The organism is Herbaspirillum huttiense (assembly GCF_047300815.1).
Taxonomy (GTDB): domain Bacteria; phylum Pseudomonadota; class Gammaproteobacteria; order Burkholderiales; family Burkholderiaceae_D; genus Herbaspirillum; species Herbaspirillum huttiense_A.
Genome location: NZ_CP178608.1, coordinates 5,283,858 through 5,399,200, shown reverse-complemented (window position 1 = coordinate 5,399,200; position 115,343 = coordinate 5,283,858). Strand labels below are relative to the sequence as shown.

Here is a 115,343-nt window from a genome sequence, read left to right as displayed (position 1 = left end):
CTTTATCCACAGGGCGCCGACCTGGCCAAGGTCGAGTACTGGGCCGGACTGCGCCCCATGACACCGGATGGCGCACCGCTCATCGGTGCCACCCGCTATGGCAACCTGTGGCTCAACGCCGGCCATGGCTCCAATGGCTGGACCACGGCCTGCGGCTCCTCGGCCATCATCGCCGACAAGATCTCGGGCGTGGTCAGCGCCATCGAGAGTGCCGACCTGGAACCGCAGCGGTCGTTCTGAGCGGCGCGTTCCTGATCAGCGCTCAAACAGCGCATCCACGTTGGCGCCGTTGCTGAAGCTGCTCACGGCCCAGCCGGTGGGGGCCTTGTAGAAGATGAACATCCAGGGGATGGCTTGGCGTTCGGTCTTTTCGATATAGGTCAGCTTGAGCAGCGATTCGCCCACTTTTTCGGAGCGGATGAATTCATAGCCCACCGAATTGCCGACCAGCGCCTCGATGGCCGTGCGCGCGCTGCGTGCATTGGTGCGGGCACTCTCGAAGGCGCGGATGTCCACCAGCGCATAGGGCGAGAGCAGGCCGTAGGCATCATCGGTGCGGCCGGCACCGGCCTGGGCCATGACCTTGTCAGCCAGGGCGCGCACTTCTGTTTCGGATTTGAGGGTGTCGGCCTGGGCGGCTTGCAGCAGGCCGGTGAAGGCGAGGGAGGCCAGCAGGGAACGAATGATGAGTGAGGGCATGGAAGTCTCCTTGTAAGGCCGCACATGAAACGGCACAGGGAGCTATTGTGCCAGCACTGTGCCGGTCGCCGCCGAGCCCGGTATTTGCGCTACGTACGTGGCTGTTAAGCTTGTACGGGGTCAGCGTAAATCAAGGTAAAACGGTTCTGAAGCTGCAATATGCGCCGCTATGATGGGCAGCCTGCAATCCCGGCCACCTGCGCCATGCAGGGATCATGAAAGCCAAGGGATTGCGCTCGGGGAGAGCATCATGCGCACCATCATCATCGCCACCTTGCTGGCTTCATCGCTGTCGGGCTGCATCGTCACCTCCGGCAATGCCTTGGTCGACGCCGTGGGCCTGGTCGGTTCCACCGCCTCCAGCGTGCGCGCGATGACGCCCAATTCGGTCCAGAATCCCATCGTCTACAGCAAGGATCCGATCCACGAAGTCTGCATCGAGTGGAATGGCTCGGTGGCGCTGAGCGATTTCGTGCCCGGCCTGCAGGGCGAGCTGCAGAAACACGGGGTGCAAAGCCGCGTCTACGATGCCGGTACCCAGTCGCTGGCCTGCCCGGTGACGCTGAGCTATGTGGGCTACGTCAAATGGGATACCAAAGTCTTTACCGACGCCTATACCCCCTATCTCACCTATGCCGCATTGACCCTGCGCCGCGAAGGCCGCGTGCTGGGCACGGCGCAGTACCGGCTCGGTTCCTTCGGCCAGGACAAGTGGGCCAGCGCAGGCGACAAGCTGGCGCCCTTGGTCGATGCGCTCTTCCCCGGCAACCCGCAGGTGGCGGACAACTCCCCGGACAACATGCGCAGTGCGGTCAACGGATTCTGAAGATGGCAGGCAGCGCTGCAGTCCGGCGCTGTTGATGACGCAATGAAAAACGGCAAGCTGCGCGCTTGCCGTTGTCGTTTCCAGGCGGCCAGTGATGGCACCCGCAGCGCGAGCGCCATCACCCGATCACCCGATCACAAGATCACCAGATGGTCAGCAGGCGCCGGAAGAAATTGCCATCGCTGCTGGCATCGGCAATGGAGCCGCCACCGACCTGTTCGAGCCGCGCATCGGCCACGTTGGAGGAGGCCACGATGCCGCCGCGGATATCGCGTGTGCGCACCACGCCCGAGAAGCGCAGCGTGTTGGTGTTGCCGTTGACGCCGATGCGCTTTTCGCCGGCCACCACCAGGTTGCGGTTGGGCAGCACTTCGACGATGGAGACCATCAGCGTGCCGCTCATGGTGTTGGTATTGCTGCTGTCGCCGGAGCCCTTGAAGGTATTGCTGCCGCTGGCCGAATAATTGGCGTCATACAGTTGCGTGAACAGTCCGCCCAGCGGCGCGCCCGAGCCCGGTCCCTTTTGCGAGAGCGTGGTGTCGCGGCTGTTGTTGGTGGCGGCCTTGTTGCTGCTGCTGATGGATTCGGAGATGTCGATCTTGATGATGTCACCCACGTTGTAGGTGGTCGGTTCCTCAAACAGCTGGGCGCTGGAGACGCGGAAGATGGCACCATTGTTTTCCACGTTGGCCACCTGGTAGGCCGGCCGCACGCTGGTGGGTCCGGTGACCATCGGCGCCGGACTGCTGCAGGCCGAAAGCGATGCGGCCAGTGCGCAGGCACCGGCAAGGCGATACTGGAATCTCATGCTGCTCCCCCGATGGCGGCCAGGCTGGATGCCGGGCGGCGCGTGCAGGGATGATGGCGGCGGCCGGCGTAAGCCGCGGTTAGGCCCATGTAAAGAGCGGCAAACTATCATCAATGACCGTTAAGTCTTGCCCCTGGCAGCATTAAGCGCAGATGAATGCTCCATCGAACCAGCATTAAATACGGATGAATCCGCATGCGCGCGCTTGCCTGGTCGCCGCCGCCGTGGATGGCACGCCACAGCCGCGTTGTTGTGATCGCTTTGACTCGGGCTTGACGCTGGTTTGCCGTCAATGCGTCAGCGTTTTTCCGTGCATAATGGCGCCACCCCCAACTCAGCGGTCCCGCACGGCGTGACCGCCCTCCATCATGGCAACAGACAAGAACCCGGTCGAGACCAGCACCGAGACTGCCGCCCCCAGCGTGCATGAGCAGCTGGTATCGGCCCGCATCCGCCAGCGCATCAAGGCGGCCGGCGTGCGTTTCCACGCCAACGACAATATCGCCGCCTTCATCAAGGAAGGCGAACTGGCGCAATTGCAGGCCGAAGTGCAGTCCAAGCTGGCGGCGGTGCTGGAGAGCCTGGTGATCGATGTCGAGAGCGACCACAACACCCAGGACACCGCCAAGCGCGTGGCCAAGATGTACCTGAACGAAGTCTTCAAGGGCCGCTACCAGGCTGCCCCTCCGGTGACCGAATTCCCCAACATCGAGCGCCTGAATGAGCTCATGATCGTGGGCCCGATCACGGTGCGCAGCGCCTGCTCGCACCACCTGTGCCCGATCATGGGCAAGGTCTGGGTGGGCGTGATGCCCAATGAACATTCCAACCTGATCGGGCTGTCCAAGTACGCGCGCCTGCTGGAGTGGATCATGAGCCGCCCGCAGATCCAGGAAGAAGCCGTCTCCCAGGCCGCCGACCTGCTGATGCAGAAGCTGCAGCCCGATGGCCTGGCCATCGTCATGGAGGCCGATCACTTCTGCATGCACTGGCGCGGCGTCAAGGATGTGGAGTCGAAGATGATCAACAGCGTCATGCGCGGCTCCTTCCTGCGTGACGCCAACCTGCGCCGTGAATTCCTGGCGCTGATTTCCCAACGTCAACGAGGTTAATCATGCTGGTTCGTCTGATCTATGCAAGCCGCTCGCGCGAGACCATTACCCACGACATCATCGAAGGCATCCTCGCGGCATCGCGCCAGCGCAATCCGCAGCAGGGCATCACGGGCGTACTGTGCTACAGCGACACGACCTTCGTGCAGGTGCTCGAGGGCGGGCGCGATCAGGTCAACCGCCTGTATGGCCGATTGCTGCGTGATGATCGCCACCATGACGTGATCCTGTTGGCGTATGAGTCGATCGACGAGCGCCAGTATTCCTCCTGGACCATGGGCAAGATCCGCCTGGACAAGATCAACCGCTCGCTGTTGCTGAAGTATTCGGTCACGGGTGAACTCAATCCCTATGAGGTCTCCTGCTGTTCCACCGTGGCGCTGTTGAATGAGCTGGCCTCGACGGCGGCCTTCGCGCAGCGTGACTGATCCTGCAGGATCGGATCAGCAAGAGGTAAAAACGGCGCCCCGGGGCGCCGTTTTTGTTTGTCCTGCGGCAGGCTGTGCTTACTGCAGATCGATGCCGGGCACGTTGCGAATGCCCCATTTGGCCGGATCGGCATAGGCCACGATCTTGTCGCTGCCACGGGCCAGGTCGATGATCTCCGGCTTGAGCGGCATGCGGCTGGTGGTCGAGTAGAACAGTTTGATGCGCGGGGTGAGCAGGTGCTCGGGGCGCTGGTCTACCACGATGCCCAGGCGGCCTGATTGCAGGATCACGCAGGAGCCGGTCGGATAGATGCCGATGGCCTTGACGAAGGCCTCCATCGTGATCGGGTCGAAGTGCCCGGCGCTGGCGGCCATGTGACGGATCGAGCGGGCCGGATCCCAGCCGGCCTTGTAGGGACGGTTGGAGGTGATGGCGTCGTAGACGTCGCACACCGCACCCATCTTGGCCATGATGGAAATGCTGTCGGCCTTCAGGTTGAAGGGATAGCCGCTGCCGTCGATCTTTTCGTGATGGTGCAGCGAGACATCCAGCGCCGCTTCACCGATGCCCTCGATCTGCTGGAGGATGCCGTGGCCCTGCACGGTGTGCGAGCGCACCGAGGCAAATTCCTCTTCGGTCAGCTTGGCGGGTTTGTTGAGGATGTCCAGCGGCACGGCCATCTTGCCCACATCGTGCAGCAGCCCGGCCATGCCGGCCTGCTTGATCTGTTCCTGCGTCATGCCCAGCTGGTTGGCCAGCGAGATCATCATGGCGCACACCGCCACCGAATGCATGTAGGTGTAGTCATCGGTGGTCTTCAGGCGCGCCAGGCTGATCAAGGCATCGGCATTGCGCGAGACCGAGGAGGTGATCTCGGTCACCAGCTCGGCCGCATCCTTGACGTCGACCGTCTTGCCCATGCGCGCTTCGGCGAACATGTGGAGCACGGTGGACTTGGAAGAGGAAATGATGCGCGCGGCGCGTTCGCGTTCTACCGCACTCTCGGTGCGGGTGGCCGGCTTGCGCACGGCCACCGTGGCGCTGGCGCCTTGGTGGGCGATGGCGATCTCGGCGGGCGGGGCGGCTTCATCCTCCCCGGCCTCGTCGGTCTCATCGGCCTCATCTTCGATCTCGTGTTCGGGAGCGATGTCACGGCCCTTGGCGGTGTCGATGGTGACTTCCTCGACCGGACACTCGCGCAGGGTCTGCAGGTCTTCCAGCGTCTCAATCTTGAAGGATTTGCGCCAGAAAGGATGTTTGATCCATCCGCCGGGGATGGAGTGCACGTACATGCCCAAACGTAATTGGGTCAAGGCGATGGATTTCAACATATCGAATTCAGGTCTGTGCCTGTCGCTGGTTCCTGTACTGAAAGCGGTTCGATTTCCCTGATGAAATGGACGCCTGTTTTCTGGAGGGAGGATGCCCGGTGATGGTCTGTGAACATCCTCTGACTGCCGAGCTATCGTAACAGAATGGCATCAAATTTACTCGGCTTGTCGTCATCTTGCCGTGGAATTTTACCTGCGTCCGCGCGGAAGTTTATGTGCGGAAAATGTTTGATCTGAAGACTGTTGGAAAACTGATGTAATACCGAGACAGGCAGCCACCGCCTGAGAATGCGGGCGACGGTGGCTGTGAGGAATGGTGAGAAAAACTTATTTTTTCAGCGGCGGGGCATAAGGGTTGCTGGTGAGCAAACGCAGGAAGCTGGCGATGCAGGCCACGCCGGCAAATGCCGCACCGAAACCCAGCGCATAGCGCGAGCCCTGGGTCTCCGAGAGGTTGAAGCACAGCGCCACCAGGGATGCCCCCACGCTCTGGCCCAGCAGGCGCGCGGTGGCCACGATGCCCGAAGCGCCGCCGCTGCGATGCGGCGGCGCGCTGGTCAGGAGCGCCTTCAGGTTGGGGGACTGGAAGAAACCGAACCCCATGCCGCAGAGCAGCATGCGCCAGCTGATCTCCCAGACGGTAGGTGCCGCCGGCATGAAGGTCATCGACAAGAGGCCCGCACACAGGAGCGCCAGGCCGACGCCGCCCAGGATGCCGACCGGATAGCGGTCCGACAGCCGCCCGGCGATCGGCGCCATGATGGCTACGGCCACCGGCCAGGGCGTCATGAGCAGGCCGATCTCGACCTGGCTGCGGCCCAGGTCATGGTGGAAGAAGAAGGGCAGCGAGACGAAGGCCAGGCCCTGCGCCGCGAAGGAACACACCGCCGTGATGGTCGAGAGCGTGAACATGGGATGGCGGAACAAGTCCACCGGCAGCATCGGTGCCGGGTGTGACAGTTCGCGCTTGAGCAGGAACAGTCCACAGAGCAGGGCTGCGGCCAGTTCCAGCCCGACCACCTTGGCTTGGGCCTGGTGCGCGCCTTCGCCGATGGCCAGGATCAGCAGGCCGAAGGCGGCGGCGTTGAGCACGGCACTGCGCAGGTCGAAGGCGTGTGAGGACAGCGCGGTGTGCGGCAGCGAGGGCAACGCCAGGATCACGGCGGCCACGCCCAGCGGCACGTTGACCGCGAACAGCCATGGCCAGGGCGCGATGGCGAGGATGCCGGAGGCCACCGACGGCCCGACCGTGAAGGCGATGGCCACGATGAGCGTATTCAAGCCTACGCCACGCCCCAGCGAGCGGGTGGGATAGATGAAACGGATCAGCGCGGTGTTCACGCTCATGATGCCGGCCCCGCCCAGTCCCTGCAGGAAGCGCGCCACCACCAGCGTGGGCAGCGACCAGGCCACTGCGCACAGCAGCGAGGCCGCAGTAAAGAGCACCAATCCCCAGATATAGATGCGGCGGTAGCCGATGATTTCACCGAGCGCGGCCAGCGGCAGCAGCGCCACCATCATCGCCAGCTGATAGGCGGTGACGATCCATACCGACGCGGCCGGGGTGGTGTTGAGGTCCAATGCCATGGCAGGCAGGGCGGTGTTGGCGATGGCAGTGTCGAGGGTGGCCAGGCCTACTGCGATGCCCAGCGCCATGATGGCGCGCCCGCGCTGCTCGGGCGGCAGGCCCTCCCCGGCGATGACGATGTGGTGGGCGGGATCGGAAGTGCCGGGGGCGGAAGGCTGCGATGACATGGGGTCGTAGTGTTCTGGCGTGGCAAGCGTGCTGGCGCGAGGCAGGCAAGGCCGCCGGTGGCGCCGCCGCCGCTGGTTGTCGTGGTTGTCTGGGAGGTCCTGGACTACGCGCGGCCCCTCGGGGCAGCGCCGGTCAATGATAGCGGGGAACGTGCGACTGCGCAGGAGGCGGCCATGTAAAGGGCGGCTGCGCTATGATGGCGGTTTGCGCCAGCGCGGCTGGCACCTTTGATCACGGAGTGGCAAGCATGTCCAAACAGCAGTTCGCGCAGCGCCTGTGCGCATGGATCGATCAGCATTTCGAGGAAGAGGTCGGGGTCCTGCAGCAGTTGATCCGCATCCCCACCGATACCCCGCCCGGCAACAACGCCCCGCACGCCGATGCAGTGGCCGAGCTGGTGCAGTCCTGGGGCTGGCAGGCCGAGAAGCACGCCGTGCCCGCCGATCAGGTGCGCGACTACGGCATGCAGAGCATCACCAACCTGATCGTGCGCCGTCCCTATGGCGACGGCGGGCCGACCCTGGCGCTCAACGCCCATGGCGACGTGGTGCCCCCGGGCGAAGGCTGGACCCATGATCCGTATGGCGGCGAAGTGGCCGATGGCCGCATCTATGGCCGTGCTGCTGCGGTCTCCAAGAGTGACTTTGCCAGCTACATCTTCGCCACCCGCGCGCTGGAGTCCCTGGGCGCCGCACTGCGTGGCGCCGTCGAGCTGCACTTTACCTATGACGAGGAATTCGGCGGCGTGCTCGGCCCGGGCTGGCTGCTGGAACAGAAGCTGACCCGTCCGGATTACGTGCTGGCCGCCGGCTTCAGCTACAACGTGGTCACGGCCCACAATGCCTGCCTGCAGTTCGAGGTGACCGTGCATGGCCGCGCTACCCACGGCTCCATGCCCGAGACCGGCCATGATGCCTTGCAGGCGGCCACTGCCATTCTCAATGCGATCTATGGCGCGCTGCCGGGATTGAAGGACATCCGCTCCTCCATCCCGGGCATCAGCCATCCGACCATGATCGTCGGCCGCATCGACGGCGGCACCAATACCAACGTGGTGCCGGGCAAGGTGGTGCTGAAGATGGACCGCCGCATGATTCCCGAGGAAGATCCGGCGCAGGTCGAAGCCGGCGTGCGCAAGCTGATCGAAGACGCCGTGGCTGGCCTGCCGGGCATCCGCGTGGAGATCCGCCGCCTGCTGCTGGCGCGCGCGCTGCGCCCGCTGCCGGGGCACGAAAAGCTGGTGGACAGCCTGCTGCGCAACGCCGAAGAGGTCATGGGCGAGACCCTGACCACCAATGGATCGGCGCTCTATACCGATGCCCGCCTGTATGGCGAGGCCGGCATTCCCGTGGTGTTGTTCGGGGCCGGTCCGCGCACGCTCATGGAATCCAATGCCAAGCAGGCCGATGAGAACCTGGCGCTGGATGACCTCAAGAAGGCCACCAAGGTCGTCGCGCTGATGCTGCTGGATTTCCTCGGTCCGCAAAACTGAGGTCGCCGCGAAACGGGCGCAGCGGCGAAAGTCTTCGCCGGCTGCGCCTGCAGGATTGCCATGCGGAAATGCGGCTGCATCGCAGGCCGCGCCACAAATGATTACAATGTGTGCCCGCGACAGCGTGGCCGACGTTTCCTGTCGGCATGTTCCGGGCCGGAGGGCTGTGCTGCCCTCCTGATAACCAAGCAAGCCTTGTGGGACCGAGATCAATCGCATGTTCAACGCCATCGAGCACACTCATCCGCCCCAGTCGCCGGCCGGCCACAAGCCCGGCTATCTTGGCCTGTCGTTCCGGCAACTGCTGCTGGCCGCCTTCCTGCTCATCGCCGCCCTCCTGAGCGGCACCTCCATTCACGCCCTGTTCACGCTGGACCGCATGTCGGCCAACAGCCGCGAGACTGCGCGCCAGGCCGTGCAGCTGACCGAATCTGCACAGCGCCTGGCCGAGCGCACCGTGGCCATGGAGCGCAGTGCGCGCCAGTACCTGGTGCTGGATGACCGCGCCTTCCATGACCGCTTCACGGAGGCGCGCGAGCAGGCGCGCCAGGCCCTGGGCGAATTGTCGGATTCGCTGCCCATGGCACCGCGCGAGCTCTTCAGCCAGTGGGGAGTGTATGTGGATGAAGCCGCCGGGGTGCTGGAGGGCGAGGCGCGCAAGGACAAGGGCGAGCAGGCCCGGCTGTTCCAGGACTTCGCGCGCCTGCCTGCGCTCAATGAACGCATTGCGCTGGAGAGCCGGCGCGAGGTGGATCGCCGCAACAATGCGTTGTCGGCGGCACTGGAGCAGCAACGCCAGCTGCTCACCGCCCAGGTGGTGGGCGCCATCGTGCTGGCGGTCTTGCTGGCCTTCTGCTTCGGACTCTGGCTGTCGCGTCCGATGGCACGGCTGGAGCAGGCCATCGGCCGTCTGGGTGACAATCGCTTCGACCAGCCCATCGACGTGCGCGGCCCGGCCGACATCCGCCGCCTGGGCCAGCAGCTGGACTGGCTGCGCCAGCGCCTGGCCGACCTGGAGGCGGAGAAGTCGCGCTTCCTGCGCCACGTGTCGCATGAATTGAAGACGCCGCTGGCGGCGCTGTGCGAGGGCGCGGCCTTGCTCGATGACGGCGTGGCCGGGCAACTGACCGAGAACCAGCGCGAGATTGCCCGCATCCTGCGGCAAAATACCCAGTCGCTGCAGACCCAGATCGAGGATCTGTTGCGCTATAACGAAGTGTCCTTCGATGCCCAGCGCATCCATCCGGTACCGGTGGATCTGCGCGCGCTGCTGCACAAGGTGGTCGACGACCAGCGCCTGCAATGGCTGGCGCGCGAGCTGAAGGTGGAGATCGAAGGCGTGGCCCGCACCGTGGTGGTCGATCCCGAGAAGATGGCCATCGTGCTGGCCAACCTGTTGTCCAATGCCGTGCGCTTCAGCCCCCAAGGCGGTTTCATCCGTTTCCTGCTGACCGAGGCGCCGGGCATGGTGCGCGTGGAATGCCTGGACCAGGGACCGGGTGTGGCGCCGACCGATGCCGCCCGTATCTTTGAACCCTTCTACCAGGGCTTGCACCAGCCCTCCGGTGCCCGCCGTGGCAATGGTATCGGCCTGTCCGTGGTGCGCGAGTACGTGCAGGCGCACAGCGGCAAGGTCTATCTGGTCCCGCGTGAGGGCGGGGCGCATTTCCGAATCGAGTTGCCTGATGAAAAATAAGATCCTGATCCTGGTTGGCTCCCTCGTGCTGGCCGCGTGCGTGGGCCCGCAGCCGTCCGCACCGACCTCCACCATCCAGATGATCCAGTCCACCAGCAATATCGATGAGCTGCTGGCCTATAACATCCAGTTGCGCAAGATGACGGCCGCCGAACTGGGCCGCGAACTGCAGCGGATCAATACCTATCCGGCCGGTCCGGCCACCAGCGTGCGCCGTGCCATGGCGCTGTCCTTGACGCGCGACGCCATCGATCTGGCCAAGGCCGAAGCCCAGCTATGGAACGTCATGGCCGATCGCAGCGTCGAAGCGGAGAAGCTCAAGCCTCTGGCGCAGTTGCTGGTTGGACATTATTCCGACCTGCGCCGCGTGGCCGACGGTGCCGAGAAGTCTTCGGTGCAACTGAAGGAAGCGCAGCGCAAGGTCGATCAGCTCAACGACAAGCTGGAAGCGCTCAAGAACATCGAACGGACCCTGCCGGCTGGCGGCAAGTAATCTGACTCCCCGAAGACCCGGGGATGCCGCCATCCCGTCGGGGCCGTTCCCTTTACTGGAACTGGAGTCCCGATGGGAAAGACTGCCCCCCTGATGCTGGTCGACGATGATCCCGACCTGCTGCGTTTGCTCACGCTGCGTCTCAATGCCAGCGGCTACCGCATCCAGGCCGTTGAAAGCGCCGAGGCCGCCCTGGCCCAGCTGGCCATTGCGCTGCCGGCGCTGGTGATCACCGACGTGCGCCTGCCCGGCATGGATGGGCTGGCGCTGTTTGCCGAGATCCGCAGCCGCTATCCGGCCTTGCCGGTGATCCTGCTTACCGCCCATGGCACCATTCCTGATGCGGTCGAGGCCACCACCCAGGGTGCCTTCGCCTATCTGACCAAGCCGTTTGACGGGCATGTGCTGCTCGACAAGGTGGCCCAGGCGCTGAGCCTGTCCGCTCCCGCCCAGGAGGCCCCGGACGAAGCCTGGCGCGCCGACATCATCAGCCGCAGCCAGCGCGTCGATGAATTGCTGGCCGAGGCGCGGCTGGTGGCGGCCTCCGACGCCAGCATCCTTATCCGGGGCGACAGCGGCACCGGCAAGGAATTGCTGGCCCGCGCCATCCATCGCGCCAGTCCCCGAGCCGACAAGCCCTTCATTGCCGTCAATTGCGGTGCCATCCCGGAGCAGTTGCTGGAGTCGGAACTGTTCGGCCACGTGAAAGGCGCATTTACCGGCGCTGTAGAGCATCGTGAAGGTTTGTTCCAGGCGGCCGAAGGCGGCACCCTGTTTCTCGATGAGATCGGCGATATGCCGCTGGCCTTGCAGGTCAAGCTGTTGCGGGTACTGCAGGAAAAGAGCGTGCGCCAGGTCGGCGCCAACCAGGCTGCCGAAGTGGACGTGCGGGTGATCTCGGCCACGCACCGCGACCTGGAGGCCGCCATGAACGAAGGCCATTTCCGGGCCGACCTGTATTACCGCCTCAATGTGGTCACCCTCAGCCTGCCGCCGCTGGAAGAGCGGCGCGAGGATATTGCCTTGCTGGCCAATCATTTCCTGAAGTCCATCGCCGCCAAGTATCCCAAACGGCTGACCGGGTTTGCGCCCGATGCGCTGGAAGTGTTGAGCCTGGCCCATTGGCCGGGCAATGTGCGCCAGCTCTATAACGTGGTGGAGCAGGTGTGCGCGTTGTCGACCGCGCCGCTGATCCCGGCTTCGCTGGTCCAGCGCGCCCTGCGCGTGCCGACGCTGGATCTGCTGCGCTATGCCGAGGCCAAGCAGAAGTTCGAGCGGGATTACCTGGTGCGCCTGCTGAAGTTGACCGATGGCAACGTGTCGGACGCCGCGCGGCTGGCCGACCGCAACCGCACCGAGTTCTACCGGCTGCTGCAGAAGAATGGCCTGGACCCGCGCCGATTCAGGGGAGGGGAAGAGCCTGTCGTCCTGGAACGACAGGACGGAGTCGTTTGAAATCAAGGACTTGCGTGCAGGTTCTTGGCCCGATGTCGGGCAAGGCCGACGGAAATGGCGGGTTTGTTTGCTCATCCATGGCATGCCAGCTTCGTCTGCACACAGTAAGTCATTGATTTCATTGAGAATAGGCAGAGGTGGCACATCCTTTGCGATAGGGGATGTCAGCGTTGCCTATATAGATGAAGCTTTGGGCAGCATTACGATCACCTCATTGAACAAGGAGAACGTCATGAACACTTCTTCCCTCGCTGCACGATTGCTGGCCGCCGCCATTGCGATGGGCGCCGCCGCCCCGGCCGTTCACGCCGCTGATTCCGGCAGTACCAGTGCGCCATCTGCCCAGAAGGCCGGCGCCTATATAGATGACTCGGTCATTACCGCCAAGGTGAAGGCTGCGCTGGTGGAGGACAAGCAAATCTCTTCCATGAAGATCAAGGTCAGTACCAAGGATGGCGTGGTGACACTGAAGGGTTCTGTTCCCAGTGCCGAGCTGGGCCAGCATGCCTTGCAGCTGGTGGCTGGCATCGAGGGGGTGCGGGACGTGAAGAGCGACCTGACAGTCAAGGCAGGTTGAGCAGCACCGTTGGATTGAAAGAATATTCGCTAATTATTTGAATCATTTGGCGCAGTAAAAGAGAAACCGGGCCGTCCCGCCAGGGATGGCCCGGTTTCTTTTTGTTGTTGGCGACGCCTGCCAATGCCGCTGTACGTCAAGCTGCACAAGGGTTTGCGGCGAATAGCCGGAAGCTCGAAAGATATCCTTCTAAATTATTTTCGATTATTTTTCAAAAAGTACTTGCGCGGTGGGTAGGGCGTTGCTATAGTTCGCCCCCTGCTGACGCGACACACGAAGCGAAGTTGAAAAACAGAGCGACGAAGGTCGGCGAAGCAAAGAGGTGTGAAGCAGGTTGTAAGGCGTTTTAAATGGAAGTAGTCAAAGCGGAAGTTAAGCGAGACGAAAAAATTTAAAACGAATCGCAAAAAAGTAGTTGACGCGATAAACAAACTGCTACATAATCTCGTTTCTCTGCTGCTGACGAACAAAACGATTCGCAGCGATGCAAACAGCGCCAAGCGCGTTTGCGGCAGACAAGATCTTTAAAAATTAACAGCCGATAAGCGTGGGCGTTTAATGAAGTGCGACAGAACTTCGGTTCTGGAAACTTTAAATATTAAATGCTCACAAGAAATATAGGTAAGTTCGCAAGAAATTACCTGTCAGTATTTTGAGAGAGCGATGCCCTTCGGGGTAGTCAGAAATGACACAAAACAGAGATTAAACTAAAGAGTTTGATCCTGGCTCAGATTGAACGCTGGCGGCATGCCTTACACATGCAAGTCGAACGGCAGCATAGGAGCTTGCTCCTGATGGCGAGTGGCGAACGGGTGAGTAATATATCGGAACGTGCCCTAGAGTGGGGGATAACTAGTCGAAAGACTAGCTAATACCGCATACGATCTACGGATGAAAGTGGGGGATCGCAAGACCTCATGCTCCTGGAGCGGCCGATATCTGATTAGCTAGTTGGTGGGGTAAAAGCCTACCAAGGCGACGATCAGTAGCTGGTCTGAGAGGACGACCAGCCACACTGGGACTGAGACACGGCCCAGACTCCTACGGGAGGCAGCAGTGGGGAATTTTGGACAATGGGGGCAACCCTGATCCAGCAATGCCGCGTGAGTGAAGAAGGCCTTCGGGTTGTAAAGCTCTTTTGTCAGGGAAGAAACGGTAGTAGCTAATATCTATTACTAATGACGGTACCTGAAGAATAAGCACCGGCTAACTACGTGCCAGCAGCCGCGGTAATACGTAGGGTGCAAGCGTTAATCGGAATTACTGGGCGTAAAGCGTGCGCAGGCGGTTGTGTAAGTCAGATGTGAAATCCCCGGGCTCAACCTGGGAATTGCATTTGAGACTGCACGGCTAGAGTGTGTCAGAGGGGGGTAGAATTCCACGTGTAGCAGTGAAATGCGTAGATATGTGGAGGAATACCGATGGCGAAGGCAGCCCCCTGGGATAACACTGACGCTCATGCACGAAAGCGTGGGGAGCAAACAGGATTAGATACCCTGGTAGTCCACGCCCTAAACGATGTCTACTAGTTGTCGGGTCTTAATTGACTTGGTAACGCAGCTAACGCGTGAAGTAGACCGCCTGGGGAGTACGGTCGCAAGATTAAAACTCAAAGGAATTGACGGGGACCCGCACAAGCGGTGGATGATGTGGATTAATTCGATGCAACGCGAAAAACCTTACCTACCCTTGACATGGATGGAATCCCGAAGAGATTTGGGAGTGCTCGAAAGAGAACCATCACACAGGTGCTGCATGGCTGTCGTCAGCTCGTGTCGTGAGATGTTGGGTTAAGTCCCGCAACGAGCGCAACCCTTGTCATTAGTTGCTACGAAAGGGCACTCTAATGAGACTGCCGGTGACAAACCGGAGGAAGGTGGGGATGACGTCAAGTCCTCATGGCCCTTATGGGTAGGGCTTCACACGTCATACAATGGTACATACAGAGGGCCGCCAACCCGCGAGGGGGAGCTAATCCCAGAAAGTGTATCGTAGTCCGGATTGGAGTCTGCAACTCGACTCCATGAAGTTGGAATCGCTAGTAATCGCGGATCAGCATGTCGCGGTGAATACGTTCCCGGGTCTTGTACACACCGCCCGTCACACCATGGGAGCGGGTTTTACCAGAAGTGGGTAGCCTAACCGCAAGGAGGGCGCTCACCACGGTAGGATTCGTGACTGGGGTGAAGTCGTAACAAGGTAGCCGTATCGGAAGGTGCGGCTGGATCACCTCCTTTCTAGAGTGCGCACGAAGTTAAGCGTCCACACTTATCGGCTGTAAATCAAGAACAGTTATTTGGTGAAGCACGGTCTGCAGCACAACGCTGTGATGACTTGCTACTGATACTGATCCAAGCGGGTCTGTAGCTCAGCTGGTTAGAGCACCGTGTTGATAACGCGGGGGTCGTTGGTTCGAGCCCAACCAGACCCACCAAAGTTTCGGGGGTTTAGCTCAGCTGGGAGAGCACCTGCTTTGCAAGCAGGGGGTCGTCGGTTCGATCCCGTCAACCTCCACCAAGAAATGTCAAACCTAAGTCAGCGTTATGCGTATGACGTAGTGATTTAGGTTTGATCTTTTACGATCAATGGCTGTTTTTGTTCTTTAACAATCTGGAAGAAGTAAAGATTCATTTAAACGATCGCCAGGACTTCGGTTCTTGCGAAAGTAAAAATGGGTGTGATTGTATCAATCAAAGTATTACGAAGTGATCTTAGCAATTAGAAGACTTACTTTGGAATACGGCAAACGCTAAAACTCAACGCTTCATATAACGCTCTTGCAAAAGAGGCTAACGTTATAGGAACAAGCGAATAAGTGCACATGGTGGATGCCTTGGCGATTACAGGCGATGAAGGACGTAGTAGCTTGCGATAAGCTGCGGGGAGCTGGCAAACAAGCTTTGATCCGCAGATTTCCGAATGGGGAAACCCGGCCGTAAGGTCATCGTTATCTGAATACATAGGGTAACGAAGCGAACGTGGCGAACTGAAACATCTAAGTAGCTACAGGAAAAGAAATCAACCGAGATTCCCAAAGTAGTGGCGAGCGAAATGGGATCAGCCTGCAAGATTTAGCATCAACGATAGCAAAACGGAATGGAAAGTCCGGCCATAGTGGGTGATAGCCCCGTATGCGAAATCGATGGTGTGGAACTAGGCTTGCGACAAGTAGGGCGGGACACGTGAAATCCTGTCTGAACATGGGGGGACCATCCTCCAAGGCTAAATACTCGTAATCGACCGATAGTGAACCAGTACCGTGAGGGAAAGGCGAAAAGAACCCCGGAAGGGGAGTGAAATAGATCCTGAAACCGTGTGCATACAAACAGTAGGAGCCTCGTAAGGGGTGACTGCGTACCTTTTGTATAATGGGTCAGCGACTTACATTCAGTGGCAAGCTTAACCGAATAGGGAAGGCGCAGAGAAATCGAGTCCGAATAGGGCGTTCAGTCGCTGGGTGTAGACCCGAAACCAAGTGATCTATCCATGGCCAGGTTGAAGGTGCGGTAACACGCACTGGAGGACCGAACCCACTAATGTTGAAAAATTAGGGGATGAGCTGTGGATAGGGGTGAAAGGCTAAACAAACTTGGAAATAGCTGGTTCTCTCCGAAAACTATTTAGGTAGTGCCTCAAGTATCACCATCGGGGGTAGAGCACTGTTATGGCTAGGGGGTCATCGCGACTTACCAAACCATTGCAAACTCCGAATACCGATGAGTGCGAGCTTGGGAGACAGACGCCGGGTGCTAACGTCCGACGTCAAGAGGGAAACAACCCAGACCGCCAGCTAAGGTCCCAAAGATTGGCTAAGTGGAAAACGAAGTGGGAAGGCTAAAACAGTCAGGAGGTTGGCTTAGAAGCAGCCATCCTTTAAAGAAAGCGTAATAGCTCACTGATCGAGTCGTCCTGCGCGGAAGATGTAACGGGGCTAAGCCAGTCACCGAAGCTGCGGATATCCGTAAGGATATGGTAGGAGAGCGTTCTGTAAGCCTGTGAAGGTGTCTTGTAAAGGATGCTGGAGGTATCAGAAGTGCGAATGCTGACATGAGTAGCGATAATGCGGGTGAAAAGCCCGCACGCCGTAAGCCCAAGGTTTCCTGTTCAACGTTCATCGGAGCAGGGTGAGTCGGCCCCTAAGGCGAGGCAGAGATGCGTAGCTGATGGGAAGCAGGTTAATATTCCTGCACCGTCGTTAGATGCGATGGGGGGACGGATCGCGGAAGGTTGTCCGACTGTTGGAATAGTCGGTTTTTGCATCGAAGAAGGCTGTTAGGCAAATCCGGCAGCGTAATTCAAGGGTGTGAGACGAGCGAACTTGTTCGCGAAGCAATCGGAAGTGGTTCCAAGAAAAGCCTCTAAGCTTCAGTCTAACGAGACCGTACCGCAAACCGACACAGGTGGGCGAGATGAGTATTCTAAGGCGCTTGAGAGAACTCGGGAGAAGGAACTCGGCAAATTGGTACCGTAACTTCGGGATAAGGTACGCCCAAGTAGTTTGACTGGCCTGCGCCAGAAGGACAAAAGGGTTGCAATAAAATGGTGGCTGCGACTGTTTAATAAAAACACAGCACTCTGCAAACACGAAAGTGGACGTATAGGGTGTGACGCCTGCCCGGTGCTGGAAGATTAAATGATGGGGTGCAAGCTCTTGATTGAAGTCCCAGTAAACGGCGGCCGTAACTATAACGGTCCTAAGGTAGCGAAATTCCTTGTCGGGTAAGTTCCGACCTGCACGAATGGCGTAACGATGGCCACACTGTCTCCTCCCGAGACTCAGCGAAGTTGAAATGTTTGTGATGATGCAATCTACCCGCGGCTAGACGGAAAGACCCCATGAACCTTTACTGTAGCTTTGCATTGGACTTTGAACCAATCTGTGTAGGATAGGTGGGAGGCTTTGAAGTAGGGACGCTAGTTCCTATGGAGCCAACCTTGAAATACCACCCTGGTTTGTTTGAGGTTCTAACCTTGATCCGTTATCCGGATCGGGGACAGTGCATGGTAGGCAGTTTGACTGGGGCGGTCTCCTCCCAAAGTGTAACGGAGGAGTTCGAAGGTACGCTAGGTACGGTCGGACATCGTGCTAATAGTGCAATGGCATAAGCGTGCTTAACTGCGAGACTGACAAGTCGAGCAGGTACGAAAGTAGGACATAGTGATCCGGTGGTTCTGTATGGAAGGGCCATCGCTCAACGGATAAAAGGTACTCTGGGGATAACAGGCTGATTCCTCCCAAGAGTTCATATCGACGGGGGAGTTTGGCACCTCGATGTCGGCTCATCACATCCTGGGGCTGTAGCCGGTCCCAAGGGTATGGCTGTTCGCCATTTAAAGTGGTACGTGAGCTGGGTTTAAAACGTCGTGAGACAGTTTGGTCCCTATCTGCCGTGGGCGTTGGAAGTTTGAAGGGGGCTGCTCCTAGTACGAGAGGACCGGAGTGGACGAACCTCTGGTGTATCGGTTGTCACGCCAGTGGCATTGCCGAGTAGCTAAGTTCGGAAGAGATAACCGCTGAAAGCATCTAAGCGGGAAACTCGCCTTGAGATGAGACTTCCCGGGAACTAGATTCCCCTAAAGGGTCGTTCGAGACCAGGACGTTGATAGGTCAGGTGTGGAAGCGCAGTAATGCGTTAAGCTAACTGATACTAATTGCCCGTGCGGCTTGTTCCTATAACATTAGCTCTGTTATAGACAAGTTGAGCATATATTGTGTTTGCCCTAGTGCATCACACCCCAAGAATCTATTAAATACTTCTTCCAGTTTGGGTTAGTTGCTGCTCCATCGAGAGCAACTGGCTTTACAAGTTATGCCTGATGACTATAGCAAGTTGGTACCACCCCTTCCCATCCCGAACAGGACCGTGAAACGACTTCGCGCCGATGATAGTGCTGCAACCAGTGTGAAAGTAGGTCATCGTCAGGCTTGTTATCCTCAAGAACCCTCGTTACGAAAGTAGCGAGGGTTTTTGTTTTGTGCGTTCGGTTTTTATTGGGCAGGCAGGCGGAATACATTCCGTTGTGACTAGCGATTTGCGTGCTGTCATCTCGCAGCCTGGAAGCGGTGAAACGCTTCAGCCGCTCGTCAAGATGGCTTGGTGTGACCTGGCCGCTGTACACCGCATCCGCCGAACGACGCATTGCTTCATCTTTTCCACAGGCGCTCTCAGCGCATCGTCCGGATATCGGGCGGTCCAACCCCCTTCTTCATATCGCCATCGAACCGCTGACCTGAGACGAATTTTGTAGCCACCGGATAAGTGAGTTCTTTATGCTAACGCCAAGGAGAACTCAATGAAGAAGCGATTTACGGACGAACAGATCATCAGCATCTTGCGAGAAGCAGAGAGCAAGGAGATTGCGACGGTAGATCTGTGCAAGCGCCACAACATTACTGAGCAGACCTTTTACCGCTGGAGAAACAAGTTTGGCGGTATGGATGTCTCGGATGCCCGGCGGCTCAGAGAGCTTGAGTCCGAGAACGACAAGCTCAAACGCATGGTGGCGGAACAGTTGCTGGTGATTGATGGCTTGAAGGAGTTAAGCCGAAAAAAATGATGACCTCCGCGGGCCGGCGCGAAGCGCTGGAAGTCCTTACTCGTCGGGGGCTGTCGCAACGCAAGGCATGTCGCTATCTGGATCTGAGCCGGCGGATAGCGGGTTATCAGTTGCTACAACCAGAAAAGGATCGGAGCCTGACGCAGCAGCTCATCGCGGCGTCGCAAGAGGTCCCTCGATTCGGCTATCGGCGTATGTCTGCCTGGCTGGCCTTGGGCGAGTCCCGAGTGCGGCGACTCTGGAGCGCGCTCAAACTAGGCATCCCCCGAAAGCGGCCTCGCAGGCGTCGATGCGGCAACGACATTCGGCTACCTGGAGCAACCAAGCCCAATTCGGTCTGGAGCTACGACTTTGTTCATGACCAGATGGTGGATGGACGCTCATTGAAGATGCTGTGCGTGATCGATGAATACACCAGGGAATGCCTGGCCATCGAAGTTGCTGCCAATTTGCGTTCTCAGGACGTCATCCTGACGCTCTCGCGCTTGATGCGGTTACATGGAAAGCCGGCCTACGTTCGGTCGGACAATGGAGCCGAGTTCACAGCGGCCAAGGTCATGCGCTGGCTGCGGGATGCCTCCGTTGGTCCCGCCTTCATTGCGCCAGGCAGTCCATGGCAGAACGGATTCGTCGAAAGCTTCAATGGCAAACTGCGTGACGAACTGCTTAACCGGGAGTGGTTCCGCAGCCGGGCAGAGGCGAAAGTGCTGATTGAAAGATGGCGTCAGTTCTACAACGAGCGCAGGCCGCATAGCGCACATAACTACCAACCTCCAGCTACGGTCCGTCGAACTTGGCTGGAATCGAATATGATCGACAACCGACTCACTGCCTGACTGGCTACAAATTACCGACGCAGGTCACCGCCCTTTACCAGGCGCGCTTTGTCTTTTCCACAGGCCATCTAAAGGTAAAGCCGGTTTATGTTTTCCACAGGTCCAACTCCTGCTGACTGGCCATGGATAATTTGTCCACAGAGAACCTGCGCAGTGAAGCCCTGCGCTTCTCAGGTCAACCTCATACCTCGTAGAACAAAGTGCGGGATCATTTACTAAGTTCCTCGAAACACCCACTACAAAAACCAACACCAAAAGAAAAGCCGGCAAAGCCGGCTTTTCTAATAAACAAACGATGAACTCATCACCGCGGAAAACGACGCAACTTATCCCCAATCCCCGCCGGGGATGCGGTTCAAGCCACTTTGTCCACAGCCGGAACTAACTGAAAACAGGATACAAAAACTTATACACAGGCGTTCGACGACCCTACCCTCTTCTGCGCTGAATGACGAACGAGCCAGACCAAAAACTAAGTTTTCCACACCCTCCACATTCCTGCGACTCAACGCTCACCCCGCAACAGATCTGAAATGCACCAGCGCATTCAAGCCTTCAACCGCCCCCTCCTTGCTGATCCGATTGCGCAAGCTGATGGTCGCCTGCATCGAATCGACAATCTCTCCGCAGATGGTCAGCCCCAACCCGCCGGCTGATGAGACATTGGAAGAAAACGCCTTGAACACATTCTCCATCGCCTGGTCATCGATCCCCTCTCCGCTATCCCATATCAGCAGCTCCGCGACATCTTCCCGTGCACTGATGCGAATGCCCAGCTTCCCATGCACAGGCGTATGCCGGATCGCGTTATGCAGCAGATTGGAAATCAGCTCCCCGATCATCCACGGATGACCCATCACGAGAATCTTCTCCCCTTCCAGCTCGAAGTCCAGATCCTTCTCCGCAATCAGCGGCGACAGATCCACGGCCGTCTCGCGCGCCAGCATGCCCAGGTCACACACCTCCTGCGCACCCCGACCGCGTATCTGCTCGACCTTGGCCAGGGACAACAATTGATTGGCCAGCGTCGTGGCCCGCTCGACGGTACCCGACATCTCCTGCCAGATCACCGGTGCCGGCGCATCGCCCCGCAAGCCCGACTGCAACTGGGTTTTCAGCACCGCCAATGGCGTACGCAACTGATGCGAGGCATTGGCCACGAAACGTTGCTGGTGATCCAATAGCCGTCGCAAGCGCGCCATCAACTGATTCAAGGCATCGATGAACGGCTGCAATTCACGCGGCGCCATCGGTGGTGCCACGGGCGAGAGATCATCGGCCGGTCGCTCATCAAGCTGCCGCCGCAAGGCATCCACCGGTTGAAGCGCACGCCGCACCACATACAAGGTCACCGACACGATCACCACCAGCAAGGCCGCCTGACGGATCAGCGTCTCCCAGAAAATCTTGCGTGCCAGCGCACTGCGGTTCTCCATCGTCTCGGCCACCTGCACCAGTGCCGCGCCGCGCGGATCATTGGTCACCACCGGCTGGAACAGCGCTGCCACCCTGACCGGCACGCCGTTATAGGAATCTTCGTAGATATGCGCCAGGGCCGGATAGATGGCCTCCTTGTCCGCCTTCCCCTTGTAGGAAGGCAGATCCTGATCGCCCTCGAAGAACTTGCCGTCCAAGCCATTGATGCGATAAATCATGCGACTCGAATAATCGGCCTCGTAGATTTCCAGCGCGGCATACGGCAGCGAAGCCTTGAGCTCACCATTCTCGATGCGCAGCAGGTCGCCAATCGAATGCACCGATGCAATCAGCATCCGGTCATAAGCGGTATTGACCGACTCCAGCGTATTGCGATAAAGCGAAAAGGAGTCGATGACGATGAACAGGGCAATCGGCGAAATGATCCACGCCAACAGATAGGCGCGCACCGACCGACGTCGCGAAAACAGATGTGCCACGTCCTCAGCCCTCGCCGCCCTGCTGCTGCCGATCCCGCAGCAGATAACCCAGCCCGCGCAGGGTCATGATTTCGGCACCGGTCTCCATGAGTTTCTTGCGCACCCGGTGCACCACGACTTCGATGGCTTCGAGCTGCGTGTTCTCCTCCATCGGGAAAACCAGCCTGAACAATTTCTCCTTGGTCACCGCATGTCCCGGCTTGGCGATCAATGCCTTCAACAGCGTATGCTCGCGCGGCGTCAACTCCAGCGGCTCATCGTCACAATAGAACGCCCCCGATGCCCGGTCAAAGCGCAAGCGCCCGCAGCGCTGCCCACCGTCATCGGCATTGGTACGCCGCCGCAGCAGCGCGCGAATACGCGCATCGAGCTCATCCAGATCAAAAGGCTTGGCCAGGTAATCATCGGCACCGGCATTGAGCCCCACCACGCGATCCCCCACCGCGCCGCGCGCGGTCAGCACGATCACCGGGGTACCGATGTCCTGCGAGCGGATGCGCTGCAGCAGGTGCAGCCCGTCCAGTCCGGGAATATTGAGATCGAGCACCACCAGGTCGCCAATCCCGTCCTTGATGTGCGAGAGCGCACTGATGCCATCGCCGCAATGCGTGACCTGGAAGCCGCGCCGCTCCAGCGCGCGCACCAGGGCGCGCGACATGTCGATGTCATCCTCTACCAGCAGGATATGCATGATCTCCCGTGTCGTTATCGTTGTGCAGCCGCCTTTATACCGCCAATCCACGCAGGGCGCGAGCCCCGTCTCCCCACGCTTTGAAAGCAGATTGAAAGCCACTGGAAAGGCAGCTGACAGGAAACCCCCTCATCGGCGGCATCGTCCCATGGCAAAAGCCGTCCCCCTCGCCTACACTCCCGCACATCGCCGGCCACGCATCGATCAACACCGCCGTCGCGACCGGCACCAAGACCAAAACCATCTCCAGGAGACAGCATGACCCCACGTCTGATCAAGACCCTGTTGGCACTCGCCCTGGCCGCTCCGGCCATCGCCTTCGCCCAGGACACCTGCAGCAATCGCGGCGACCTCGACCAGCAATACTGCGACGCCAATCACGACCTGACCGCCGACACCCCCACCGATCCCAAGAAGCTGAAGAACCCCAATACCCTGGTCTTCACCTTCACCCCGGTGGAAGATCCGGCCGTCTACGACAAGATCTTCAAGCCCTTCACCGACTACCTGTCGCAATGTACCGCCAAGAAGGTGGTCTTCTTCCAGGTGCAATCCAACGCCGCTGAAATCGAAGCCATGCGCTCGGGCCGCCTGCACGTCGGCGGCTTCTCGCCGGGACCGACCAACTTCGCCGTCAACATCGCCGGTGCCGTGCCGTTTGCCGTCATCGGTGACGCCAAGGGTTATCAGGGTTACACCCTCAACGTGATCGTGCGCAAGGACAGCCCGATCCAGAAGATGACCGACCTGAAAGGCAAGAAGGTCGCCCACACCGCGCCTTCGTCGAACTCCGGCCACATGGCCCCGATGGCCTTGTTCCCCAAGCTGGGCGTGACCCCGGACAAGGACTACAAGGTCATCTTCTCCGGCAAGCATGACCAGTCCATCCTGGGCGTGAACTCGGGCGACTACGATGCTGCTGCCATCGCCTCCGACGTGTTTGATCGCATGGTGGAACGTGGCGTCATCAAGGCCGAGAACTTCCGCGTCATCTGGCACAGCGAGAAATTCCCGACCCAGGACTTCGCCTATGCGCATGACCTGGAGCCGAACTTCCGCGACAAGATGCTCAAGTGCTTCTACGACTATCGCTTCACCGATGAGCTCAAGAAGGCCTTCGCCGGTTCTGATCGCTTCTACCCGATCAACTACAAGAAGGACTTCGAGATGGTGCGCTTCGTCGCCCAGTCCGCCGGTGAATCCTTCAACCGTGCCGCCTACGACAAGCAGAACGCCGGCAAGAAGTAAGCAGCACCGCAAGGCATCCGTGACCTCCGGTCCGGATGCCGCAAGACGATTCCATCCAGCACAAGCAACACGGCCCCTGCTCATCGGCAGGGGCTGCGGCCCCTCGCATCCCGCAGTCTGCCGCGCACCACCAGAAACATCACCAGAGAAAGCGTCTCCCATGTCACACGCCATCGAAATCCAGGGCCTGGTCAAGGAATACAAGCCCGGTCATCCCATCCTCAAAGGCATCGACCTGAAGATTGGCGACGCCGGCCTGATCGCCATCATCGGCCCTTCCGGCACCGGCAAGTCCACCCTGATCCGCTGCATCAACCGCCTGGTCGATCCCAGCCGTGGCGCGATCTGGTTCGAGGGCGAAGGCAAGCGCGTGAACCTGGCCGAACTGCGCGGCCGCGCCCTGCGTGAACAGCGCCGCCACATCGGCATGGTGTTCCAGGAATACAACCTGGTAGAACGCCTTTCCGTGATGGAGAACCTGTTGTGCGGAAGACTGGGTTACGTCAATGCCTTCACCGCCTGGCGCCGCAACTTCGCCAAGGAAGATATCGCGCACGCGTTTGAATTGCTCGATACCGTGGGCCTGGGCAACTTCGCCAACCAGCGTGCCGATGCGCTCTCCGGCGGCCAGCGCCAGCGCGTGGGCATCGCCCGCGCCCTGATGCAGCGCCCGCGCTTGCTGCTGGCCGATGAACCGACGTCCTCGCTGGACCCCAAGACCTCCTTCGAGATCATCTCGCTGCTCAAGGAACAGGGCCGCGCCCAGAAGATCCCGGTCATCGTCAACATCCACGACGTGGAGCTGGCCAAGCGTTATGCCGACCGCATCATCGGCATGTCCGGCGGCCACGTGGTCTACGACGGCAATGCCGAGAACCTGTCGGATGACTTCCTCAAACAGATCTACGGCGGCGAGGACTGGCTGGCATGACCACTTCCACGACTTCCTCCACGCCCCGCGTGAGCCTGGCCTTCAAGCCGCAACTGGCCACCCGTGTGGTGATCTGGCTGATCGCGCTGTATGCGATCTACGCAGCCACGCAACTGGGTTTCTCGTGGGAGCGTTTCTCTTCCGGACTTGGAAGCGGCGCCAAGTTCCTGGGCCGCATGTTCCCGCCCGATCTCTCCAAGGGTGACATCCTCTGGGGCGGCATCAAGGAGACCCTGCAGATCGCCGTGCTGGCGTCGCTGTTTGGCATCCTCTTCTCGCTGCCCATCGGCCTGATGGGCGCACGCAACCTGATGCCCTCATGGATATCCTGGCCCGCGCGCGCACTGGTGTCGGTGTGCCGCTCGCTGCATCCGGTGATCGTGGCCATCCTGTTCGTCAAGGCCGTGGGCTTTGGTGCACTGGCGGGGGTACTGGCGCTGATCGTGGCCTCCATCGGTTTCATCGGCAAGCTCTTTGCCGAAGCCATTGAAGAGATCTCCATCAAACAGGTCGAAGCCATCCGCGCCACCGGTGCCTCCTTCATGAACGTGATCCTCTTCGGCGTGCTGCCGCAGGTGATGTCGCGCTTCGTCGGTTTCTCGACCTACCAGCTCGACTCCAACCTGCGCAACTCGACCATGGTCGGCATCGTCGGTGCGGGCGGCGTAGGCGGCGTGCTGTTCTCCGCCTTCCAGCGCTTCGATTACGACTTCGTGCTCACCATCCTGGTCACCATCATCACCATCATCGTCGTCGGCGAACTGCTGGCCAATTCGGTCAAGAAGGTTTTCAATGTCTGATACCGTCCTCCCCCGCCCCGCTGCCGCGCTCAACCCGGCCGAGCGCGAATGGCAGCGCCATACGCCCCTGCAGCGCATCCTGCGTTTCACCGTGTGGCTGGTCATCGCCCTGGCCGTAGTGCAATCCCTGCGCTATATCGAGATCATCCCCGAGTTCCTCTACGATGCGCCCGAGCAGATGAGCGACATGCTCGCCCGCATGTGGCCCATCGACTGGGCCTACTTCAGCAGCGACGTGCAGGCCGGACTGATCGAGACCTTGCACATCGCCACCCTCGGTACCCTGCTCTCCATCGTGCTGGCCATTCCCTTTGGCCTGCTGGTAGCGCCCAACCTGACCCGCCATCGCGGCCTGAACCTGTTCGCCCGCATCGTGCTGGTGGCCAGCCGCTCGGTCAATTCGCTGGTGTGGGCGCTGCTGTTCCTGGCCATCTTCGGCCCCGGTCCGCTGGCGGGCACGCTGGCCATCGCTTTCCGCTCGATCGGCTTCGTCGGCAAGATGGCCGGCGAGACCATCGAGCAGATGCCGCGCGGCCCCATCGAGGCGCTGCAGGCATCGGGGGCCAGCAAGTTCTCCGAGATCTGGTATGGCTATTGGCCGCAATTGAAGCCCGCCTTCATGTCCATCGTGCTGCTGCGCTGGGACATCAACGTGCGTGAATCTGCCGTGCTGGGCATCGTCGGTGCCGGTGGCGTGGGCATGGTGCTCGATACCGCGCTGAACCTGTTCCAGTGGCCGCGCGTGGCGACGGTGCTGGTTTCCATCTTCGCCATCGTGATCGTGACCGAAGTGGTGGTCACGCAAATCCGCAAGCGCATACTCTGACCGGGAGCCAGCATGAAAGCACGTGGCATGGAAGGCATCACCTATCCTCCGCAATACGATGTGCTGGTGGTCGGCGGCGGCATCAACGGCGCGGGCATCGCGCGCGATGCGGCCGGGCGCGGCCTGTCGGTGGCGCTGTGCGAACAGCACGACCTGGCGCAGCATACGTCGTCGTCCTCCAGCAAGCTCATCCACGGTGGCCTGCGCTACCTGGAACATTATGAATTCGGGCTGGTACGCAAGGCGCTGATCGAACGCGAAGTGCTCCTGCGCAGCGCCCCGCACATCATGTGGCCGCTGCGCTTCGTGATGCCGCATGACCAAGGGCAGCGCCCCGCCTGGCTGATCCGTTTGGGCATGTTCCTCTACGATCACCTGGCCCGGCGCGAACTGCTGCCGGGTTCGCGTGCACTGGATTTGCGCCGTCACGTCTCGGGTGCCCCATTGAAAGCGCAGTTCACGCGTGGCTTCGTCTATTCCGATGGCTGGGTCGATGATGCACGGCTGGTGGTGCTGAACGCCATGGATGCCGCCGAAAAAGGCGCGCACATCATGACCCGCACCCGCTGCGAATCGCTCACGCGCCAGGACAACGGCTGGCAAGCGGTACTGCGCCGTGAAGATGGCCATGCCATGCAGGTGCGCGCACGCTGCGTGGTCAATGCTGCCGGCCCGTGGGTGGCGCAGTTCCTGGGCGGTGCGGCCCACGTGCATTCGACCAAGTCGGTGCGCCTGGTCAAGGGCAGCCACATCGTGGTGCCGCGTCTGTTCGAACACGATCACGCCTACATCTTCCAGAACCCGGATGGCCGCATCGTCTTCGCCATTCCCTACGAGCAGGACTTCACGCTCATCGGGACCACCGATATCGAGTACCAGGGCCGGGTGGAAGACGTGGCCATCTCCGCGGATGAGACGGCTTATCTCTGCCAGCTGGCCAATCGCTATTTCGCCAAGCCCATTACACCGGCCGACGTGGTGTGGTCGTATTCAGGCGTGCGTCCGCTGCTGGAAGACGCAGCCGCCGACGCCTCCGCCGTCACGCGCGACTACCAGCTCGACCTGAACACGCAAGGCGCCCCGTTGCTCTCCATCTTCGGCGGCAAGATCACCACCTTCCGCAAGCTGGCCGAGGAAGCGGTGGACATGATTGCGCCGGTACTGGGCAACCAGCGTGGCGCGTGGACCGAACACGGCTGCCTGCCGGGCGGCGACCTGTATGGTGCGCAGCCGTCCAACCGCTCGGTGCGCCAATTCGGTCACTACGTGGAAGGCTTGCAGCGGCAGTATCCGTGGCTGCCTGCCACATTGTTGCAACGCTATGCGCGTGCCTATGGCAGCCGCACGCACGCGCTGCTGGAAGGAAGAAAGAACTTGGAAGAGATGGGAGAAGAAATCCTGGGCGGGCTCTATGCCGCCGAGGTGGACTACTTGTTGCGTCACGAATGGGCCACCAATGCGGCCGACATCCTGTGGCGGCGTTCCAAGCTCGGCCTGCATTTCCCCAAGGGCAGCGAGGCCGTGCTGGACGCCTGGCTGGCCGCGCGCGGCGGCCAGTCTTCAGGTCAGGAACAACCCGCCGAAACGGGCGAGTTACTTCAGGCAGCCAGCAGGTAAGCACCCACGGCGGCGATACCGACGCCGCCGATACGCACCACGCGGTCAGCCATCTGCTTGCCCGCGATCAGGCCGATACCCAGGCCGGCGACATGCAGCAGTGCGGTGGCGGCGATGAAGCCGGCACCGTACAGGGCGGCCGAGCTGCCGTGCGGCAGTTCAGCGCCGTGCGCGTAGCCATGGAACATCGCGAAGACCGACACCACCAGCGTGCTGCCCCACAGCGGCAGGCGCACGGCAAAGGCGATCAGCAGGCCCAGCACGGCCACCGAAGCGGCGATACCGGTTTCCACGGCCGGCATCTGCAGGCCGGCGAAGGCCAGCAAGGCACCTGCCACCATCATCAGCGGGAAGGCCAGCGGCAGCACCCACAGGGCGCGCTGCTTGTTCTGTGCCGCCCACAGGCCCACGGCCAGCATGGCCAGCAGGTGGTCGATGCCCGAGAACGGGTGGGCGAAGCCGGCGGCCATGCTGGCCGTGGCATCCATGGTGGAACCCGGATGGCCGGGGTGCGCCAGGGCAGTGCCGGCCGCCAGAGCGGTGACGGCCAGAACGCCCAGGCGGGCGCGGGTCTTGGTCGAGAGGGTCAACATGTTTTCTCCTTGGGCTGATACGGCAGATTCTTGAATCGGGGAAGTGACGGGGTTCAGGTTCAGTTCTTCGGCTTCTCGTCCAGCAAGCCCTGCTTGCGGATGTATTCGATGACCTTCTCCACCCCGTCGCCACTGCGCAGGTTGGTGAACACGAAGGGGCGTTCGCCGCGCATGCGCTTGGCATCGGCCGCCATGATATCCAGATTTGCGCCCACATAGGGAGCCAGGTCAGTCTTGTTGATGATGAGCAGGTCCGAACGGGTGATGCCGGGGCCGCCCTTGCGAGGGATCTTTTCGCCGCCGGCCACATCGATCACGTAGATGGTCAGGTCTGACAGTTCCGGGCTGAAGGTGGCGGCCAGGTTGTCGCCGCCGGACTCCACCAGGATCAGGTCCAGGTCCGGGAAATCGGCGCTCATGCGGGCGATCGCTTCCAGGTTGATGGAGGCGTCCTCGCGGATGGCGGTGTGCGGGCAGCCGCCGGTCTCCACACCCATCAGGCGTTCTGCCGGCAGCGCATCGGCGCGCAGCAGGATTTCCATGTCTTCCTTGGTGTAGATGTCATTGGTGATGACGGCCATGTCGTAATGGTCGCGCATGCGCTTGCACAGCATTTCGCACAGCGCCGTCTTGCCGGAACCGACCGGGCCGCCGATGCCCACGCGCAGCGGATTGGAAGTGGAGTTGCTCATGGTTGGTCTCTTGATCTCTTGGTCGTGTAGGAACGAAAACGATATAAACGATTTCAATAATTCAGCAATTAAGAACGATAGATGCGGCTGTACTGCACCTCATGCTGCATCGACAGCAGCGACAGGCCCGGTGCCCAGTTGCACAGCTCGTCATCTTCCAGCGTCAGCGCGGTGGCCGCGGCCTTTTCCAGTTCAGGCTGCAGCGACAGCAGGATGCGCTGCCCCGCCACCTGGCCCAGCGGCACCGTCTTCACGCAGGCCAGCACCTGGTTCTCGGCCCAGGCGAACAGCATGCCCAGCACCGCCGCCTCGCGCGGCACCTGCAGGGCCACCGTGGCAAAGGCCAGCGAAGTCGGCAGCGGCAGTTCCGGCTGCGCCTGCAGGAGGGCCAGCAAGGCCTCATCACCCAGCTTCAGGTCGGTCGCCAGTTTGCCCAGCGAATAGCCCATCTGAATGGTTTCGGCACGAAACTCGGACGTATCACGGGCCGCGATGAAGCGTTCGGTCCACAAGGTGACCTTTTCTGTATCACGGGCCTCGAAGGCTGCCACCAGCCGCGCAAAGATGGGGGCCTCGAAACGCGCCACCACTTCATGCAGCGCATGGCCGATCCATGCACGGGCCGTGGCTTCGCTGCCCACGCGCCCGCCCTCGATGGCCGCCTCCAGCCCTTGCGAATAGCTGTACGCGCCGATCGGCAAGGACGGGCTGCTTAGTTGCAGCAGATGCAGCAAGGCGGCAGCTTGCATGGGGTCAGCCCTCTTCCTTCTTGTCGCCGGGACGATGGATTTTCTGGCGCAGCGGAATCGGTGCCAGCGGATTGTGGTGATGGTCATCGCCATGATGGTGATGGCCGCCGCCATAGGCCCCCGCTTCCGGCTCGAAGGCCGCCAGTTCTTCGGAGACGCGCGCGCCCAGCCCTTCCAGCATTTCCTTCAGCACCGGGTCCTTGCGGATGCGCAGGAAACCGACGCCCCCTTCATGGCCCACATGCGCCTGGGTGTGACGATTGCCGAGGTGGAAGGCGCAACGCAGCAGCAGGTGCGCATCAGCCGCATCGACGCGATAAGTCGCTTCGGCCTTGGCGATGATCTTGACTACGCGGCCATCGTCGCCGCGCAGCAGGTCGCCATCGCGCAGCACCGTACCGCGCACGGTAAACACCGCCACGTCTTCACCTGAACGCAGGGTGGCACGCAGGCGGCTCTTCTCGCGCTGGTCATAGGGCAGTTCAAGTTCGCCGTCGATCTGCTCGGCCTGGGCTATCTTGGTATTGAGAGTGAGCATGAAAAAATCTAAAGAAAATCAGAACAGGAAATAACGTTGTGCCAGCGGCAGCGAGACCGCCGGTTCGCACACCAGCAGTTCGCCATCGGCACGCACTTCATAGGTCTCGGAGTCGACTTCCATCTTCGGCGTGGCACCGTTGTGGATCATGTCGCGCTTGCGCAGGTTGCGCATGTTCTTTACGGCCACCACCGGCTTGTTCAGTTTGAGCTGTTCACCGATGCCGGCATCGAAGGCCGCCTGCGAGACGAAGGTCATCGAGGTCTTCAGGCCACCGCCATAGGCCCCGAACATCATCCGGTAATGCACCGGCTGCGGGGTCGGGATGGAGGCATTGGGGTCACCCATCTGGGCGGCCGCGATCATGCCGCTCTTGAGGATCATTGAGGGCTTGGCTCCGAAGAAGGCCGGCTTCCACAGCACGATGTCGGCGATCTTGCCCACTTCCAGCGAGCCCACCACGTGCGAGATACCGTGCGTGATGGCCGGGTTGATGGTGTACTTGGCGATGTAGCGCTTGATGCGGAAGTTGTCGTTGCGCGACGTATCTTCCTTGAGCGAACCGCGCTGCACCTTCATCTTGTGCGCGGTCTGCCAGGTACGCAGGATGACTTCGCCCACGCGGCCCATGGCCTGCGAATCGGAAGACATCATCGAGATCGCGCCGATGTCATGCAGGATGTCTTCGGCGGCGATGGTCTCGCGGCGGATGCGCGATTCGGCAAAGGCGATGTCTTCGGCAATGGCCGGGTCCAGGTGATGGCAGACCATCAGCATGTCCAGGTGTTCGTCCAGCGTATTGACCGTGAAGGGACGCGTCGGATTGGTCGAGGACGGCAGCACGTTGCCCTCGCCCACGGCCGCGATGATGTCCGGTGCGTGGCCGCCGCCCGCGCCTTCGGTGTGGAAGGTGTGGATGGTGCGGTCCTTGAAGGCCGCCAGCGTGTGCTCCAGGAAGCCGCCCTCGTTGAGCGTATCGGTATGGATGGCCACCTGGATATCCATGCGGTCGGCCACCGTCAGGCAGTTGTCGATGGCCGCAGGCGTCGAGCCCCAGTCCTCGTGCAGCTTCAGGCCGATGGCACCGGCGCGGATCTGCTCTTCCAGCGGCAGCGGCAGGCTGACGTTGCCTTTGCCGAGGAAACCGAGGTTCATCGGGAAGGCGTCTGCAGCGGCCAGCATGGAGTGAATGTGCCAGGGACCGGGCGTGCAGGTGGTAGCGGCCGTGCCGACGGCCGGACCGGTGCCGCCGCCCAGCATGGTGGTGACGCCGCTCATGAGCGCTTCCTCGATCTGTTGCGGACAGATGAAGTGGATGTGGCTGTCGATGCCGCCGGCGGTAACGATCATGCCTTCACCGGCGATGATCTCGGTGGCACCGCCAATGGCCATGGTCACGCCGGGCTGGATGTCGGGATTGCCGGCCTTGCCGATGCCGGCGATCTTGCCGGACTTGATGCCGATGTCGGCCTTGACGATGCCCCAGTGATCGACGATGAGCGCATTGGTGATGACGGTATCCATCACCTCGGCATGCGGGCGCTGCGACTGGCCCATGCCGTCGCGGATCACCTTGCCGCCGCCGAATTTCACTTCCTCGCCATAGACCGTGTAATCCTTCTCCACTTCCAGGAAGAGTTGGGTATCGGCCAGGCGCACGCGGTCGCCGACGGTGGGGCCGAACATCTCGGCATAGGCCGAACGGGAAATCTTGCTCATTGGTTTTGCCCCTTCTTGAGGTTGCCATGCTGGGCCTTCAGCTTGCCCATCACCAGTGCATTGAAGCCGTAGACGCGGCGGTCCCCTGCCAGCGCCACCAGTTCCACCGTGCGTTCCTGACCGGGCTCGAAGCGCACTGCGGTCCCGGCCGCGATGTTCAAGCGCATGCCATAGGCCGCTTCACGCTCGAAGCGCAGTGCCGGATTGGTCTCATAAAAATGGAAGTGGGAGCCGACCTGGATAGGACGGTCGCCGCTGTTGGCCACCGTCACCGTCACGGTGGGGCGGCCGACGTTGAGTTCGATGTCGCCGGGTTCGACCAGCATTTCGCCTGGAATCATGACGCGCTCCTCAAGGAATCGGATGGTGGACGGTGACCAGCTTGCTGCCATCGGGGAAGGTGGCTTCGACCTGGATGTCGGGGATCATCTCGGGCACGCCTTCCATGACATCGTCGCGGGTGAGGATGGTGGTGCCCTCGGACATCAGCTCGGCCACGGTCTTGCCATCGCGTGCGCCTTCCATGATGGCGGCGGTGATCAGTGCCACCGCTTCCGGATAGTTGAGCTTGAGGCCACGGGCCTTGCGGCGCTCGGCCAGCAGGGCGGCGGTGAAGATGAGCAGCTTGTCTTTTTCTCTTGGTGTCAGTTCCATGTTGGCTCCTGGCCGTTGGGCGGCCTTCAGGTTCTATAACGCAGGGCGAGGCTTGATTCAGTTTTCCTGATGCAGCGTTTTACGTCGTGTTCATGTATTCCAGATGCGCGGAATGGCCGCGTCCTTGCCGGTGACCGCCGGGCGCAGCACGTGCCAGGCCGCATGCAGCCACTGCCGCGCCACCAGGCTGGATTGCCCCATGTAGCGCGCGATCAGCACCTGCTTCATCAGCGTGGCACCGCTGCGTCCTTCCAGCTGCAGGGCGCCGATGGTGTCGCGCAGCCGTCCGAGGAGCGCCGCATCCATGCCATCGCCCACGGCGATCAGGGTGCCGCAGATGGTCTGCCCGTCCAGTGCCAGCGGGCCTTGCATGGCACCCGCCTCGGCCTGCAGGCGGCCCTGCTCGAACCACACCAGCTTGCCGCCACGGCGGATGCTGGTACGCTGGCTGACGGCACCGGTGTTGAAGGTTTCGCCCGAGGCGGTGCGGCCGAAGCAGAGGATTTCCGCACCCAGGTAAGCCGCGTCGGCGGCCAGCGTCACTTCATGTTCCATGCGCACGTCGGCGCCATCGAAAAAGATGGTTTCCTGCGGCAGCCATTCCAGCGTGGCTCCGGCAGCAGCGTCGAGCCTGACGGCCTGGCGTGAGGACTGGCCGTTGGCGCGATACCACTTGCCCGCACCGGGCGTGGTCAGCAACGCATGGGCGCGTTCGCCGACCTCGGCGGTGATGGAGAGCTGGTCGCCACCGACGATGCCGCCCGGCGGGTGGACGATGATGGCGTGGCAGATGGAGGGATCTTCGGGATAGAGCGGCTTCTGCACGCGCAGGGGGCCGAAGTGCTGGCGGCGCATGAGGCGCGTGGTGCCCTTGTCGTCGGCAAAGCCCAGCGCCAGGCGTGCCTGGTCCGGCGCATGCCGCAGGGGCGCGCCTGGTGTCGCGGGGGCCGGCATGCTGGCGGGTTCCGGATGGCCGGGGAGTCGTTTCATACCTGGTTCTTCATTGCGTGGAAGGCGGCGTGTGCAAGCGGACTGCCTGGCCGCGAACATGCGACTTTATAGCAGACCCGCTGCAAACGCGCAGCCTTCCTGTGCGACGGCCTCAGACCGCCAGATGCTTCTTGACGTCCTCGCCATCCATCTGGTCCTGGGTACCGGCGGCGACCACTTCACCGCGCGACATCACCACGAAGGTGTCGGCCAGTTCGCGGGCGAAGTCGAAATACTGCTCGCACAGCAGGATGCCGATGTCGCCGCGCTGGCGCAGCAGGCTGATGACGCGTCCGATGTCCTTGATGATGGAGGGCTGGATGCCTTCGGTCGGTTCATCCAGGATGATCAGCTTGGGCTCGGCCAGCAGTGCCCGGGCAATCGCCAGCTGCTGCTGTTGGCCGCCGGAAAGATCGCCGCCGCGACGATGCAGCATTTCCTTCAGCACCGGGAAGAGTTCATAGACCTCGCCCTTGATGGTGGAGGCACGGCGGCCCGAGAGCGTAGCCATGCCCATGAGCATGTTTTCTTCCACCGTCAGGCGCGCGAAAATCTCGCGTCCCTGCGGCACGTAGGCGATGCCCAGCTTGGCGCGCTGGTGCGGCTTGAGACGGGTGATGTCCTGGCCTTCGAAGCTGACGTTGCCCTTGGCCACCGGCAGCACGCCCATCAGGCATTTCAGCAGCGTAGTCTTGCCCACGCCATTGCGGCCCAGCAGGGACAACACACGGCCCTTCTGCACATCGAGCGAGACGCCGCGCAGCGTATGCGCCGCGCCGTAGTACTGGTTCAGTTCATTGACTTGCAGCATGGATGATGGTCTCCGCTCTTATCGTCCCAGGTAGACTTCGATGACGCGCTCGTTGGATTGCACCTGGCGCATGTTGCCTTCGGCCAGCACCGATCCTTCGTGCAGCACGGTCACCTTGCCGCCTTGGGCGATCTCTTCGACGAAGCCCATGTCGTGTTCCACCACCATGATGGAATGCTTGCCGCGCAGCTCGTTCAACAGCTCGGCGGTGCGCGCGGTCTCGGCGTCGGACATGCCGGCCACCGGTTCGTCCAGCAACAGCAATTGCGGTTCCTGCATCAACAGCATGCCGATTTCCAGCCATTGCTTCTGGCCGTGCGAGAGCAGGCCGGCGATGCGATGTTCCTGGCCGTTCAAACGGATCAGCTTGAGGATTTCCTCGATCTTGCCGATCTGCTCCGAGGACAGGCGCGCAAAGAGTGTGGTCTTGACGCGCTTGTCCATCTTCATCGCCAGTTCCAGGTTCTCGAACACGGTGTGCTGCTCGAACACGGTCGGGCGCTGGAACTTGCGGCCGATGCCCGCGTGGGCGATCTCGTATTCGGTCATCTTGGTCAGGTCGATGGTCTGGCCGAAGAAGGCGGTGCCGGCGGTGGGCCGGGTCTTGCCGGTGATGACGTCCATCATCGTGGTCTTGCCCGCGCCATTGGGACCGATGATGCAGCGCAGTTCACCGACCGAAATATCCAAGTTCAGGTTGTTGATGGCCTTGAAGCCATCGAAGGACACCGTGATGTTTTCCAGATAGAGGATGGCACCGTGGGTGGTATCGACGCCCTCGGGTTTGATGCGTTCGTAGGATGCGCCGTGGTCGGCGCGGGGCGTGTCGACGTTGCCGCCCAGGCCGCCGATGGCCACGGGATTCTTGCCGGGTTCGATGGCACTCATGCGGCCTCCTTGGATGCGCTGCCCTCAGCGGGCGCGGCATCGCGTTTCTTGAATTTCTGCACCAGGCCCAGGATGCCCTGCGGCAGGAACAGCGTGACCAGGATGAAGATCAGTCCCAGCGCATACAGCCACAGGTCCGGGAAGGCCGCAGTGAACCAGCTCTTCAGGCCATTGACCGTGAAGGCGCCGATGATCGGCCCGATCAGCGTGCCACGGCCACCGACGGCCGCCCAGATCACCATCTCGATGGAGTTGGCCGGCGACATCTCGGAGGGATTGATGATGCCCACCTGCGGCACGTACAGGGCACCGGCGACGCCGCAGATCACGGCCGACAGCGTCCACACGAAGAGCTTGAACCACAGCGGGTTGTAGCCGATGAACATGAGGCGCGATTCGGAATCGCGCACGCCCTGCAGCACGCGGCCCAGCTTGGAGGTGACGATCATGCGGCACAGGACCAGGGCACCGAACAGCAGCGCCAGCGTCACCAGGTACAGCACCGCCTTGGTGGCCGGTGCGGTGATGGTGAAGCCGAGGATGCGCTTGAAGTCGGTGAAGCCGTTGTTGCCGCCGAAGCCGGTATCGTTGCGGAAGAACAGCAGCATGAAGGCGAAAGTCATGGCTTGCGTGATGATGGAGAAATACACGCCCTTGATGCGCGAACGGAACGCGAAGTAACCGAACACGAAGGCCAAGAGACCCGGCACCAGCACCACCAGCAGCATGGAGAACCAGAAGTGGTCGGTCATCCACCAGTACCAGGGATAGGCCTTCCAGTTCAGGAACACCATGAAGTCCGGCAGGTCGCTCTGGTACACGCCGTCACGGCCGATGGCGCGCATCAGGTACATGCCGTGGGCGTATCCGCCCAGTGCGAAGAAAACGCCATGCCCCAGCGAGAGGATGCCCGTGTAGCCCCATACCAGGTCGAGAGCCAGCGCGGCCATGGCGTAGCACATGAACTTGCCGACCAGGGCCACGGTGTAGGAGGACACGTGCAGTGCGCTATCTGCGGGGAACAGCAGGTTGCACACCGGCAGCAGCGCCAGCACGATGGTGCAGATGACGATGCCGGTCCAGGACGGGCGATTGAACAGCGAGGGGCGCATGATCATGGTGCTCATTCCACGCTCCTTCCCTTGAGTGCGAAGAGGCCTTGCGGACGCTTCTGGATGAATACGATGATGAAGACCAGGATGGCGATCTTGGCCAGCACGGCACCGGCCATCGGTTCCAGGAATTTGTTGACTTCGCCCAGGCCGAAGGCTGCGATGACGGTCCCGGCCAGCTGGCCCACGCCACCCAGCACCACCACCATGAACGAGTCGACGATGTACCCCTGTCCCAGGTCGGGACCGACGTTGCCCAGCTGCGAGAGCGCCACGCCACCGAGACCGGCGATGCCGCAACCGAGACCGAAGGTCATCATGTCGATCTTGCCGGTGGACACGCCCACGCAGTCGGCCATGCGGCGGTTCTGGGTGACGGCGCGCACGAACAGGCCCAGGCGCGTCTTGTTGAGGATCAGCCACACGGCGAAGACCACGAAGAGCGCGAAGAACACGATCACGATGCGGTTGTAGGACAGCACCAGCGAACCCAGCACGGTCACGCCACCCGACATCCAGCTCGGGTTGGCCACTTCCACGTTCTGCGCACCGAAGATGGAGCGCACACCTTGCATCAGCATCAGGCTGATGCCCCAGGTGCAGAGCAGGGTCTCCAGCGGACGGCCATAGAGCCAGCGGATCACCAGGCGCTCCAGCGCGATGCCAACCGCCGCGGCCACGATGAAGGCGGCCGGCAGTGCCACCACCAGATATGCATCGATGGCGCCGGGGAAGAACTTGCGGAACACCAGCTGGCACACGTAGGTGGTGTAGGCACCGATCATCAGCAGCTCACCGTGGGCCATGTTGATGATGCCCATGAGGCCGAAGGTAATGGCCAGGCCCAGGGCGGCCAGCAGCAGCACGCTGCCCAGCGAGACGCCATAGAACAGCTTGCCGGCGAAGTCGACGATGGCCAGGTGGCGGTCCAGTGCGGAGAGGGTGCGCACTGCTTCGATACGCACGCCTTCATCGGCTTCGACGTAGGAGCCATCGGGATTCTTGGCCAGCATGTTTTCCAGCACCGGCTTCAACGAGGCATTGGTGGTCTCGGCCAGTTTCTTGACGGCCGCGCGGCGTGCCGCCGGGTCGGCCGAATGCAGGTTGGCGGTGGCTTGCACCTGCTGCAGCACGTCCTTGATCTGCGGATCGCTTTCCTTGGCGAGCGCCTTTTCGATCAGCGGGATCTGGGCCGGGTCGGCATTCTTGAGCAATTCACCGGCGGCGGCCAGGCGCTGGTCGCGCTGCGGCGAGAGCAGCTTCAGGCCCGAGAGCGCGCCATCGACAGCACCGCGCAGGCGGTTGTTGACGGTGATGCCTTCGGCGTCATCGGGGGCCGGGCCGGTCTGGTCGGTGGCCGGATTGAATGCCTTGCCGGCGTCGTCGACGATGAGCACGTCGCCGGCGGGGGTGACGTAGAGCGCGTCGCTGTTCAGGGCATTGAGAATCTTGAGCGCGTCTTCATTGGCCAGCGCAGCAATCTGGTTGACGGCGTCGATGCGCGCGTCGGGGTCGTCTCCGCCAAGGGGCTTGAGCAGGGCCGGATCGATGGCTGCGAACGCCCCCAGGGCGTGGACGCAAAGCCAGGTCGCGAGCAGCCCGCGTAGGAACTGGATGGCTGGTTTCATGGTCGGTGTGCGCCTCGAAGCGCGAGCCGGACCCGAGGGCGGGCGGTGCGAATCGTCGGGCGTTCTTCTTGTGGAGGGAAATGCATTGCGGCGGCCGGAGCGCCCTCCCGACGCCACGCTGCGGCGTCGGGAAGGCGCTCCGAAGAACGCCATGAACTACAACAACCAGCGCAAGCTTAGTTCTTCTGCTTGCTTTCGTTGCCCGGGATGAACGGGCTCCAGGGTTGTGCACGGATGGTGGTCTTGGTCTTGTAGACCACGTTGAACTGACCGTCCGCCTTGATTTCGCCGATCATGACGGGCTTGTGCAGGTGGTGGTTGGTCTTGTCCATTTCCAGCGTGTAGCCCGACGGTGCCTTGTAGGTCTGGCCGCCCATGGCCGCGATCACCTTGTCGGTGTCGGTGGACTTGGCCTTTTCCACGGCCTGTGCCCACATGTGGATGCCGACGTAGGTAGCTTCCATCGGGTCGTTGGTCACGACGGTATCGGCGTTGGGCAGGTTCTTGGCCTTGGCATATTCCTTCCACTTCTTGATGAAGGCGGTGTTGACCGGATTCTTCACCGATTCGAAGTAGTTCCAGGCAGCCAGGTGGCCCACCAGCGGCTTGGTATCGACACCGCGCAGTTCTTCTTCACCCACCGAGAATGCCACTACCGGCACGTCGGTCGCCTTCAGGCCGGCGTTGCCCAGTTCCTTGTAGAAGGGGACGTTGGAGTCGCCGTTGATGGTCGAGATCACGGCCGTCTTGCCACCTGCGGAGAACTTCTTGATGTTGGCCACGATGGTCTGGTAGTCGGAGTGGCCGAACGGGGTGTAGACCTCGTCGATGTCGGAATCCTTCACGCCCTTGCTGTGCAGGAAGGCACGCAGGATCTTGTTGGTGGTGCGCGGGTAGACGTAGTCGGTCCCCAGCAGCACGAAGCGCTTGGCACCGCCGCCTTCCTTGGACATCAGGTATTCCACGGCGGGAATGGCTTGCTGGTTGGGGGCAGCACCGGTGTAGAAGACGTTCTTCTCCAGTTCTTCACCTTCGTACTGCACCGGGTAGAACAGCAGGCTGTTCAATTCCTTGAAGACCGGCAGCACCGACTTGCGCGACACCGAAGTCCAGCAGCCGAAGACCACCGAGACCTTGTCCTGGGAGATCAGCTGGCGGGCCTTTTCGGCGAACAGCGGCCAGTTCGAGGCGGGGTCGACCACCACCGGTTCGAGCTTCTTGCCCATCACGCCGCCGGCGGCGTTGATTTCGTCGATGGTCATCAGGGCCACGTCCTTCAGGGACGTTTCGGAGATCGCCATGGTGCCCGACAGCGAGTGCAGGATACCGACCTTGATGGTGTCGGCAGCGAAGGCCGAAGGCAGCCAGGAGGATGCGGCCAGTGCGAATGCGCCCAGAGCGGTGGCTTTCAGTACGGTACGACGTGACATGTGGTGCTCCCTCGAGAAAAGTTTTGGAAGATTTTTTTCACTGCCCAGTCGCTTTAGCAGATTGCGTGCCAATGCACGGCCGAGGGCCTGCGGGCTGCATCAAAGCGGGGCGGGGAGGGGCGGGATGCGGGAAAAATGTTGTCAGGCACGCCAGGATTGCGCACCAAAGCCGAGCGCCATTGTCGACAGTCCCATGTCACTGCAGCAACATTCACCAGGCTGGCGCTTGCCTCTGCGCGATCTTGGTGCGCCGCTCAAAGCGCCATGCCATGCGGCTTTGCGCGGAGTTTCCCAACTTCTTGGGGCGTGAGACAGATTGTTCACAATGAGGGTAAACCGGCGCCAGGCAGCGTGATCCATCACGGTGCCTGGCCGGGAGCGTTGCCGGACTGCCTTGGCGCCTAGCGCAGCAACACGCGCTGCATGAACTGCCGCAGCGGGAATTCGATGAGGTTCTGCAAGGCCACCGGCAACTCCAGCGGACGCATGATCATCTTGATGGTGGTCTCGGGTTTGAGGTTCACGCGCACGGTGCGGCTCATGCGCGAGGCCAGTTCCTTGAGGCGCGCCGGATCGGCGGCCAGTTCCGGCTTGTACACCATGGCCACATGGCGGATGGCGCAATCGGCGTCTTCGCTCTTCAGTTCCAGGGTGCGCCGGCTGAGGGTGCCGAAGACGCGCGAGCGGCCGATATTTTCCTGGCGGCGATAGCGGCGGAAATACTGGTAGAAGTGCTTGTAGTGATTGACCTCGTCATTGGCGATGAGGCCGGCCAGGTGTTTCAGTACCGGCTCGTCGGTGGCCCGCGCCAGCGCCCGGTAGTAGGTGGAAGTGCCGGTCTCGACCACGCAGCGCGCGGCCAGCTCCTGGGCCCGTGTCGGTTCGAGCAGTTCGACCTTGCAGTACTGCGAGTATTCATCGAGGAAGCCCTGGTAGGCGCGCGGCCAGTCGAACTCGGGCCAGACGTGCTCCACGTAGGCGCGCAGGGCGGCGCCATGCTGCAGCTCTTCCTGTTCCCACTGTTCGCGCAGCCAGGTCTCGACCTCGGCATCACCCTTGTAGAACTCCACCAGGTTGTGGGTATAGAGATCGGAACCGCTTTCGACGAAGGAGGCGCAGGCCACCAGGTAGAACAGGTCTTCATCCTGCCGCACCCGCTCTCGGTCGATGCGGTCCAGGTCGATGTCATCGATGGTCCAGTGTTTTTTTTCTTGGCGGCTCGGGTTCATCTGCTATACCTCTCTTCTCAAGTGACGGTTGGCATAGCGATATGATGCAGTGCGAGGGCATTGGTTCAGGGCCACGCGGCGCAGCGTGACCTAACTTTGCACATGGCGTGTCTTGGGCGCGGCGCTTGTCAGTGCTTTGTCAGCCGCGGCGGGCGGGGGGTTACAGCATTTGGGTGGCGTCATTGCCCAGCACCACGCGGTTGCGGCCCTGGTATTTGGCGTGGTACAGCGCCTGGTCGGCGATGCGCAGCAATTGTTCGGCGGTGGTCTCTTCATCCGGCTGCAGCGAGGCCACGCCGATGCTGGCCGTGATGTAGCCGAAGGGAGAATCGGCGTGCGGCAGCTTCAGTTCGAAGATGGCCTGGCAGATGTTCTCGGCCTGCTGCAGGGCATGGGCGGTATCGCTCTCGGCGATGATGACGCTGAATTCCTCGCCGCCATAGCGTGCGACCAGGTCGGTCGCGCGGCGCGAACTCTTCTGCAGGACGCGCGCCACGATGCGCAGGCATTCGTCTCCGGCCAGGTGGCCATAGCGGTCGTTGTATTTCTTGAAGTAATCCACGTCCAGCATCAACAGGGCCAGCGCATGGCCCGAGCGCACCGAGCGCCGCAGTTCATTGGCCAGCACCTCGTCGAAGCGGCGCCGGTTGGCCACCCCCGTCAGGCCATCGGTGGCCGAGAGTGCTTCGAGCTTGCGATTGGCGCGCTCCAGCTCGCGCGTGCGCAGGGCCACCTGCTCTTCCAGTTCTTCCTTGTTCTGCTGCAGCTTGCCGGCCATCTCGTTGAATTTGCGCGAGAGCACGGCGATCTCGTCGCCGCCGGCCTGCTCCACGCGCACCGTGGTGTCACCGCTGCCGGCTTCCTTCATGGCCCCCACCAGGCGCTGCAGCGGCACGCTGATGCTGCGCGCGATCAGCGCCGAGAGCAGCAGCGAGGCCGCAAAGCACAGCAAGCCGATGGCGATGATCTTGTCGCGCACCGAGCGGGTATCGGCGTTGAGCTTGTCGCTGGGCGTGGCGCTGACCACCCACCAGGAGGTATGTGGCAACTGCGCGATGGCAGCATAAAAAGGCGTGCCGTCGGCGCGCGTGTAGGAAATGAAGTCGCTGGTGCGACGCTGGCCCAGGCTGGCCGTGATGCCCTCCAGCAGGGCCGGATCGGCGCTGCTGAAGCTGGTATCGCGTCCCTGCACCACCACCGTGCCATCGCTGGCATCGACGATGAAGAGGCTGGAATCGTAGCCCAGGTCCACCCCCTCGAAGATGCTGAAGAAGTAGCTCGGCCGCACGCCCACGAAGAGCATGCCGGCCGGACGGTTGTTGCCGGTGAAGCGGATCTCGCGCAGCATGGCCACGCTCTTCTGTCCATGGCCGCCGTTGTAGAGCGTCCACCATGCGCGTCCGGAAATATCCGGCGCTTCCTCGGCCACGCGGCTGATGTTGCTGGCCAGGGGCGCAAAGATCTGCGGATCGATCACCTGGCGGCGGCGGTCCAGCAGGTATTTCTGGTTCACGTCGGGCAGTGAGCCAAAGGTATCGAGCAGCACCCGTGCCACGCCGCTGCGGGCGGCAGCACTGGCGGCTTCATCGCCGCCGTAGTAGTTGGCCAACAGGCGCTGCAGCTTCTCCGACAGCGCCAGCTCTTCGCTCATGTCTTCGATCTTTTCCATGCGCAGCATCAGGTTCTGCGAGATCTGCTTGGCCACCTGGACCGAGTAGGCACGCACTTTGTCCTGGGTCGCGCGGGTGGTCTCGCGATAGGCCAAGAGGCCCGAGATCAGCAGCGGCACCAGCGAGACCAGGATGAAGGAATTGATGAGGCGATAGCGGATCTCGATCCTGCGCAGGAAACCGAGCCAAAGGAAGTCGAGCCGTCTGGGCATGGATGGACTCTCCCTACTTGGCCGACAGTTGCGCCTGTTCGGCGATGGAGTCCTGCAAGGCGCGCGCCGCGCGCGCCGGCGACTGGCGGCCCGACAGCACGGCCTGCAACAGCGGATGCAGGACATCGATGGTGTTGACCGGCAGCAGCGAGTAATACAGCCCCGGTGCGTTGGCCCCGGCGGCACTGCGTTTCATGTCCTCGACCAGCGTGAACAAATCGCGGTCGCCGCTGACATCGGGCGCGATCACGCGAAACGGCGGAATGTTCTGGCGCTTGGCCTGCCAGATCGACATGCCCGGACCATAGAGAAAGTCCAGGAACTGCACCGCCGCCTCGCGTTGTTGCGCGCTGCTGCGCTGGGCCACGGCAAAACCGGTCTCGCTGCCCAGCACCGGTTTCAGGGGCTGCCCCTTGTCATTCCAGGGCGGCACGAATACGCCCACCCGCATGTTGCGCCCGGTCATGAGCGTGCCCGCCGCCCAGGTCCCCTGGAAGGTCATGGCCGCGCGGCCTTCGGCGAACTGGCGCAGGGTGGCGTCATAGCCGGCACGCAGGCAGTCGGCCTGCACCATCTTCTGCTCCACCAGCGTGCGCAGGCGCGTGAAGATGGCCACGCCATCGGGGTTGTCCAGCTGCAGCGTGCCATCGGCGATGCGTGCGCGCCAGTCCGGCACCTTGGCGGCAATCAGGTTGGCAAAGCCGTAGCTGAAGGGGCCGTTGCCCAGCATGTTGGGGAAACCGCCGGAGAGCGCCAGCGGAATGAAGCCGGCTTTGCGCAATGCTGCGCCCGTGGCAAGAAAAGCCTCGAAATCGGTGGGTGCTTCAGTGATGCCGGCCCGCTCGAACATGTCGCGGTTGTAGTAGATCAGCGTGGTCGCCAGGCCCGAGGGAATGCCATAACGGCGACCGCCCGGCGAAGTCCACTCGCGCTGCAGGCCTTCGAGCAGCTGGCCCCAGGCCTGGGTGGCACCGATGTCGGCCAGCAAGCCCTGGTCGGCCAGGGCGGCCGTGTAGGGGCTGGCATTGACCGAGATGATGTCGGGCAGGCTGTCGGTGGCGGCGCGCGGCTTGAGGTTTTCTTCGACCGAATTGCCGATCATGAATTGCAGGTTGATGCGCACCTGCGGATGCGCATGCATGAAGGCATCGGCCACGCGATGCATTTCTTCCGGCCAGTCGGGCGCCCAGACCAGTGCGGTCAGCACCACCGGCTCGGCGGTGGCCGTGGCGGCGGCGGGTGAAGATTGCGCCTGTGCGCTATTGGCCTGCTCCTCACTGCGCTCGCAAGCGGTCAGCAGGAGCGCAGCTGCCACCCCCGCAATGAATATCCTGAGCCCGCGCATGGCGCGCCCGGTCATGCCTGATGGTCCGCAGCTGGAGTGGCACCCCGGATCAGGCACGCCTGTTACTGATGGCGTATATCGGCCACGCATCGATTTCCCCTGCGGCTAAACTTTTCTTGTTTTACAGCAATGCGCATGGTGCTGCCTTGACCTTCGCTGCATCCCGGTGACTGGTCTCCGGTGACGCGCTGGGGCCCGCGCTGCGCCTACCTGCCGCTCCCTTGCACGATCCTGGCACATGAGAACAATGACAACAAGTTTGCCAGTTTTTACATTCTCCTGCACGAAGCGCGTGCGCATTTCTTGTCTTTGCTCAGCTTTTGCCATGGCGCAAGCCCCCCCCGGCTTGATGTGCTGCCTGAACGAAAATGAACAGGCCTTTATAATGACGCCCTCACGCCTCCAGGGGCAATTCCGGTCCACCTTGCTTCAACCCGCTTACATCTTCCGCTCGGCCGGGGAATGCGGCTGTCTCACGATTTCCACATGCACAACAAAGATACTCAGCTCTCCATGGGCAAATTTCCCCCATGGCTGGCCGTCCTGGCGGCCTTGACGGCACTGGGCGCGCTGGCCATCGACATGTACCTGCCCAGCTTCACCGCCATCGCCAAGGATCTCGGCGTGGGCACCAACCTGGTCCAGCTTACGCTCGCTTCTTTCCTCATCGGCCTGGCGGTCGGGCAGATGTTCTATGGTCCGCTGTCGGATCGCTTCGGCCGCAAGCCGCCCTTGTTCTTCGGGATCGCGCTCTACTTCGTCTGTTCCTTGCTGTGCATTTTTGTACAGAGCATTGAGACCCTGATCGTGCTGAGATTGTTCCAGGGCCTGGGCGGCAGCGCCGGCATGGTGATTCCGCGCGCGATGGTGCGTGATCGCATGGGGGCCGAGGGTTCGGCCAAGGCCTTCTCGATGCTGATGCTGGTGTTCGGGCTGGCGCCGATCCTGGCGCCTTTCATCGGTGGCCTGATGCTGGTCTTTGCCAGCTGGCGCGGCATCTTCGTGGTGCTGACGATCTTCGGCCTGCTGTGCATGCTGGGCACCCGCAAGTACCTGACCGAAACCGTGGACGTATCCCGTGCCGAGCCGCTGCATCTGGGCCGCACCTTGCGCCAGTACTGGGGTTTGCTGCGCCATCGCCAGTTCATGTCCTTCGTGCTGTGCGGAGGGCTGGTGCAGGCGGGCATGTTCGCCTACATCGCAGGCGGTCCGTTCGTGGTGATCGAGTTGCACGGGATCAAGCCGCAGTACTTTGGTTTCGTGTTTGCCTCCAACGCCATTGGCCTGATTGCCGCTTCGCAGATCAATGCGCGCCTGGTGGTCAAGCGCTCGGCCGAACGCGTGCTGGGCCGTGTACTGTGGGTACCGGCCGGCCTGTCGCTGGCGGTGGTGCTGGCGGTCCTGGCCGGACTGGAGAGCCTGCCGCTGCTGCTGTTCGGTTTCTTCGGGTTCCTCACGGCTTATGGTTTTACCGGCCCCAATGCGACCGCCATTGCGCTCAAGCACCAAGGGCGCCAGGCCGGCACCGCCGCCGCCCTGATGGGTACGCTGCAGTTCGGCATGGGTGTGCTCTCGGGTGTGGTGATGAGCCTTTGGCATGACGGCACGGCCTTGCCGCTGGTGTCGGTGATGGCCATCTGCGGCGTGAGCGCCTTCCTGCTGTATCACTTCGTGGCCAAGCATGAGCCGGTGACGCCGGCGGTGAACTGAATCCACCGGCTGATCGCACTGTGCGATATGGCAGAGGCGCTCTCTAGCGGCCCTCTACCGCTAAGGCACGCTGAAAGAAAGTCACGATTTCTTCATTGAATGCCCGATGGAAGGCCGAGCGGTCGAAGCCGCTCGCACTGCTGCAGATGTCAGGCAGGCGTTGCGCCATGACCGGGGCGCAGGGTGCAAGGAAATCGAAATGCCCGGCATGGGATACGAGATGGTATTGCGGTGCCTGCGGCAACGCGCGCCGCACTTCTTCCGCATACCAGGGATGGGGCAAGATCCGGTCGTCTTCGGCGCGCCATAGTTGTACGGGGATCGTTGCCTGCTGCAGTCGGTTGGCAAACGTGAAACCGAGCGCAGGCGCGGCAATGACTGCCGCCTTGATGCGATTGTCCTGCACCTGCACCTGCACCTGCGCCTGCTCGGGCATCGGCGCATTAGCCGCACGTCCTGCGATGCTTTCCTGAGCAATGAGCTGGCACGCGAAATGATCAGGGCGCTCGTTGCAGAACGGGATGATGCGCGCCATGTCAGGCTGTCCACCGATGCTGACCAGCGCGGTAAATCCTCCTGCTGAAAATCCGAAGATCCCGATGCGCCCTGCATCGACCTGTGCATGGCCCGGCCAATCCTGCAGCAGATAGTCCAAGGCCCGGCGTATATGTCCGGGCCGCTCCAGAATAAAAAATCGGCGGCTTTGATCCTGGGCGTTATCACCTGGATGCATCACGGCCGCAGCAATGAATCCGGCGCGCGCCAGCGCAGTGGCCGTATCGTGGTGCGAGAAGTAAGTGCCGCCGGTGCCATGCGATATCACGATCAAGGGATGTCGGCCTTCCGACATGGCGCCATTCATGGCCACTTCCTGCGTCGTCCATCCGAGGCTGACCGTATGTGACTGCGAACTGCTGGGATACCAGATCGCCAGTTTGATCGGCGCACCACGCTCATCGAGCGTAGTCTGCTCCTGAAAGCCGACCGAGGCGGCCCATGCGTTTGTGCAGCTCACCACCCAGATCAGCGCCAGAAAGGCGCGCCGCCAGTATGCAAGATTCATGATCACACCAGGTTGATTAACGAAGAGGACGGATCGGGATTAGCAGGTCGGTATGCAATGCCTCCTGCGCGACCTGGTGCGGCTGGTTGCGATAGCACTCGATGAGAGGCCTGTCGTCGGGTTCATAGCCGCTGTAAGGCAGCCAGGTGCTGTAGAGCGCGGCGATGCTGGCGTTGATCTGTGTGTAGGGCCCCATGACGGTATGACAGGCGTAGGCGCCGGCGGGCACATCGAGGGGTTCCAAGACACCCTCCAGCGGATCGGCGGCCTGTCGCAATACGGCGGCGAAATAGCGGAAGCTGGTGCCCTGCTCGGGGTCGCCAAAGCAAATCCCGTAACGCACTGGCTCAGTCCGCTCGCCCAGCAATTGATGAAGCCGCCGGTGCGTATGGGCAATGGTGCTGGTCGGGCCTTCATGCCGTAATCCCAGCAGTTGCAGGGCACCCTGTTCGACCAATGGCACCTTCAGAGGGAGCGGCGGAGGCTGCATCACGTCAACCAGCCTTGAGGGTTGAGTCATCAGAGAGATCTTGCGTCTGAATGCACTCGGCGACTGTCCGGAAAACTGCCTGAACGCCCGTGTGAAGGCTTGGGGACTTTCATAGCCACAGGCCAGCGCAATTTCAGTCACACTGCCTTCCTGACTGGCCAGTTTGAGCGCGGCCAATGCCAGCCGCTGGTGACGCAGCGTGTCCATGATGGTTTCTCCCGTCAAGCTGCGGTAGAGGCGATGAAAATGGAACGGGGAGAAGGCCGCGATGGCGGCGAGTGCTTCCAGGCTGTGCTGTGCCATGGGATCGGCCGCGATCGCGGCAACCACCCTTGCCATGCGAGTGCGATATCTGTGCATCGAATCGAAGTCCATGGACCAGTGTATGCCGTGCATATGAAAAATACTTAGCAGATCTTGCGCATTTCCCCTCGCCTTGGCCGCGCAGTCGAGGACGCACAACACTTCATTGAAAGCGCGGTGACGGCTCTTGCCGCCCCGCAATGACTCCCGCTTTCGGGGCAGTGCGTGCTGGTTTCCGGTTCACGCCACTGGTGCGTTCGCGCATCAGGATCGCGCATTACCCCGGTTGTCGCCGCTGATACGGAAAGTAACCAAGGCCCCGAATGCCTTTGTGCAGAAGGGTTTGCGACGAACGGGGCAAGGCATGGCACGCTCATTGCTGAAGAGCTCTTCGCGGTCTGACCAGTCAGGCCAACGAGGACCTCCACCATGAGCATGCCCAACATCGCAGCACAGACACTGCAGCGCCAGATTCTCTCCGGCACCTATGCGCCGGGCGCCATGCTGCCCAGCCAGCGCGAACTGGCCGAGTCCATGGGCATCAGCCGCGCGTCGCTGCGGGAGGCCTTGTCGATGCTGGAGGCGCTGGGCTTCATCCGTTCCGTTCCCGGGAAGGGCACGCTGGTGAGCCAACGCCAGGAGGGCCGCGTGACCCCGCCCCAGCCACCCGCCGGTGAAGGCGGCACAGCCGCCGCGGCGCTGGACCTGGCGGCCGTGTTCCAGTTGCGCTATACGCTGGAGTCGGCCGCAGCCGCCCTGGCCGCGCGCCACATCAGCGCCCAGGCCACGCCGCGCCTGTGGGGGATCCAGGCGCGCTTCGAAGAGGCGCTCAAGAACCTCGACCTGGTCAGCGCCTCGCACGCCGACCTGGAATTTCATCAACTGCTGGCCGAGCTCTCCGGCAACCCCGCCTTTTCCCAGGTGGTGCGCCAGTTCGAGCGCCCCATCAGCCACAGCCTGCGCGTGCCCTTCGCCGACCGCGAGCGCATCTGGGCACCCGCCGTGGAGCATCGTGCGATAGCGGCCGCCATCTCCGCCGGTGACATCGAAGGCGCGCGCCAGGCCATGCAGCAGCACATCGTCAACGCCGCCCAACGCGTCGGTCTCTCATTCTCTCCGCCCTGACGGCAGGGCAGCTCATCTCGTTCTTGGCTTCGCGCAGTTTCAGTGGCATCCGTTGTTTCCATCGTCGTCCCTCAACCAGGAAAGCACCGATATGAAATTATCCAAGACCCTCCCCCTCACGCTGGCCTGTACCCTGGCCTTCGGCGCCTTGGCCAGCCTGCCGGCCCACGCCGAAAAAGTATTGCGCATCGCCATGACGGCCGGCGATATCCCGCGCACGCTGGGCCAGCCCGACCAGGGCTTCGAGGGCAACCGCTTCACCGGCATTCCCATGTATGACGGGCTCACCCAATGGGACTTGTCCAAAGCCGACAAGGCCAGCGAACTGATCCCCGACCTGGCCGTGTCGTGGCAGGTCGATGCCAAGGACAAGACCAAGTGGATCTTCAAGCTGCGTCCCGGCGTGAAATTCCATGATGGCTCGGCCTTCAACGCCGACGCCGTGGTCTGGAACGTCAACAAGGTGCTCGACAAGAACGCCGTGCAATTCGACCCCAGCCAGGTCGGCACCACCGCCTCGCGCATGCCCACCCTGCGCTCGGCGCGCAAGATCGATGATCTCACCGTGGAACTGAGCACCGCCGAGCCGGATTCCTTCCTGCCGATCAACCTCACCAACCTCTTCATGGCCTCGCCCGCCCAGTGGGAAAAGAAACTGGCCGCCGTGCCGGTCTCGGTGACCGACAAGGCCGAGCGCAGCAAGCAGGCCTGGGCGGCCTTCGCCGCCGATGCGTCCGGCACCGGCCCCTTCAAGATGGCCAAGTTCGTCCCGCGCGAGCGGCTCGAAGTGGTCAAGAACGACGGCTACTGGGATGCCGCACGCCGCCCCAAGATCGATCGCGTGGTGATGCTGCCGCTGCCCGAAGCCAACTCGCGCACCGCGGCCCTGATGTCGGGCCAGGTCGACTGGATCGAAGCCCCCGCACCGGACGCACTGGACGCGATCAAGGCGCGCGGCTTCAAGATCTATTCCAATCCGCAGCCCCACGTGTGGCCGTGGCAGCTGTCCTTCGTGCCCGGCTCGCCCTGGCTGGACAAGCGTGTGCGCCATGCCGCCAACCTGTGCGTGAATCGTCCCGCGATGAAGCAGCTCCTGGGCGGACTCATGGGTGAAGCCACCGGTACCGTCGAACCCGGCCATCCGTGGCGCGGCAACCCGAGCTTCCAGATCAAGTACGATCCGGCGGCCGCCAAGAAGCTCATGAGCGAAGCCGGCTATTCGGCCGCCAAGCCGCTGACGGTGAAGGTGCAGATCTCGGCCTCCGGTTCGGGCCAGATGCAGCCGCTGCCGATGAACGAGTTCATGCAGCAGAACCTGAAGGAGTGCTTCTTCGACGTGCAGTTCGACGTCATCGAATGGAACACCCTCTATACCAACTGGCGCATCGGTGCCAAGGACGCGAGCGCCCACGGCGCCAATGCGATCAACGTCAGCTTCGCGTCCATGGACCCGTTCTTCGCCATGGTGCGCTTCGTCGATACCAAGGCGGCACCGCCGACCTCCAACAACTGGGGCTTCTATAGCAATCCGGATGTCGATGCCCTCATCGCCAAGGCACGCACCACCTTCGACCCCAAGCAGCGTGACGCGCTGCTGGCCGAGCTGCACGCCAAGATCGTCGATGAAGCGCCCTTCGTCTGGGTCGCCCACGACACCGGTCCGCGCGCCATCGCCGCCAAGGTCAAGGGTGTCGTGCAGCCGCAGAGCTGGTTCATCGACATCGCCACCATGAGCATGGACTGACCCGTCATGCATGAAGACCTCAGCGGCGCCGGCCCGCGCCGGCACCGCTGACGTTTTCTGCACCAAGCCTCTTTCCGCAGCCCCGCTGCCGCAGCACCTGACCCGTCGCCGGAACCGCCATGATCGCCTACCTGATACGACGCTTTCTCTACGCCCTGCCCATCATGCTGGGCGTGGCCTTCCTCTGCTTCATGCTGGTCCACATCGCACCGGGCGATCCGCTGGTCTCGATCCTGCCGCCGGATGCCTCGGCCGACCTGCAAAAGCAGCTCATGGAAATCTACGGATTCAACCGCAGCTATCCCGAGCAATTCCTGAGCTGGGTCTGGCGCGCCCTGCACGGCGACCTCGGCAGCTCGATTGCGACCGGCCGCCCGGTAGCCGCCGAAGTGTTCAAGGCGGTCGGCAATACCTTCATGCTGGCGGCCGTGGCCACGCTGATCGGTTTCGTGTTCGGTTCGCTGTTCGGCTTCGTGGCGGGCTACTTCCGTAATTCCTGGGTGGATCGCGTGGCTTCCTTCATCTCGGTGGTGGGCGTGTCGGTGCCGCATTACTGGCTGGGGATGGTGCTGGTGATCGTGTTCTCTTCCAAGCTGATGTGGCTGCCCGCCACCGGTGCCGGCCCCGATGGATCGGGCGCCTGGGTGTGGGACCTGGAACACGTGAAATATCTGCTCATGCCGGCCGTGACCATGTCCTTCATCCCCATGGGCATAATCGCCCGTACCGTGCGCGCCCTGGTGGCCGACATCCTGGCCCAGGAATTCGTGGTGGGGCTGAAGGCGCGCGGCTTGTCGGACGCGGGTGTCCTGCGCCACGTGGTCAAGAATGCCGCACCGACCGCGCTGGCCGTCATGGGCCTGCAGCTGGGCTACTTGCTGGGCGGCTCCATCCTGATCGAGACCGTGTTTTCCTGGCCCGGGACCGGCTTCCTGCTCAACCAGGCCATCTTCCAGCGCGACCTGCCGCTGCTGCAGGGGAGCATCCTGGTGCTGGCCATGTTCTTCGTGGCGCTGAACCTGCTGGTGGATGTCCTGCAAACCATCTTCGACCCCCGTATCGAGCGAGCCTGACATGAACCTCTCCACTTCCGTCTCCGCCCTCAAGGCGGCCGAGCCCGCGACCGCCATGCGCCGCTCGCGGGGCCACTGGGCCAACGTCGGTGCGCGCCTGGTGCGCAATCCCGGGGCCATGATCGCTGCTGCCGTGCTGCTGCTGCTGATCGTGGCGGCCATTGCCGCCCCCTGGGTGATGCCGGGCGATCCGTTTGCCGCCTCGATGTTCTCGCGCCTGAAACCCATCGGCACCGCCGGCCATCTGCTGGGCACCGACGAACTGGGGCGCGACATGTTCTCGCGCCTGCTGCTGGGTGGCCGGCTGTCGCTGTTCATGGGCATCACGCCGGTGCTGCTGGCCTTCGTCATCGGCAGTGCGCTGGGCATCGTGGCCGGTTACGCGGGTGGCTTCACCAACACGGCCATCATGCGCAGCATCGATATCCTTTACGCCTTTCCTTCGGTGCTGCTGGCCATTGCGCTGTCGGGGGCGCTGGGTGCGGGCATCTTCAATGCGCTCACGTCGCTGACCATCGTCTTCGTCCCGCAAATTGCGCGCATTGCAGAAAGCGTCACCACCCAGGTGCGGCGCAGCGATTACGTCGATGCGGCGCGCGCCTCCGGCGCCAGTGCCTTCACCATCGTGCGCGCGCACGTCCTGGGCAACGTGCTGGGACCGATCTTCGTCTATTCCACCAGCTTGATTTCTGTCTCGATGATCCTGGCCTCGGGCTTGTCCTTCCTCGGCCTGGGCGTCAAGCCGCCCGAGCCGGAATGGGGCCTGATGCTCAACACCCTGCGCACGGCCATCTACACCCAGCCTTGGGTGGCGGCCTTGCCGGGCGCCTTCATCTTCGTCACCTCGATTTCCTTCAACCTGTTGTCCGACGGCCTGCGCTCGGCCATGGAGGTCAAGCAATGAGCCTGTCTGCCTCGCTCCTGAACCAGGACCCGCGTGATGTCGGCGGCCCGCGCCAGCCGCTTTTGGGTGTGCGCCAACTGCTGAAGCATTTTCCGCTCAAGCAGCAGGGCCTGCCCTTGCTGCGCGGTCCGGCCCATGCGGTGCGTGCGGTCGATGGCGTGAGCTTCGACATCATGAAAGGCGAAACCCTGGGCGTAGTCGGTGAATCCGGCTGCGGCAAGTCCACCACGGCGCGCGTGCTGATGCAGCTGATCGAACAGGACAGCGGCGAACTGGTCTTCGACGGCCAGACCGTAGGTTCGCGCACCATGCCCTTGCGCCAGTTCCGGCGCCAGGCACAGATGGTGTTCCAGGACAGTTATTCCTCGCTCAATCCGCGCATGACCATCGAGGATTCGATCGCCTTTGCGCCCACCGTGCATGGCCTGCCCGCGCGCGAAGCCATCGCCCGCGCACGCAGCCTCCTGGCGCGCGTGGGCCTGCAGCCGGAACGCTTCGCCGGACGCTATCCGCATGAACTCTCCGGCGGCCAGCGCCAGCGCGTCAACATTGCGCGCGCCCTGGCGCTGGAGCCGCGCCTGGTGATCCTGGATGAGGCCGTCTCGGCGCTGGACAAATCGGTGGAGGCGCAGGTGCTGAACCTGCTGCAGGACCTGAAGCAGGAATTCGGCCTCACCTATCTGTTCATCAGCCACGATCTGAACGTGGTCCGTTTCATCTCCGACCGCGTGCTGGTGATGTACCTGGGCCAGGTGGTCGAGGTCGGTCCGGCCGAGCAGGTGTTCGACACCCCGCGCCATCCCTACACGCGCGCGCTGTTGCGCTCCATGCCCAGCATGGACCCCAGCCGCCGCACCGAAGAAGCGCCGCTGGCGGGCGACCCGCCCAACCCCATCAATCCGCCCCCGGGCTGCCGCTTCCATACCCGCTGCCAGTTCGCGCAGCCGGTCTGCCAGCAGCGCGCGCCGGCCTTCGTCGAGGCCGCACCGGAACACGGCGTGGCCTGCCTGCGCTATGAACCCGGCAGTGGCTATGACGACGCCGGCTTCGAAGCCGGCATGCTCAACAAGGAGCTGCAACATGGCTGATGCATCCAAGAAGGCGATGGTGCGCCTGCGTGACCTGCGGGTCACCTTCAAGGCCCCTGGCAAGACCATCCGCGCCGTCAGCGGCGTGGACCTGGAGGTAGCCGAGGGCGAGGTGGTGGCCTTGATCGGTGAATCGGGCTCGGGCAAGAGCGTCACGCTGCGTTCCATCATGCGGCTGCATCCCGAGGCGCGCACCCGCATCGAAGGTGGACTGGAAGTCGATGGCCGCGACGTCCTGGCGATGACCGGCCGCGAACTGTCCGCCCTGCGCGGCGACAGCGTGGCGATGATTTTCCAGGAACCCTTGCTGGCGCTCGATCCGGTCTATACCGTGGGGGCGCAGATCGCCGAGACCATTCGCCGCCACAAGAAGGTCTCGGCCGCCCAGGCCCGCGCGCAAGCCCTGGCGCTGTTCGAGAAGGTCCGCATCCCCAGCCCGGAGCGGCGGCTCGATGCCTATCCCCACGAGATGTCCGGCGGCATGCGCCAGCGCGCCATGATCGCACTGGCGCTGTCCTGCTCGCCCAAGGTCCTGCTGGCCGATGAACCCACCACGGCGCTCGATGCCACGGTGCAGATCCAGATCCTGCTGCTGCTGCGCGAGCTGCAGCGCGAGCTGGGCCTGTCGATCATCTTCGTCACCCACGACATCGGCGCGGCCGTCGAAGTGGCCGACCGCATCGCGGTGATGTATGCCGGGCGCATCGTCGAGCAGGGACCGGCCTCGCAACTGCTGGCCCAGCCGCGCCATCCCTACACCATGTCGCTGTTGCAAAGCCGCAGCCATGGCGCCATGCAGAAGGGCCAGCGCCTGCAGACCATTCCCGGCGCGCCGCCCGACCTGGCCAACCTGCCGCCGGGCTGTGCCTTCGCCGAGCGCTGCCCGCATGCGCAAGCCGATTGCCTGGCCCGGCAGCCGGCCGAACAAGCCGTGGGCGAGCAACATACGGTACGCTGCCTGCGTGCCGAAGCACTGCAGCTGGCCGCGGCCTGATCCATGAGCGCGCCGCTCTCCCTCCCACCCCGACCTGACAAGGAAACCGCATGAGTGCCGATGCTTTCACCGCCCGCTGCTTCGTCCCCTATCCCTTCGTCCCCCAGCCGCAGGCCGCCAGCGGCCCCCTGGCTGGCGTGCGCCTGGCGGTCAAGGACATCTTCGACGTGGCGGGCTATCCCACCGGCTGCGGCAATGCGCACATGCTGGCCCTGTCCGGCATCAAGGTCGCGTCTGCCCCGGCGGTGCAGTCGCTGCTGCAAGCGGGCGCGCAATTCGTCGGCAAGGTGGTCACCGATGAACTGGCCTTCTCGATGAACGGCAAGAACGCCCACTTCGGCACGCCCCGCAATGGCGGCGCGCCCGAGCGGATTCCGGGCGGCTCCAGTTCCGGGTCGGCCTCGGCGGTCTCCAACGGCCTGGCCGACCTGGCCCTGGGCACCGATACCGGCGGATCGGTCCGGGTGCCGGCCAGCCATTGCGGCCTGATCGGCTTGCGCCCTACCCATGGCCGAGTACCGCTTGCGGGGGTGATGGACCTGGCCAGCAGCTTTGATACCTGCGGCTGGTTTGCACGCGACATGGAGGTGTTCACCCGCGCAGGTGCGGTCTTGCTGGGCGAGGACAGCGCACCCTTGCCGCAGGCGCCGCGTGTGCTGGTCGCCAGCGACGTGCTGGGCCTGCTGGCGCCGCGCGTGCAGGCCCAGTTTGCGCAGGTGCTGGAACGCCTGGCGGGCGTGCTGGGTGCGCCGCAGCCGGTCACGGCGGCGACCCCTTCCTTTGATGCGCTGTACTGGGCGTTTCGCCACATCCAGGGCTATGAGGCCTGGCAGGCCCATGGCGAGAACATCAGCCGTTACGGCTTCCAGCTGGGGCCGGGCGTGGCCGAACGCTTTGCCTGGTCGGCCACCATCACGGCGCAGCAGATGCAGGAACACAGCGCCGTGCGCGAGACCTTCCGCGCCGGCTTCACCGGCCTGCTGGGCAACGACGGCGTGCTGCTCTTGCCCAGCGCGCCGGATGCGGCACCGCTGCTGACCGATTCGGAACAGTCGCTGGAAGACTATCGCAACCAGGCGGTGCGCATGCTCTGCCTGTCCGGGCTGTCGGGATGTCCGCAGATCTCGCTACCCTTGATGCAAATCGACGGAGCGCCGTTCGGACTGTCCCTGATCGCACCGCCCGGCAGTGACCGTTCGTTGATCGATTACGCAGCGAGACTGATGCATGCCTGCACCTGACACCGCCGCGCGCGTGATCCTGGCGCAAGCGCTGACGCAGGAGGCCTTCGCGGCCTATGGGGTCTTGATTGCGCCGGGCCCGTCCGAGCGCGACATCAACTTCGGCACCACGCGCCGCTACGACGACGTGGCCAGCCTCGATGTGGACGACGAGGGCGGCCGCGCCTGCGTGGCCATCTTCCGCACGCAGGGGCAGGGCGATCCGGCAACCTATCCGCTGTGCGCCTTTGAACGCCACCGCCTGGGCAGCCAGAGCTTCATTCCGCTGGGGGCCAGCCGCTGCCTGGCGGTGCTGGCCGGCGACGGTGAGCGGCCGGATGAGTCGGCCATTGCCGCCTTCGTGATCGAGCCGGGACAGGGCGTCACCCTGCGGCGCGGAGTCTGGCACCATCCTTTGATCACCCTCGGTGCGGCCGATGTGCTGGTCATCGAACGTGCGGCCGCGCAGGTCGATTGCGAGGTCGTCATGATGTCCACGCAGGCGCAAGTGAAGTTGCCTGCGGCCTGAGCCGCATGCTGGCGCCGGGCCGCAGGCGCCGAATCCTGCAATAATGACGGATTCTCACCGCCGTGACCGCGCCGCGCCGCGCGCAGGTCCGGCTTCCGATTCCATTGCCTTGCCATGCTTCACGCCGTTTGCGCCTCCATCCTGTGGGGCCTGTTCCCGCTGTATTTCAAGTTGCTCAAGGAGATTCCCTCCTTCGATATCGTCGTGCACCGCCTCTTCTGGTCCTGCGTGTTCCTGGTGGCCGTGCTGGCCTGGCGGCGGCAATGGCGCTGGGTGGGCGAGGTCATCAAGCGGCCCATGGTGGTGCTGGGCTTCCTGCTCTCGGCCCTGCTGCTGACCGGCAACTGGACCCTGTATGTCTGGGCCGTCAACGCCGGGCGCATCGTCGATACCAGCCTGGGCTACTTCATGAGCCCGCTCATGAGCGTCTTCATGGGCTACCTGATCCTGAAGGAGCGCATGCGTCCCCTGCAATGGCTGGCGGTCTTCCTGGCACTCGGTGCCGTGATCTGGCTGACCTTCGCCAACGGCAGCCTGCCGTGGATCTCGCTGCTGATCGCGCTGACCTTCGCCTTCTATGGCCTCTTGCGCAAGACCGCGCACCTGGGCGCACTCGAGGGCCTGTCGCTGGAAACCTTGCTGATGCTGCCGCTGGTGCTGGTGATCCTGGGCGTGGATACTTTGCGTGACAGCAACGCCTTCACCCATGCATCGACCTCGGCCAAAATCTTGCTGGCCCTGTGCGGCCCGATCACGGCGGTGCCGCTGCTGCTCTTTGCCCATGGCGCGCGCCGCATCCCCTTGTCGATGCTGGGGCTGATGCAATACATTTCGCCTACCATCCAGCTGCTGGGGGGCGTGCTGATCTACGGCGAGCCCTTCAGCGGGGCGCGCGCCATCGGCTTTTGCGTGATCTGGGTGGCGCTCGCGGTATACTCCGCCGAAGGCTTGTGGCGCTACCTGCGCACCCGCGCGCAAAGCTCGGCAGAGCCCAGCGCCGGCGGCGCTTGATCGCTGCCCTATCGTTTTCCTCTCACTGGCAACTCATACCATGGCCCAATACGTCTTTACCATGAACCGCGTCGGCAAGATCGTGCCGCCGAAGCGGCAGATCCTCAAGGACATCTCGCTGTCCTTCTTCCCCGGCGCCAAGATCGGCGTGCTCGGCTTAAACGGCTCGGGCAAGTCCACCCTGCTCAAGATCATGGCCGGCATCGACAAGGAAATCGAGGGTGAAGCCATCCCGATGCCCAACCTGAACATCGGCTACCTGCCGCAGGAACCCCAGCTCGATGCCGACAAGACCGTGCGCCAGGAAGTCGAGAGCGCGCTCGGTGAAGTCTTCGAAGCCCAGGCCAAGCTGGACGCGGTCTATGCCGCCTATGCCGAAGAAGATGCCGACTTCGACGCCCTCGCCACCGAGCAGGCGCGCCTGGAAGCCATCATCGCCGCTGCTGACGGCAACAGCCTCAACCAGCAGCTGGAAATGGCCGCCGACGCCCTGCGCCTGCCGCCCTGGGACGCCAAGATCGGCGTGCTCTCCGGTGGTGAAAAGCGCCGCGTGGCGCTGTGCAAGCTGCTGCTCTCCAAGCCCGACATGCTGCTGCTGGACGAACCGACCAACCACCTGGATGCCGAATCGGTGGACTGGCTGGAGCAGTTCCTGCAACGCTTCCCCGGCACCGTGGTGGCCATCACCCACGATCGCTACTTCCTCGACAACGCCGCCGAATGGATCCTGGAACTGGACCGCGGCCACGGCATCCCCTGGAAGGGCAACTACAGCTCCTGGCTGGAACAGAAGGAAGCCCGCCTGAAGCAGGAAGAGGCCAGCGAATCGGCCCGCCAGAAGACCATCGCCAAGGAACTGGAGTGGGTGCGCCAGAACCCCAAGGGCCGCCAGGCCAAGAGCAAGGCGCGTCTGGCCCGCTTCAACGAGCTCTCCGAATACGAATACCAGAAGCGCAACGAGACCCAGGAAATCTTCATTCCCGTGGCCGAGCGCCTGGGCAATGAAGTCATCGAATTCAAGAACGTCAGCAAGGGCTATGGCGACCGCCTGCTGATCGACAACTTGAACTTCAAGATTCCGGCCGGTGCCATCGTCGGCATCATCGGTCCCAACGGCGCCGGTAAGTCGACCCTGTTCCGCATGCTGGCCGGCCGTGAAACCCCGGACAGCGGCGAACTGGTGCTGGGCCCCACCGTCAAGGTCTCGCTGGTGGACCAGTCGCGTGAAGACCTGGGCAACAAGAAGACGGTCTTTGAAGATGTCTCGGGTGGTGCCGACATCCTCACCGTGGGCCGTTTCGAAATGCCCTCGCGCGCCTACCTGGGCCGCTTCAACTTCAAGGGCGGCGACCAGCAGAAGGTGGTCGGCAACCTCTCCGGCGGTGAGCGTGGCCGTCTGCACCTGGCCAAGACCCTGCTGCAGGGCGGCAACGTCCTGCTGCTGGACGAACCGTCCAACGACCTCGACGTGGAAACCCTGCGCGCCCTGGAAGATGCGCTGCTGGAATTTGCCGGCACCGTGCTGGTGATCTCCCATGATCGCTGGTTCCTGGACCGTATCGCCACCCACATCATCGCCTTCGAAGGCGATTCGCAGGTCACCTTCTTCGACGGCAACTATCAGGAATACGAAGCCGACAAGAAGAAGCGCCTCGGCGAAGAAGCCGCCAAGCCCAAGCGTATCCGTTACAAACCGGTTACGCGTTGATGGCTTGACTGAAATGGTTGAGAAAACGCCGCTGGTTCCAGCGGCGTTTTTTTTTTCGTCCGTGCAGTGGAACGTCGTCGGAGGTAAAGAGTTGTAGGGACGCATGACGCCACCCATCGCGCTGGCTACCATCGTGGATCACAAGACTAAGGGAGCCCCGATGACAATCCGCCTCATGCCCACGCTGTTGCTTGCGATGGTGGCCGTCCTGTCCGGCTGTGCCACCTCGCAACCGGTCACGCAGATCGACAAGGACACCTACCTGCTGGTGGCCAGTTCACGCTGGCACGGCAACGACGGCGTCGCCGCACAGGGTTTGCAGCAGGCCGATGACTGGTGCCGCCAGCAGGGGCGCCGTGCGCGCATCATCGGCAGCGAACGTTCGGAGGGCGTGATCGGCGTGATGCCGCCCAAGGTGATGCTTAGTTTCAAATGTGATCTTATTCGCCAGTAGGCCGTCCCACGGCCCGGGAGCCGGCAGGAATCGGCCTGCGCGGGTAGAATCACGCCCTTGCTGCGCCCACAAGGCGCGTGATCGAGGATAGAGAAGAGGCCGCCACCGGACCTGGTGCACGAAGTCTCTCCGCCGCAGTGTGCGTCATCCGCGCAATGAACATAAAAAACGCGCCATCCCGGCATGATCGTCTTCATGCACGGGCCTGTATTCAACATTCATCCATTGCCATGCTTGCCACCATTACCCGCCTCTTTCCCGTGTGGGCGCTGCTGCTTTCCGCCGCTGCCTACTTCACGCCGCCGACCTTCACACCCATCGGAAAATACATCACCCAGTTGTTGACGCTCATCATGCTGACCATGGGCGTCACCCTCACCGTGGACGACTTCAAGCGCATCATCAAGCGCCCCGCACCGGTGGCTGCCGGCATCATCCTGCACTACCTGGTCATGCCGCTGGCCGCCTGGGTCATCGCCAAGGTGCTGCGCATGCCGCCCGATCTCACCGCCGGCATGGTGCTGGTGGGCAGTGTCGCCTCCGGCACCGCCTCCAACGTGATGATCTATCTCTCGCGCGGCGATGTCGCGTTGTCGGTGACGATCTCCACGCTCTCCGCGCTGGTGTCGGTGTTCGCCACGCCGATGCTGACCGAGCTCTACGTGGATGCCTCCATCCACTTCGACGCCCACGCCATGCTGATGTCGATCGTGCAGATCGTGGTGGTCCCCATCGCGGTCGGCCTGGTGCTGAACCTGTTCGCCGGCAAGCTGATCCGCCGCATCGAGCCCTACCTGTCGCTGGTGTCGATGGTGGCCATCCTGCTGATCATCTCGGCGGTGGTTGCGGGCAGCCAGGCCAGCATCGCTTCGGTCGGCCTGGTGGTGCTGGTGGGCGTGATCCTGCACAACGGCCTGGGTTTGCTGGGTGGCTACTGGGGTGGCCGCCTGCTGGGCTTCGACGAAGCGGTCTGTCGCACGCTGGCCATCGAAGTCGGCATGCAGAATTCCGGTTTGGCGGCCGCCCTGGGCAAGCTGTATTTCACGCCGGTGGCGGCCTTGCCGGGCGCGCTGTTCTCGGTGTGGCACAACCTCTCCGGGTCGCTGCTGGCCGGCTACTGGCGTGGCCGGCCGCCACGTGACTGAAGCGCAGTTGCAGTGATGCAGCGCTGAATCCAACGGCCCGCTTCGCCTTGATGCGGGCCGTTGTCGTTGGTGCGCAGTGATGGGCAAAAACTGATTACAATCCGCCATCACCGCACGTCCCATCCATCTCCATCAGGAGGGTTTTCCATGCAAAAACGCAAGTTCCTCGGCCTCGGTGCCTCGCTGCTGGCCGCGCCCGCCGCCCTGCCGGCACTGGCTGCCGACAAGAAGCCTGGTGCTGCCGCAGGTCCGGTATTGCTCACGGTGACCGGCGACATCAGCAAGGCCAATCGCGGTCCGCTCGATCCGGCGCTGGACCAGATGATGGCCAAGCAGAAGCTGGCGTTCGACCGGGCCCACACCTTCGATTTTGCTGCGCTCGCCGCGCTGCCTTCGGTAGAGATCCATCCCACGCTGGAATACGATGGCCGCCGCCACAGCCTGCGCGGTCCGCTGCTCTCGGAAGTCTTGCGCGCCGTGGGTGGTCCCGCCACCGTGCAGAACTGTGCCCTGCGCGCCGTCGATGGCTACGCGGTGCTGGTTTCGGCGGAGGATATCGCCAAGTACCGCTTCATCATCGCCACCCATCTGGATGGCAAGCCCATCCCGCTGGGCGGACTCGGTCCGCTGTGGGCCGTGTATGACGCCGACAGCTTCCCCGAGATGAGCGCACGCCCCTTGCCGGAGCGCTTCGGCCAATGCCCGTGGGGCCTGTATCACATCGCCGTGCGCAAGGCCTGAGGCGATGTGATGGAGCGGCGCCTCAGACGTTGATGGCGCTGTCCGATTTCATGCGCTTGCGCAGTTCGAACTTCTGGATCTTGCCGGTGGAGGTCTTGGGCAGCGGACCGAAGTAGATTGCCTTGGGCACCTTGAAACCGGCCAGATGGCCCCGGCAGAATTCGGTCAGTTCGGCCGCATCGATGTTGGCCCCGTCCTTCAGTTCGACGAAGGCGCAGGGTGTCTCTCCCCATTTTTCATCCGGTTGCGCCACCACCGCTGCGGCCAGCACGGCCGGATGGCGGTACAGCACGTCTTCCACTTCCACGCTGGAAATGTTTTCGCCGCCGGAGATGATGATGTCCTTGCTGCGGTCCTTGATCTTGATGTAGCCGTCCGCATTCATCACGCCGAGGTCGCCGGTATGGAACCAGCCTCCGGCAAAGGCTTCGTGCGTGGCCTTGTCGTTCTTCAGGTAACCCTTCATGCAGATGTTGCCGCGGAACATGATCTCGCCGATCTCCTCGCCGTCGGCGGCTACCGGTTCCATGGTGTCCGGCGAGAGCACCGTCACCCCGCTCTGCAGGTGATAGCGCACGCCCTGGCGTGATTTCTGTACCGCGCGTTGATCCACCGACAGCGCGTTCCATTCATCCTGTTCCGCACACACGGCTGCCGGGCCATAGACTTCGGTAAGCCCATACACGTGGGTCAGCTCGAACTGCATCGCCTCCATCTTGGCCAGCACGGCCGCTGGCGGGGGCGCACCGGCCACCATCGCCTTGACCGGGCCACGGATGCCGGCACGCCAGCCCTCGGGGGCATTGGCCAGCGCCGCATGCACGATGGGCGCGGCGCAGTAATGCGTGATGCCATGTTCTGCGATCAGGTCGAACACCAGCTTGGGGTCGAACTTGCGCAGGCATACGTTCACGCCTGCACGGGCGGCCACGGTCCACGGGAAGCACCAGCCATTGCAGTGGAACATGGGCAGCGTCCACAGGTAGACCGGATGCTTGGGCAGATCCCATTCGAGGATGTTGGAGACCGCATTCAGGGCCGCGCCGCGATGGTGATAGACCACGCCCTTGGGGTCGCCGGTGGTGCCGGAGGTGTAGTTCAGTGCAATGGCGTCCCACTCGTCGGCGGGCCATTGCCAGTCGAAATTTTCATCGCCATCGGCCAGCAGGGCTTCGTATTCCAGATGGCCGAAACGCTCGCCGGGTACCGGCGGCGGACCCAGCACGTCGAACACCTCGACGATTTTGAGCGCCGGCAATTGCGTGCGCAACTGCTGCGCCAGCGCGGCGAATTCGCTGTCGATCAGCAGCACCTTGGCTTCGCCATGGCGCAGCATGAAGACGATGGATTCGGCATCGAGCCGGATGTTGAGGGCATTCAATACCGCACCGGCCATGGGCACGCCGAAGTGCGCCTCCACCATCGCCGGGGTATTGGGCAGCATGGCCGAGACGGTGTCGTTCTTGCCGATGCCCAGACGCTGCAGGGCGCTAGCCAGGCGGCGCGTGCGGCGATAGGTCTGGTCCCAGTCCTGGCGCAATGCGCCGTGAATGATGGCGGGACGCTGGCCATAGACGGCGGCGGCGCGCGCGATGAAATCGATGGGGGTGAGGGCCGCGTAATTGGCGGCGTTGCGGCCAAGGCCGGTGTCGAAGTCTGCCATGCTTGTCTCCTTGCTGCGGGGATGAGGGGCGCGGCCTGTGCATTTTTTATCAGCCGCCTGTTATTTTGTGAACTAGGGTAGCACCGAAGCGGCCTTGCGCTTTGTCATCACGACGACAAGGCTGACATGCGACAATGTTTGCCGTTTCCTTCCCTCTCCGACTATCCCATGAGCAGCCCGGTGGCGCAGCTTCTGCAGCAATACGACTGGTTCGCCGCGCTGGCCGGCGAGCATCGTGCGCTGGTCGCCGCCACCACCCAGTTGACGCGCTTTTCGGCCGATGCCTTCGTGGCCCGGCGCGGCGAACTCTCGCAATACTGGATCGGCGTCCATGAGGGCTTGATCAAGCTGGCCGTCTACAACATCGATGGCCGCAGCAGTACGCTCTCGGGCGTGCCCGAGGGCGGCTGGTGCGGCGAGGGCAGCGTCATCAAGCGCGAGCCGCGCCGCTATGACGTCATCGCCATCCGGGCCTCGCAGATCCTGCTGGTGCCGGCCGATACCTTCCACCGCCTCATGGCCGAGAGCCTGCCCTTCAATGCCTTCGTCATCGGCCAACTGAACGAACGCATGGGCCAGTTCATCGCCACGGTCCAGAACGAACGCCTGCTCGATGTCGATGCCCGCGTGGCCCAGGCCATTGCACAGTTGTTCCACCCGATGCTGTATCCCCGGACCTCCCAGGTGCTGGAACTGTCGCAGGAAGAGATTGGCCTCTTGACCGGGCTGTCACGCCAGCGCGTGAACCAGGCCATGCGCCACCTGGCCGAATTGGGGCTGGTGGAAATTTCCTACCAGAGCATCCGCGTGGTCGACCTCGATGGCTTGCGCGCCTTCGGCATGGCCTCGCTGTGAGCGGCCTGTCACCACGATGACAGTCTGGCGCAGGCTACCGGCTTAAGATCGGGCGAGTATTCCGGCATCGAGACTGCATCGACCCATCCATGGCCATCATCACCCATCATCACCTGCTGCTGCGTGAACTGCGTTTCGCCGCCCCGGCGCGCGTGCGGGTCTGGAAGGGGGCGGCCACCTTGAAGAGCGGGGGCGTTGCGGTCGAGTTGCAGGAGGGCGAAAGCTTCACGGTGCCGCCCTTCGTGCGATTCTCTTGCCTCGCGCATCCGCGCGTGAGCGCACACGGCATGCGCCCCGCAGTCTGGTCGCTGGCGCTGGAGACCGAAGCCAGCGCCGACATGGAACGCGCCGCCGACACCAGCAAGCCCCACGCCCGCCGTCTTGCCGCCGCCATCTTTGCGCAGCCCAGCGCCGACTGGTGCGCCGAGCGCATCGCAGGAGAGTGGCAGATCTCCACGGCCCGGCTGCGTGCCTTGCTGTTTGCCGAGGGCGAGTCATTGCGCAGCCTGGTGCGCGAGCAGCGCGTGGCCTGGGTACTGGCGCAACTGGCGCGGATGGAAGATGCCGGTGCCAGTCCCGCCGCCGCCGGGTTTGCCTCGCTGTCGGCCCTGCAGCGCGCCTGCCAGGACCTGATCGGCCTGCCGCCCGAGATTGCCGGCCGCGCCCTGTCGCTGCTGAGCAGCCATCCCCGGCCGTCCGTTGTGCTGCAGGATGACCAGGCCCGCCAGCCGCGCTACCGCCCTTATTTCTGAGGCGTCTGCGGCCGGGTGGCGGCAAGTTTGCTACCATCTGCGCTTTCCCTCAATTCTGTGTGGCCCGGTCCGGGCTGATTTCTCATGAGCAAGTTCTGGAGTCCCATCGTCAGCCGCCTGACGCCCTACACCCCCGGCGAACAACCCAAGATCGCGCGCCTGGTCAAGCTCAATACCAACGAGAGCCCGTATGGCCCGTCGCCGCTGGCCCTGCAGGCCATCGCCCGCGAGGTCAGCGACAACCTGCGCCTGTACCCCAATCCCGACGCCGAACCCCTGAAGCTGGCCATCGCCCGCCGCCATGCCGCCGACGGCATCAGCGCGCGCGAGGTGTTCGTGGGCAACGGCTCCGACGAAGTGCTGGCGCACGCCTTCCAGGCCCTGCTGCAACATGGCAAGCCCATCCTGTTTCCGGATATCACCTACAGCTTCTATCCGACCTATGCCGGCCTGTACCAGGTCGACTATCGCGCCGTGCCGCTGGCCGAGGATTTCACCCTGCGCACCGAGGATTACCTCGGCCATGGCGATGCCATCGGCGGCATCATCTTCCCCAATCCCAATGCGCCGACCGGCTGCCTGCTGGGACTGGACGAAGTGGAGCGCATCCTGCAGGGCAACCCGGAGCGCGTGGTGGTGGTCGATGAGGCTTATATCGATTTCGGCGGCGAGAGCTCCATCCCGCTGGTGCAGCGCTATCCCAATTTGCTGGTGGTGCAGACCTTCTCCAAGTCGCGCGCACTGGCCGGCATGCGGGTCGGTTTCGCAGTCGGCCATGCTGACCTGATCGATGCGCTGGAACGCGTCAAGAACAGCTTCAACTCCTACCCGCTGGACCGCCCCGCCATTGCCGGTGCCACCGCCGCCATCGAGGACGAGGACTATTTCCGCAAGACCTGCGACATGGTCATCGCCAGCCGCACCGCACTGGTGGCGCAGCTGGACGCACTGGGCTTCGAGGTGCTGCCTTCGGCGGCCAACTTCGTCTTTGCCCGCCATCCGCAGCGCGATGCCGCCGAGCTGGCCGCTGCCTTGCGCAGCGACGGCATCATCGTGCGCCACTTCAAGAGCGAGCGCATCAAGCAGTTCCTGCGGATCACCATCGGCACCGATGAGGATTGCACCGCGCTGGTGGAGGCACTGGGGCGCCACCTGAATCAACAGTAAGCTCCAGGCAGGCAAAGGGCGGCGTGCGCGCAGCGCATGCGGCCCGCTGTGCAGAAAAGCTCAGCCTGCGCGCCTCTGCGTTGCATCCCCCTCTTTCTTCCACGCCCCCGGTTGCTGGCCGCCGTCTTCTCAGCCGGTGAGCCCCCTTCCCACCTGCTGACAACATCCGTTCTCCAGACTCACTTCAGCTGCAATGCCTGCAGCGTTGGTCACGGAACGGTAACTTTCTCTGGTTACATTAGCGGTCTTTGTAAAGATTGCGCCGTCAGCAGCAGCAAGGTGCCGACGGCTCAGCTATCGCTGGAAGGACGCTTGTGAACAGGAAGCTGGGGTTCTCATTCCCTCTCCTGATACGGTTCGTGCTGGCTGCCTTGATGGCATCGGGCACCATGACAAGCCCGACCGCCGTGGCTCAGGGAAAGGGGGGAAGCATGCAACAGTCGTTCGAGTTCGATATCCCCGCCTTGCCGATGGTCGATGCGCTGGATCGATATACCATCCTCACCGGTCGTCCCACCCTCTATCCCAGCGCCCTGGTGGCTGGCCGTACCTCCTCGCCGGTGGCCGGCAGATATGGCGCCAGTGCCGCCTTGCAACTGATGCTGCAAGGCACCGGACTGACCGTGAAGGAAATCCAGGAAGGTGCGACCCAATCCTTCGTCCTGTTGCCGGCAGCAACCGATGAGGATGACGCTGCCGCAGTCACCCGCCGCGCGCATGGCCCCGATGCGGCCGCCGTCGACGAGTACGATGCACTGGTGCAGCACCGTGCCTGGGACAGGCTGTGTTCCTCCCGCCAGACTGCGCCGGGCAGTTACCGGGCATTGCTGCGCTTCGGTATCGATGCGCAAGGCCGCCTGGTCCGCCCGCGCTTGCTGGGCAGCACCGGCAATACCCGACTGGACCGCGCGCTGCCGGCAGCGCTGGAGCATCTGGACATCGGACAATCGCCGCCGGCCGGCCTGGCGCAGCCGTTCACCATGCTGATCCTGCCGCAGGGGCAACTGGCCGGGCGCTCATGTCCGACGGGGGCGTACTGAGATGAGCGAAGATGTCCGCTCGACCCTGCTGGGGCATCTGGTTTCGCGCTATGGGGATCTCAAGCGCCGCCTGACACGCTTGCTGGGCAGCGATGACCTGGCCGGTGATGCCCTGCAGGATACCTGGCTGCGCCTGCAGCGGCTGGACGCCGATACCAGCCCGATCCTCAATCCCCACGCCTTCCTGCTGCGCATGGCTGCCAACATCGCGGTCGACCAGCGACGCAGCCAGAGCCGTGCCTTGCCGCCCGGCGAGATCGCCGAATTGCTGGAGCTGGCCGATCACGCGCCAGGGCCGGCGCAGACCGCCGAGGCGCGTTCCGAGGTCCAGGCCTTGATGCTGCTGCTGGAGCGCATGCCCGCCCGTCGCCGCGAAATCCTGATCATGGTGCGCCTGGAAGGCATGCCACAAAAAGAGGTGGCGCAGCGGCTGGGGATCTCGCTGCGCACCGTCGAGCATGAACTCAAGCGCGCGCATGATTTCTGCATGTCGCGCCTGGAGGACAAAAAATGAGTGTGGATTTGCTCCCGCGCCAACGTCCTTGATAATGAGCTCCGATTGTCCCTGACCCGCACCGCCATCGTGAACAAGCCATCCGATCACCAGCCACCCTCCGCCGACGTGCTCAAGGAAGAAGCGCGCGTCTGGTTGCGGCGTCTGACCTCGGGCGAGGCGACCGAATGGGATGCCCAGGCCTTTACCCGCTGGAAGCAGACCAGCGCGGCCCACGCCTTGGCCTTTGAAGAAGCCCGGCGGCAGTGGCAGGCGCTGGGCCCGGCCATTGGCCTTCTGCTGCAAAAGGATCCGGCCATTGCGGCCCGTCACGAGCGCAGCATGCGTGCTCTGCCGGCGGGGCGACGGATGTTCCTGCGGGTAGCCGGTGGCGCCGTGGCAGCGGCCGCCGTCACGGCGATCGTCCATCCCCCCCTGCATCTTTGGCCCTCTTTTGAGGAGTGGCAGGCCGATGCGCGCACCGCCAAGGGGGAACGGCGCCAGCTCGCCATGGGGGATGGCGTCAGCGTCACCTTGAATACCCAGACCAGCATCCGCCGCGATGTGGACGACGTCGCCGGCGGCGGGCTCGAATTGATCGGCGGCGAGGCGGCAATCGACCTGGCACCCGGGGCAGCACCGTTCAGCGTGCTCGCAGGCAACGGGCGCAGCACTGCGCAGGGTGGCCAGTTCGAGGTGCGCAACCTGGACGATCGCGTATGCGTCACCTGCCTGCGCGGCGCGGTGCAGGTGCTACATCCCGCCGGCCGCTCGACGCTGGCTGCACATCAGCAATTGGTCTATGACAGGCATGCCATCGGCCCGGCGGTCGCCGTCGATGCCGAGGCGGCATCGGCGTGGCGGCGCGGCGAGCTGGTCTTCCGGCAGGCGCCCTTGGCCCGGGTGATCGACGAAATCAATCGCTATCGCCCGGGACGGGTGGTGCTGGCGGCGGGCGCACGCGCAGACAGCGCAGTCAATGGCCGCTTCGCCATCGCCGAGCTCGACAGTGCACTCGTGCAGCTGCAGTACTCCTTCGGGCTGCAGGCGCGCCGCCTTCCCGGTGGCGTCGTCGTATTGAGCTGAGAGGGCAAGATTCAGGGCCCCTGTGCTCCTGGTTCCCGACGCGCCCGATCCCACCCCGGCGCACAAAAAAGTTGGGGGTTTTTGCGGTGGCATGACGTCCTAGTAGAGACAGGTTGCGGCGCAACAGCGGCAACCCTTTTTCTCCCTCAGATGCGACCGGCGGCCCTGCGGCGGCGGTTGTACATGATCGATTGTTGATCGACAGGACTTCTCATGAACAACCGCGTTTGCGCTGCCTCCTCCTCCCTCAAGCACCGCCGTCCACTCCGTCTGGCCCCGATTGCGCAGGCTGCCGCGCTGCTGCTGGCAGGCAGCGGCGTGGCGCATGCGCAGACGGCATTCAGCCCGGCCTGGTTCGCGGGCAAGGGAGTGGCGCAGAGCAGCGCTGCTGCCACCGGCTACCTGCCCAATGGCACACCTGCGGCCGCGCTGCTCAATCCCGGCCAGCAGCAACAGCAGGCCAATGCGCAGCTGCAGGCTTCGTTCTCCAATCTCAATGCACTGGCGCGCGGCATCGCTGCCAGCCAGGCGGCGCAAGCGGCCGCCCGGCAAGCCGCCCTGGCCGCCGGTGGCAGCGTGCCTGACGGACTCACCGAGGGCGGCCTCAAGGTCGATACCAACAGTCTCACGCGGGGCTGGATCAATGCCAGCGCGCCAAGCCAAAGCGCCTCCGGCGGCAAGACTTTGGTGACCATCCTGCAGAACGCCGACAAGGCGATCCTGAACTGGGAAACCTTCAACGTCGGCCAGAACACCATCGTCCATTTTGCCCAGGCAGCGAACTGGGCGGTGCTGAACCGGGTCAATGATCCCTTGGCACGGCCGAGCCAGATCCAGGGGCAGGTCAGGGGTGACGGCACGGTGATGATCGTCAACCGCAATGGCGTTGTCTTCAGTGGCAGCAGTCAGGTCGATACGCGCAACCTGGTGGTGGCGGCAGCTGCCATCAGCGATAACCAGTTCCGCAACAACGGCATTTACGGACCTGACGCCAATAGTCCCAGCTTCACCGATGCCAATGGCAAGCTGGTGATCGCGCCGGGCGCGCGCATCTCCACCGCCGTACCGGACTCGGCGACCCAGGGGGGCGGCTACGTGCTGCTGCTGGGCAGTGAAGTCGACAATGCCGGATCCATTTCGACGGCGCGCGGGCAGACCCAGCTTGCAGCGGGGGACAGCTTCATCATCCGGCACGGGGTGGGCTCGGCTGCCAATACCTATTCGACCACGCGAGGCAATGAAATTGCCCCGGGAATGGCCAGCGGCAGCGCTGCCGGCAAGGTGGTCAACAGCGGCCTGATCGTGGCCGCCGAAGGCGATGTGACCTTGGCGGGGCGCGATGTGCAGCAGAATGGCGTGGCGCTGGCAACCTCCACGGTCAATGCGCGCGGTACTGTCCACCTGCTCAATGCGGCCAGCGATGTGCAGGGCAAGGTCACCCTGGGGACCGGTTCGAATACGGCCGTGCTGATTGACGACGACGGTGTCACGACCGCCCTCAACAGCCAGCGCGACAGCCTGGTGGCGGCATCGGCTGCGCAGGACCTGTTGCGTGCCAATGCGACGGCAGGCCATTTCGACAACCTCGGCAGACTCTCCGACCGCCGCGACCAGTCGCGTATCGAGATCGTCAGTGGTGGCGATGTCGAGTTCAAGGATGGCTCCACCACCCTGGCCACGGGCGGCCAGATCGCCGTGAGCGCGACGCGCCGCAGCTTCGTGGGCAGCGGTGCGACGCTGGACGTGTCCGGTGCGGTGGGTGTGCAGCTGGCAATGGAAAGCAACAGCATCAAGGTCAACGTGCAAGGCAATGAGCTGCGCGATGCACCGCTGGTGCGTGATGCCGGCAAGCTGGCCAACAGCGATGTATGGATCGATGCCCGCCAGCTCATCTATGTGCCTGCCGGCACGGGCGGCTATGCGTCGGAGCGCTGGTACAGCGGCGGCGGATTGCTGGAAGTGGGCGGCTACCTGGCCAACCAGGGCCACCGCATTGGCGAGTGGGCGGCCCAGGGCGGCAGTGTCACGCTGGGTGGCGCGGAGGTCATCACGCAGTCCGGGTCCCGCATCAATCTGTCCGGCGGCAGCCTGGATGTGCGTACCGGCTACATGAACACCACCTGGATCAAGGGGCTGGACGGGCGGCTCTACGATATCAATCACGCCTCCGCCGACATCGGCTACGGGGGCATCTATCGCGGTTTCGAGGTTGAGCACGCCCGTTGGGGCAGCACTACCACCGAATATTTCTACAATCCCCTGATCGCGCCGCAGCGGGTGCTGCGCGACGGCTATACGGTCGGTCGCGATGCCGGTGCGCTGGTCATCAGTGCTCCCACCGCCGTGCTGGAAGGCCAGGTCGATGCCGGCGTCTATAACGGTCCCAGCCAGACCCGCCCGCGTGCCAGTGTGAGCGACAGCTACCGCCAGCTGCAGGGCGCCGCTGCCCGCGCCGGGGCACTGGTGCTGGGGCGCTATGGTGCCCTGGGCCGTATCGATCTCTTCAACAGCGATGTGCGTATTGGCGATGTCGCCCAGGTCGGTGCCGGCCTGCAGATGGACGATGCGCTCGATGCCCCGCGCCTGGGAACGGTGTGGCTGGACGCGGCCATGCTCAATGCGCAAGGCCTGGGCATGCTCGATCTGGGCACCCGTGGCACCATCTCCGTGGAGCGCGACATCAGGCTGGCCGACGGTGGCCAACTGGCGCTGATTGCGGCCAACATCGATCTGGCCGCCAGTGTGGTGGCGCGCAGCGGCAGCATGCGGGCGAGCAATATCTTCCAGCCACCGGTGAGCGGTGCGGTCAGCAGCGCGCTCACGCAGGGCGGAGTGTCCAATATCGTCCTGCGCCAGGGCGCCACGCTGGACCTGCGCGGTATCCAGCCCGGACAGAGCACCGGCAACAATGCCCAGGCCTATCTCGATGGCGGCAACGTCACGCTGGAATCCACGCACGACGTGCGTGTCGAGGCCGGCAGCCGGATCGATGTGTCCTCGGGGGCGACGCTGTCGGCGCAAGCCCTGGCGGTGGGAGGACGCGGTGGCAACGTGACGCTGGTTGCCGACTCCAGTGCCACCACGACCAACGGCAACGGCGTGCTCACGCTGGCCGGCGAGATTGCCGGCTATGGCGTCAAGGGCGGCGGCAAGCTCAAGATCGAGACAGGTACGCAACTGGTCATCGGCGGTGATGCCGTGGCCGGGGCCCTGCAGATGGATGCCGCGCGTCTGCAGAGCGGTTTTTCCGCCTATGACCTCAATGGACATGCTGGCTTGCGCGTGGCCGAGGGAGCCCAGGTCGATGTCAACGTCCCGGTCTACGAAATGGCTGCGGGCAGCAATGGACTGACGCTGGCGCTGGGACTGCCCGCCCAGGCCCAGGCGGACCTGGTGCGGCAGAACGTGATCCAGCGTCAGGGTGCCGATCTCATGCTGCGCGCGCAGCGGCGTCCGGAACAGGGCGGCGATATCCGCATTGGGCATGGTGCGGTGGTGGCGGTTGACCCGGGCCGCTCCATCAGCCTCATGGGCGGCGCACTGAGCAATATCGTGGTGGAGGGCCGCCTCAATGCATGGGGTGGCACCATTGCGCTGGGCATCGAGGCGCCTGGAATCAGCTCAGGCGGCAATGCATCACAACAGGCGCACCAGCGCAGTATCTGGATCGGTGACAGCGCCGTGCTCGATGTGGCCGCGCGCGCCCTCTCCATGAGCGGTGCCAACGGCCGCCGCTTCGGCGTGGTGGCTGATGGCGGCACCATCGCCATCGGCGGCAGTCTCGATTGGGAAGCCAGTGGCGTGGCAGCGGCTCCGGACGTGGCGGTGATCGTTCGCCCGGGCGCGCTGCTGGACGCATCGGGCAGCCGGGCCACGCTGGACTATCAGGGCGGGCCCGTGGAGGTGGCCTCCAAGGGCGGCAGCATCATCCTCAAGTCCTCGCACAGCCTGTATCTGGATGGCGTCATGCGGGCCCGGGCCGGTGGCGCAACTGCGGCCGGTGGAACGCTGGCCATTGCGCTGGAGACGCCGATTTTCGCGATATCGGCCCTGCCGCAGGATGCGGTGCGCGCGCAGCGCGAACTGGTGATCTCGCAGCAGCTGCGCAGCAGCCTCATGAGCGACCTGGCGCCGGGCCAAACCGATCCCGCCCTCGCGTATGGAGCCGGTCGGCTGGCAGCCGATCAGGTCAGTGCCGGCGGTTTCGACAACCTGTCGCTGCTGGTCAATGGCCTGCTCAGTTTCGAGGGTAACGTCAGCCTGGCCACGCGCCAGAGCATGCGCCTATATGCCGGTGCCTATGGCCTGGGCCAGGGTACCGCCGCCGACAGCACGGTCAAGCTCGCCTCATCCTATCTGCGCCTGGCCGGGACGACCGGTGCGGCCGGCGATGGCCAGCGCATGTTCAGCGTGAATTGGCGTAGCGGCGCATCGACCCAGGCCAGTGCCGCACAGCTCAGCGCCGTGGCCGACCTGGTGGAGATACGTGACCGCACCGGTTTCGGCGGCGCCAGCGGCACCATCCAGCAGTCGGACAATTCCAGCATCAGTATCGACCGGCGCGGCTTCGACCAGGTCGACATCGTCAGTCGTGGCGACCTGCGGCTGCTGGGCGGCATGAGCGGACGCGGCCTGGCCGGTACCACCACCACCGAGCTGGCCAGCAGCGGTGACCTGAGCATCACCGCCGCGCAGATCTACCCCGCCACCGGCGCCGATGCCCAGATCGTGGCCGGCTATGGCAGCGGGCGCACGCTCGAACTGCATCGTTATGCCGACCTCGATCCGGCGGCGCCCTTCTCGGTCTTCGGCCGCTTGGCGTTGAGCGGTGACATCGTGCGGCAAGGCGGCATCGTGCGCGCACCGCTAGGACAGCTGTTGCTGGGGGCCGATGCGGCCGGCGCCTATTACCGCCATTCCAGCCTGGTCGAGCTGCTGGCTGGCAGTATCACTTCCATCAGTGCGGCCGGCCTGGTGTTGCCGTATGGCGGCACCATCGATGGCCTGACCTATGGCTACAACGGCGCCACGGTGTCGCAGAAAGCCATCGGCGCGAGCAACATCACCTTCAGCGGCGACCGGCTGGCCGGTCGGGAGGGCTCGCTGCTGGACCTCTCCGGCGGCGGCACGCTGACCGGCGCGGGCTTCATCAGCGGTCGCGGCGGCTCGGTCGATATCCTGCGTACGCCCCTGGTGAACGCCAACCCGACCTTCAATTTCAGCCAGGCCGGCAGTGCGGTGTATGCCATCCTGCCAGATGCGTCGCCTGACTACGCCCCGGTGGCGCCGGATGCCGGCGCCGGCAATCCGATGGTGGGCCAACAGATCACGTTGAAGCAGGACATGGGGGCGCTCAAGGCGGGCACTTATACGCTGCTGCCGTCGACCTTCGCCATGCTGCCGGGCGCCTATCGCATCGAGATCGGCGCCGCGGGAGCCCCCGGCGGCGTGGCAGTGACCGGCAACGGCTCATATGCCGGTTCGGCCTGGCTGGGGGTGGCCAGGACGGGCATCCTGGCTTCCCTGCCCAGCCGCGTGGTGGTCACACCGGGGGCGCAGTTGCGCAAGCATTCCACCTATAACGAAACCGGCTACGACGCCTTCGTCATCGCCGACGCCGTGCGCCAGGGCGGCATGCGCGGCGAGCTGGCTGCCGATGCGCACCGCCTGGTACTCGATTTCGCCAATGTGCGTCCCACTGGCGGCCAGTCCATGCTCAGCTTCGAAGGCCAGGCACGATTCCAGCGGGCCGACCGCAGCGCCTTCGGCGGTACCCTGGAGGTGGTCTCGGAGGGCATAGAAGTGCTGGGTGCCGCCTCTGCACCTACCCCCGGCTTTGCCTACGCTTCTCTGCGCGCCGATGACCTCAATGCCTTCGGTGCCTCGCGCATGATCCTGGGCGGTTCGCTCAAGCTCAATCACGCCGACAACCTCGCCACCTTCGATGCCAGGGCGTCCAGCGTGATCCTGCGCAGTGGCGCATCCCTGCGCGCGCCGGAGGTGTTCCTGCTGAGCAGGGCCACCAGCTACGGTGTCGGGACGGTGGTCGAGCAGGGGGCCTCCATCCTCACCCTCGGCCGGGGAGCGGCAGCCTACGACTCCACCGATGGCGTCACCTTCTCGGCCGGAAATGGCTCCGTGCTGGGGCTGTCCAATGGCTGGATCAACCTGCTGGGCTCCAGCGACGGCGGTGCCATCGACGTCGGCCATTGCACCCTGGTCTGCAGCGGCAGCTCGCTGCTGGTCAGCGAGGGCACGCTGGCCGTGGCCACCAACGGGTCCTTCATCATGGCCGACGATGTGCGCTATGGCACCAGGAACCTGATGATCGCGGTGTCGTCGCTGAACATGGGCAACGCTGCGACGTTGGCGCAGGCAGCCGGCAACCAGCAACTGCCGGCCGGACTGTCGATGAACCAGGACACCCTCAGGCAGCTGCTGGCGGGCAATACCGGCGACGGTGTGCCGGCAGTGGAGACGCTGGCCTTCAATGTACGCGAATCGATCAACATGTACGGCGAAGTGCAGTTCGACGCCCGCAGCGCCAGCACCGGCAAGTCAGCGCTGCAACGCCTGGTGATCGGTACACCGGCCATCTACGGCTATGGTACTGCCGGCGAGACGGCCTCGATCAAGGCCGATGAAATCGTCTGGACCGGGTCGACCGCGACACGTTCTGCCGTCGGCAATTCGGCAGCCTACCTGCCCTCTGCGCCCGGCCCGGCCATCGCCGGCCTGCTGGGCGACAGCACCCTGGCGTTGAGCGCTGAACGTATCATCCTGGGCCTGGCATCCAATACGCAGCCGGTATCCGGGGTATCGTCAGACAGGCTGGCGCTGGGCTTTGGCAAGGTGGAGCTGAACGCTTCGCAACAGATCAGCAGCAACGGCCTGGGCAGCCTTTCGGTCTATCACCGCCAGGGAGCCTATGTGGCAGGCAGCGGTTACCTGTACAGCGATGGCAACCTGGGGATCGCCACGCCGCTGCTTACCGGCACGGCCGCATCGATCATGCGCATTGCCGCCGGCGGCGATATCGCGGTGACCGGGCCGACGGCTGCGCCCGCATCGACAGGCGCTGCCACCAGCGGCGACGCACTGGGCGCCGAACTGCAGTTCAGCGCCCGCAACATCAGCCTGGACACCCGGGTGGCGCTGGCCAGCGGCAAGCTGGATCTGCACGCCGGGCAAGACATCAGCCTGGGCGGCCACGCCATGATCGACCTCTCCGGTCGCGCCGTCGGCTTCTTCGAACAAACGCGTTACAGTCGCGGTGGCGACCTGATCCTCGACAGCAGCGCCGGCAATATCGTGCAGGCGGTCGGATCGGTGGTCGATCTGTCGGCCGTCAACAACCGGGCCGGCCGCCTGCAGGCGGTGGCACTGGGAAGCGGTGCCGGGGCGATCGACCTGGCCGGCAGCATCCTGGGCCGCGCCACTGGCAGCTATGACGCCGGTGGCAGCATGGTCCCCTTCGATGGTGGCGAGGTCACCGTGCGCGGCCAGACCATTGCCGATCTGGCCGGGCTCAATATGCGTCTCAATGGGGGCGAGGTATTCGGTGCGCGACGCTTCCAGACCAAGCAGGGCGACCTGGTGGTCGGCAATGAGATCAAGGCCCGCCTGGTCGAGATCGCCGTCGACGGCGGCAGTCTTGCGGTCAACGGCATCATCGACGCCAGCGGCGTGCAGGTCGGCAGCATCCGCCTGGCAGCGCGCGACAGGCTCGACATCAACGGTACGCTGGACGCCCATGGAGACGGCCTGCGGGTGGACTCCTACGGTGGCATCATCGACAGCGCCAATCGCGCCGTGGTGGAGCTGACCACCATCGACGGCATGCTGACCCTGGCGCCGACCGCCCGCATTGACCTGCGCAGCGGCACGGCAGCCTCCGGCAATGACGGCGTGGCACGCGGCACCCTGACCCTCAACGCACCCCGCACCGGTGGTGCCGGCGGCAGTGGTGCCGGCGCCAATGACGTGGCCGTGACCGTGCTGGCCACGCCGGTCATCAGCGGTGCACGCAGCATCGCCGTCAATGGCTTGCGTCGCTATGACGACGCGCCGCTGGCCAGCGCGCCGGACGCCTCGGGCAGCACGCCACAGCTGATCACCCAGGCCTATTTGGACCAGATCGACGTCCACAGCCAGGCTTTCATCGATGCCGCGCTGGCCAATACAAGCCTGGCATCGCGCCTGGTCGCGCTGGGCAGCTATCACCTGCGGCCGGGCGTGGAGATCGTCAGCAATGCCGTCACCAATCCGGCTGGCAACCTGAGCGTGGTGGGGGATATCGACCTGTCCGGCTATCGCTACGGCGCGCAGGCCGATCGCCTCGATCCGGCGCGTCGTGGCTTTGGCGAGCCCGGCGTACTGGTGCTGCGCGCGGCCGGCGAGCTCAGCATCTACGGCAGCATGACCGACGGTTTTGCCCCGCCCGCGGCCACGCCCGACGACAAGGGCTGGTATCTGACCGAGGCGTCGTCGGCGGTCAACGGTGCGGGGGCGTTCGCGGCCGATATCGTGGTGCCGATCGATGGCGTGGTGCTGGAAACCGGTACCTTCTTTCCCAAGGGCGTCACGCTCAACTACAACGTCCCGGTGCAGGCGATGACGTTACCGGCCGGGACCGTGCTGCCGACGGCAGCCACGCTGGGTGGTGACTACGCGATGCCGGCCGGGACCGTGGTGGCGGCTACCATCTACAACGCCGACGGCAGCGTGGCGCTGGCCGCCGGTACCGTACTGTCGGCCAGCGTCAGCCTGCATGCCGGGATGATCCTGGGTGCCGGCAATACCCTGCGCTCGGCAGTTGATGTCGCCGCCATGGTGTGGCCCAAGGGCGTGCTGCTGCCGGTGGACATGATCACCGACAGCAACCTCACCCTGGCGCGTGGTTCGCTCATCCCGTCCATGGCCAGAGTGCAGCTGGCCGGTGACAATCCGGTCAACTTGCGCCCGGATGCCACCGGCGCCCAGGGCGCCAACTGGGCGGTCGCGCCCATGCTGCCGCGTGGAACCACCAGCTGGAGCATGCTGCTCACTGCCGGTGCCGACCTCGGCTCGGCGGACCGGCGCGCCACTGTCCCCGGGGCCACCGGCTCCATTGTGCTGGCCGATACCCATTCGATGAGTCGTATCGTCACTGTCCCCGGCGGCAGCGGGCAGGTGTGGGCCGACGGCAATCCGTTAGGCTATACGCCAGGCGATCCGGTATCGATCGATGAAGCCACCTGGGCCTGCGACGGCACCGGCTGGTGCACTGTCGATCCCAAGCGCCTGAGCTACACCTTCACCGCCGATGGCTCGCTGGCCGTCAATGGCGATACTTCCCTGACGGGTCAGAAGGTGGATGACATCTACCTGGGCATCGACTTCTGCAACTGGGACCCCGGCTACTGCGCGACCGTCATCAACCCGGTCAAGGACGTGACCACCACCAAGCTGTTGTCGCCCATGTTCAGCGTGCTGCGCACCGGCGGCGGTGACCTGGCGCTCAGCGCCGCGCAGGACCTGCGCATGATGTCGCCATTCGGTGTCTATACGGCCGGTACGCCCTCGGCGCCCAGGCTCAATGCTTCCGGCGTGGATGCCTACAATCGTCCCCGCGGTCTCAAGAACGGCAGCGTCATCGGCTTGTCCGATACGGCCTATGACGGCGCGCTGGCAAGCTACCAGGCCTGGTATCCAGAACTGGGCGGCAACCTGACGGTAGACGTCGGCCGCAACATCCTCGGCGACGTCTGGGGCGACACCTTTGCCCAGAACCGCCTGCAGCTTCCCAGTGCCGGCGTGGGCAACTGGCTGTGGCGCCAGGGCAGCGGCACGGTGGGTGGTGCCGACGCCGTGGCAACTGCGTGGTGGATCAATTTCGGGAGCTACGTTGCCCCCTTCACCGGCGCGGCCACGGACGCTCCTTATCTGGTCGGTTTCACCGGCCTGGGGACACTGGGTGGCGGCAACCTGGCCATCAGCGCTGGCGGCGATGCCGGCGTCATCGGCCGGCGCGGCGACGAGTCGGCCCAGGAGTTTCCGCGCAGCCAGGCGCTGGTGGCGGCCGTGGCCAGCACCGGTCGCGTTGGCGCCGACGGCAGCCTGATCCAGACCGGCGGCGGCGACTTGCGTCTGCGCGTAGGTGGCACCATCAATCCGGCCACCACGGTGCTGCAATACGGCGCTGGCGGCGCCAGCATCCAGCAGCCCGACCTCAACGGCGTGCTGACCAATCTGCGCGGCGCGCTCACGGTGGAGGCCGGTGCCATGGGCAGCGTACTGCCGCGTTACCGCTCCCTGCAGTCGGTCGTACGCGGGGTGGACGGTGACGTCGCTGACGTGCGCGCCATCGATCCCTACAAGGCGACTATTGCCTTGTCCGGCGCCGGGCTCGGATTCATGCCGGGGGACTCGGCGGTCTACGTCGATACGCGGCGCGACCTGGTGGTCAGCGATATTGCCGATCCTGGCCGCGTCTTCGTCGACAACACCAGCAGCTACACCGCCAATGGCATACGCTACGACGGCGGCGGCCAGAGCTGGTTCTCGCTGTGGACCGGGCATACGGCAATGAACCTGTTCGCCGCCGGCGGCAATCTCACCCCTGGCACGCAGCCGGTCAACCGCAGCTCGACCGGGGGCAACCGCAACCCGGGCGACATCGTCACCATCTACCCCTCCATCCTGCGCGCGACGGCGGCCAGCGGCAGTATCTACTACGGGGTTTCGGCGGCGCCGGGATCTGCGTCGGCGGCATCGGAGGCATCGTTGCTGCTGGCACCCTCCGCCAAGGGCGCGCTGGAGATGCTGGCCGCCGATTCCCTCTATGGCGGCAACTATGGCGTGGGCATGTCCAATGCCGACACGGCCCTGCCGGGGCCGATGCAACCGGCGTTCGCCGGTTTCAATATCGGTTGGAACGGCGCACTCGTCCCGGGCTCGTCCAACCTGGGCAGCGAAGGCTCGGCCGGCGCCAGCTTCGGCGACAAGGTGACGCTGGGTACACTGAACGCCTTCCCGCTGTTTGCCTTCGGCCCGGATACGCCGCTGGCTTCGTCGCTGCATGCCGGTGATCGCTCCAGCGCCTTGTTCTATGCCGTCGGCGGTGACGTCATTGGTTTGAACAGCGGTACGCTGCAGCAGTTTTCGGCTTATACCGAGCGCGCCGTGACGGCCTGGTATCGGGCGGCCTTGCCGGCACGCGTGCAGGCCGGGCGCGACATCGTCAACGCCAAGGGCCTGTTCCTGCACAACAACCTGGACGACGTTTCCCTGGTCCAGGCCGGACGCGACATCCTCTTTGCCGATGTGAAGGTGGCCGGACCCGGTACCCTGGAGGTGTCCGCCGGCCGCGATGTGCGGCAGGAGGACAAGGCCAGCCTGACCAGCATCGGTGCGGTGATCAGAGGTGACACCCGCCCTGGTGCGGATCTGGCCGTCATGGCCGGCATGGCCACCGGCGTAGATTTTGCGGCCGTCGCACAGCGTTACCTGACACCGTCCAACCAGGCCGATCCCGGCCTTTCACTGGCCAGCCAACCGGGCAAGGTGGTCAAGACCTATCAGGCCGAACTGGCGACATGGCTGGCACAGCGCTACGGTTTCAGCGGTACGGTCGAGCAGGCCCTTGGCTACTTCCAGGCGCTGGCACCCGAACAGCAGCGCGTCTTCCTGCGTGGGGTGTATTACAACGAGCTGCGCGAAGGCGGGCGCGAATTCAACAACCCGGACAGCCGCCGCTTCGGCTCCTTCCAGCGCAGCCGCAACATGATTGCCGCGCTGTTCCCGGCTCAGGCAGCCGACGGCAGCGCGATTGGCCGCAAGGGCGATATCACCCTGTTCGGCGACTCCGGCATCCATACCGACTTCGGAGGCAACATCCAGATGATGGCGCCGGGCGGACAGATCGTCGTCGGCGTCCAGGGCCCGGTGCCAGCGGCCAGCGCCGGCCTGATCACGCAGGGCAGCGGGGATATCCAGCTCTTCAGCCAGCAGAGCCTGTTGCTGGGTCTCTCGCGCATCATGACCACCTTCGGTGGCGATATCTTCGCCTGGTCGGAGCAGGGTGACATCAACGCCGGCCGCGGCTCCAAGACCACGCAGGTGTATTCCCCGCCCAAACGCGTCTACGACCAGTGGGGCAATGTCTCCTTATCGCCGCAGGTACCCAGCGCCGGGGCGGGCATCGCCACGCTCAGTCCGATCCCCCAGGCCAAGGCGGGCGATGTCGACCTGATCGCGCCGCTGGGAACGATCGACGCCGGCGAGGCAGGCATCCGCGTCTCCGGCAACGTCAATATCTTCGCCCAGCAGGTGGTCAATGCGGCCAACATCCAGGTCAAGGGGGAAGCCAGCGGCTTGCCGGCCGTGGCCAGCGTCAACGTCGGTAGCCTGAGCAATGCCAGCGCTGCTGCCAGTTCGGCGGCGATGGCCGCGCAGGATACCGTGCAGCGTGCCCGCGATGCTGCACGCCAGGCCTTGCCTTCGGTCTTCACGGTGCGCGTGCTGGGGTTTGGCGAAGGGGCCGCCAATAACGGCCGGCCGCCCGTCTCGTCGGCCCGCCCGGGGTATGACCGCGCCAGTTTCGTACAGGTAGCCGGACATGGTCAGGAGATCCGGCCGGAGCTGGTCTCGCACCTGACCGATGAGGAGAAGCGCCTGCTGCGCCAGGATCGCTGAGCCTGTTGTACCGGATGAGCCAATGCCCCTTGAGCTGCAGCAGCCGATGCGGTTGCAGCTCTGGCTGGATGGCTGCAGGGCCTGCGGGGCGCGCTCAGTCCAGCGGCCGCTGGCGCCACGCCACCAGCGCCCCCGCCAGCAGCATCAGTGCAGAAAACGTCAAGCCGCGTTGCAGGCCGCCGGCACCATCGGCGATCCATCCGACGATGGACGGACCGATGATCTGCCCTACCGCAAAGATGATGGTGAAGGCGCTGATGCCGGCCGGCCAGTCTGAGGGCGGCAGGTTGTGACGCACCATGGCGGTGGTTGACGCCACGGCCGAGAGGAAGCAGCCGCCAAACAGCAGCCCTGAGGCAAACACCGCCACCGGCGCAGCCGTCGTGGCTGGCAGCAGCGTGGCCAGGCACAGCAGGCCGTTGAGGATGGCCAGCGACTGCCCGCCCCGGAAGCGGTCCAGCATGCGCGCCCAGATGCGCGAGGACGCAAAGGTCGCCGCCCCCAGCAGCGCAAAGAAGAGCGTAATGCGTGAGGCCGCCATGCCTTGCTCTTTAAGCAGGGCGATGACGAAGGTCATGTAGCCGATGTAGCCCAGCCCGAAAAATAGATAACCCGTCAGCCCGAACAGCAAACTGCGCGGCCGCCACGCCCCGCCTGCTGCCGCCTGCGCCGGCGAGGTCGGCATCAGCCGTGCGGGCAGCGTCATGACCAGGCTGGCCACCAGCGCCAGCACGCCCAGCAGGATCCACGCCCATTGCCACGGATGGGGCGCACCCTGGGCGGCCGCGGCCTCCATCACCGGTGGCACCAGCAGAGAAGCGGCCACGATGCCGATGCCGGTACCGCCGTAATACAAGCCCAGCAGCAGGCCGGCGCGCTGCGCATGCAATGCCGCCAGCCGGCTCACCAGCAATCCACCCGAGACGAAGATGAGCGCACTGGTCACACCCGTTACTATCCGCAACAGCAATTGCAGCAGGGTATCGGTGGTCAGCGCCGGCAGGAAGGACAGCAGGGCGGTGGCGAAGGCCCCCGCGATCAGCACGCGGTGCGCCTGATAGCGGCGCATCAGGCGCGGGGTCAGCAGCGCACCCAGCAGATAGCCCAAGGCATTGCCGGTATTCATGCCGCCGGCGATGAGGTAAGGCCAGCCGAGGTCAGTGCGCATCGGTGCCAGCAGCAGGGCATAGGAGAAACGGGCCAGGCCCAGCGCCACGGCCGTGCCCAGCGACAGGGCCAGGGCGGTCAGGATGGGATGGCGCAGGATGAAAGGCGAGGGCGCATGCGCGGCGTGAGGGGGCATGGAATGGCGTCTCCTGGCGGTCTTGTTGTGGTGTGGTGCCAGTGTAGCCGAAGCGGACAAGCCGCTGCGCCGGGTAGGGCCTGTTCACATTAAATCTGCGAGTGCGAGAGGTCGCCAAGCGTTGACTGCCTAGGCGCGGCGACGCGCCGTGGTGGTGCCACGGCAAGGAGCTGCAACAACGGCAGGCGACGCTTGGCGGCCTCTCCCGGAGGGTTGCCCCCAGAAGGCGCGCTGGCCGCGTTGCACGTCAGGGCTGGTGGCACCACCACCAGCCCTGACGCGCGCCTTGCCAGCCCGCCTTCTGGGGGCAACGCATCTCGCAGATTTAATGTGAACAGGCCCTAGTTGGCGACCGGCCGCCAGTTGTGTTGCCGCACCACGTGCACACAGGCATCCACCACCACGGGATCGAGGCGCGTTCCGCTCTGGCGCTGGATTTCTTCCAGGGCCGTGGCCATGCCCAGCGACTTGCGATAGGGGCGGTCGGCCGACATCGATTCGACGATGTCAGCCACCGTCAGGATGCGCGCCTCCAGCGGCAGTGCATCGCCGCCGATGCCGCGCGGATAGCCGCTGCCATCGAGGTACTCGTGATGGCACCAGACGATCTCGGCCAGGTTGAAGGGGAAGCTGATCTTGTTCAAGATCTCGTAACCGAACTGCACGTGCGTTTTGAGTACGCCGTATTCGTCTGCGGTAATGCGGCCGGGTTTGGTCAGCAAGTCGAGCGGTATCCGGGCCTTGCCGATGTCGTGCACCTGGGCCGCCATGTGCAGCACGTCGATGCGTTCGGCCGGCAGGCCCAGGTGGCGGCCGATCATCACGGCCAGCTCGGCGGTCTGGTCTTCGTGATTGGGCGTATAGCCGTCAGTAAGCCGATGCAGGGCGATCAATGCATCGATGACTTCCTGGTAGATCTTGTTCGGTTCTGAAACTGGCATTCCTGTCCCTGCGTGATTGCAGCCGCTGGCAGCGTGCACGGTCGCTCAGAGGTGTCGCTTGATGAATAGGTGGAAGGCGATGCGCCTGCCGTGAACCTTTGCAGGTCCCTTTGTCTCTGATTGAGCCTCCCCTTGAAGGAAGCCCCGACCCGCTGGTCCGACGACGCATGTGCATGCGTTTTCCCGGTTGTCGGATAATAGCGGTCTGCAATATTGAAACTCATTTCAGGAAAGAAATGATTCTGCGCAGTTTACATTCCTGACTGATCGATGACAACCAAGCTGTCCACTTCCCGCCCGTCTTCTCCCTCGCGCCTGATCTGGCGCAAGTGTGCCATCCCGCTGTTCTTCCTGCTGCTGGGGGTGGTGTTTTCCACTTGGGCGGCCCGCATTCCCGCCATCCGGGACCATCTGCAGCTCGATGCGGCTACGCTGGCGCTGGTGCTGCTGTGTGGCGGCATCGGCGCGGTCGGCTCCTTCCCGCTGGCCGCGTGGATCACCGGCCATTACGGCGCGCGCCACAGCACACTCTACGCGGGGCTGGCCCTGCTGGTGTCGCTGCCGCTACTGGGACTGGCGCCGAACGTGGCCGCGCTGATGCTGATCTGCACGCTCTACGGGGCGGCTTCCAGCTGCTTCGACGTCGCCATCAATGCGCTGGGCGCCCAGGCCGAACGCGACGCCGGGCGGCCCATCATGTCCATGCTGCACGGCTGGTTCTGCGTGGGCACCTTCTCCGGTGCGCTCGTCGCCAGTGGCGTGGCGGGCATGGGCATCGCACCGATCTGGCATTTCCTGCTGGTGGCCGCGCTGTTCCTCTATCCGCTCTATGCCTGCTATGAAGCGCTGCCCGATGACCGGCCCGAGCACGATCCCGCGCGCAAGCTCTTCGCGCTGCCGCACGGGCATCTCGTGGTACTGGGCGTGATCGCTTTCTGCGGCGCCATCGTCGAAGGCTCGGTGGCCGACTGGAGCGGCATCTACATGAAGGACCACATCGGTGCCAGCGACGGGGCCACGCCCCTGGCCTATGCTGCCTTCGCCGGCATGATGCTCATCATGCGCATGATCGGCGACCGCCTCAAGGCCAGCTATGATGCGCGCCGCGTGGTGTGGGTCGGCACGCTCATCGCGAGCCTGGGCATCGCCCTGGCCGTGGCCGCACCCGGCATGACGCTGGCCATCCTCGGCTTTGCCATTGCCGGGACCGGTGTGGCGGCGGTCTTCCCGTTCGTCTTCAGTGCCGCCGGGCGGCACGGTTCCAGCGCCCTGGCGGCGGTGGCTACGCTCGGTTACAGCGGCAGCCTGATCGGCCCGCCGGTGTTCGGCTTCCTCGCCCATGGCTGGGGATTGCAGGCTGCGCTGGCCTTGCTGGGCGTCCTGTGCCTGGCCATGGCCGGGTCCAGTCGCCGTGCGCAGTGGCTGCAGTAAGGCTTCCGCTTTTCATTTCTACAACCTCTGATGCAAGGAAAAAATACGATGCGCAACCTGGTCCTGCTGCCGGGCTTCATGCTCAATGCTCACCTGTGGGATGACATGCAGGCCGATCTGTCCACGCTGGGTACATTGACCTTCGGCGACCTTGGCCAGGATATCGGCATCCAGGCCATGGCCGATGCCGTGCTGCGCCAGGCGCCGGAACGCTTCGTGCTATTCGGATTTTCGATGGGCGGTTTCGTGGCGCAAGCCATTGCGCTCAAGGCGCCGGAGCGCGTGCTGGGCCTGGGCTTGCTCAATACCTCATCGCGCCCGCAGACCGAGCGCGAATCGGCGGGCACACTGGCGCAGATCGAGCTGGCCCAGCGCACCCCCTTCAAGGGACTGACATCGCGTGCGCTGGCCTCTTCGCTGCACCCGGCGCGCAGCACCGAGCGCGCCCTGCTGGACCGGCTGCAGGCCATGGCGCTGGCCAATGGCAAGGAGGTGTTCCTGCGCCAGTTGCAGACCCTGCGCGACAGCAATGCCGAGGATCTGCAACGGCTGCAATGTCCGGTGCTCATCGTCAGCAGTGACGAAGACAAGCTGCGCAGTGTGGAGGAATCGGAAGAGATGGCGCGCCAGGTACCGCAAGCGCGCCTGGAGATCATCGGCGACTGCGGTCACATGACGCCGATGGAAAAGCCGCAGGAATTGTTCAGGATCATCTCGGGCTGGATGGAGCAATCGGGCCTCTGAAGCCTGCGCGTCGGCCAGTCCGGGACCGGCGCGTCAGGGCCTGGGCGTGGCTTCAGTCCTTGTCGAGCTCTTTGCGGGGCGCTTCGGCCGAGCGGCTGCCGGGCCGCTTGTTGACTTCGTCCAGGCCGCCGGTGCCGCGCAGGTCGGTATCGACCTGACCCTTGCGGATGTCGTCGTAGGCCTGGCGGATTTCGGGGCGATCGACCGCATGGCCGCTGTTGGCCGCAGCCTGGCGGTCCGCATTCTGGTCCTGCTCATGCGGCAGGCGCGGTTTGTCTTGTTTGGGATGACGATCTTTTCTGGTTCTCAGGAAGCTGGTCATGGTGGTGGTCCTCGCAATTGAATGGTTGACTCTTCTTTTGCCGCAGGGCGATGCCGTGTGAGGGTGGCCACAGCGCATCAAGTGCCTTGCGTCTGCACGAAGCGAACAAGTACGACCGGACCTCCCAACAGAAGTGCCGCGAGTTGCAAAGTGAGACGAAAAATAAGATTTTGTCTGACAGACAATTCGTACAAGCCGGCGCACAACGCGCGGAAAGAGAAGAGCAGATGCCCGCTTGGACGCGCCGCGACTGGCTGCGTTCCCCATCTGCTGCGAATGGCTACTTCAAAAAACAAAGGCGGACCCGGGTAGCGGTCCGCCTTTTACTTAGTTTTTCAGGCCACTCATGACGGCCTGAAGCTCATCCGTTGCTGCAAATTCGTCGCCTCACAGCGACAGCCGCGCACGCGCGGCGCGGTATTCCTCTTCCAGCCGGTCCACCATCTCAGCCACGGTCGGCACATCTTCCATCAGTCCCACGCCCTGGCCTGCGCCCCAGATATCGCGCCAGGCCTTGGCTTTGCTGCCGCCGCCGGAACCGAAATTCATCTTGGTCTTGTCGGCTTCGGGGAGGTTGTCCGGATCGAGGCCGGCATTGACGATGGACTTCTTCAGGTAGTTGCCATGCACGCCGGTGAAGAGGTTGGTGTAGACCACATCGGCCGCGGTCGACTCGACGATGGCCTGGCGATAGCCCTCGTCGACATTGGATTCGCGCGTGGCCAGCCAACGCGAGCCCATGTAGGCGAAGTCCGCGCCCATGGCCTGCGCCGCCAGCACTGCATCGCCGGTGGCGATGGAGCCGGACAGGGCCAGCGGCCCCTTGAACATCTTGCGTACTTCGCCCACCAGCGCGAAGGGCGAGAGCGTACCTGCATGGCCACCGGCACCGGCAGCCACCAGGATCAGGCCATCGACGCCGGCTTCCAGGGCTTTCTCGGCATGGCGCAGCGAGATCACGTCATGCAGCACGATGCCGCCATAGCTGTGCACGGCATCGAGCATTTCCTTGGGCGGCGCGCGCAGGCTGGAGATGATGATGGGCACCTGGTGCTTCACGCAGGTGGCCACGTCCTGGGCCAGGCGGTCGTTGGACTGGTGCACGATCTGGTTGACCGCGATCGGTCCCGCCTTGCGTTGCGGGTGCTCTGCTTGCCATTGGGCAAGCTCGTCCTGCAGCTGGGTCAGCCAGGTGTCGAGCAGCTCGGCCGGGCGGGCGTTGAGTGCAGGAAACGATCCGACCAGCCCGGCCTTGCACTGGGCTGCCACCAGCGCCGGGCCGCTGGCGATGAACATGGGCGAGCAGATGATGGGCAGGCGCAGATCTTGCAGTGCTTTGGGGTAAGCAGGGGCTGGGGGCATGGTCGTCTCTTTAAGGTTGTCGTTATCTCAAGGCAACAGGGCGGGACCCCATGCCGCTTTTGTCCGGCGATTATAGGACAAAAAGCGACAAAATATAACGGTCGTGCTTTTTGTTGCGTGAAGGGGAATTTTCAGGAAATTATTTATATGATTTACTGTCTTTCCTTCGATGCGTGCTATGTTTTCCACAAGCCTGCAGTAAAACAGGCCACGCAGGGCGCTACCGGGGGCGTCTTGCGGACCGGCTCAGCCGGAAGGGCCATGCCCGCGTTCCATCTGTCGTTATTAGCCGTAGGGGGGAATCATGCAACACTTTGATCTCGTCAATGTCCTCATCATCGTCCTGGCCGCCGTCGCACTGATTGGGGGCGCGGTGCTGCACAAGCGTGCACTGAAAAAGGCCCTCATCGAGTCCGACAAGCTGCCGGTGCGCGGCTTGCGGCGTTATCGCCAGCAGTGACTTGAGCGCTGTCTTTGGCCCTGTAGTCGCCGGTGCGAGAAATTCCTGCGAAGTAAAACGCCGGGTCATCGCCCGGCGTTCTCCATCCTTGCGCTCAGGGCGCCTTGGCATCGACTCACGCAGCGGCGCGCTTGGCCGCCAACGCATTCCCCACCCTGCTCACCGACTTGCGCCCCAGCTGCTGCGAGATGAACTGCCCCGCCTCGGCCACCGCATCCAGGTCGATCCCGGTCTCGATCCCGAGCCCGTTCATCATGTACAGCACATCCTCGGTCGCCACATTGCCGGTCGCGCCCTTGGCATAAGGACAGCCCCCCAGCCCCGCCACCGACGCGTGATAGATGCTGATGCCCGTCTGCAGACTGGCATAGATATTGGCCAGCGCCTGCCCATAGGTATCGTGGAAGTGACCCGACAAGCCTTCGATATGGAATTCACGGATCGCCGTCTCCATCACCGGCCGCACCTTGCCCGGCGTGGCCACGCCGATGGTGTCGGCGATATCGATCTCGTCACAGCCCAGCTCGCGGAAACGCCGCACCACGTCGGCCACCGCGTCCAGCGGGACTTCCCCCTGGTACGGACAGCCGAACGCGCAACTCACCGCCGCACGCAGGCGCTTGCGGTGGTCCTTGGCGGCCTTGGCCACTTCGGCAAAACGTTCGATGGATTCGGCAATGGAGCAATTGATGTTCTTCTGCGAAAACGCCTCCGAAGCCGCTCCGAAAATCACCACCTCATCCACCCCCGCCTCCAGCGCCGCCTCGAAGCCCTTCATGTTGGGCACCAGCGCGGAATACACCACGCCCGGCTTGCGCGTGATGCCATGCATCACCTCGCTGGAAGTGGCCATCTGCGGCACCCACTTGGGCGAGACGAAAGAAGCCGCCTCCACATTCGGAAAACCCGCCGCAGAAAGCCGGTTCACCAGCTCGATCTTGACCTCGGCGGAAATGGTTTCCTTCTCGTTCTGCAAACCGTCGCGCGGTCCGACTTCAACGATCTTCACTTTCTTGGGCAGGGTCATCATGCGGGTCTCCGTTGGGGTTGTTGTAATGCGTGGATGGCTGTCGAACAGTTCAGCTGGCCGCCGGCGCAGCATCGAGCCGCACATCGGCCACCGTGCCGCCGGTCATCTTCTCCAGCTGCGCGGCCGTGAGGTTGAAGACGGCATGCGGATGGCCGGCCGCCGCCCAGACGCTGTCAAAGTTGAACAGGTCACGGTCGATCAGCATTACCGGCTTGACCACGTGGCCAATGGGGCAGACGCCGCCGATGGCATAACCGGTCGTCTCGCGCACGAACTTGGCGTCGGCCTTGCCGAGCGGACCGGTCAGGGCGGTGACCTTGGCTTCGTCCACCCGGTTGGCACCGCTGGCAATGACCAGCACCGGCGCACCGTCAGAGACTCGGCGGAAGATGATGGACTTGGCAATCTCGGCCACGCTGCAGCCCACGGCCGCAGCGGCTTCGGCCGAGGTGCGGCCGGTCGAGGGCAGCATCGTGACCGGTTTGTCATGGCCCATCGCCGCCAGCAGGTCGGCAACACGTTGGGCGGAAGAGGGCAGGGCGGCAGCAGGTTCGTTCATGGCGTTCATGGCGTTTGACTAGGAGGCGCAAGGCCGGCAGCAGGACAAGCCGGAAATGATAACAGCACCCCCGCCCCCTCTGCCGCGCAGGCCCGCATTCAGCGATCCAGCAGGAACACGCCATCGCTGGCCGCCGCGCCCGCCTTCTGCAGTTGCGCCACGCACCAGTCGGCCAGGGCCGCATCCTCCATCTGCAGGAAGCGCGCATTGGTGATGCGCAACAAGGGGATCTCCCGCATCATCGCCGGCAAGTCCGCCAGTGCAATCCGACCGCGTTCGAGCAGCAGGAATTTCACCAGGACCTTGATGCCATTGTGCGCATTGCGCAGCGGATCGGCCTGCAGATAATCCAGCCGCGAGAAGGCCTTCTCCAGCGCATCGTCCACCTCGGTGAAGGGCGCGCCATGGCCGGGAATCACTGTGCGCACATCGAGGCTGCGGATCAGCTCCAGCGTGGCGCGCGCCTCTTCGAAACCGGATTCGCCATCCAGCTCCGGGAAGATGATCCCGAAGCCATTGCGCCACAAGGCATCGGCCGAGATCAGCACACCCTCCTGCGCGCAATACAGCAGCAGCGCATGCGGGTCGTGGCCGGGCGCGGCCAGGGCGGTCCAGTCGAGGTCCCCCAGGCGCAGCACCTCGCCGCTGCGGATCAACTGATCGTGCGTAAAGCGCGGACAACGCTGGCCGGTGGCACGGTAGCTCAGGGCGTCTTCGTCCCACTGGCGCACCTTGGCATCCTCGGCAGCCGGGATGGCAATGCGGCAGCCATAGGCGGCGTGCAGGGCGGCATTGCCGCCGCAGTGGTCCGAATGCAGATGGGTATTGAGCAGCACATCGAGCCGCTCCCGCCCGCGCTGGTGCAGGACGTGGCGCACCAGCGTCTGCGTCTGTTCGGCATGGGCAACGTAGCCGCTGTCGATCATGGCGACTTCATCGCGGCCGAACAGCAGCACGTTGTTGGATGACAGCCAGCCCCGCTCCAGCACGTGCAGCGAGGCGGGCAGGCTGAGTGCGGAAGTGTTCACGGCGCGCGGCTCACGCGGCCTTGAAGTCCAGCAGCTGCGCACCTTCGGCCACCTGGTCGCCAACCGCGTAGCGCAGCGCCTCCACGGTGCCGGCCGAGGGCGCGGCGATGGTGTGCTCCATCTTCATGGCTTCCATGATGAGCAACGGCGTGCCTTGCGTCACGCTCGCCCCCTGGTCCACCAGCAGCGCGACGATCTTGCCGGGCATGGGCGCGGTCAGCCGTCCGCCCTCGGCCTCGGTGTGGCCTGCATGGGCCATCGGGTCGGGCAGGCGCAGGCTGTGCTGGTTGCGGCCATCGAAGAGGTGCAGCCCTTCGCCTTCCCATGCTACGTCCGCTTGCAGGGTGCGGCCATCCAGGGAGATGCGCACGCTGTCGGTACTGGCCGCATACAGGGCCAGCGTGTGCGTGTTGCCGCCGATCTGCAATTGCCATTGCCGACCGTCGCCTGCGTAGTCGATCCGGACTTCGCTGTTGCCTGAGTCATCCTCGAAATGCAGGCTGCGTTGCAGGCGGGTATTGAGTCGCCAGCCGCTGGTCTGCGCCCAAGGATCGCGGCTGTCCTGATGGCGCTGCTCCTGTTGCAGCAGGGCAGCTGTGGCCAGCGCCAGCGTGTCGGCCGTGGGCGCAGCCGGGGCAGGGAACAGCGCGTCGCGGTGGCGTTCGATCAGGCCGGTATCGAGATCGGCCGTCGCAAATGCCTGGCCTGCAATCAGCCGCTGCAGGAAGCCGATGTTGGTCGCCAGTCCGACCACCTGGTATTGCGCCAGCGCACGCGCCATGTTGCGCAGGGCCGCATCACGGTCCGCACCCCAGACGATGAGCTTGGCGATCATCGGATCATAGAAGGGCGAGATGGCATCGCCCTCGCGCACGCCGGCGTCGATGCGCACGGCCGCCGGTTGCGTGGCACCGGGTGCGGCCAGCGTGAATTCCACCGCAGGGGCGCTGCGCATGCGGGTGAGCGTGCCGATGGCGGGGAGGAAACCTTTCTCGGGATTCTCCGCATAGATGCGCGCCTCGATGGCATGGCCCTGGATGCGCAGTTGCTCCTGCTTCAGCGGCAGCTCTTCGCCCGATGCCACGCGCAATTGCCACTCCACCAGGTCCAGTCCGGTAATCATTTCCGTGACGGGGTGCTCGACCTGCAGGCGCGTATTCATCTCCATGAAGTAGAAGCTGCCATCCTGGTTGGCGATGAATTCCACCGTGCCGGCACCGACGTAGCCCACCGCACGCGCAGCCGCCACAGCCGCCTCGCCCATGGCAGCACGGCGGCCGCAGCTCATGCCGGGGGCCGGGGCTTCTTCCAGCACCTTCTGGTGGCGGCGCTGCACCGAGCAGTCGCGCTCGAACAGATAGACGCAATGGCCATGGCCATCGGCAAAGACCTGGATTTCGATATGGCGCGGACGGGTCAGGTATTTTTCCACCAGCACGCGGTCATCGCCAAAGCTGGAGATCGCCTCGCGCTTGCAGGAGGCCAGTGCCGCTTCAAAATCTTCACTGCGTTCGACCACGCGCATGCCCTTGCCGCCGCCACCGGCGCTGGCCTTGAGCAGCACCGGGTAGCCGATGCGGTCTGCTTCCGCGCGTAAAAAGTCGCTCTCCTGGCGCTGGCCGTGATAGCCCGGCACCAGCGGTACGGCGGCCGTTTCCATCAAGGCCTTGGCAGCGGATTTGGAGCCCATGGCATCGATGGCCGAGGCCGGCGGGCCGATGAAGACCAGGCCGGCATCGGCGCAGGCCTGGGCGAATCCGGCGTTCTCCGACAGGAAGCCGTAGCCGGGATGGATCGCCTGCGCGCCCGTGGCGAGTGCGGCGGCGATGATCTTGTCGGCGCAGAGATAGCTTTCCTTGGCCGGGGCCGGGCCCAGGTGCACGCTCTCGTCGCAGGCGGCCACGTGCTTGGCCTGCGCATCGGCGTCGGAATAGACGGCCACGGTGGCAATACCCAGGCGGCGGGCGGTGGCGGCCACGCGGCAGGCGATTTCGCCGCGATTGGCGATCAGGATCTTGGTGAACATGGTGTCTCCTCGGTGGCGCGCTTCAGATGCGGAAGACGCCGAATCGGGTCTCTTCGATGGGGGCGTTCAGGGCGGCCGACAATCCCAGCGCCAATACCTGGCGGGTATCGGCAGGATCGATCACGCCGTCGTCCCACAGGCGCGCCGAGGCGTAATACGGATGGCCCTGGGTTTCATATTGGGCGCGGATGGGCTCCTTGAAGGCGGCTTCCTCTTCGGCGCTCCAGCTGCCGCCGCGCGTTTCGATGCCGTCGCGCTTGACGGTAGCCAGCACGCTGGCGGCCTGCTCGCCACCCATCACCGAGATGCGCGCATTGGGCCACATCCACAGGAAGCGCGGCGAGAAGGCGCGGCCGCACATGCCATAGTTGCCCGCACCGAAACTGCCGCCGATGATGACGGTGAGTTTGGGGACCTTGGCGGTGGAGACGGCCGTGACCATTTTTGCACCATGGCGCGCAATGCCCTCGTTCTCGGCCTTCTTGCCGACCATGAAGCCAGTGATGTTCTGCAGGAAGATCAGCGGGATCTTGCGCTGGCAGCACAGTTCGATGAAGTGCGTGCCCTTCTCGGCCGCCTCCGAAAACAGGATGCCGTTGTTGGCGATGATGCCCACCGGCATGCCGTGCAGGTGCGCGAAACCGCACACCAGCGTGGTGCCGTAGCGCGCCTTGAATTCATCGAACTCACTGCCGTCGACGATGCGGGCGATGACCTCGCGCACATCGAAGGGCTTGCGCGTATCGGTGGGGATCACGCCATACAGTTCCTGCGCCGGATACTTGGGTTCCACGCTCTCGCGCAGGGCCAACTGCTGCGGCTTGCGGCGGTTGAGGTGGCTGACGATGTTGCGCGCGATGGCCAGCGCATGGGTATCGTCCTGGGCCAGGTGATCGGCCACGCCCGAGAGGCGCGTGTGGACGTCGCCGCCGCCCAGTTCTTCGGCCGTCACCACTTCACCGGTGGCCGCTTTGACCAGCGGTGGCCCGGCCAGGAAGATGGTGGCCTGTTCCTTGACGATGATGGATTCATCGCTCATGGCCGGCACATACGCACCGCCTGCGGTGCAGGAGCCCATGACCACGGCGATCTGCGCAATGCCCTTGGCCGAGAGGTTGGCCTGGTTGTAGAAGATGCGGCCGAAGTGGTCGCGGTCGGGGAAGACCTCATCCTGGTTGGGCAGGTTGGCCCCGCCGCTGTCGACCAGGTAGATGCAGGGCAGGTGATTGAATTCGGCGATCTCCTGGGCGCGCAGGTGCTTCTTGGCCGTCATCGGATAGTAGGTGCCGCCCTTGACGGTGGCATCGTTGCAGACGATCACGCACTCCTGCCCGGCCACGCGGCCGATGCCGGTGATGATGCCGGCCGAGGGGGCGGCATCTTTCAGGTTGCCTTCGCGGTCTTTCTCGCGGTACATGCCGTAGGCGGCCAGCTGCGAGAATTCCAGGAAGGGCGTGCCGGGGTCCAGCAGCATTTGCACCCGGTCGCGCGGCAGCAGTTTGCCGCGTGCCACGTGCTTCTCGCGCGCGGCCTGGCCGCCGCCTTCGGCGATGGCCGCTACCTTCTGGCGCAGGTCGTCGACGATGCGCTGCATGGCATCGCGGTTGTGCTGGAATTCCTCGCTGCGCGGGTTGAGCTTGCTTTCAATCTGCGGCATGGTTTGGTCTCTCTGTTCAGTTTCTTGTTGTGCTGTCGGCCGCACCGGTGCTGGTGCAGCGGGGCATGGTGCAGAAAACGTCAGTCCTCCGGGAAGCGCCCGTCCACGTAATACCAGCGGGCCTGGCCGCTGTCGTCGGGCTGGCGCACGAAGTTGCTGATCTCGTGCAGGCGGTGTGCCTTGCCGCCGACCTTGAAGCGCGCCACGAATTCGACGGTCGCTTCATCGCTGCCGCTGGCGTGCTGGTGTTTCTTGATGTCCAGGCCGATCCACTTGACGTCGGTTTCGCTGGTCAGCTCTTCTTCCGGCAAGGTGTCCGGGAACCAGGTCGCGCGCAGGTAGGCTTCGTCGCGCAATGCGAAGGCGGTATAGCGCGAGCGCATCAGCAGCTCGGCCGTGGCCGGCACCTGGCCACCGGTGATGAAGCGGCCACAGCATTTCTCGAAGCTGGGCTGGCCGCAGGGGCAGGGGCCGGACTTGTCTTTCTTGGTGCTCATCAGATCTTTCCGTTCTTGAGGAAGGCTTCCAGCTGGGTGAAGCGGTCGAAGCCCCAGAATTGTTCGCCATCGACGATCATGAAGGGCGAGCCGAACACGCCAGCCTTGCCGGCCGCTTCGGTGGCTGCGCGCAGCTGCTCCTTCAGTTCGGGCGTGCCCAGCGCCGTTTCCAGCGCGGCGCGGTCGATGCCGTTGTCGGCGGCGATGCGCAGTACGTTCTCGGGCACGCTGATGTCGATGTCTTCGGTGAAGTAGGCGCTGTACAAGGTCTTGATCAGGGCCACTGCCTTGGCCGGCTGGGTCTGCTGCACCCACAGCGTGGCGCGCGCAGCCACTTGCGTGCCGATGGGGAACTGGCTCGGGGCTTTGTAGAAGATATTGTGGAAGCGTGCGGTGCGCTCCATGTCGTGGCGCGAGTAATCGCCCTTGACCGGAATGTTGGCCAGCGAATTGGTGCCCAGTGCCTTGAAGATGGGGCCCAGCAGGATGGGATGCCAGTTGACGCTGCGGCGGTATTTCGCGGCCAGCGTGTCGATCTCGACCGCAGCGAAATAGCCGTAGGGCGAGCTGAAGTCGAAGTAGAAATCGATGGGGGAGCTCATGATGTCCGTCGTGTTTTAGGTTTCAAAAGAGGGGAGGGCGCTTACAGCGTATCGGCAAACAGTTCGCGGCCGATCAACATGCGGCGGATCTCGCTGGTGCCGGCACCGATCTCGTAGAGCTTGGCATCGCGCCACAGGCGGCCCACGGGATATTCGTTGATGTAGCCATTGCCGCCCAGCGACTGGATCGCTTCACCCGCCATCCAGGTGGCCTTCTCGGCCGAGTAGAGGATGGCACCGGCGGCATCCTTGCGCAGGGCGCGCACCTTGTCGGCGCTGTCGGCACGGTCACAGGCCTGGCCCACCGCATAGACGTAGGCCTTGCAGGCCATCATGGTGGAATACATGTCGGCCAGCTTGCCCTGCATGAGCTGGAATTCGCCGATGGCCTGGCCGAACTGCTTGCGGTCATGCACGTAAGGCACCACCACATCCATGCAGGCCTGCATGATGCCCAGCGGACCGCCGGAGAGCACGCTGCGCTCGAAGTCCAGGCCCGACATCAGCACGTTGACGCCACGGCCGACGCCGCCCAATACGTTTTCTTCGGGGACTTCGCAATCCTGGAACACCAGTTCACCAGTGTGGGAACCGCGCATGCCGAGCTTGTCCAGTTTCTGCGCGACGGAAAATCCTTGATATCCTTTTTCCACCAGGAAGGCAGTCATGCCGCGCGCGCCGGCGTCGAGATCGGTCTTGGCATAGACCACCAGCACGTCGGCATCGGGGCCATTGGTGATCCACATCTTGCTGCCGTTGAGCACGTAGCGGTCGCCCTTCTTGTCGGCGCGCAGTTTCATGCTCACCACATCGGAACCGGCATTGGGTTCGGACATGGCCAGCGCACCGATGAAGTCGCCCGAGATCAGCTTGGGCAGGTACTTGCGCCTCTGTTCTTCATTGCCGTTGCGCTTGATCTGGTTCACGCACAGGTTGGAGTGCGCACCGTAGGACAGGCCCACCGACGCCGAGGCGCGCGAGATTTCTTCCATCGCGATGATGTGCGCCAGGTAGCCCAGTCCGGCCCCGCCATATTCCTCGCCCACGGTGATGCCCAGCACACCCAGGTCGCCCAGCTTCTTCCACAGGTCCATGGGGAACTGGTCGCTGCGGTCGATCTCGGCCGCGCGCGGGGCGATCTCCGTTTGGGCGAAGGCGGCAACCGCTTCACGCAGGGCGGCGATGTCTTCGCCATGGTCGAAATTGAGGCCGGGCAGGTGGATCATGGGTGTCTCCTCGTTGGGTGTTTGGGGAATTCTTGTTGTGATGTGGAACGATTGCTGTTGCTTGACGTTAACGTCAATGAAGACGATCTGTGCGTTGCGAAATGCCGTTTGCGTCAGGCCGCCACCGCCTTGCGTTTGCTCTTCGGTTTGGCATCGGCCAGCAGTTGCCGGCATTCCTCTTCGTGGGCGGCGATTTCGGAGAGGGTCAGTTCGAGGTCTTCGCGCTGCTGTTCCAGTTTTTCGCGATGCTGTTGCAGCAGGCCCAGGAAGCGCTGCAGCTGCGGCTGCGTATCCTTGGGCGACTCATACATGTCGATGAGGTCCTTGATCTCGGCCAGCGTAAAGCCCAGGCGCTTGCCGCGCAGCGTGAGCTTCAGGCGCGTGCGCTCGCGCGCCGGATAGACGCGATGCCGGCCGCCCACCCCCTCGCGCTTGGGATTGAGGATGCCGTGGTCTTCGTAGAACCGGATCGCGCGCGGCGTGATCGCGAATTCTTCCGCCAGTTCGGTGATGGTGTAGGTTGGCATGGACGGGATGGATTGGGTTGGTCTGGCACTTTACGTTAACGTAAAGTATATTGTGCCCTGTCGTCCAGCAAAAAATGCAGGGCTGGTGCGACGCCTTTGACCTCCCTCTTGATGATCGCCAGGCTTACTGATGAATGCTCTTGAATCCCAGCTTGACTACGCCTTCGGCGACACCCTGCCCGACACCGGCCACACCATGGAGGTGGCACCGGGCGTGCGCTGGCTGCGCATGGGGCTGCCCTTTGCCCTGAATCACATCAACCTGTGGTTGCTGCAAGACGAGCTCGACACCCCGCAAGGCCGCCAGCGCGGCTGGACCGTGGTCGATTGCGGCATCGCCACCGATGACACGCGCACGGCCTGGGAGCGCATCTTCACCGAAGAACTCGATGGCTTGCCTATCCTGCGCGTGCTGGTCACGCATTGCCATCCCGATCACGTAGGCCTGGCCGACTGGCTGTGCCAGCGCTGGCAGGCGCCGCTCTGGATGAGTACCGGTGATTACGCCTTTGCGCGCGTGATGTCGGCGGCCTTGCCGGGGGCCGAGGGGACGGCGTCCACGCCGCATTTCCAGCGGCATGGCCTGGCTGATCCGGAGACGGTGGCCACGCTGCAAGGGCGCAATACGTATTACCAGGACCTGGTGCCGGCGGTGCCGCGTGCGTATCACCGCATGCAGGATGGCCACGCGGTGCGCATCGGTGGACGGGACTGGGAAATCATCACCGGGTTCGGGCATTCGCCGGAGCACGTGTCGCTGTATTGCGCGGCGCTGAATGTGCTCATTTCGGGGGACATGGTTTTGCCGCGCATCTCCACGAATGTGTCGGTGTTTGCGATCGAGCCGGAGAGCAATCCGGTGCAGCAGTATCTGGATTCGCTGGCGAAATACACGCACCTGCCGGCCGATGTGCTGGTGCTGCCTTCGCATGGCAAGCCCTTCCGTGGCTTGCATACCCGTATCCAGCAGTTGAACGACCATCACCGCGAGCGGCTGGCCGAAGTGCTGGAGGCCTGTGCCACACCGCAGACGGGCGTGGATATCCTGCCGGTGATGTTCAAGCGGCCGCTGGATACGCATCAGCTGTCCTTTGCGCTGGGCGAGGCCGTGGCGCACTTGCACAAGCTCTGGTATGACGGCGCGGTGAAACGCTTGCTGGGGGAGGATGGGGTGTATCGGTTTGTGGCGGTGTAAGTCTTCCTGCATCAATCGATGGCATTGATGCAGATGACGCATCAATGAAAAACGCCGGCGGGGATGACCCGGCCGGCGTTATTTTTTTATCTCAGATGTGGGCGGCGTGTCAGCCCGCCTTCTTCTTCATCTCGCGCTCTTCCTTCTGCAGCTTGGTCTTGATGCGGTTGCGCTTCAACGGCGACAGGTATTCGACGAAGACCTTGCCCTTCAGGTGATCCATCTCGTGCTGGATGCACACGGCCAGCAGATCATCGGCATCGACCTCGAAGGCCTTGCCGTCGGCATCAAAAGCGCGCACCTTCACGCGGGCCGGACGTTCCACGCCATCGTAGATGCCGGGCACCGACAGGCAGCCTTCGTCATAGACGCGCTTTTCTTCGCTGGCCCAGAGGATCTCGGGGTTGATGAAGACCTGCAGGTTCTTGCCTTCATCGGAGACGTCGATGACCACCACCTGTTCATGCACATCCACCTGGCTGGCGGCCAGGCCCACGCCGGGGGCGGCATACATGGTCTCGGCCATGTCGGCCACCAGCTTCTTGATGCGCTCGTCGAAGACGGTCACGGGGACGGCAACCTTGTGCAGGCGCGGATCGGGATAACGGAGGATGTTCAGCAGGGCCATACGTGTGTTCTCGGTAAGCTTGGGGTTCGGTCTCGGGGGACCTGGTTCGGGCCGGATCTCGTCATTTTGCGAGCGTGCGGGAAATTCATTTCGGGATTTGTCATGTAAATGCGGCCGAAGCGCGACGCTTCAAGCACGGCCACCGCACAATGCCGGTCCTGGCAGGCCTGTGCGGCGTGGCGCGGCGGCCAGGAGATTCCCGTTTTTCGGAAAAGTGTATCACAGCCCGCCACAGGCCCGCCCGGAGAGCCGCGCCGCACGGCCTTGAGCGGGCGGCCGATGTACAACACTTCATAGGTCGCCATGCAAGAGCCTTTCCACGATGATATTGCCGATCCGGCCACAGAACTGGCTGCCTGGCTGCGCCTGGCCATGACCGAGGGCATCGGGCCGGTGCTGGCGCGCCGGCTGCTGGCGGTGTTCGGTTTGCCGCAGGGCATCTGGCAGGCCGATCAGGTGGCCTTGCGGGCGGTGGTGCCGGCCCCGGTGGCGGCCCGCCTGGTGTGCGCGCCGACCGCACAGCAGCGCGAGCGCATCGCCGCCACGCTGGCCTGGGCGCGGGTGCCGGGGCAATCCGTCATCACGCTGGCCGATGCAAGCTATCCGCCGGGATTGCTGCAGATTGCCGATCCTCCCTTGTTGCTCTACGTGCGCGGCAATCCGGCCCTGCTGTCGGGCAATGCGCTGGCGGTGGTGGGCAGCCGCAATGCCACGGCCCAGGGCGTGCAGCATGCGGGCCGGTTTTCGGAGGAGCTCAGCCGGGGGGGCATCACCATCGTCTCGGGACTTGCGCTGGGCATCGACGCAGCGGCGCATGCGGGCGGATTGGCCGGGCCGGGCTCGACGGTGGCCGTCATCGGCACCGGCATCGACCTGAATTATCCGCAGCGCAATCGCGCACTGGCACAGCGCATCGCCGAGGGCGGCTGCATCGTCAGCGAATATGCGCTGGGCACGCCGCCGCTGGCGGCCAACTTTCCTCGCCGCAACCGCCTGATCTCGGGCATCTCGCGCGCCGTGCTGGTGGTGGAGGCGGCGGCGCAATCGGGTTCGCTCATCACCGCGCGCATGGCAGCCGAGCAGGGGCGCGATGTGTTCGCCATCCCCGGTTCCATCCACGCGCCGCTGTCCAAAGGCTGCCATCAGCTGATCCGCCAAGGCGCCAAGCTGGTGGAGACCACGCAGGATATCCTCGATGAGCTGCCCGGCTGGTCGACGTTGCCGAAGCAGCAAGCTGTCGTGCAGGCAACTTCATCTCGCACTACGGAAGAGCTCGATGCGGCAAGCCAACAGTTATTGCAGAGCCTGGGCCATGACCCGGTCGATGCCGATACCCTCGCGTTGCGCTGCGGCCTTGATGCAGCGGGCCTGGCAGGGAGTTTGCTAACCTTGGAACTGCAGGGTTGGGTGGAGCTGCTGCCGGGTGCACGTTATCGCCGCATCGTGTGAAGAAATTATCCCCGCAGCGCCGCAAATCCTGCCATACTGGCCTTGGCTGACTTGTACATTCATAACCTTCGCGATAGAGTACGAACATGTTTGATGTCCTCGTTTACCTGTACGAAACCTACTATCGCCCTGATGCCTGCCCCGAACCCGAGGCGCTCGTCAAAAAGTTGTCCGCGATCGGTTTCGAAGAAGATGAAATCTCCCAGGCACTCGGATGGCTGACGGATCTTGAAGTCGCCAATCACGAATTCGCCGACAACTATCCCCGACAGACCGCCTTTTCCTTCGGTACGCGCATCTATGCGACCCAGGAAAGTGACATTCTGGGCGTGGAAGCCATCGGTTTCATCCAGTTCCTCGAATCGGCCAAGATGCTGGACCCGATCCAGCGCGAGATCGTCGTCGAGCGCGCCCTGGCCGCCGGCGAATCGCCGATCACCCTGGAAAAGCTCAAGGTCATCGTATTGATGGTGCTGTGGAGCCAGGGCAAAGAACCGGACGGCCTGATGTTCGAGGAACTGTTCCTCGACGAAGACGATACCGAACCGCGCCTGCTGCACTGAACGCACCGGCCTGGCACGAGCGACAGGGCTGGGAGGGAGCCTTGCTGACAACGTGCTGACGCCGCATCCCGGCGCTGTTGCTTCATTTCAAGCCAAATCGGCATGAATGAACATAAAAGCCGCCGAAAGCGCATGAATCACCGAAACGGCAAGCCCTTGTGCTTGCCGTTTCATTTGCATCACGCTTATCATTCCCCCGCATTGGCCCGATATTGGCTACTATATAAAAATTCCGTTGTCCACAGGCAATGAAACGCCGGCCACTTGCGTAGCTTGCCGCCGCCTATCGTTGACCGCCTGGGATGGCATGGTGTTGTTTCGGAGCAGTCCGGCCCCACGTGAGGCTGATGAAACTCCCGCAGCACACCAGCAACTGACCTCTCACCACCGAGACCCATACCTATGAGCAAGACCCTCATCATTGCCGAGAAGCCCTCTGTCGCGAACGACATCGCGAAGACGCTCGGCGGCTTCACCAAGCACGATGAGTATTTCGAATCCGACGAGTACATCCTGTCCTCGGCCGTCGGTCACCTGCTGGAAATCGCAGTCCCCGAGGAATACGACGTCAAGCGCGGCAAGTGGAGTTTTACCCACCTGCCGATGATTCCGCCGCACTTTGCACTCAATCCGATCGCCAAGACCGAGTCGCGCCTGAAGGTGCTCTCCAAGCTCATCAAGCGCAAGGATGTGACCACCCTCATCAACGCATGTGACGCGGGCCGCGAAGGTGAACTGATCTTCCGTCTGATCGCGCAATACACCAAGGCCAAGCAGCCGGTGAAGCGCCTGTGGCTGCAATCGATGACGCCTGGCGCCATCCGCGAGGGCTTCTCCCATCTGCGCGATGATGAAGAAATGCTCCCGCTGGCCAATGCCGCGCGCTGCCGCAGCGAAGCCGACTGGCTCATCGGCATCAACGGCACCCGCGCCATGACCGCCTTCAACTCCAAGGAAGGCGGCTTCTACCTGACCACCGTGGGCCGCGTGCAGACGCCGACCCTGTCCATCGTGGTCGAACGTGAAGAGAAGATCAAGAAGTTCATCCCGCGCGACTATTGGGAAGTGCACGCCGAATTCGTCTGCGCCGCCGGCATCTACAAGGGCCGCTGGCTGGACAAGGGCCACAAGAAGGATGAAGCCGATCCCGAGAAGCGTCCCGAGCGCCTGTGGAGCAAAGCCGCAGCCGACTCCATCGTGGCCGCCTGCCGCGACAAGCCGGGCAATGTCACCGAGGAATCCAAGCCGACCACGCAGATGTCGCCGGGCCTGTTCGATTTGACCAGCCTGCAGCGCGAGGCCAACTCGCGCTTCGGCTTCTCGGCCAAGAACACCCTGGGCCTGGCCCAGGCGCTGTATGAAAAGCACAAGGTGCTGACCTATCCGCGTACCGACTCGCGCCACCTGCCCGAGGACTACATCAACACGGTCAAGGACACCATGGAGGCGCTGGCGGAGAACAACAACTACCACCAGTTCTCCAAGCAGATCTTGAAGCAAGGCTGGGTCAAGCCCAACAAGCGCATCTTCGACAACACCAAGATCAGCGACCACTTCGCCATCATCCCGACCACCCAGGTGCCCAAGAACCTGTCGGAGCCGGAACAGAAGCTCTACGACCTGGTGACGCGCCGCTTCATGGCGGTGTTCTTCCCGCCGGCCGAGTTCCAGGTGACCACCCGCTTCACGGAAGTGTCGGGCCACCAGTTCAAGAGCGAAGGCAAAGTCATGATCAACCCCGGCTGGCTGGCCATCTACGGCAAGCAGGTCGAGGAAGACGACAAGGACAAGGAAGGCAGCGGCAACCTGGTGGCCGTGGCCCCGGGCGAGAAGGTCAAGACCGACAAGGTCACCGCCAACGGCCTGGTCACCAAGCCGCCGGCCCGCTACACCGAAGCCACGCTGCTGTCGGCCATGGAAGGCGCGGGCAAGCTGGTGGATTCGGACGAGCTGCGTGAAGCCATGGCCGGCAAGGGCCTGGGCACGCCAGCCACGCGCGCGGCCATCATCGAAGGCCTGCTGAACGAAAAATACCTGCTGCGCGAAGGCCGCGAGATGATGCCGACCGCCAAGGCCTTCCAGCTGATGACGCTGCTGCATGGCCTGGGCGTGGATGAACTGACCGAACCCGAACTGACCGGCGAGTGGGAACACAAGCTGGCCCAGATGGAGCGCGGCAAGATCAGCCGTGACGAGTTCATGCGCGAGATCGCGCAGATGACCCAGATCATCGTCAAGCGCGCCAAGGAATACGACAACGACACCATCCCCGGCGACTACGCGACCCTGCAGACGCCTTGCCCCAACTGCGGCGGCGTGGTGAAGGAAAATTACCGCCGCTTCGCCTGCACCAAGTGCGAATTCTCGATGAGCAAGGTGCCCGGTGGCCGCCAGTTCGAAATTGCCGAAGTGGAAGAGCTGCTGCAGAACCGCACCATCGGTCCGCTGCAGGGCTTCCGCTCCAAGATGGGCCGTCCGTTTGCGGCCATCCTGAAGATTTCGCGCGACGAAGAGATCAAGAACTTCAAGCTGGAATTCGACTTCGGCCAGGATCAGGCGGACGGCGAAGGCGGCGAGCCGGTAGACTTCAGCGAGCAGACTCCGCTGGGCGCCTGCCCCAAGTGCAACAGCGGCGTCTATGAAATGGGCCTGGCCTATGTCTGCGAGAAGACCGTGGCCAAGCCCAAGGCCTGCGACTTCCGCAGCAGCCGCATCATCCTGCAGCAGGAAATCCTGCCGGAGCAGATGAGCAAGCTGCTCAACGACGGCAAGACCGACCTGCTGCCGGGCTTCATCTCGCAACGGACGCGCCGGCCTTTCAAGGCCTTCCTGGTGCGGGGCAAGGATGGCAAGATCAGCTTCGAGTTCGAGGAACGCAAGGCCAAGGCACCTGCCAAGGGCAAGGCGGCGGCAGCGGAAGCCGATGACGGTGCCGACGAGGCAGTAGCCAAGCCGGCCGCCAAGAAGACGGCGACCAAGACGGCGGCCAAGACCACGGCCACCAAGACCAAGGCGGCAGCGGCCAAGAAGCCGGCCCTGCGCAAGGCGACGCCGAAGAAGGCTGCGGCTCCGGACGCCTGATTCTCTGGCGGCCAGAAACGACAAAGCCCTCGCACTTCACGGTGCGAGGGCTTTTTGTTGGCGAGGCCGATCTGGTTCGGCGGCTGCTTAGTCGCTGTACACCACCGTCAACGGCGCGTGATCCGAAAAGCGCTGTTCCTTGTAGATCGCTGCACTCACCGCCTTGGCCGCAATGCCCGGCGTGGAGACGTGGTAATCGATACGCCATCCCACGTTGTTGGCCCAGGCCTGGCCACGGTTGCTCCACCAGGTGTAGGCTTCGCCGGTGGTTTCCGGATGCAGGCGGCGGTACACGTCCACCAGGCCCAGCTGGTCGAAGATGCGCGTCATCCAGGCACGTTCTTCCGGCAAGAAGCCTGAATTCTTCTGGTTGCTCTTCCAGTTCTTCAGGTCGATTTCCTTGTGGGCGATGTTCCAGTCGCCGCAGATGACCACTTCGCGGCCGCTCTTTTCCAACTCCATCAGGTGCGGCAGGAAGGCTTCCATGAAGCGGAACTTGGCTTCCTGGCGTTCCTCGCTGGAGGAACCCGAGGGCGCATAGAGCGAGATCACGGTCAGGTCGCCGTAGTCGCATTCGACATAGCGGCCTTCGTCATCGAATTCGGTATTGCCGAAGCCGATGCGCACCGAGTCCGGCTGGCGGCGGCTGTAGACGCCCACGCCCGAGTAGCCCTTTTTCTGGGCATAGTGGAAATGGCCGACATAGCCGGCCGGGGCCAGGAAGTCTTCGGTCATGTCGGCCGCCTGGGCCTTCAGTTCCTGCACGCAGACGAAGTCCGGCGCTTCCTTTTGCAGCCACTCGAAGAAGCCCTTCTTGGCGGCCGAACGGATTCCGTTGAGGTTGGCGGAGACGATTTTTGGCATGGATGTCCTGTTTGCTTGCTGCAGAAGTGTGTTCAATCAGGCCGGTAGCATAACCGATAGGATGAATCATTTAAAATGGCGGCCTGATGAAGGCTTTGCCACCGCGCTGCCTTGCCTGGCGGCAAGCGGGCGCGGTCCGCACCTTCCGTTTTGACTCTTCCCGGGAAATGCATTGTGAGCAACTTGAGACAGGAATTCATCGAATTCGCGGTATCGGCCGGCGTGCTGCGCTTTGGCGAATTCGTCACCAAGGCGGGCCGTACCTCGCCTTACTTCTTCAACGCCGGCCTCTTCAGCGAGGGCGCGACCCTGGCCCAGGTGGCCCGCTTCTACGCCCAGACCCTGCAGGATTCGGGGGTGGAATATGACATGCTGTTCGGCCCCGCCTACAAGGGCATCACCCTGGCCTCGGCTACCGCCGTGGCGCTGGCCGGCATGGGCCGCAATGTCCCCTTCGCCTTCAACCGCAAGGAAGCCAAGGACCACGGCGAGGGCGGTACCATCGTCGGTGCCAAGCTGCAGGGCAAGGTCGTCATCATCGATGACGTTATCTCGGCCGGCACCTCGGTGCGCGAGTCGGTGGACATGATCCGCGCCGCCGGCGCCACCCCTTGCGCCGTGCTGATCGCGCTGGACCGCATGGAGCGCTCGGGCAAGGATGGTGCGCTCTCCGAACTGTCGGCCGTGCAGGAAGTGGCGCGCGAATACGGCATGCCGGTCATCTCCATCGGCAACCTCAATGACCTCTTCGAGTACATCTCCAACGGCGGCGATGCCCGCCTGAGCCAGTACAAGGATGCGGTGGCAGCGTATCGGACCCGTTACGGCGTCTAAGTGCCCTGGAAATGCCCCTAAAAGGCATCAAATGAAGAAAAAGGCTGGATCCGCGAGGTTCCAGCCTTTTTTACGTGCGCGTTGGAAGAATTACGCCAAATTCTGAGGTACGACGCTCACGCGCTGGCGCTGCAGGCGGTCATCGAGTTCTCCGACCTGGGCCGCGACGGCGTTCTCGGTCTGTTCCACGCGCTGGTGGATGTCACGCTGCAAGGCATCCAGGCGCTGTGCCAGCAGGGTTTGCTGTTCGGTCTGGCGGTGCTGCAGCTGTTCCAGCTCGGTCTTGAGGTAGCCGCGCAGGTCATTGAAACGCGAATGCTCGGCCTGGTCGGCCAGGGCGCGCTGGGCTTCCAGCTGCTTGGTCAGGCGGCGGCTTTCCAGCATCACGCTGGTCTGCAGGGCCAGGATGTAGAGCAGGAAGAAAGCCGTCAGCACCACCACCACGCCCAGCATCACCGCGCCCAGCGGTGCCTGGAATTCGGTGTAGATCAGCGAGAGCGTGGTCGTGGCCGTGAAGGCCGTCCAGTTGACGGCGGCGAAGATGGCGACCAGCGCCAGCAGCACGATGAGGAAAATGGTCCGGAATTTCATGTCAGCCTCCTTTGTTGTGAAGGTGTCGGCAGAGGCACGCGAGCGCTTGTCATGACGACAATATGAATATCTTGGACTACGGCAAGCACGGGGATGTTCCGTGCAGTTGTCATCCAGCAATCGGAAATGAAAAAGCCGGCATCAAGCCGGCTTGCAAGCAGGGAGGGGCGAGCGCTTCGGGCTCAGGCCGCCAGCGCCTTTTCCAGCAACTGGTGCAATTCGGCGAACTGCGGCTCGCCGACATAGCGCTTGATGATGTTGCCATCCTTGCCGATGACGAAGGTGGTCGGGGTCAGCTTGACGTCGCCGAAGGCCTTGGCCAGCGTATCTTGCGGGTCCAGCGCGACCTTGAAGGGCAGCTTGCGGGTTTCGGTGTAGTTCAGCACGTAGTTGGGCGGGTCATAGCTCATGGCCACGGCCACGAAGTCCAGGCCTCGGTCCTTGAACTTGTTGTAGGTGTCGATCATCTGCGGCATTTCGCCCACGCAGGTGGTGCAGCTGGTGGCCCAGAAATTGACCATGACCACCTTGCCGCGCAAATCCTTCAGTGCCACCTGCTGGCCATCGAGCTTGGTGAAGGTGACATCGGGCGCGGCGTTGCCGGCATTGACCTTGAAATAGGCGAAAGCGGCGACAGCGGCCACCACCAGGACGGCTGCCAGCTTGATCATGAGACCGCTCTTGGGCGCGTTGGCCTGTGCTTGCATGGGAAACTCCGGATTCGGACTGCGGGAAGAGGCTTGCCACTGCATGCGGCAGCCTCGTTGGACTGAAACATTATAGACCTCGCCGCAGAATCCTGCGGGCGGCGCCTGCACGTGAAAACCGCCGGACTCGCCGGCGGTTTGACCTGCATCAGCCAGGCAGCAGCCATCAGCTGGTGGACTTGTTCTCGCTGGCCGGCTTGCGCTGGTAGTCCTTGAGCTCTTCCTCGGTGATGTATTCGAACAGGGTCACGACCTTGTTCACACCGGAGACGCCGCTGGCGATCTGGGCCGCACGCTGGCCTTCACGCTGGGTCACGCGGCCCAGCATGTAGACGATGCCGCGTTCGGTGGTGATCTTGAAGGCGCTGGAGTACAGCGTCTTGTCGTCCACCAGGCTGGCCAGGACCTTGCTGGTGATGAGCGCATCGCTGGAACGCGAACCGAAGCTGGAGGACGGGCCCACCTGCAGTTCGTTGTAGACCGTATCGACGTTCTGGATGGCCTTGGTCTCACGCTCGGCGGCGGCCTTGGAGGCTTCGTCCGGCACTTCGCCCGAGAGCAGCACCTTGCGGTTGAAGGCCGTCACGTTGACGTGGGAGCCGGAGGCCACCACTTCGGGAATGCGGGCTTCGCCCTTGACCACGATGGACTTGTCTTCCGTCTGCGCGCCCAGGGTGCGGCGGTCGGTGGCGGCGAAGGTGGTGGCCAGCGCACCGCCGGCAAACACCGCAAAACAGCCCTGCAGGCTCAGGGCCACCATGCCGCCGAGAGCCACGGCCGCCAACGGACGGCGCAGGCGGGTCAACAAGGATCGTGCATCATTCATTCGCATCATCTCCAAAAAGCGCGACGTCGATACCGTCGCAAATGCAGTGCAGCGACACCAGATGCACTTCCTGGATGCGCGCAGTGCGTTCATGCGGTACACAGATATGCACATCGGCGTCGGTCAGGATCTTGCCGATCTTGCCGCCACCCTTGCCGGTCAGGGCCACCACGCGCATGTCGCGTTCGTGCGCCACTTCGATGGCGGCCAGGATGTTGCCCGAATTGCCGGAGGTCGAGAAGGCCAGCAGGATATCGCCGGCCTGGCCGAAGGCCTGGACTTGCTTCGAGAAGATTTCCTGGTAGCTGTAGTCGTTGCCCACGGCGGTGAGGATGGACGTATCGGTGGTCAGCGCCAGGGCCGGCAGCGGCAGGCGCTCGCGTTCGAAGCGGCCCACCAGTTCGGCGGCGAAGTGCTGGCTGTCGGCGGCCGATCCGCCATTGCCACAGGCAAGAATCTTGTTGCCATTCGACAGTGCAGTGAACATTAGTTCAATCGCCTGTTCGATCGGTTGGGCCAGAACACTGGCGGCCTTCATCTTCAGGTCGGCGCTTTCCTGGAAATGGGCGAGGATGCGGGGATTTGTCATAGTGCCTGCGATTATAGAGGACTTGAACGCGGCCAAGTCCGGGCAATTCGTAAAGAGAAGTTTCCGGAATCCGGTCGCACATGATACGCCAGCGGCCCGCTGTCGCGCCAAAACGGACGCTGCTCAGGCCTCGATGGCGTTGCGCAACCACTGCAACTGCCCGCCTTCGACCGTCACCACGTCGAAGCGGCAGGCCGGCAGGCGCGCTTGTCCCTGCAGCCAGACCTGGGCGGCCACCAGCAGGCGCCGCTGCTTGGCCGGCGTGACGCTGGCGGCCGCACCGCCATAGGCGCTGCTGGCGCGGGCGCGCACTTCCACGAAGACGATGGTGCTGCCCTCACGCAGGATCAGGTCGATCTCGCCACCCTTGCAGCGAAAATTGCGCTGCACCAGCTGCAGGCCCTGCGCCTGGAGGTAGGTCAGCGCCCGGTCTTCGCCCTCGTCCCCGGTACGCTGGCGCGCCGTGCGCCGCAGCAGGCTGCCAGGCGCCATGATGGCCTCAGTACTGGTCGGCCATCGGCACCGGCCAGCCATCCTGGTAGACGGCCTGGGTTTCCTGGCGCTGGAAGAAGGTAGTGCCGCCGCTGACCATGTTCACGCTCAGCCGGCCGGTGACGCCGTCAATGTCGAAGCCGGATTGCTTCTGGGCGATGCCCCAGGCCACCCGGTAGGCATCGATGCCCAGCGCGTACAGGCGCGCCAGGTCGGGGTTGGGGCGCTCGTTGTCATTGACGGCCGGGCGCGGGTAGCGGGCCACGGCCACGTTGTCCGGCTGCAGCTGCCAGGGGATGTCGATGAGGCGTACGCCATCGAGCTCGGGCAGTTTGTCATTCGGGTTGTCGCGCTTGAGGGTGTAGGGATTGATCTGCGAAGTGCCGTACAGCGGCAGTTCGTTGCCCACGGCGCTGCGCAGTTGCACGGTCTGCGCCGCATCCAGGGCGACGAAGATCAGGGCCGGCTTTTCCTGCTCCACGCGCTTGGCCAGTTGCGCCAAGCCGGGGGCGGAGAGGGCGTTGGAGGGCGTGCTCAGTTCCAGCGTTTCCACCTGCAGGCCGAGCTGGCGCGCGCGCAGCTGGAAGGAGCGGGCGGCGCGCTTCTGCCAGGCGGTGCCGGTGGAGATGGCGAAGATCTTGCCGGGGGCCTTTTCCTTCTCGACCCAGTTGGCGACCTGGCGTGCTTCCTCGTCGATGGACAGGCCCACCGCCAGCATCTGCGGCGGCAACTGCAATTCGGTTTCGCCATTCATGTCGGGCTGCGCCAGCGCCACCGTGGGTTTGCTCACGCGGCCACTCTGCGCCACGGCAGTGACGGCACTGCGCGAGAGCGGGCCGACCACGATGTCGAACTTGGCGGACGCGTCGTCATAGGCGCGCTGCATGTCGGGCGCGGAGTCGCCGGTCTCGACGATGGCCAGCTGGATATTTTCCTTCTGGCGCGAATAGGCCGTCAGGAAGCCCGTGCGCACGGCATCGGAAGCCGCGCCGAAGGCACCGCTGCGCGAGGGCAGCAGCAGGGCCACGCGCACCGGTGTCGGGGCAGCGGGAGGTGTCGGGGCGGCGGGTGCGCCGATGGCAGCCGATTCCATCTCGGGGGAGGTGCCCGGCGGCAGGGCCAGCGGGGCGGGGTCGGCCGTGCCAGGCGTGGCAGCCTGGGCCAGCAGAGGTACACTGTCGGCTGCTGCGGCGCCAGCCGGCATCATCCAGGGTGCCAGCATGCCTGCCAGCAGGGCCGCTTGCGCGGTCATTTTCTTCCAACTTGTGAACATCCCGCCCCCTCCAATGAATCAGAATTCCAGCGTCGCCGCCTCCATCCTGCAGGATGCCGCCCAGCAAAGCTATCCGGTGTCGGCATTATATGTGCTGGCCACGCCCATCGGAAACGTCTGCGACATCACCCTGCGCGGCCTGCATGTGCTGGCCATTGCTGACGCGGTGGCCTGCGAGGATACCCGCAATACCAGCCAGTTGCTGCAGCGTTATGGCCTTTCCAAGCAGTTGCTGGCCACCCACGAACACAACGAGCGCGAAGCCGCCGCCAAGATCATCGAACGCCTGCAGGCCGGCCAGCGCGTGGCCCTGGTCTCGGATGCCGGTACCCCGGCCATCTCCGACCCCGGCGCCCGTGTAGTGGACGCCGTGCGCGCCGCAGGGTTCCAGGTCATCGCCTTGCCCGGCGCCTCGGCGGCGGTGACGGCCTTGTCGGCTTCGGGCCTGACCGATGCCCGCTTCCACTTCGTCGGCTTCCTCCCGGCCAAGACCCGCCAGCGTGAGACTGCCCTGCAGGAGTTGGTCGCGCTGCAGGCCGCGCTGGTGTTCTATGAAGCTCCGCACCGCATCGTCGAGACCGTGCAGTCCATGCTGCAGGTCTTCGGGCCCGCGCGCCAGGTGGTGCTGGCGCGCGAGCTGACCAAACTCTTCGAGCACATCCACCGCTGCCCGCTGGGCGAGGCCGTGGCCTGGCTGGAGCAGGATGCCAACCGCCAGCGCGGGGAATTCGTGGTCTTGCTGGAAGGGGCGCAGCCGGTCGAGGGGGAAGATGCCGAGGGCGAGCGCGTCTTGCGCATCCTGCTGGAAGAGTTGCCGGTCAAGCAGGCCGCCGCCTTGGCCGCGCAGATCACCGGCCACAAAAAGAACGCCTTGTATGAACGCGCCCTGCAGATCCGGCAAGGCGCGCAAGCGGATGAGGACGAGGACGCCTGACGCCGCACAAGCCCCCGGTTCGGCCGGTTTTTGCGATCAAATGAAGGTTTTTGCGGGCCGCTCCTGCATCGCCCGCACCACCGCCCTGCCTTGAAATGCCTCTGCAGGGCGGATGAAGAAAATGCCCGAAAACCGAAGGCGGCTCAGCGCTCCACGATGAACGGCGTGCCGGCACTGCGCTGGCGCACCAGCGTGGCCGCGTTCTGCGCTGCCGGACGGGTCGGGTAGGGGCCGGCATAGAGCCGATAGAGGCCGTTGACCTGCACCGCCTGCATGCTGTCGACGATGCCGGAGAGGCTGGGCAGCAGCTTGTCGCGTGCCACCAGGGCATTCGCTTCCTGCGAGTAGGCACCGAACTGCAGGTAATACCCGGCCGTCAGCGGCACCGCTTGCGGCATGGCCGGCGAGGGGGCCGAGCCGCTGGCCACGGCATTGATGATGCCGCCGCCACCAGCCATGCCCGCGCCACCGGCGGCGGTGCTGGTGCTGGCGTTGATGGGCTGCACGGCCGCCACGGTCGGCTGCGGCGGCAGGCTTTGTGCGCTCACCGTATTGATTTCCACTGCACCGGTGGACACACCCTGGCCACCGGCCCCGGTATCGGCCGCCCGGTTGATCGGATCGGCCGCCGCCAGCGTGGTGCCGCCGCCATTGCGGCGTGCATCGGCCATGCGCTGGGCTTCTTCCGGCAAGATGCGCTCGACTTCCAGTTCGCTGCTGCCAGTCCCCAGATAGCCGAGCTTGAGCGCGGCCGTGTAGGAGAGGTCGATGATGCGGCTGGAGTGGAAGGGGCCGCGGTCATTGATGCGCACGATGACCTGCTTGCCGGTCTTCAGGTTGGTCACCCGGGCGTAGGACGGGATGGGCAGCGTGGGGTGGGCTGCCGTCATCTTGTACATGTCGTAGAGTTCGCCCGAAGAGGTCTTCTGGCCATGGAATTTCTTGCCATACCAGCTGCCCACGCCGCGCTGGATGAAGGGCTGGTTGCTGTCCGTGATCGGCACGTAGGTCTTGCCGAACACCGCATAAGGCCGGCTGGCAGCCTTGGAGACCGGCTCCACCTGCGGTTCGGCATCGGCCACGTCCAAAAGGCCGTCGGGGATGTGATCGCCCGGGCCGTCATCCTTGTAGTAGCCGCCGCGTCCGGAACCGGCTGCCGGCAGCGCCGGTACATTGGAGGGGCGGGTGCTCGCCGACTTGGTCGGAGTGGCCGGCGCCTGCGCGGTCTGGCGCGGTGCCTGCTGGGGTGTGCCGCAGGCGGCCAGCAGCAAGGGCAGCAGCAGCGTGCCCCAGCGCAGGGCGCGGCCCAGTGAGGCGCGCGGGTGGTGATGCTCTAGAGTGGGTGTTTCCATGGGCTGTCCTTGGTCAACAGTCGATGCGCGGGGCCTGGTGCTTGCGGGTCCCGGCCGGAATGTTCGCAACGATACCAGACTGCAATGCACCGAGGCTGACAACTCGTCAGTACAGCAAGTTCACGAATCCTCGCAAACTTGCTATCTGGGCAACAAGAAAAGCGGCCGTCCGGATCAGCTTTGCACCAGCTTGCGATGGCGCTGGATGCTCATCAGGATGCCCGCGCCCAGCCCCAGCGTGACCAGGGCGGTGCCGCCATAGCTCATGAAGGGAAGCGGAACGCCCACCACCGGCAGGATGCCGCTGACCATGCCCATGTTCACGAAGGCATAGGTGAAGAAGATCATCGTGATCGCCCCGCCCAGCAGGCGCGTGAAGAGCGTGGGCGCATTGGCCGTGATCATCAGGCCGCGCCCGATCAGCAGCAGGTACAGCACCAGCAGCACGCTGTTGCCGATCAGCCCGAACTCTTCCGAATAGACCGAGAAGATGAAGTCGGTGGTGCGTTCCGGGATGAATTCCAGGTGCGTCTGGGTGCCCATCAGCCAGCCCTTGCCGGTGACGCCCCCGGAGCCGATGGCAATGGTGGACTGGATGATGTGGAAGCCCTTGCCCAGCGGATCGGAGGTCGGGTCGATGAGCATCATGACACGCTGGCGCTGGTAGTCGTGCATGAAGGACCACACCACCGGCAGGCTGGCCGCACCCGCCACGAAGAGTCCCAGCAGGATCTTCCAGGGCAGGCCGGCAAAGAAGATGACGTAGAAGCCGGCGGCCAGCACCAGCAGACCTGTACCCAGGTCAGGCTGGCGGATGATCAGGAAGCCCGGGATCAGCAGCAGGATCGCCGCCACCACGAAGGCATCCCAGCGCAGCATGCCTTCGCGCTTCTGGAAGTACCAGGCCAGCATGAGCGGCATGGCGATCTTCATGATCTCGGAAGGCTGCACCACCATGCCGATGTTGAGCCAGCGGCGCGAACCCTTCTTGATGATGCCGAACAGCGCCACCGCGATGAGCAGCGTCACCCCCACCGTATAGACCGGCACGGCCAGCCGCAGCAGCAGCTGGGGCGAGACGTTGGCGGCCACCCACATGACGATGAAGGCCACCAGGATGTTGCGCAGCTGGTCTTCCACCCGGCCGGGGAAGTTCATGCCGGCCGAATAGAGGGTGACGATGCCCACCGACAGGATCAGGAACACGATCAGCGACAGCGCGCCGTCGAACACCGTCAGGTGCGGCTTGATGATTTGCCACAGGGGCGGACGTTGCAGGCTCATGCCGGCTCCTTGTGCGGACTGCTTGTTGCGATGTCAGGCTTCATTCCTGCACATCCGGCTGGACGGTCGGCGTATTGCTGCTGCCGGCGTCTTCGGAGGTGGAACCTTCGACCGGGGTATCCGGGCTCACCACCTCGGGCGCGACCGACTTGATCGGCTCATTGGGACGTTTGCCCAGCATGAAGTAATCCATGGCCTTGCGCACCAGCGGGGCGGCTACGCCCGCGCCCCAGCCACCGTTCTCGACCACGGCCGCAATGGCGATGCGCGGCGCATCGGCCGGCGCAAAGCCGATGTAGAGACCGTTGTCATGGAAGATACGCGAGAGCTTCTTGGAATCATACTTCTGGTTCTTGGCGATGTTGACCACCTGCGCCGTCCCGGTCTTGCCGCCGGACTCGTAGGGCGCGCCCCGGAAGGCGGCCGCGCCCGTGCCTTCCTTGACCACGCCCACCATGGCGCGCTTGATGAAATCGACGTTTTCCTGCTTCAGCGGGATGCGGTAGCTTTCCTTGGGCACGGTCTCGGTGCGCTCGTGGGACACCCCGTCCTCGATGATCTTGACCAGGTGCGGCTTCATCACCACGCCATTGTTGGCCAGGATGGCAGTGGCCTGCGCCAGTTGCAGCGGGGTGAAGCTGTTGTAGCCCTGGCCGATGCCCAGCGAGACGGTATCGCCGGCGATCCAGCGCTTCTGCTCGGGTTTGCGGAAGGCGGTGCGCTTCCACTCGGTGGAGGGCAGGATGCCGCGCTTTTCGTGCTCCAGGTCGATGCCGGTGATCTGGCCGAAACCGAAGGGCTTCATGAAGTCATGGATGGCATTGACCCCCATGTCATTGGCCAGCATGTAGTAATAGGTATCGCAGGAAATGGCGATGGAACGGTACATGTCCACCACCCCGTGGCCACCTTCCTTGTCGTCGCGGAAGCGGTGATTGCCCAGCACGAAGAAGCCCGGATCGCGGATGGCATCCTGCGGACGGCGACGGCCCAGCTCCAGCGCGGCCAGCGCCATGAAGGGCTTGTAGGTCGAGCCGGGCGAATAGAGCCCCGACAGCGGGCGGTTCAGCAGCGGCCGGTCGGGCGACTTGTTCAACTCATCCCAGCTCTGCTGGTCGATGCCTTCGACGAACAGGTTGGGATCGTAGGAGGGCTGGGAGACATAGGCCAGGATGTCGCCGGTGGCCGGGTTGATCGCCACCAGCGCGCCCTTCTGGTCGCCGAAGGCTTCTTCGACCACCTTCTGCAGCTCGATGTCGATGGACAGGATCAGGTTCTTGCCGGGCGTGGCCGGGGTGCGCGAGAGCGAGCGCACGGCGCGTCCGCTGGCCGAGATTTCCACTTCCTCGTAGCCGGTGGTGCCATGCAGCTGGCTTTCGTAGCTCTTTTCCAGGCCTTCCTTGCCGATGTAGTCGGTGCCGTTGTAGTTGGCTTCGTCGTCGGAGTCGGCGATGCGCTCGGCATCGCGCTGGCTGATGCGGCCGATGTAGCCGATCACGTGCGCGGCGGTCTTGCCGTAGGGATACTGGCGGAACAGGCGGGCCTGCACTTCCACGCCGGGAAAGCGATAGCGTTG

The 115,343-nt window shown here is 63.6% G+C and carries 94 protein-coding genes, 2 tRNA genes and 3 rRNA genes (2 of these 99 cut by a window edge); 50 read left to right on the top strand and 49 right to left on the bottom strand.

Translation table 11 applies throughout. The features are described from left to right. Positions 1 to 240: the end of a D-amino acid dehydrogenase gene (locus ACLRDN_RS24740; protein WP_413458424.1), read on the top strand. The gene continues 1,026 nt to the left of window position 1, outside the view; 240 of the gene's 1,266 nt are visible here — the last part of the coding sequence; its start codon lies beyond the left edge, outside the window; its stop codon occupies positions 238 to 240. Between the two features lie 15 nt (positions 241 to 255). Here the strand turns inward: ACLRDN_RS24740 and ACLRDN_RS24735 are convergent, their stop codons facing one another. Continuing rightward, on the bottom strand, positions 256 to 699 hold the full coding sequence (locus tag ACLRDN_RS24735; protein WP_413458423.1) for a hypothetical protein: 444 nt from the start codon (positions 697 to 699) through the stop codon (positions 256 to 258). A gap of 250 nt (positions 700 to 949) precedes the next feature. On the opposite strand from ACLRDN_RS24735, the gene ACLRDN_RS24730 reads away from it, so the two are divergent. Beyond that, a complete protein-coding gene (locus ACLRDN_RS24730; protein WP_145607373.1) occupies positions 950 to 1,525 on the top strand; it encodes a cell division protein FtsI in 576 nt (191 codons plus the stop codon). A gap of 142 nt (positions 1,526 to 1,667) precedes the next feature. Here ACLRDN_RS24730 and ACLRDN_RS24725 read toward each other — a convergent pair whose 3' ends face one another. Then, positions 1,668 to 2,333: a flagellar basal body L-ring protein FlgH gene (locus tag ACLRDN_RS24725; RefSeq protein WP_413458422.1), complete on the bottom strand. Its 666-nt coding sequence runs from the start codon at positions 2,331 to 2,333 to the stop codon at positions 1,668 to 1,670. Between the two features lie 368 nt (positions 2,334 to 2,701). On the opposite strand from ACLRDN_RS24725, the gene folE reads away from it, so the two are divergent. Together folE and ACLRDN_RS24715 are read left to right on the top strand one after the other, a co-directional pair. Next, positions 2,702 to 3,445, top strand: coding sequence for a GTP cyclohydrolase I (gene folE / locus ACLRDN_RS24720; RefSeq protein ID WP_413458421.1), 744 nt, complete (start codon positions 2,702 to 2,704; stop codon positions 3,443 to 3,445). 2 nt (positions 3,446 to 3,447) lie between these two features. After that, complete coding sequence (locus ACLRDN_RS24715; RefSeq protein ID WP_413458420.1) at positions 3,448 to 3,873, top strand: BLUF domain-containing protein; 426 nt, start codon at positions 3,448 to 3,450, stop codon at positions 3,871 to 3,873. Positions 3,874 to 3,951: 78 nt separating this feature from the next. On the opposite strand, the gene ACLRDN_RS24710 is transcribed toward ACLRDN_RS24715, so the two are convergent. Both ACLRDN_RS24710 and ACLRDN_RS24705 read right to left on the bottom strand, forming a co-directional pair. Beyond that, a complete protein-coding gene (locus ACLRDN_RS24710) occupies positions 3,952 to 5,205 on the bottom strand; it encodes an HD-GYP domain-containing protein (protein ID WP_413458419.1) in 1,254 nt (417 codons plus the stop codon). A gap of 327 nt (positions 5,206 to 5,532) precedes the next feature. Continuing rightward, a complete protein-coding gene (locus tag ACLRDN_RS24705; protein ID WP_413458418.1) occupies positions 5,533 to 6,960 on the bottom strand; it encodes an MFS transporter in 1,428 nt (475 codons plus the stop codon). 248 nt (positions 6,961 to 7,208) lie between these two features. Between ACLRDN_RS24705 and ACLRDN_RS24700 the strand changes: the two genes are divergently transcribed. The 11 genes from ACLRDN_RS24700 to ACLRDN_RS24650 all read left to right on the top strand — a co-directional run bounded on the left by ACLRDN_RS24700 (position 7,209) and on the right by ACLRDN_RS24650 (position 20,068). Beyond that, positions 7,209 to 8,453 (top strand): ArgE/DapE family deacylase, encoded by a 1,245-nt coding sequence (locus tag ACLRDN_RS24700; RefSeq protein ID WP_413458417.1) that lies wholly within the window; start codon positions 7,209 to 7,211, stop codon positions 8,451 to 8,453. Between the two features lie 217 nt (positions 8,454 to 8,670). Beyond that, positions 8,671 to 10,149: an ATP-binding protein gene (locus tag ACLRDN_RS24695; protein ID WP_413458416.1), complete on the top strand. Its 1,479-nt coding sequence runs from the start codon at positions 8,671 to 8,673 to the stop codon at positions 10,147 to 10,149. Then, a complete protein-coding gene (locus ACLRDN_RS24690; protein ID WP_413458415.1) occupies positions 10,139 to 10,642 on the top strand; it encodes a hypothetical protein in 504 nt (167 codons plus the stop codon). Before ACLRDN_RS24695 ends, ACLRDN_RS24690 begins: the two co-directional genes overlap by 11 nt. 72 nt (positions 10,643 to 10,714) lie before the next feature. Continuing rightward, a complete protein-coding gene (locus tag ACLRDN_RS24685; RefSeq protein ID WP_413458414.1) occupies positions 10,715 to 12,097 on the top strand; it encodes a sigma 54-interacting transcriptional regulator in 1,383 nt (460 codons plus the stop codon). A 232-nt stretch (positions 12,098 to 12,329) separates the two neighbouring features. Beyond that, positions 12,330 to 12,674, top strand: a complete 345-nt coding sequence (locus ACLRDN_RS24680; protein WP_413458413.1) for a BON domain-containing protein — start codon at positions 12,330 to 12,332, stop codon at positions 12,672 to 12,674. Positions 12,675 to 13,378: 704 nt separating this feature from the next. Next, positions 13,379 to 14,911: ribosomal RNA gene (locus ACLRDN_RS24675) — 16S ribosomal RNA — on the top strand. Between the two features lie 120 nt (positions 14,912 to 15,031). Further along, positions 15,032 to 15,108 (top strand) — tRNA-Ile (locus ACLRDN_RS24670). A 7-nt stretch (positions 15,109 to 15,115) separates the two neighbouring features. Beyond that, positions 15,116 to 15,191 (top strand) — tRNA-Ala (locus ACLRDN_RS24665). 284 nt (positions 15,192 to 15,475) lie between these two features. Continuing rightward, positions 15,476 to 18,347 (top strand): 23S ribosomal RNA (locus tag ACLRDN_RS24660). A gap of 140 nt (positions 18,348 to 18,487) precedes the next feature. Then, positions 18,488 to 18,600, top strand: a 5S ribosomal RNA gene (gene rrf, locus ACLRDN_RS24655). Together the 16S, 23S and 5S rRNA genes with 2 tRNA genes alongside form the textbook arrangement of a ribosomal RNA operon. Positions 18,601 to 18,968: 368 nt before the next feature. Further along, positions 18,969 to 20,068 (top strand): IS3 family transposase gene (locus ACLRDN_RS24650; protein WP_413457468.1). Its coding sequence is split into 2 segments (ribosomal slippage): positions 18,969 to 19,221 and positions 19,221 to 20,068, totalling 1,101 coding nucleotides; the frame shifts between segments, so codons are not numbered across the junction. 512 nt (positions 20,069 to 20,580) lie between these two features. On the opposite strand, the gene ACLRDN_RS24645 is transcribed toward ACLRDN_RS24650, so the two are convergent. Together ACLRDN_RS24645 and ACLRDN_RS24640 are read right to left on the bottom strand one after the other, a co-directional pair. After that, a complete protein-coding gene (locus tag ACLRDN_RS24645; protein WP_413458412.1) occupies positions 20,581 to 21,984 on the bottom strand; it encodes a sensor histidine kinase in 1,404 nt (467 codons plus the stop codon). Positions 21,985 to 21,988: 4 nt separating this feature from the next. Next, the gene (locus tag ACLRDN_RS24640; RefSeq protein ID WP_088755402.1) at positions 21,989 to 22,675 is read right to left on the bottom strand and encodes a response regulator transcription factor; all 687 of its coding nucleotides are present in this window, start codon (positions 22,673 to 22,675) and stop codon (positions 21,989 to 21,991) included. 258 nt (positions 22,676 to 22,933) lie between these two features. Here ACLRDN_RS24640 and phnD point away from each other — a divergent pair, with 258 nt between their 5' ends. From phnD to glpD, 5 genes are all read left to right on the top strand, one after another. Beyond that, complete coding sequence (gene phnD / locus ACLRDN_RS24635) at positions 22,934 to 23,923, top strand: phosphate/phosphite/phosphonate ABC transporter substrate-binding protein (protein ID WP_034339821.1); 990 nt, start codon at positions 22,934 to 22,936, stop codon at positions 23,921 to 23,923. A 160-nt stretch (positions 23,924 to 24,083) separates the two neighbouring features. Next, entirely contained in the window at positions 24,084 to 24,854 is a 771-nt protein-coding gene (gene phnC / locus ACLRDN_RS24630) for a phosphonate ABC transporter ATP-binding protein (protein ID WP_013236645.1), read from the top strand. Then, the gene (gene phnE, locus ACLRDN_RS24625) at positions 24,851 to 25,654 is read left to right on the top strand and encodes a phosphonate ABC transporter, permease protein PhnE (RefSeq protein ID WP_413458411.1); all 804 of its coding nucleotides are present in this window, start codon (positions 24,851 to 24,853) and stop codon (positions 25,652 to 25,654) included. The genes phnC and phnE (ACLRDN_RS24625) overlap by 4 nt, the downstream gene beginning before the upstream one ends. Then, a complete protein-coding gene (phnE, locus tag ACLRDN_RS24620; RefSeq protein ID WP_034339830.1) occupies positions 25,647 to 26,480 on the top strand; it encodes a phosphonate ABC transporter, permease protein PhnE in 834 nt (277 codons plus the stop codon). Before phnE (ACLRDN_RS24625) ends, phnE (ACLRDN_RS24620) begins: the two co-directional genes overlap by 8 nt. Before the next feature lie 12 nt (positions 26,481 to 26,492). Then, positions 26,493 to 28,097, top strand: coding sequence for a glycerol-3-phosphate dehydrogenase (gene glpD / locus ACLRDN_RS24615; RefSeq protein ID WP_413458410.1), 1,605 nt, complete (start codon positions 26,493 to 26,495; stop codon positions 28,095 to 28,097). Here the strand turns inward: glpD and ACLRDN_RS24610 are convergent. From ACLRDN_RS24610 to ACLRDN_RS24535, 16 genes are all read right to left on the bottom strand, one after another. Next, a complete protein-coding gene (locus tag ACLRDN_RS24610; protein WP_413458409.1) occupies positions 28,079 to 28,690 on the bottom strand; it encodes a HupE/UreJ family protein in 612 nt (203 codons plus the stop codon). The two genes, glpD and ACLRDN_RS24610, sit on opposite strands and share 19 nt — an antisense overlap. Before the next feature lie 59 nt (positions 28,691 to 28,749). Further along, complete coding sequence (gene ureG / locus ACLRDN_RS24605) at positions 28,750 to 29,382, bottom strand: urease accessory protein UreG (RefSeq protein ID WP_013236640.1); 633 nt, start codon at positions 29,380 to 29,382, stop codon at positions 28,750 to 28,752. A gap of 68 nt (positions 29,383 to 29,450) precedes the next feature. Beyond that, on the bottom strand, positions 29,451 to 30,131 hold the full coding sequence (locus tag ACLRDN_RS24600) for an urease accessory protein UreF (protein WP_413458408.1): 681 nt from the start codon (positions 30,129 to 30,131) through the stop codon (positions 29,451 to 29,453). Between the two features lie 4 nt (positions 30,132 to 30,135). Continuing rightward, complete coding sequence (gene ureE, locus ACLRDN_RS24595; protein WP_134223932.1) at positions 30,136 to 30,669, bottom strand: urease accessory protein UreE; 534 nt, start codon at positions 30,667 to 30,669, stop codon at positions 30,136 to 30,138. Between the two features lie 18 nt (positions 30,670 to 30,687). Further along, the gene (ureC, locus tag ACLRDN_RS24590; protein WP_413458407.1) at positions 30,688 to 32,388 is read right to left on the bottom strand and encodes an urease subunit alpha; all 1,701 of its coding nucleotides are present in this window, start codon (positions 32,386 to 32,388) and stop codon (positions 30,688 to 30,690) included. Further along, positions 32,385 to 32,729 (bottom strand): urease subunit beta, encoded by a 345-nt coding sequence (locus ACLRDN_RS24585; RefSeq protein WP_252697703.1) that lies wholly within the window; start codon positions 32,727 to 32,729, stop codon positions 32,385 to 32,387. The genes ureC and ACLRDN_RS24585 overlap by 4 nt, the downstream gene beginning before the upstream one ends. Positions 32,730 to 32,739: 10 nt before the next feature. After that, positions 32,740 to 33,042, bottom strand: coding sequence for an urease subunit gamma (locus ACLRDN_RS24580; protein ID WP_008333723.1), 303 nt, complete (start codon positions 33,040 to 33,042; stop codon positions 32,740 to 32,742). Positions 33,043 to 33,132: 90 nt separating this feature from the next. After that, positions 33,133 to 34,032 (bottom strand): urease accessory protein UreD, encoded by a 900-nt coding sequence (locus tag ACLRDN_RS24575; protein ID WP_413458406.1) that lies wholly within the window; start codon positions 34,030 to 34,032, stop codon positions 33,133 to 33,135. Positions 34,033 to 34,144: 112 nt separating this feature from the next. Continuing rightward, complete coding sequence (gene urtE, locus ACLRDN_RS24570; RefSeq protein ID WP_075256308.1) at positions 34,145 to 34,843, bottom strand: urea ABC transporter ATP-binding subunit UrtE; 699 nt, start codon at positions 34,841 to 34,843, stop codon at positions 34,145 to 34,147. Between the two features lie 18 nt (positions 34,844 to 34,861). After that, positions 34,862 to 35,731, bottom strand: coding sequence for an urea ABC transporter ATP-binding protein UrtD (gene urtD, locus ACLRDN_RS24565; RefSeq protein WP_413458405.1), 870 nt, complete (start codon positions 35,729 to 35,731; stop codon positions 34,862 to 34,864). Further along, entirely contained in the window at positions 35,728 to 36,858 is a 1,131-nt protein-coding gene (urtC, locus tag ACLRDN_RS24560; RefSeq protein WP_413458404.1) for an urea ABC transporter permease subunit UrtC, read from the bottom strand. The genes urtD and urtC overlap by 4 nt, the downstream gene beginning before the upstream one ends. Beyond that, entirely contained in the window at positions 36,855 to 38,471 is a 1,617-nt protein-coding gene (gene urtB / locus ACLRDN_RS24555; RefSeq protein WP_034339871.1) for an urea ABC transporter permease subunit UrtB, read from the bottom strand. The genes urtC and urtB overlap by 4 nt, the downstream gene beginning before the upstream one ends. Positions 38,472 to 38,647: 176 nt before the next feature. Then, complete coding sequence (urtA, locus tag ACLRDN_RS24550) at positions 38,648 to 39,901, bottom strand: urea ABC transporter substrate-binding protein (RefSeq protein WP_145607798.1); 1,254 nt, start codon at positions 39,899 to 39,901, stop codon at positions 38,648 to 38,650. Between the two features lie 401 nt (positions 39,902 to 40,302). Continuing rightward, positions 40,303 to 41,130, bottom strand: a complete 828-nt coding sequence (locus ACLRDN_RS24545) for a ferritin-like domain-containing protein (RefSeq protein ID WP_413458403.1) — start codon at positions 41,128 to 41,130, stop codon at positions 40,303 to 40,305. A 160-nt stretch (positions 41,131 to 41,290) separates the two neighbouring features. After that, positions 41,291 to 43,012, bottom strand: a complete 1,722-nt coding sequence (locus ACLRDN_RS24540; protein ID WP_413458402.1) for a diguanylate cyclase — start codon at positions 43,010 to 43,012, stop codon at positions 41,291 to 41,293. 13 nt (positions 43,013 to 43,025) lie between these two features. Continuing rightward, complete coding sequence (locus tag ACLRDN_RS24535) at positions 43,026 to 44,372, bottom strand: ABC transporter substrate-binding protein (RefSeq protein WP_413458401.1); 1,347 nt, start codon at positions 44,370 to 44,372, stop codon at positions 43,026 to 43,028. 471 nt (positions 44,373 to 44,843) lie between these two features. Here ACLRDN_RS24535 and ACLRDN_RS24530 point away from each other — a divergent pair, with 471 nt between their 5' ends. Next, positions 44,844 to 46,067: a Bcr/CflA family multidrug efflux MFS transporter gene (locus ACLRDN_RS24530; protein WP_413458400.1), complete on the top strand. Its 1,224-nt coding sequence runs from the start codon at positions 44,844 to 44,846 to the stop codon at positions 46,065 to 46,067. 43 nt (positions 46,068 to 46,110) lie between these two features. On the opposite strand, the gene ACLRDN_RS24525 is transcribed toward ACLRDN_RS24530, so the two are convergent. After that, the gene (locus ACLRDN_RS24525) at positions 46,111 to 47,130 is read right to left on the bottom strand and encodes an alpha/beta hydrolase family protein (RefSeq protein ID WP_413458399.1); all 1,020 of its coding nucleotides are present in this window, start codon (positions 47,128 to 47,130) and stop codon (positions 46,111 to 46,113) included. A 16-nt stretch (positions 47,131 to 47,146) separates the two neighbouring features. After that, positions 47,147 to 47,995, bottom strand: coding sequence for an AraC family transcriptional regulator (locus ACLRDN_RS24520; protein WP_413458398.1), 849 nt, complete (start codon positions 47,993 to 47,995; stop codon positions 47,147 to 47,149). Positions 47,996 to 48,352: 357 nt separating this feature from the next. Here ACLRDN_RS24520 and ACLRDN_RS24515 point away from each other — a divergent pair, with 357 nt between their 5' ends. The 13 genes from ACLRDN_RS24515 to ACLRDN_RS24455 all read left to right on the top strand — a co-directional run bounded on the left by ACLRDN_RS24515 (position 48,353) and on the right by ACLRDN_RS24455 (position 61,659). Continuing rightward, positions 48,353 to 49,048: a FadR/GntR family transcriptional regulator gene (locus tag ACLRDN_RS24515; RefSeq protein WP_413458397.1), complete on the top strand. Its 696-nt coding sequence runs from the start codon at positions 48,353 to 48,355 to the stop codon at positions 49,046 to 49,048. A gap of 91 nt (positions 49,049 to 49,139) precedes the next feature. Beyond that, positions 49,140 to 50,792, top strand: a complete 1,653-nt coding sequence (locus tag ACLRDN_RS24510) for an ABC transporter substrate-binding protein (RefSeq protein WP_413458396.1) — start codon at positions 49,140 to 49,142, stop codon at positions 50,790 to 50,792. Positions 50,793 to 50,911: 119 nt separating this feature from the next. Then, a complete protein-coding gene (locus ACLRDN_RS24505; RefSeq protein ID WP_088755419.1) occupies positions 50,912 to 51,865 on the top strand; it encodes an ABC transporter permease in 954 nt (317 codons plus the stop codon). 1 nt (position 51,866) lies between these two features. Beyond that, the gene (locus ACLRDN_RS24500) at positions 51,867 to 52,769 is read left to right on the top strand and encodes an ABC transporter permease (RefSeq protein ID WP_413458395.1); all 903 of its coding nucleotides are present in this window, start codon (positions 51,867 to 51,869) and stop codon (positions 52,767 to 52,769) included. After that, positions 52,766 to 53,857: an ABC transporter ATP-binding protein gene (locus tag ACLRDN_RS24495; protein WP_413458394.1), complete on the top strand. Its 1,092-nt coding sequence runs from the start codon at positions 52,766 to 52,768 to the stop codon at positions 53,855 to 53,857. Before ACLRDN_RS24500 ends, ACLRDN_RS24495 begins: the two co-directional genes overlap by 4 nt. Continuing rightward, the gene (locus ACLRDN_RS24490; protein ID WP_413458393.1) at positions 53,850 to 54,851 is read left to right on the top strand and encodes an ABC transporter ATP-binding protein; all 1,002 of its coding nucleotides are present in this window, start codon (positions 53,850 to 53,852) and stop codon (positions 54,849 to 54,851) included. The genes ACLRDN_RS24495 and ACLRDN_RS24490 overlap by 8 nt, the downstream gene beginning before the upstream one ends. Positions 54,852 to 54,901: 50 nt before the next feature. Beyond that, on the top strand, positions 54,902 to 56,092 hold the full coding sequence (locus ACLRDN_RS24485) for an amidase (protein WP_413458392.1): 1,191 nt from the start codon (positions 54,902 to 54,904) through the stop codon (positions 56,090 to 56,092). Then, the gene (locus ACLRDN_RS24480) at positions 56,079 to 56,600 is read left to right on the top strand and encodes an ureidoglycolate lyase (RefSeq protein WP_413458391.1); all 522 of its coding nucleotides are present in this window, start codon (positions 56,079 to 56,081) and stop codon (positions 56,598 to 56,600) included. The genes ACLRDN_RS24485 and ACLRDN_RS24480 overlap by 14 nt, the downstream gene beginning before the upstream one ends. Positions 56,601 to 56,714: 114 nt before the next feature. Continuing rightward, a complete protein-coding gene (gene rarD, locus ACLRDN_RS24475; RefSeq protein WP_413458390.1) occupies positions 56,715 to 57,611 on the top strand; it encodes an EamA family transporter RarD in 897 nt (298 codons plus the stop codon). 40 nt (positions 57,612 to 57,651) lie between these two features. Continuing rightward, the gene (ettA, locus tag ACLRDN_RS24470) at positions 57,652 to 59,319 is read left to right on the top strand and encodes an energy-dependent translational throttle protein EttA (protein WP_413458389.1); all 1,668 of its coding nucleotides are present in this window, start codon (positions 57,652 to 57,654) and stop codon (positions 59,317 to 59,319) included. A gap of 103 nt (positions 59,320 to 59,422) precedes the next feature. Then, positions 59,423 to 59,773, top strand: a complete 351-nt coding sequence (locus ACLRDN_RS24465; protein ID WP_413458388.1) for a hypothetical protein — start codon at positions 59,423 to 59,425, stop codon at positions 59,771 to 59,773. A gap of 230 nt (positions 59,774 to 60,003) precedes the next feature. Further along, complete coding sequence (panS, locus tag ACLRDN_RS24460; protein WP_034339914.1) at positions 60,004 to 60,918, top strand: ketopantoate/pantoate/pantothenate transporter PanS; 915 nt, start codon at positions 60,004 to 60,006, stop codon at positions 60,916 to 60,918. Between the two features lie 147 nt (positions 60,919 to 61,065). After that, entirely contained in the window at positions 61,066 to 61,659 is a 594-nt protein-coding gene (locus ACLRDN_RS24455; protein ID WP_413458387.1) for a molybdopterin-dependent oxidoreductase, read from the top strand. A gap of 22 nt (positions 61,660 to 61,681) precedes the next feature. Here ACLRDN_RS24455 and ACLRDN_RS24450 read toward each other — a convergent pair whose 3' ends face one another. Further along, positions 61,682 to 63,322, bottom strand: a complete 1,641-nt coding sequence (locus tag ACLRDN_RS24450; protein ID WP_413458386.1) for an acyl-CoA synthetase — start codon at positions 63,320 to 63,322, stop codon at positions 61,682 to 61,684. Between the two features lie 180 nt (positions 63,323 to 63,502). Here ACLRDN_RS24450 and ACLRDN_RS24445 point away from each other — a divergent pair, with 180 nt between their 5' ends. From ACLRDN_RS24445 to ACLRDN_RS24415, 7 genes are all read left to right on the top strand, one after another. Continuing rightward, positions 63,503 to 64,177 (top strand): Crp/Fnr family transcriptional regulator, encoded by a 675-nt coding sequence (locus ACLRDN_RS24445; protein ID WP_413460444.1) that lies wholly within the window; start codon positions 63,503 to 63,505, stop codon positions 64,175 to 64,177. 89 nt (positions 64,178 to 64,266) lie between these two features. Next, entirely contained in the window at positions 64,267 to 64,929 is a 663-nt protein-coding gene (locus tag ACLRDN_RS24440) for a hypothetical protein (RefSeq protein ID WP_413458385.1), read from the top strand. 84 nt (positions 64,930 to 65,013) lie between these two features. After that, positions 65,014 to 66,096 (top strand): histidinol-phosphate transaminase, encoded by a 1,083-nt coding sequence (gene hisC / locus ACLRDN_RS24435; RefSeq protein ID WP_413458384.1) that lies wholly within the window; start codon positions 65,014 to 65,016, stop codon positions 66,094 to 66,096. A 431-nt stretch (positions 66,097 to 66,527) separates the two neighbouring features. Beyond that, on the top strand, positions 66,528 to 67,136 hold the full coding sequence (locus tag ACLRDN_RS24430) for a TonB C-terminal domain-containing protein (protein WP_413458383.1): 609 nt from the start codon (positions 66,528 to 66,530) through the stop codon (positions 67,134 to 67,136). 1 nt (position 67,137) lies between these two features. Beyond that, positions 67,138 to 67,650 carry an RNA polymerase sigma factor gene (locus tag ACLRDN_RS24425; protein ID WP_413458382.1) on the top strand — a complete coding sequence of 171 codons (513 nt, stop codon included), beginning with the start codon at positions 67,138 to 67,140 and terminating at the stop codon, positions 67,648 to 67,650. A gap of 45 nt (positions 67,651 to 67,695) precedes the next feature. Beyond that, positions 67,696 to 68,715: a FecR family protein gene (locus ACLRDN_RS24420; protein ID WP_413458381.1), complete on the top strand. Its 1,020-nt coding sequence runs from the start codon at positions 67,696 to 67,698 to the stop codon at positions 68,713 to 68,715. Between the two features lie 213 nt (positions 68,716 to 68,928). Beyond that, positions 68,929 to 81,390: a filamentous haemagglutinin family protein gene (locus tag ACLRDN_RS24415; RefSeq protein WP_413458380.1), complete on the top strand. Its 12,462-nt coding sequence runs from the start codon at positions 68,929 to 68,931 to the stop codon at positions 81,388 to 81,390. Positions 81,391 to 81,484: 94 nt separating this feature from the next. On the opposite strand, the gene ACLRDN_RS24410 is transcribed toward ACLRDN_RS24415, so the two are convergent. Further along, positions 81,485 to 82,693 (bottom strand): YbfB/YjiJ family MFS transporter, encoded by a 1,209-nt coding sequence (locus tag ACLRDN_RS24410; RefSeq protein WP_413458379.1) that lies wholly within the window; start codon positions 82,691 to 82,693, stop codon positions 81,485 to 81,487. A 341-nt stretch (positions 82,694 to 83,034) separates the two neighbouring features. Beyond that, positions 83,035 to 83,634 (bottom strand): HD-GYP domain-containing protein, encoded by a 600-nt coding sequence (locus ACLRDN_RS24405; protein ID WP_413458378.1) that lies wholly within the window; start codon positions 83,632 to 83,634, stop codon positions 83,035 to 83,037. Positions 83,635 to 83,904: 270 nt separating this feature from the next. Between ACLRDN_RS24405 and ACLRDN_RS24400 the strand changes: the two genes are divergently transcribed. Further along, positions 83,905 to 85,065 carry an MFS transporter gene (locus ACLRDN_RS24400; protein WP_413458377.1) on the top strand — a complete coding sequence of 387 codons (1,161 nt, stop codon included), beginning with the start codon at positions 83,905 to 83,907 and terminating at the stop codon, positions 85,063 to 85,065. Positions 85,066 to 85,113: 48 nt separating this feature from the next. Next, positions 85,114 to 85,809 (top strand): alpha/beta fold hydrolase, encoded by a 696-nt coding sequence (locus ACLRDN_RS24395; RefSeq protein WP_413458376.1) that lies wholly within the window; start codon positions 85,114 to 85,116, stop codon positions 85,807 to 85,809. Positions 85,810 to 85,861: 52 nt separating this feature from the next. On the opposite strand, the gene ACLRDN_RS24390 is transcribed toward ACLRDN_RS24395, so the two are convergent. Then, a complete protein-coding gene (locus ACLRDN_RS24390; protein ID WP_413458375.1) occupies positions 85,862 to 86,131 on the bottom strand; it encodes a hypothetical protein in 270 nt (89 codons plus the stop codon). A gap of 387 nt (positions 86,132 to 86,518) precedes the next feature. After that, complete coding sequence (locus ACLRDN_RS24385; RefSeq protein ID WP_413458374.1) at positions 86,519 to 87,493, bottom strand: NAD(P)H-dependent flavin oxidoreductase; 975 nt, start codon at positions 87,491 to 87,493, stop codon at positions 86,519 to 86,521. A gap of 304 nt (positions 87,494 to 87,797) precedes the next feature. Here ACLRDN_RS24385 and ACLRDN_RS24380 point away from each other — a divergent pair, with 304 nt between their 5' ends. Further along, positions 87,798 to 87,953, top strand: a complete 156-nt coding sequence (locus ACLRDN_RS24380; RefSeq protein ID WP_008333632.1) for a hypothetical protein — start codon at positions 87,798 to 87,800, stop codon at positions 87,951 to 87,953. 115 nt (positions 87,954 to 88,068) lie between these two features. Here the strand turns inward: ACLRDN_RS24380 and ACLRDN_RS24375 are convergent, their stop codons facing one another. From ACLRDN_RS24375 to ACLRDN_RS24335, 9 genes are all read right to left on the bottom strand, one after another. Further along, positions 88,069 to 88,980, bottom strand: coding sequence for a hydroxymethylglutaryl-CoA lyase (locus ACLRDN_RS24375; protein WP_413460443.1), 912 nt, complete (start codon positions 88,978 to 88,980; stop codon positions 88,069 to 88,071). Between the two features lie 52 nt (positions 88,981 to 89,032). After that, the gene (locus ACLRDN_RS24370; RefSeq protein WP_413458373.1) at positions 89,033 to 89,542 is read right to left on the bottom strand and encodes a YbaK/EbsC family protein; all 510 of its coding nucleotides are present in this window, start codon (positions 89,540 to 89,542) and stop codon (positions 89,033 to 89,035) included. 98 nt (positions 89,543 to 89,640) lie between these two features. Beyond that, positions 89,641 to 90,570 (bottom strand): MBL fold metallo-hydrolase, encoded by a 930-nt coding sequence (locus ACLRDN_RS24365; protein WP_413458372.1) that lies wholly within the window; start codon positions 90,568 to 90,570, stop codon positions 89,641 to 89,643. Positions 90,571 to 90,580: 10 nt separating this feature from the next. Next, positions 90,581 to 92,596: an acetyl/propionyl/methylcrotonyl-CoA carboxylase subunit alpha gene (locus ACLRDN_RS24360; RefSeq protein WP_413458371.1), complete on the bottom strand. Its 2,016-nt coding sequence runs from the start codon at positions 92,594 to 92,596 to the stop codon at positions 90,581 to 90,583. Between the two features lie 22 nt (positions 92,597 to 92,618). Next, positions 92,619 to 94,253 carry a carboxyl transferase domain-containing protein gene (locus tag ACLRDN_RS24355; RefSeq protein ID WP_310836621.1) on the bottom strand — a complete coding sequence of 545 codons (1,635 nt, stop codon included), beginning with the start codon at positions 94,251 to 94,253 and terminating at the stop codon, positions 92,619 to 92,621. Between the two features lie 80 nt (positions 94,254 to 94,333). Continuing rightward, positions 94,334 to 94,750, bottom strand: coding sequence for a YchJ family protein (locus ACLRDN_RS24350; RefSeq protein WP_034339977.1), 417 nt, complete (start codon positions 94,748 to 94,750; stop codon positions 94,334 to 94,336). After that, positions 94,750 to 95,352 (bottom strand): 2-hydroxychromene-2-carboxylate isomerase, encoded by a 603-nt coding sequence (locus ACLRDN_RS24345; RefSeq protein WP_413458370.1) that lies wholly within the window; start codon positions 95,350 to 95,352, stop codon positions 94,750 to 94,752. Before ACLRDN_RS24345 ends, ACLRDN_RS24350 begins: the two co-directional genes overlap by 1 nt. 41 nt (positions 95,353 to 95,393) lie before the next feature. Next, complete coding sequence (locus ACLRDN_RS24340) at positions 95,394 to 96,578, bottom strand: isovaleryl-CoA dehydrogenase (RefSeq protein WP_413458369.1); 1,185 nt, start codon at positions 96,576 to 96,578, stop codon at positions 95,394 to 95,396. A 113-nt stretch (positions 96,579 to 96,691) separates the two neighbouring features. After that, on the bottom strand, positions 96,692 to 97,105 hold the full coding sequence (locus ACLRDN_RS24335) for a MerR family transcriptional regulator (RefSeq protein ID WP_008333608.1): 414 nt from the start codon (positions 97,103 to 97,105) through the stop codon (positions 96,692 to 96,694). A 130-nt stretch (positions 97,106 to 97,235) separates the two neighbouring features. Between ACLRDN_RS24335 and ACLRDN_RS24330 the strand changes: the two genes are divergently transcribed. Next, a complete protein-coding gene (locus tag ACLRDN_RS24330) occupies positions 97,236 to 98,300 on the top strand; it encodes an MBL fold metallo-hydrolase (protein ID WP_413458368.1) in 1,065 nt (354 codons plus the stop codon). Positions 98,301 to 98,409: 109 nt separating this feature from the next. On the opposite strand, the gene def is transcribed toward ACLRDN_RS24330, so the two are convergent. Then, the gene (gene def, locus ACLRDN_RS24325) at positions 98,410 to 98,928 is read right to left on the bottom strand and encodes a peptide deformylase (protein ID WP_034339988.1); all 519 of its coding nucleotides are present in this window, start codon (positions 98,926 to 98,928) and stop codon (positions 98,410 to 98,412) included. Positions 98,929 to 99,231: 303 nt separating this feature from the next. Here def and dprA point away from each other — a divergent pair, with 303 nt between their 5' ends. The 3 genes from dprA (at position 99,232) to ACLRDN_RS24310 (ending at position 104,021) form a co-directional block, all read left to right on the top strand. After that, a complete protein-coding gene (gene dprA / locus ACLRDN_RS24320) occupies positions 99,232 to 100,377 on the top strand; it encodes a DNA-processing protein DprA (protein ID WP_413458367.1) in 1,146 nt (381 codons plus the stop codon). A gap of 86 nt (positions 100,378 to 100,463) precedes the next feature. Then, positions 100,464 to 100,940 (top strand): DUF494 family protein, encoded by a 477-nt coding sequence (locus ACLRDN_RS24315; RefSeq protein ID WP_413458366.1) that lies wholly within the window; start codon positions 100,464 to 100,466, stop codon positions 100,938 to 100,940. A gap of 402 nt (positions 100,941 to 101,342) precedes the next feature. Continuing rightward, positions 101,343 to 104,021: a DNA topoisomerase III gene (locus ACLRDN_RS24310; RefSeq protein WP_413458365.1), complete on the top strand. Its 2,679-nt coding sequence runs from the start codon at positions 101,343 to 101,345 to the stop codon at positions 104,019 to 104,021. A gap of 87 nt (positions 104,022 to 104,108) precedes the next feature. Here the strand turns inward: ACLRDN_RS24310 and ACLRDN_RS24305 are convergent, their stop codons facing one another. Continuing rightward, positions 104,109 to 104,885, bottom strand: coding sequence for an exodeoxyribonuclease III (locus ACLRDN_RS24305; RefSeq protein WP_039790188.1), 777 nt, complete (start codon positions 104,883 to 104,885; stop codon positions 104,109 to 104,111). 174 nt (positions 104,886 to 105,059) lie between these two features. Between ACLRDN_RS24305 and pyrE the strand changes: the two genes are divergently transcribed. Further along, on the top strand, positions 105,060 to 105,719 hold the full coding sequence (gene pyrE, locus ACLRDN_RS24300; protein ID WP_039783094.1) for an orotate phosphoribosyltransferase: 660 nt from the start codon (positions 105,060 to 105,062) through the stop codon (positions 105,717 to 105,719). Positions 105,720 to 105,809: 90 nt separating this feature from the next. On the opposite strand, the gene ACLRDN_RS24295 is transcribed toward pyrE, so the two are convergent. The 6 genes from ACLRDN_RS24295 to ACLRDN_RS24270 all read right to left on the bottom strand — a co-directional run bounded on the left by ACLRDN_RS24295 (position 105,810) and on the right by ACLRDN_RS24270 (position 110,197). Then, positions 105,810 to 106,310, bottom strand: coding sequence for a LapA family protein (locus ACLRDN_RS24295; RefSeq protein WP_413458364.1), 501 nt, complete (start codon positions 106,308 to 106,310; stop codon positions 105,810 to 105,812). 182 nt (positions 106,311 to 106,492) lie between these two features. Continuing rightward, positions 106,493 to 107,017 carry a peroxiredoxin family protein gene (locus ACLRDN_RS24290; RefSeq protein ID WP_034340016.1) on the bottom strand — a complete coding sequence of 175 codons (525 nt, stop codon included), beginning with the start codon at positions 107,015 to 107,017 and terminating at the stop codon, positions 106,493 to 106,495. Positions 107,018 to 107,183: 166 nt separating this feature from the next. Continuing rightward, complete coding sequence (locus ACLRDN_RS24285) at positions 107,184 to 107,843, bottom strand: BON domain-containing protein (RefSeq protein WP_413458363.1); 660 nt, start codon at positions 107,841 to 107,843, stop codon at positions 107,184 to 107,186. Continuing rightward, entirely contained in the window at positions 107,836 to 108,432 is a 597-nt protein-coding gene (locus ACLRDN_RS24280; protein ID WP_039782952.1) for a phosphoheptose isomerase, read from the bottom strand. The genes ACLRDN_RS24285 and ACLRDN_RS24280 overlap by 8 nt, the downstream gene beginning before the upstream one ends. A 123-nt stretch (positions 108,433 to 108,555) precedes the next feature. Further along, a complete protein-coding gene (locus ACLRDN_RS24275; protein ID WP_413458362.1) occupies positions 108,556 to 108,924 on the bottom strand; it encodes a YraN family protein in 369 nt (122 codons plus the stop codon). A 7-nt stretch (positions 108,925 to 108,931) separates the two neighbouring features. Beyond that, positions 108,932 to 110,197 (bottom strand): penicillin-binding protein activator, encoded by a 1,266-nt coding sequence (locus ACLRDN_RS24270; protein WP_413458361.1) that lies wholly within the window; start codon positions 110,195 to 110,197, stop codon positions 108,932 to 108,934. Positions 110,198 to 110,210: 13 nt separating this feature from the next. Between ACLRDN_RS24270 and rsmI the strand changes: the two genes are divergently transcribed. Further along, the gene (rsmI, locus tag ACLRDN_RS24265) at positions 110,211 to 111,131 is read left to right on the top strand and encodes a 16S rRNA (cytidine(1402)-2'-O)-methyltransferase (RefSeq protein ID WP_413458360.1); all 921 of its coding nucleotides are present in this window, start codon (positions 110,211 to 110,213) and stop codon (positions 111,129 to 111,131) included. Positions 111,132 to 111,274: 143 nt separating this feature from the next. Here rsmI and ACLRDN_RS24260 read toward each other — a convergent pair whose 3' ends face one another. From ACLRDN_RS24260 to mrdA, 3 genes are all read right to left on the bottom strand, one after another. Then, the gene (locus ACLRDN_RS24260; protein WP_413458359.1) at positions 111,275 to 112,483 is read right to left on the bottom strand and encodes a septal ring lytic transglycosylase RlpA family protein; all 1,209 of its coding nucleotides are present in this window, start codon (positions 112,481 to 112,483) and stop codon (positions 111,275 to 111,277) included. A gap of 174 nt (positions 112,484 to 112,657) precedes the next feature. Further along, positions 112,658 to 113,767: a rod shape-determining protein RodA gene (gene rodA / locus ACLRDN_RS24255; protein ID WP_413458358.1), complete on the bottom strand. Its 1,110-nt coding sequence runs from the start codon at positions 113,765 to 113,767 to the stop codon at positions 112,658 to 112,660. A gap of 40 nt (positions 113,768 to 113,807) precedes the next feature. Continuing rightward, positions 113,808 to 115,343, bottom strand: partial view of a penicillin-binding protein 2 gene (gene mrdA / locus ACLRDN_RS24250; protein ID WP_413458357.1) — the 3' portion only. Its footprint extends 438 nt past the window's final position; only the last 1,536 of its 1,974 coding nucleotides appear in the window; its start codon lies beyond the right edge, outside the window — the gene reads right to left on this strand; the stop codon is at positions 113,808 to 113,810.

Excerpts from the sequence above, each read along its gene's own strand:
- ACLRDN_RS24290 (WP_034340016.1), bottom strand. The coding sequence starts at position 107,017 with ATGCAAGCACAGGCCAACGCGCCCAAGAGCGGTCTCATGATCAAGCTG.
- ACLRDN_RS24600 (WP_413458408.1), bottom strand. The coding sequence starts at position 30,131 with ATGCAAGCTGCCGCCTTGCTGCATCTGCTGCAACTAAGCAGCCCGTCC.
- ACLRDN_RS24690 (WP_413458415.1), top strand. The coding sequence starts at position 10,139 with ATGAAAAATAAGATCCTGATCCTGGTTGGCTCCCTCGTGCTGGCCGCG.
- rsmI (WP_413458360.1), top strand. The coding sequence starts at position 110,211 with ATGAATCAGAATTCCAGCGTCGCCGCCTCCATCCTGCAGGATGCCGCC.
- ACLRDN_RS24400 (WP_413458377.1), top strand. The coding sequence starts at position 83,905 with ATGACAACCAAGCTGTCCACTTCCCGCCCGTCTTCTCCCTCGCGCCTG.
- ACLRDN_RS24390 (WP_413458375.1), bottom strand. The coding sequence starts at position 86,131 with ATGACCAGCTTCCTGAGAACCAGAAAAGATCGTCATCCCAAACAAGAC.
- ACLRDN_RS24450 (WP_413458386.1), bottom strand. The coding sequence starts at position 63,322 with ATGGCAGACTTCGACACCGGCCTTGGCCGCAACGCCGCCAATTACGCG.
- ACLRDN_RS24735 (WP_413458423.1), bottom strand. The coding sequence starts at position 699 with ATGCCCTCACTCATCATTCGTTCCCTGCTGGCCTCCCTCGCCTTCACC.
- ACLRDN_RS24285 (WP_413458363.1), bottom strand. The coding sequence starts at position 107,843 with ATGAATGATGCACGATCCTTGTTGACCCGCCTGCGCCGTCCGTTGGCG.
- phnC (WP_013236645.1), top strand. The coding sequence starts at position 24,084 with ATGTCACACGCCATCGAAATCCAGGGCCTGGTCAAGGAATACAAGCCC.
- ACLRDN_RS24455 (WP_413458387.1), top strand. The coding sequence starts at position 61,066 with ATGCAAAAACGCAAGTTCCTCGGCCTCGGTGCCTCGCTGCTGGCCGCG.
- ACLRDN_RS24545 (WP_413458403.1), bottom strand. The coding sequence starts at position 41,130 with ATGAACCCGAGCCGCCAAGAAAAAAAACACTGGACCATCGATGACATC.
- ACLRDN_RS24405 (WP_413458378.1), bottom strand. The coding sequence starts at position 83,634 with ATGCCAGTTTCAGAACCGAACAAGATCTACCAGGAAGTCATCGATGCA.
- hisC (WP_413458384.1), top strand. The coding sequence starts at position 65,014 with ATGAGCAAGTTCTGGAGTCCCATCGTCAGCCGCCTGACGCCCTACACC.
- phnE (WP_034339830.1), top strand. The coding sequence starts at position 25,647 with ATGTCTGATACCGTCCTCCCCCGCCCCGCTGCCGCGCTCAACCCGGCC.
- ACLRDN_RS24380 (WP_008333632.1), top strand. The coding sequence starts at position 87,798 with ATGCAACACTTTGATCTCGTCAATGTCCTCATCATCGTCCTGGCCGCC.
- ACLRDN_RS24330 (WP_413458368.1), top strand. The coding sequence starts at position 97,236 with ATGAATGCTCTTGAATCCCAGCTTGACTACGCCTTCGGCGACACCCTG.
- ACLRDN_RS24375 (WP_413460443.1), bottom strand. The coding sequence starts at position 88,980 with ATGACCCTGCCCAAGAAAGTGAAGATCGTTGAAGTCGGACCGCGCGAC.
- ACLRDN_RS24695 (WP_413458416.1), top strand. The coding sequence starts at position 8,671 with ATGTTCAACGCCATCGAGCACACTCATCCGCCCCAGTCGCCGGCCGGC.
- ACLRDN_RS24495 (WP_413458394.1), top strand. The coding sequence starts at position 52,766 with ATGAGCCTGTCTGCCTCGCTCCTGAACCAGGACCCGCGTGATGTCGGC.
- ACLRDN_RS24585 (WP_252697703.1), bottom strand. The coding sequence starts at position 32,729 with ATGATTCCAGGCGAAATGCTGGTCGAACCCGGCGACATCGAACTCAAC.
- rarD (WP_413458390.1), top strand. The coding sequence starts at position 56,715 with ATGCTTCACGCCGTTTGCGCCTCCATCCTGTGGGGCCTGTTCCCGCTG.
- ACLRDN_RS24680 (WP_413458413.1), top strand. The coding sequence starts at position 12,330 with ATGAACACTTCTTCCCTCGCTGCACGATTGCTGGCCGCCGCCATTGCG.
- ACLRDN_RS24305 (WP_039790188.1), bottom strand. The coding sequence starts at position 104,885 with ATGCCAAAAATCGTCTCCGCCAACCTCAACGGAATCCGTTCGGCCGCC.
- ureE (WP_134223932.1), bottom strand. The coding sequence starts at position 30,669 with ATGCTCACTCTCAATACCAAGATAGCCCAGGCCGAGCAGATCGACGGC.
- urtB (WP_034339871.1), bottom strand. The coding sequence starts at position 38,471 with ATGAAACCAGCCATCCAGTTCCTACGCGGGCTGCTCGCGACCTGGCTT.
- ACLRDN_RS24715 (WP_413458420.1), top strand. The coding sequence starts at position 3,448 with ATGCTGGTTCGTCTGATCTATGCAAGCCGCTCGCGCGAGACCATTACC.
- ACLRDN_RS24440 (WP_413458385.1), top strand. The coding sequence starts at position 64,267 with ATGGCCATCATCACCCATCATCACCTGCTGCTGCGTGAACTGCGTTTC.
- ACLRDN_RS24540 (WP_413458402.1), bottom strand. The coding sequence starts at position 43,012 with ATGCCCAGACGGCTCGACTTCCTTTGGCTCGGTTTCCTGCGCAGGATC.
- ACLRDN_RS24480 (WP_413458391.1), top strand. The coding sequence starts at position 56,079 with ATGCCTGCACCTGACACCGCCGCGCGCGTGATCCTGGCGCAAGCGCTG.
- def (WP_034339988.1), bottom strand. The coding sequence starts at position 98,928 with ATGGCCCTGCTGAACATCCTCCGTTATCCCGATCCGCGCCTGCACAAG.
- ACLRDN_RS24725 (WP_413458422.1), bottom strand. The coding sequence starts at position 2,333 with ATGAGATTCCAGTATCGCCTTGCCGGTGCCTGCGCACTGGCCGCATCG.
- ACLRDN_RS24525 (WP_413458399.1), bottom strand. The coding sequence starts at position 47,130 with ATGAATCTTGCATACTGGCGGCGCGCCTTTCTGGCGCTGATCTGGGTG.
- ACLRDN_RS24360 (WP_413458371.1), bottom strand. The coding sequence starts at position 92,596 with ATGTTCACCAAGATCCTGATCGCCAATCGCGGCGAAATCGCCTGCCGC.
- ACLRDN_RS24260 (WP_413458359.1), bottom strand. The coding sequence starts at position 112,483 with ATGGAAACACCCACTCTAGAGCATCACCACCCGCGCGCCTCACTGGGC.
- panS (WP_034339914.1), top strand. The coding sequence starts at position 60,004 with ATGCTTGCCACCATTACCCGCCTCTTTCCCGTGTGGGCGCTGCTGCTT.
- ACLRDN_RS24395 (WP_413458376.1), top strand. The coding sequence starts at position 85,114 with ATGCGCAACCTGGTCCTGCTGCCGGGCTTCATGCTCAATGCTCACCTG.
- ACLRDN_RS24500 (WP_413458395.1), top strand. The coding sequence starts at position 51,867 with ATGAACCTCTCCACTTCCGTCTCCGCCCTCAAGGCGGCCGAGCCCGCG.
- ACLRDN_RS24730 (WP_145607373.1), top strand. The coding sequence starts at position 950 with ATGCGCACCATCATCATCGCCACCTTGCTGGCTTCATCGCTGTCGGGC.
- ACLRDN_RS24340 (WP_413458369.1), bottom strand. The coding sequence starts at position 96,578 with ATGATCCACCTGCCCGGCCTCAATTTCGACCATGGCGAAGACATCGCC.
- folE (WP_413458421.1), top strand. The coding sequence starts at position 2,702 with ATGGCAACAGACAAGAACCCGGTCGAGACCAGCACCGAGACTGCCGCC.
- ACLRDN_RS24295 (WP_413458364.1), bottom strand. The coding sequence starts at position 106,310 with ATGAAATTCCGGACCATTTTCCTCATCGTGCTGCTGGCGCTGGTCGCC.
- ACLRDN_RS24385 (WP_413458374.1), bottom strand. The coding sequence starts at position 87,493 with ATGCCCCCAGCCCCTGCTTACCCCAAAGCACTGCAAGATCTGCGCCTG.
- ACLRDN_RS24310 (WP_413458365.1), top strand. The coding sequence starts at position 101,343 with ATGAGCAAGACCCTCATCATTGCCGAGAAGCCCTCTGTCGCGAACGAC.
- ACLRDN_RS24345 (WP_413458370.1), bottom strand. The coding sequence starts at position 95,352 with ATGAGCTCCCCCATCGATTTCTACTTCGACTTCAGCTCGCCCTACGGC.
- glpD (WP_413458410.1), top strand. The coding sequence starts at position 26,493 with ATGAAAGCACGTGGCATGGAAGGCATCACCTATCCTCCGCAATACGAT.
- ACLRDN_RS24280 (WP_039782952.1), bottom strand. The coding sequence starts at position 108,432 with ATGACAAATCCCCGCATCCTCGCCCATTTCCAGGAAAGCGCCGACCTG.
- phnE (WP_413458411.1), top strand. The coding sequence starts at position 24,851 with ATGACCACTTCCACGACTTCCTCCACGCCCCGCGTGAGCCTGGCCTTC.
- urtD (WP_413458405.1), bottom strand. The coding sequence starts at position 35,731 with ATGAGTGCCATCGAACCCGGCAAGAATCCCGTGGCCATCGGCGGCCTG.
- ACLRDN_RS24485 (WP_413458392.1), top strand. The coding sequence starts at position 54,902 with ATGAGTGCCGATGCTTTCACCGCCCGCTGCTTCGTCCCCTATCCCTTC.
- ACLRDN_RS24510 (WP_413458396.1), top strand. The coding sequence starts at position 49,140 with ATGAAATTATCCAAGACCCTCCCCCTCACGCTGGCCTGTACCCTGGCC.
- ACLRDN_RS24700 (WP_413458417.1), top strand. The coding sequence starts at position 7,209 with ATGTCCAAACAGCAGTTCGCGCAGCGCCTGTGCGCATGGATCGATCAG.
- ACLRDN_RS24640 (WP_088755402.1), bottom strand. The coding sequence starts at position 22,675 with ATGCATATCCTGCTGGTAGAGGATGACATCGACATGTCGCGCGCCCTG.
- dprA (WP_413458367.1), top strand. The coding sequence starts at position 99,232 with ATGCAAGAGCCTTTCCACGATGATATTGCCGATCCGGCCACAGAACTG.
- ACLRDN_RS24705 (WP_413458418.1), bottom strand. The coding sequence starts at position 6,960 with ATGTCATCGCAGCCTTCCGCCCCCGGCACTTCCGATCCCGCCCACCAC.
- ACLRDN_RS24425 (WP_413458382.1), top strand. The coding sequence starts at position 67,138 with ATGAGCGAAGATGTCCGCTCGACCCTGCTGGGGCATCTGGTTTCGCGC.
- ACLRDN_RS24350 (WP_034339977.1), bottom strand. The coding sequence starts at position 94,750 with ATGAGCACCAAGAAAGACAAGTCCGGCCCCTGCCCCTGCGGCCAGCCC.
- ACLRDN_RS24490 (WP_413458393.1), top strand. The coding sequence starts at position 53,850 with ATGGCTGATGCATCCAAGAAGGCGATGGTGCGCCTGCGTGACCTGCGG.
- ACLRDN_RS24575 (WP_413458406.1), bottom strand. The coding sequence starts at position 34,032 with ATGAAACGACTCCCCGGCCATCCGGAACCCGCCAGCATGCCGGCCCCC.
- ACLRDN_RS24430 (WP_413458383.1), top strand. The coding sequence starts at position 66,528 with ATGCAACAGTCGTTCGAGTTCGATATCCCCGCCTTGCCGATGGTCGAT.
- ACLRDN_RS24335 (WP_008333608.1), bottom strand. The coding sequence starts at position 97,105 with ATGCCAACCTACACCATCACCGAACTGGCGGAAGAATTCGCGATCACG.
- ureC (WP_413458407.1), bottom strand. The coding sequence starts at position 32,388 with ATGAGCAAGATTTCCCGTTCGGCCTATGCCGAGATGTTCGGCCCCACC.
- ettA (WP_413458389.1), top strand. The coding sequence starts at position 57,652 with ATGGCCCAATACGTCTTTACCATGAACCGCGTCGGCAAGATCGTGCCG.
- ACLRDN_RS24275 (WP_413458362.1), bottom strand. The coding sequence starts at position 108,924 with ATGGCGCCTGGCAGCCTGCTGCGGCGCACGGCGCGCCAGCGTACCGGG.
- ACLRDN_RS24270 (WP_413458361.1), bottom strand. The coding sequence starts at position 110,197 with ATGTTCACAAGTTGGAAGAAAATGACCGCGCAAGCGGCCCTGCTGGCA.
- ACLRDN_RS24610 (WP_413458409.1), bottom strand. The coding sequence starts at position 28,690 with ATGTTGACCCTCTCGACCAAGACCCGCGCCCGCCTGGGCGTTCTGGCC.
- urtA (WP_145607798.1), bottom strand. The coding sequence starts at position 39,901 with ATGTCACGTCGTACCGTACTGAAAGCCACCGCTCTGGGCGCATTCGCA.
- ACLRDN_RS24710 (WP_413458419.1), bottom strand. The coding sequence starts at position 5,205 with ATGTTGAAATCCATCGCCTTGACCCAATTACGTTTGGGCATGTACGTG.
- urtC (WP_413458404.1), bottom strand. The coding sequence starts at position 36,858 with ATGAGCACCATGATCATGCGCCCCTCGCTGTTCAATCGCCCGTCCTGG.
- urtE (WP_075256308.1), bottom strand. The coding sequence starts at position 34,843 with ATGCTGCAAGTCAATGAACTGAACCAGTACTACGGCGCGGCGCATACG.
- rodA (WP_413458358.1), bottom strand. The coding sequence starts at position 113,767 with ATGAGCCTGCAACGTCCGCCCCTGTGGCAAATCATCAAGCCGCACCTG.
- ACLRDN_RS24355 (WP_310836621.1), bottom strand. The coding sequence starts at position 94,253 with ATGCCGCAGATTGAAAGCAAGCTCAACCCGCGCAGCGAGGAATTCCAG.
- ACLRDN_RS24535 (WP_413458401.1), bottom strand. The coding sequence starts at position 44,372 with ATGACCGGGCGCGCCATGCGCGGGCTCAGGATATTCATTGCGGGGGTG.
- ureG (WP_013236640.1), bottom strand. The coding sequence starts at position 29,382 with ATGAGCAACTCCACTTCCAATCCGCTGCGCGTGGGCATCGGCGGCCCG.
- ACLRDN_RS24515 (WP_413458397.1), top strand. The coding sequence starts at position 48,353 with ATGAGCATGCCCAACATCGCAGCACAGACACTGCAGCGCCAGATTCTC.
- ACLRDN_RS24685 (WP_413458414.1), top strand. The coding sequence starts at position 10,715 with ATGGGAAAGACTGCCCCCCTGATGCTGGTCGACGATGATCCCGACCTG.
- ACLRDN_RS24410 (WP_413458379.1), bottom strand. The coding sequence starts at position 82,693 with ATGCCCCCTCACGCCGCGCATGCGCCCTCGCCTTTCATCCTGCGCCAT.
- ACLRDN_RS24505 (WP_088755419.1), top strand. The coding sequence starts at position 50,912 with ATGATCGCCTACCTGATACGACGCTTTCTCTACGCCCTGCCCATCATG.
- ACLRDN_RS24530 (WP_413458400.1), top strand. The coding sequence starts at position 44,844 with ATGCACAACAAAGATACTCAGCTCTCCATGGGCAAATTTCCCCCATGG.
- ACLRDN_RS24370 (WP_413458373.1), bottom strand. The coding sequence starts at position 89,542 with ATGAACGAACCTGCTGCCGCCCTGCCCTCTTCCGCCCAACGTGTTGCC.
- ACLRDN_RS24520 (WP_413458398.1), bottom strand. The coding sequence starts at position 47,995 with ATGGACTTCGATTCGATGCACAGATATCGCACTCGCATGGCAAGGGTG.
- ACLRDN_RS24415 (WP_413458380.1), top strand. The coding sequence starts at position 68,929 with ATGAACAACCGCGTTTGCGCTGCCTCCTCCTCCCTCAAGCACCGCCGT.
- ACLRDN_RS24465 (WP_413458388.1), top strand. The coding sequence starts at position 59,423 with ATGACGCCACCCATCGCGCTGGCTACCATCGTGGATCACAAGACTAAG.
- phnD (WP_034339821.1), top strand. The coding sequence starts at position 22,934 with ATGACCCCACGTCTGATCAAGACCCTGTTGGCACTCGCCCTGGCCGCT.
- ACLRDN_RS24580 (WP_008333723.1), bottom strand. The coding sequence starts at position 33,042 with ATGGAACTGACACCAAGAGAAAAAGACAAGCTGCTCATCTTCACCGCC.
- ACLRDN_RS24315 (WP_413458366.1), top strand. The coding sequence starts at position 100,464 with ATGTTTGATGTCCTCGTTTACCTGTACGAAACCTACTATCGCCCTGAT.